General features: G+C 46.5%; 114 protein-coding genes and 1 other annotated feature (2 of these 115 running past the window's edge). Of the genes, 86 read left to right on the forward strand and 28 right to left on the reverse strand.

The annotated features are described in order from the left end of the window. From ACFVQB_RS20915 to ACFVQB_RS20925, 3 genes are all read left to right on the forward strand, one after another. On the forward strand, positions 1–508 hold the 3' portion of the coding sequence (locus ACFVQB_RS20915) for a hypothetical protein (protein ID WP_379443391.1). Its footprint begins 332 nt before the window's first position; 508 of the gene's 840 nt are visible here — the last part of the coding sequence; its start codon lies off the left edge, out of view; it ends in the stop codon at positions 506–508. 247 nt (positions 509–755) lie between these two features. Then, positions 756–950, forward strand: a complete 195-nt coding sequence (locus ACFVQB_RS20920) for a hypothetical protein (RefSeq protein ID WP_379443393.1) — start codon at positions 756–758, stop codon at positions 948–950. A 74-nt stretch (positions 951–1,024) separates the two neighbouring features. Further along, entirely contained in the window at positions 1,025–1,324 is a 300-nt protein-coding gene (locus tag ACFVQB_RS20925; protein WP_379443396.1) for a hypothetical protein, read from the forward strand. Between the two features lie 122 nt (positions 1,325–1,446). Here ACFVQB_RS20925 and ACFVQB_RS20930 read toward each other — a convergent pair whose 3' ends face one another. After that, entirely contained in the window at positions 1,447–2,283 is an 837-nt protein-coding gene (locus ACFVQB_RS20930) for a sulfurtransferase (protein ID WP_379443399.1), read from the reverse strand. A 98-nt stretch (positions 2,284–2,381) separates the two neighbouring features. Beyond that, entirely contained in the window at positions 2,382–3,326 is a 945-nt protein-coding gene (locus tag ACFVQB_RS20935; protein ID WP_379443401.1) for a DMT family transporter, read from the reverse strand. A gap of 229 nt (positions 3,327–3,555) precedes the next feature. Here ACFVQB_RS20935 and ACFVQB_RS20940 point away from each other — a divergent pair, with 229 nt between their 5' ends. The 3 genes from ACFVQB_RS20940 (at position 3,556) to ACFVQB_RS20950 (ending at position 6,183) form a co-directional block, all read left to right on the forward strand. Beyond that, positions 3,556–4,458, forward strand: a complete 903-nt coding sequence (locus tag ACFVQB_RS20940; protein ID WP_379443404.1) for a polysaccharide deacetylase family protein — start codon at positions 3,556–3,558, stop codon at positions 4,456–4,458. Positions 4,459–4,500: 42 nt separating this feature from the next. Further along, the gene (locus tag ACFVQB_RS20945; protein WP_379443406.1) at positions 4,501–5,154 is read left to right on the forward strand and encodes a YkyA family protein; all 654 of its coding nucleotides are present in this window, start codon (positions 4,501–4,503) and stop codon (positions 5,152–5,154) included. Positions 5,155–5,295: 141 nt separating this feature from the next. Next, entirely contained in the window at positions 5,296–6,183 is an 888-nt protein-coding gene (locus ACFVQB_RS20950) for a hypothetical protein (protein ID WP_379443408.1), read from the forward strand. 136 nt (positions 6,184–6,319) lie between these two features. Here ACFVQB_RS20950 and ACFVQB_RS20955 read toward each other — a convergent pair whose 3' ends face one another. Together ACFVQB_RS20955 and ACFVQB_RS20960 are read right to left on the reverse strand one after the other, a co-directional pair. Then, the gene (locus ACFVQB_RS20955; RefSeq protein ID WP_379443410.1) at positions 6,320–6,814 is read right to left on the reverse strand and encodes a mannitol dehydrogenase family protein; all 495 of its coding nucleotides are present in this window, start codon (positions 6,812–6,814) and stop codon (positions 6,320–6,322) included. Further along, entirely contained in the window at positions 6,792–7,049 is a 258-nt protein-coding gene (locus ACFVQB_RS20960; RefSeq protein ID WP_379444440.1) for a mannitol dehydrogenase family protein, read from the reverse strand. The genes ACFVQB_RS20955 and ACFVQB_RS20960 overlap by 23 nt, the downstream gene beginning before the upstream one ends. Positions 7,050–7,180: 131 nt before the next feature. Between ACFVQB_RS20960 and ACFVQB_RS20965 the strand changes: the two genes are divergently transcribed. The 4 genes from ACFVQB_RS20965 (at position 7,181) to ACFVQB_RS20980 (ending at position 11,177) form a co-directional block, all read left to right on the forward strand. Further along, the gene (locus ACFVQB_RS20965) at positions 7,181–8,104 is read left to right on the forward strand and encodes an ADP-ribosylglycohydrolase family protein (RefSeq protein ID WP_379443412.1); all 924 of its coding nucleotides are present in this window, start codon (positions 7,181–7,183) and stop codon (positions 8,102–8,104) included. 25 nt (positions 8,105–8,129) lie between these two features. Next, entirely contained in the window at positions 8,130–9,380 is a 1,251-nt protein-coding gene (locus ACFVQB_RS20970; RefSeq protein WP_379443414.1) for an MFS transporter, read from the forward strand. 290 nt (positions 9,381–9,670) lie between these two features. Next, complete coding sequence (locus ACFVQB_RS20975; RefSeq protein WP_483874956.1) at positions 9,671–10,603, forward strand: DUF3298 and DUF4163 domain-containing protein; 933 nt, start codon at positions 9,671–9,673, stop codon at positions 10,601–10,603. Between the two features lie 394 nt (positions 10,604–10,997). Next, entirely contained in the window at positions 10,998–11,177 is a 180-nt protein-coding gene (locus tag ACFVQB_RS20980) for a hypothetical protein (protein ID WP_379443417.1), read from the forward strand. Between the two features lie 132 nt (positions 11,178–11,309). On the opposite strand, the gene ACFVQB_RS20985 is transcribed toward ACFVQB_RS20980, so the two are convergent. The 5 genes from ACFVQB_RS20985 to ACFVQB_RS21005 all read right to left on the reverse strand — a co-directional run bounded on the left by ACFVQB_RS20985 (position 11,310) and on the right by ACFVQB_RS21005 (position 17,743). Then, positions 11,310–14,039 carry a discoidin domain-containing protein gene (locus ACFVQB_RS20985; protein WP_379443420.1) on the reverse strand — a complete coding sequence of 910 codons (2,730 nt, stop codon included), beginning with the start codon at positions 14,037–14,039 and terminating at the stop codon, positions 11,310–11,312. 347 nt (positions 14,040–14,386) lie between these two features. Beyond that, positions 14,387–15,088 (reverse strand): RNA polymerase sporulation sigma factor SigK, encoded by a 702-nt coding sequence (gene sigK / locus ACFVQB_RS20990; protein WP_379443423.1) that lies wholly within the window; start codon positions 15,086–15,088, stop codon positions 14,387–14,389. Between the two features lie 145 nt (positions 15,089–15,233). Continuing rightward, positions 15,234–16,061, reverse strand: coding sequence for an alpha/beta hydrolase (locus ACFVQB_RS20995; protein WP_379443426.1), 828 nt, complete (start codon positions 16,059–16,061; stop codon positions 15,234–15,236). Positions 16,062–16,112: 51 nt separating this feature from the next. Next, complete coding sequence (locus ACFVQB_RS21000; RefSeq protein ID WP_379443429.1) at positions 16,113–16,583, reverse strand: MarR family winged helix-turn-helix transcriptional regulator; 471 nt, start codon at positions 16,581–16,583, stop codon at positions 16,113–16,115. 95 nt (positions 16,584–16,678) lie between these two features. Then, positions 16,679–17,743, reverse strand: coding sequence for an ABC transporter substrate-binding protein (locus ACFVQB_RS21005; protein ID WP_379443431.1), 1,065 nt, complete (start codon positions 17,741–17,743; stop codon positions 16,679–16,681). Positions 17,744–17,877: 134 nt separating this feature from the next. On the opposite strand from ACFVQB_RS21005, the gene ACFVQB_RS21010 reads away from it, so the two are divergent. Further along, complete coding sequence (locus tag ACFVQB_RS21010) at positions 17,878–18,987, forward strand: FecCD family ABC transporter permease (RefSeq protein WP_379443435.1); 1,110 nt, start codon at positions 17,878–17,880, stop codon at positions 18,985–18,987. A 3-nt stretch (positions 18,988–18,990) separates the two neighbouring features. Further along, positions 18,991–19,758 carry an ABC transporter ATP-binding protein gene (locus ACFVQB_RS21015; RefSeq protein ID WP_379443439.1) on the forward strand — a complete coding sequence of 256 codons (768 nt, stop codon included), beginning with the start codon at positions 18,991–18,993 and terminating at the stop codon, positions 19,756–19,758. 216 nt (positions 19,759–19,974) lie between these two features. Here ACFVQB_RS21015 and ACFVQB_RS21020 read toward each other — a convergent pair whose 3' ends face one another. Continuing rightward, on the reverse strand, positions 19,975–20,580 hold the full coding sequence (locus ACFVQB_RS21020) for a TetR/AcrR family transcriptional regulator (RefSeq protein WP_379443443.1): 606 nt from the start codon (positions 20,578–20,580) through the stop codon (positions 19,975–19,977). A gap of 239 nt (positions 20,581–20,819) precedes the next feature. Between ACFVQB_RS21020 and ssuD the strand changes: the two genes are divergently transcribed. Then, on the forward strand, positions 20,820–21,980 hold the full coding sequence (gene ssuD / locus ACFVQB_RS21025) for an FMNH2-dependent alkanesulfonate monooxygenase (protein WP_379443446.1): 1,161 nt from the start codon (positions 20,820–20,822) through the stop codon (positions 21,978–21,980). 71 nt (positions 21,981–22,051) lie between these two features. Here ssuD and ACFVQB_RS21030 read toward each other — a convergent pair whose 3' ends face one another. After that, complete coding sequence (locus tag ACFVQB_RS21030; RefSeq protein ID WP_379443450.1) at positions 22,052–22,618, reverse strand: DUF421 domain-containing protein; 567 nt, start codon at positions 22,616–22,618, stop codon at positions 22,052–22,054. A 223-nt stretch (positions 22,619–22,841) separates the two neighbouring features. Between ACFVQB_RS21030 and ACFVQB_RS21035 the strand changes: the two genes are divergently transcribed. The 12 genes from ACFVQB_RS21035 (at position 22,842) to ACFVQB_RS21090 (ending at position 35,347) form a co-directional block, all read left to right on the forward strand. After that, a complete protein-coding gene (locus ACFVQB_RS21035) occupies positions 22,842–23,339 on the forward strand; it encodes a HEAT repeat domain-containing protein (RefSeq protein WP_379443454.1) in 498 nt (165 codons plus the stop codon). An 87-nt stretch (positions 23,340–23,426) separates the two neighbouring features. Then, the gene (gene rnhA, locus ACFVQB_RS21040) at positions 23,427–24,089 is read left to right on the forward strand and encodes a ribonuclease H (RefSeq protein WP_379443459.1); all 663 of its coding nucleotides are present in this window, start codon (positions 23,427–23,429) and stop codon (positions 24,087–24,089) included. Positions 24,090–24,284: 195 nt separating this feature from the next. Continuing rightward, positions 24,285–25,154: an alpha/beta fold hydrolase gene (locus ACFVQB_RS21045; protein WP_379443463.1), complete on the forward strand. Its 870-nt coding sequence runs from the start codon at positions 24,285–24,287 to the stop codon at positions 25,152–25,154. Positions 25,155–25,309: 155 nt separating this feature from the next. Continuing rightward, the gene (locus ACFVQB_RS21050) at positions 25,310–26,299 is read left to right on the forward strand and encodes a serine/threonine protein kinase (RefSeq protein WP_379443465.1); all 990 of its coding nucleotides are present in this window, start codon (positions 25,310–25,312) and stop codon (positions 26,297–26,299) included. Positions 26,300–26,555: 256 nt separating this feature from the next. Next, positions 26,556–27,869: an ABC transporter substrate-binding protein gene (locus tag ACFVQB_RS21055; protein ID WP_379443468.1), complete on the forward strand. Its 1,314-nt coding sequence runs from the start codon at positions 26,556–26,558 to the stop codon at positions 27,867–27,869. 68 nt (positions 27,870–27,937) lie between these two features. Continuing rightward, complete coding sequence (locus tag ACFVQB_RS21060) at positions 27,938–28,819, forward strand: carbohydrate ABC transporter permease (protein ID WP_379443470.1); 882 nt, start codon at positions 27,938–27,940, stop codon at positions 28,817–28,819. 26 nt (positions 28,820–28,845) lie between these two features. Beyond that, complete coding sequence (locus ACFVQB_RS21065) at positions 28,846–29,664, forward strand: carbohydrate ABC transporter permease (protein WP_379444447.1); 819 nt, start codon at positions 28,846–28,848, stop codon at positions 29,662–29,664. A gap of 26 nt (positions 29,665–29,690) precedes the next feature. After that, a complete protein-coding gene (locus ACFVQB_RS21070; RefSeq protein ID WP_379443473.1) occupies positions 29,691–31,244 on the forward strand; it encodes a DUF4127 family protein in 1,554 nt (517 codons plus the stop codon). A gap of 17 nt (positions 31,245–31,261) precedes the next feature. Beyond that, on the forward strand, positions 31,262–31,969 hold the full coding sequence (locus tag ACFVQB_RS21075) for an N-acetylmannosamine-6-phosphate 2-epimerase (RefSeq protein ID WP_379444450.1): 708 nt from the start codon (positions 31,262–31,264) through the stop codon (positions 31,967–31,969). Beyond that, positions 31,956–32,783: a MurR/RpiR family transcriptional regulator gene (locus ACFVQB_RS21080; RefSeq protein WP_379443477.1), complete on the forward strand. Its 828-nt coding sequence runs from the start codon at positions 31,956–31,958 to the stop codon at positions 32,781–32,783. Before ACFVQB_RS21075 ends, ACFVQB_RS21080 begins: the two co-directional genes overlap by 14 nt. A gap of 28 nt (positions 32,784–32,811) precedes the next feature. Beyond that, positions 32,812–33,765, forward strand: a complete 954-nt coding sequence (locus ACFVQB_RS21085) for an ROK family protein (protein ID WP_379443481.1) — start codon at positions 32,812–32,814, stop codon at positions 33,763–33,765. After that, on the forward strand, positions 33,755–35,347 hold the full coding sequence (locus ACFVQB_RS21090) for an FAD-dependent oxidoreductase (protein WP_379443484.1): 1,593 nt from the start codon (positions 33,755–33,757) through the stop codon (positions 35,345–35,347). Before ACFVQB_RS21085 ends, ACFVQB_RS21090 begins: the two co-directional genes overlap by 11 nt. Before the next feature lie 145 nt (positions 35,348–35,492). Here the strand turns inward: ACFVQB_RS21090 and ACFVQB_RS21095 are convergent, their stop codons facing one another. Beyond that, positions 35,493–37,556, reverse strand: a complete 2,064-nt coding sequence (locus ACFVQB_RS21095; protein WP_379443488.1) for a vWA domain-containing protein — start codon at positions 37,554–37,556, stop codon at positions 35,493–35,495. A 579-nt stretch (positions 37,557–38,135) separates the two neighbouring features. Here ACFVQB_RS21095 and ACFVQB_RS21100 point away from each other — a divergent pair. From ACFVQB_RS21100 to ACFVQB_RS21250, 31 genes are all read left to right on the forward strand, one after another. Beyond that, complete coding sequence (locus ACFVQB_RS21100) at positions 38,136–40,304, forward strand: hypothetical protein (protein WP_062329792.1); 2,169 nt, start codon at positions 38,136–38,138, stop codon at positions 40,302–40,304. A 182-nt stretch (positions 40,305–40,486) separates the two neighbouring features. After that, positions 40,487–40,912: a hypothetical protein gene (locus ACFVQB_RS21105; RefSeq protein ID WP_053781361.1), complete on the forward strand. Its 426-nt coding sequence runs from the start codon at positions 40,487–40,489 to the stop codon at positions 40,910–40,912. Positions 40,913–41,038: 126 nt separating this feature from the next. Then, positions 41,039–41,500 carry a J domain-containing protein gene (locus ACFVQB_RS21110; RefSeq protein ID WP_379443494.1) on the forward strand — a complete coding sequence of 154 codons (462 nt, stop codon included), beginning with the start codon at positions 41,039–41,041 and terminating at the stop codon, positions 41,498–41,500. A 21-nt stretch (positions 41,501–41,521) separates the two neighbouring features. Beyond that, positions 41,522–42,094 carry an FHA domain-containing protein gene (locus tag ACFVQB_RS21115; protein WP_379443497.1) on the forward strand — a complete coding sequence of 191 codons (573 nt, stop codon included), beginning with the start codon at positions 41,522–41,524 and terminating at the stop codon, positions 42,092–42,094. Positions 42,095–42,136: 42 nt separating this feature from the next. Then, positions 42,137–42,670, forward strand: a complete 534-nt coding sequence (locus ACFVQB_RS21120; RefSeq protein WP_053781358.1) for an FHA domain-containing protein — start codon at positions 42,137–42,139, stop codon at positions 42,668–42,670. Next, positions 42,655–43,536 carry a PP2C family protein-serine/threonine phosphatase gene (locus ACFVQB_RS21125; protein WP_379443502.1) on the forward strand — a complete coding sequence of 294 codons (882 nt, stop codon included), beginning with the start codon at positions 42,655–42,657 and terminating at the stop codon, positions 43,534–43,536. Before ACFVQB_RS21120 ends, ACFVQB_RS21125 begins: the two co-directional genes overlap by 16 nt. Positions 43,537–43,576: 40 nt before the next feature. Continuing rightward, a complete protein-coding gene (locus tag ACFVQB_RS21130) occupies positions 43,577–45,421 on the forward strand; it encodes a serine/threonine protein phosphatase (RefSeq protein WP_379443506.1) in 1,845 nt (614 codons plus the stop codon). Continuing rightward, a complete protein-coding gene (locus ACFVQB_RS21135; RefSeq protein WP_379443525.1) occupies positions 45,421–46,713 on the forward strand; it encodes a normocyte-binding protein in 1,293 nt (430 codons plus the stop codon). The genes ACFVQB_RS21130 and ACFVQB_RS21135 overlap by 1 nt, the downstream gene beginning before the upstream one ends. Positions 46,714–46,720: 7 nt before the next feature. Then, positions 46,721–47,410, forward strand: coding sequence for an iron-dependent peroxidase (locus ACFVQB_RS21140; RefSeq protein ID WP_379443529.1), 690 nt, complete (start codon positions 46,721–46,723; stop codon positions 47,408–47,410). Between the two features lie 32 nt (positions 47,411–47,442). Further along, positions 47,443–50,094: a molecular chaperone gene (locus ACFVQB_RS21145; protein ID WP_379443532.1), complete on the forward strand. Its 2,652-nt coding sequence runs from the start codon at positions 47,443–47,445 to the stop codon at positions 50,092–50,094. A gap of 31 nt (positions 50,095–50,125) precedes the next feature. Next, positions 50,126–50,899, forward strand: a complete 774-nt coding sequence (locus tag ACFVQB_RS21150) for a DNA and RNA helicase (protein ID WP_379443536.1) — start codon at positions 50,126–50,128, stop codon at positions 50,897–50,899. 30 nt (positions 50,900–50,929) lie between these two features. Continuing rightward, entirely contained in the window at positions 50,930–51,562 is a 633-nt protein-coding gene (locus tag ACFVQB_RS21155) for a hypothetical protein (RefSeq protein ID WP_379443540.1), read from the forward strand. Continuing rightward, entirely contained in the window at positions 51,559–52,983 is a 1,425-nt protein-coding gene (locus tag ACFVQB_RS21160; RefSeq protein ID WP_379443543.1) for a contractile injection system protein, VgrG/Pvc8 family, read from the forward strand. The genes ACFVQB_RS21155 and ACFVQB_RS21160 overlap by 4 nt, the downstream gene beginning before the upstream one ends. A 91-nt stretch (positions 52,984–53,074) precedes the next feature. Then, the gene (locus ACFVQB_RS21165; RefSeq protein ID WP_379443546.1) at positions 53,075–54,346 is read left to right on the forward strand and encodes a pentapeptide repeat-containing protein; all 1,272 of its coding nucleotides are present in this window, start codon (positions 53,075–53,077) and stop codon (positions 54,344–54,346) included. Then, positions 54,343–54,900 carry a hypothetical protein gene (locus ACFVQB_RS21170; protein ID WP_379443550.1) on the forward strand — a complete coding sequence of 186 codons (558 nt, stop codon included), beginning with the start codon at positions 54,343–54,345 and terminating at the stop codon, positions 54,898–54,900. The genes ACFVQB_RS21165 and ACFVQB_RS21170 overlap by 4 nt, the downstream gene beginning before the upstream one ends. Positions 54,901–54,950: 50 nt before the next feature. Next, complete coding sequence (locus ACFVQB_RS21175; protein ID WP_064636287.1) at positions 54,951–55,427, forward strand: DUF4280 domain-containing protein; 477 nt, start codon at positions 54,951–54,953, stop codon at positions 55,425–55,427. A gap of 70 nt (positions 55,428–55,497) precedes the next feature. Then, complete coding sequence (locus ACFVQB_RS21180) at positions 55,498–58,044, forward strand: contractile injection system protein, VgrG/Pvc8 family (RefSeq protein WP_379443555.1); 2,547 nt, start codon at positions 55,498–55,500, stop codon at positions 58,042–58,044. A gap of 51 nt (positions 58,045–58,095) precedes the next feature. Further along, positions 58,096–58,485: a tetratricopeptide repeat protein gene (locus tag ACFVQB_RS21185; RefSeq protein WP_379444452.1), complete on the forward strand. Its 390-nt coding sequence runs from the start codon at positions 58,096–58,098 to the stop codon at positions 58,483–58,485. Between the two features lies 1 nt (position 58,486). Further along, positions 58,487–58,903: a hypothetical protein gene (locus ACFVQB_RS21190; protein WP_379443559.1), complete on the forward strand. Its 417-nt coding sequence runs from the start codon at positions 58,487–58,489 to the stop codon at positions 58,901–58,903. A 111-nt stretch (positions 58,904–59,014) separates the two neighbouring features. Then, on the forward strand, positions 59,015–59,227 hold the full coding sequence (locus tag ACFVQB_RS21195; RefSeq protein WP_379443562.1) for a hypothetical protein: 213 nt from the start codon (positions 59,015–59,017) through the stop codon (positions 59,225–59,227). Next, positions 59,196–59,519, forward strand: coding sequence for a pentapeptide repeat-containing protein (locus ACFVQB_RS21200; RefSeq protein ID WP_379443566.1), 324 nt, complete (start codon positions 59,196–59,198; stop codon positions 59,517–59,519). The genes ACFVQB_RS21195 and ACFVQB_RS21200 overlap by 32 nt, the downstream gene beginning before the upstream one ends. Before the next feature lie 361 nt (positions 59,520–59,880). Continuing rightward, positions 59,881–60,135 carry an immunity protein YezG family protein gene (locus ACFVQB_RS21205; protein ID WP_379443570.1) on the forward strand — a complete coding sequence of 85 codons (255 nt, stop codon included), beginning with the start codon at positions 59,881–59,883 and terminating at the stop codon, positions 60,133–60,135. Positions 60,136–60,522: 387 nt separating this feature from the next. Beyond that, positions 60,523–61,419: a deaminase domain-containing protein gene (locus tag ACFVQB_RS21210; RefSeq protein WP_379443573.1), complete on the forward strand. Its 897-nt coding sequence runs from the start codon at positions 60,523–60,525 to the stop codon at positions 61,417–61,419. Next, positions 61,412–61,909: an SMI1/KNR4 family protein gene (locus tag ACFVQB_RS21215; protein WP_379443577.1), complete on the forward strand. Its 498-nt coding sequence runs from the start codon at positions 61,412–61,414 to the stop codon at positions 61,907–61,909. Before ACFVQB_RS21210 ends, ACFVQB_RS21215 begins: the two co-directional genes overlap by 8 nt. Before the next feature lie 369 nt (positions 61,910–62,278). Continuing rightward, positions 62,279–62,578 (forward strand): hypothetical protein, encoded by a 300-nt coding sequence (locus ACFVQB_RS21220; protein WP_379443581.1) that lies wholly within the window; start codon positions 62,279–62,281, stop codon positions 62,576–62,578. Positions 62,579–62,789: 211 nt separating this feature from the next. Continuing rightward, a complete protein-coding gene (locus tag ACFVQB_RS21225; protein WP_379443585.1) occupies positions 62,790–63,266 on the forward strand; it encodes a hypothetical protein in 477 nt (158 codons plus the stop codon). Positions 63,267–63,314: 48 nt separating this feature from the next. Further along, entirely contained in the window at positions 63,315–63,815 is a 501-nt protein-coding gene (locus ACFVQB_RS21230; RefSeq protein WP_379443587.1) for a SecY-interacting protein Syd, read from the forward strand. A gap of 466 nt (positions 63,816–64,281) precedes the next feature. Further along, complete coding sequence (locus ACFVQB_RS21235) at positions 64,282–64,863, forward strand: hypothetical protein (RefSeq protein ID WP_379443589.1); 582 nt, start codon at positions 64,282–64,284, stop codon at positions 64,861–64,863. Between the two features lie 42 nt (positions 64,864–64,905). Next, the gene (locus tag ACFVQB_RS21240; protein WP_379443591.1) at positions 64,906–65,802 is read left to right on the forward strand and encodes a nucleotidyl transferase AbiEii/AbiGii toxin family protein; all 897 of its coding nucleotides are present in this window, start codon (positions 64,906–64,908) and stop codon (positions 65,800–65,802) included. A 179-nt stretch (positions 65,803–65,981) separates the two neighbouring features. Beyond that, complete coding sequence (gene imm48 / locus ACFVQB_RS21245) at positions 65,982–66,425, forward strand: Imm48 family immunity protein (RefSeq protein WP_379443594.1); 444 nt, start codon at positions 65,982–65,984, stop codon at positions 66,423–66,425. Between the two features lie 85 nt (positions 66,426–66,510). After that, positions 66,511–67,047, forward strand: a complete 537-nt coding sequence (locus ACFVQB_RS21250; RefSeq protein WP_379443596.1) for an RNA 2'-phosphotransferase — start codon at positions 66,511–66,513, stop codon at positions 67,045–67,047. Between the two features lie 190 nt (positions 67,048–67,237). Here the strand turns inward: ACFVQB_RS21250 and ACFVQB_RS21255 are convergent, their stop codons facing one another. From ACFVQB_RS21255 to ACFVQB_RS21275, 5 genes are all read right to left on the reverse strand, one after another. After that, on the reverse strand, positions 67,238–68,095 hold the full coding sequence (locus ACFVQB_RS21255; RefSeq protein ID WP_379443599.1) for an SDR family oxidoreductase: 858 nt from the start codon (positions 68,093–68,095) through the stop codon (positions 67,238–67,240). Between the two features lie 137 nt (positions 68,096–68,232). Beyond that, complete coding sequence (locus ACFVQB_RS21260; RefSeq protein ID WP_379443601.1) at positions 68,233–68,658, reverse strand: Rrf2 family transcriptional regulator; 426 nt, start codon at positions 68,656–68,658, stop codon at positions 68,233–68,235. 102 nt (positions 68,659–68,760) lie between these two features. Next, on the reverse strand, positions 68,761–69,585 hold the full coding sequence (locus ACFVQB_RS21265) for a carbohydrate ABC transporter permease (protein ID WP_379443603.1): 825 nt from the start codon (positions 69,583–69,585) through the stop codon (positions 68,761–68,763). A gap of 1 nt (position 69,586) precedes the next feature. Next, positions 69,587–70,459 (reverse strand): carbohydrate ABC transporter permease, encoded by an 873-nt coding sequence (locus ACFVQB_RS21270; protein ID WP_379443606.1) that lies wholly within the window; start codon positions 70,457–70,459, stop codon positions 69,587–69,589. Between the two features lie 99 nt (positions 70,460–70,558). Next, positions 70,559–71,860, reverse strand: a complete 1,302-nt coding sequence (locus ACFVQB_RS21275; RefSeq protein WP_379443609.1) for an ABC transporter substrate-binding protein — start codon at positions 71,858–71,860, stop codon at positions 70,559–70,561. 176 nt (positions 71,861–72,036) lie between these two features. On the opposite strand from ACFVQB_RS21275, the gene ACFVQB_RS21280 reads away from it, so the two are divergent. Beyond that, entirely contained in the window at positions 72,037–73,917 is a 1,881-nt protein-coding gene (locus tag ACFVQB_RS21280; protein ID WP_379443612.1) for a cache domain-containing sensor histidine kinase, read from the forward strand. Positions 73,918–73,921: 4 nt separating this feature from the next. Beyond that, the gene (locus ACFVQB_RS21285) at positions 73,922–74,680 is read left to right on the forward strand and encodes a response regulator transcription factor (RefSeq protein ID WP_379443614.1); all 759 of its coding nucleotides are present in this window, start codon (positions 73,922–73,924) and stop codon (positions 74,678–74,680) included. Between the two features lie 52 nt (positions 74,681–74,732). Here ACFVQB_RS21285 and ACFVQB_RS21290 read toward each other — a convergent pair whose 3' ends face one another. The 4 genes from ACFVQB_RS21290 to nirB all read right to left on the reverse strand — a co-directional run bounded on the left by ACFVQB_RS21290 (position 74,733) and on the right by nirB (position 79,208). Beyond that, positions 74,733–75,362: a YfbR-like 5'-deoxynucleotidase gene (locus ACFVQB_RS21290; RefSeq protein WP_113053733.1), complete on the reverse strand. Its 630-nt coding sequence runs from the start codon at positions 75,360–75,362 to the stop codon at positions 74,733–74,735. A gap of 182 nt (positions 75,363–75,544) precedes the next feature. After that, positions 75,545–76,327 carry a formate/nitrite transporter family protein gene (locus tag ACFVQB_RS21295; RefSeq protein ID WP_379443618.1) on the reverse strand — a complete coding sequence of 261 codons (783 nt, stop codon included), beginning with the start codon at positions 76,325–76,327 and terminating at the stop codon, positions 75,545–75,547. Positions 76,328–76,381: 54 nt separating this feature from the next. After that, the gene (gene nirD / locus ACFVQB_RS21300) at positions 76,382–76,708 is read right to left on the reverse strand and encodes a nitrite reductase small subunit NirD (RefSeq protein ID WP_379443620.1); all 327 of its coding nucleotides are present in this window, start codon (positions 76,706–76,708) and stop codon (positions 76,382–76,384) included. Between the two features lie 70 nt (positions 76,709–76,778). Next, positions 76,779–79,208, reverse strand: a complete 2,430-nt coding sequence (nirB, locus tag ACFVQB_RS21305) for a nitrite reductase large subunit NirB (protein WP_379443623.1) — start codon at positions 79,206–79,208, stop codon at positions 76,779–76,781. A gap of 318 nt (positions 79,209–79,526) precedes the next feature. Between nirB and ACFVQB_RS21310 the strand changes: the two genes are divergently transcribed. After that, positions 79,527–80,234, forward strand: coding sequence for a metal-dependent hydrolase (locus ACFVQB_RS21310; protein ID WP_376036158.1), 708 nt, complete (start codon positions 79,527–79,529; stop codon positions 80,232–80,234). A gap of 242 nt (positions 80,235–80,476) precedes the next feature. On the opposite strand, the gene ACFVQB_RS21315 is transcribed toward ACFVQB_RS21310, so the two are convergent. Together ACFVQB_RS21315 and ACFVQB_RS21320 are read right to left on the reverse strand one after the other, a co-directional pair. After that, positions 80,477–80,794: a hypothetical protein gene (locus ACFVQB_RS21315; RefSeq protein WP_379443626.1), complete on the reverse strand. Its 318-nt coding sequence runs from the start codon at positions 80,792–80,794 to the stop codon at positions 80,477–80,479. Between the two features lie 153 nt (positions 80,795–80,947). After that, positions 80,948–82,021, reverse strand: coding sequence for a M42 family metallopeptidase (locus ACFVQB_RS21320; RefSeq protein ID WP_379443628.1), 1,074 nt, complete (start codon positions 82,019–82,021; stop codon positions 80,948–80,950). A gap of 606 nt (positions 82,022–82,627) precedes the next feature. On the opposite strand from ACFVQB_RS21320, the gene spoVAC reads away from it, so the two are divergent. The 17 genes from spoVAC to leuS all read left to right on the forward strand — a co-directional run bounded on the left by spoVAC (position 82,628) and on the right by leuS (position 99,714). After that, the gene (gene spoVAC, locus ACFVQB_RS21325; RefSeq protein ID WP_379443630.1) at positions 82,628–83,131 is read left to right on the forward strand and encodes a stage V sporulation protein AC; all 504 of its coding nucleotides are present in this window, start codon (positions 82,628–82,630) and stop codon (positions 83,129–83,131) included. Further along, complete coding sequence (spoVAD, locus tag ACFVQB_RS21330; protein WP_053781315.1) at positions 83,128–84,144, forward strand: stage V sporulation protein AD; 1,017 nt, start codon at positions 83,128–83,130, stop codon at positions 84,142–84,144. Before spoVAC ends, spoVAD begins: the two co-directional genes overlap by 4 nt. Before the next feature lie 3 nt (positions 84,145–84,147). Then, complete coding sequence (spoVAE, locus tag ACFVQB_RS21335) at positions 84,148–84,498, forward strand: stage V sporulation protein AE (RefSeq protein ID WP_053781314.1); 351 nt, start codon at positions 84,148–84,150, stop codon at positions 84,496–84,498. 207 nt (positions 84,499–84,705) lie between these two features. Beyond that, a complete protein-coding gene (locus ACFVQB_RS21340) occupies positions 84,706–85,662 on the forward strand; it encodes an AAA family ATPase (RefSeq protein ID WP_053781313.1) in 957 nt (318 codons plus the stop codon). Between the two features lie 3 nt (positions 85,663–85,665). Beyond that, entirely contained in the window at positions 85,666–86,913 is a 1,248-nt protein-coding gene (locus tag ACFVQB_RS21345) for a DUF58 domain-containing protein (RefSeq protein WP_379443633.1), read from the forward strand. Beyond that, the gene (locus ACFVQB_RS21350; protein WP_379443635.1) at positions 86,910–89,123 is read left to right on the forward strand and encodes a DUF4129 domain-containing transglutaminase family protein; all 2,214 of its coding nucleotides are present in this window, start codon (positions 86,910–86,912) and stop codon (positions 89,121–89,123) included. Before ACFVQB_RS21345 ends, ACFVQB_RS21350 begins: the two co-directional genes overlap by 4 nt. A gap of 106 nt (positions 89,124–89,229) precedes the next feature. Next, positions 89,230–89,757 carry a YqeG family HAD IIIA-type phosphatase gene (locus ACFVQB_RS21355; protein WP_379443638.1) on the forward strand — a complete coding sequence of 176 codons (528 nt, stop codon included), beginning with the start codon at positions 89,230–89,232 and terminating at the stop codon, positions 89,755–89,757. After that, positions 89,754–90,881: a ribosome biogenesis GTPase YqeH gene (gene yqeH / locus ACFVQB_RS21360; RefSeq protein ID WP_379443640.1), complete on the forward strand. Its 1,128-nt coding sequence runs from the start codon at positions 89,754–89,756 to the stop codon at positions 90,879–90,881. The genes ACFVQB_RS21355 and yqeH overlap by 4 nt, the downstream gene beginning before the upstream one ends. A gap of 41 nt (positions 90,882–90,922) precedes the next feature. Further along, on the forward strand, positions 90,923–91,786 hold the full coding sequence (aroE, locus tag ACFVQB_RS21365; protein ID WP_379443643.1) for a shikimate dehydrogenase: 864 nt from the start codon (positions 90,923–90,925) through the stop codon (positions 91,784–91,786). 279 nt (positions 91,787–92,065) lie between these two features. Continuing rightward, the gene (yhbY, locus tag ACFVQB_RS21370; RefSeq protein WP_247898601.1) at positions 92,066–92,359 is read left to right on the forward strand and encodes a ribosome assembly RNA-binding protein YhbY; all 294 of its coding nucleotides are present in this window, start codon (positions 92,066–92,068) and stop codon (positions 92,357–92,359) included. 15 nt (positions 92,360–92,374) lie between these two features. Beyond that, positions 92,375–92,965: a nicotinate-nucleotide adenylyltransferase gene (locus ACFVQB_RS21375; RefSeq protein ID WP_379443647.1), complete on the forward strand. Its 591-nt coding sequence runs from the start codon at positions 92,375–92,377 to the stop codon at positions 92,963–92,965. Then, positions 92,949–93,515 (forward strand): bis(5'-nucleosyl)-tetraphosphatase (symmetrical) YqeK, encoded by a 567-nt coding sequence (gene yqeK, locus ACFVQB_RS21380; protein WP_379443649.1) that lies wholly within the window; start codon positions 92,949–92,951, stop codon positions 93,513–93,515. Before ACFVQB_RS21375 ends, yqeK begins: the two co-directional genes overlap by 17 nt. Before the next feature lie 22 nt (positions 93,516–93,537). Then, positions 93,538–93,885: a ribosome silencing factor gene (gene rsfS / locus ACFVQB_RS21385; protein WP_072734522.1), complete on the forward strand. Its 348-nt coding sequence runs from the start codon at positions 93,538–93,540 to the stop codon at positions 93,883–93,885. Then, on the forward strand, positions 93,882–94,787 hold the full coding sequence (locus ACFVQB_RS21390) for a CvfB family protein (protein ID WP_379443652.1): 906 nt from the start codon (positions 93,882–93,884) through the stop codon (positions 94,785–94,787). Before rsfS ends, ACFVQB_RS21390 begins: the two co-directional genes overlap by 4 nt. 139 nt (positions 94,788–94,926) lie before the next feature. After that, positions 94,927–95,697, forward strand: coding sequence for a class I SAM-dependent DNA methyltransferase (locus ACFVQB_RS21395; protein ID WP_379443654.1), 771 nt, complete (start codon positions 94,927–94,929; stop codon positions 95,695–95,697). Positions 95,698–95,874: 177 nt separating this feature from the next. Next, entirely contained in the window at positions 95,875–96,831 is a 957-nt protein-coding gene (locus ACFVQB_RS21400; protein ID WP_379443656.1) for a phosphotransferase family protein, read from the forward strand. Positions 96,832–96,929: 98 nt separating this feature from the next. Further along, positions 96,930–97,197: a binding site (T-box leader), on the forward strand. A 72-nt stretch (positions 97,198–97,269) separates the two neighbouring features. Continuing rightward, positions 97,270–99,714, forward strand: a complete 2,445-nt coding sequence (gene leuS, locus ACFVQB_RS21405; protein WP_379443658.1) for a leucine--tRNA ligase — start codon at positions 97,270–97,272, stop codon at positions 99,712–99,714. On the opposite strand, the gene comER is transcribed toward leuS, so the two are convergent. Then, the gene (gene comER / locus ACFVQB_RS21410) at positions 99,695–100,540 is read right to left on the reverse strand and encodes a late competence protein ComER (RefSeq protein ID WP_113053792.1); all 846 of its coding nucleotides are present in this window, start codon (positions 100,538–100,540) and stop codon (positions 99,695–99,697) included. The genes leuS and comER overlap by 20 nt on opposite strands. 185 nt (positions 100,541–100,725) lie before the next feature. Here comER and ACFVQB_RS21415 point away from each other — a divergent pair, with 185 nt between their 5' ends. The 3 genes from ACFVQB_RS21415 to ACFVQB_RS21425 all read left to right on the forward strand — a co-directional run bounded on the left by ACFVQB_RS21415 (position 100,726) and on the right by ACFVQB_RS21425 (position 104,895). Further along, positions 100,726–101,313: a ComEA family DNA-binding protein gene (locus ACFVQB_RS21415; RefSeq protein ID WP_379443661.1), complete on the forward strand. Its 588-nt coding sequence runs from the start codon at positions 100,726–100,728 to the stop codon at positions 101,311–101,313. A gap of 95 nt (positions 101,314–101,408) precedes the next feature. Beyond that, positions 101,409–101,930, forward strand: coding sequence for a deoxycytidylate deaminase (locus ACFVQB_RS21420; RefSeq protein ID WP_379443663.1), 522 nt, complete (start codon positions 101,409–101,411; stop codon positions 101,928–101,930). Positions 101,931–102,033: 103 nt separating this feature from the next. Then, the gene (locus ACFVQB_RS21425) at positions 102,034–104,895 is read left to right on the forward strand and encodes a ComEC/Rec2 family competence protein (RefSeq protein WP_379443665.1); all 2,862 of its coding nucleotides are present in this window, start codon (positions 102,034–102,036) and stop codon (positions 104,893–104,895) included. Between the two features lie 343 nt (positions 104,896–105,238). On the opposite strand, the gene ACFVQB_RS21430 is transcribed toward ACFVQB_RS21425, so the two are convergent. Both ACFVQB_RS21430 and ACFVQB_RS21435 read right to left on the reverse strand, forming a co-directional pair. Further along, entirely contained in the window at positions 105,239–106,111 is an 873-nt protein-coding gene (locus tag ACFVQB_RS21430; protein WP_379443667.1) for an NmrA family NAD(P)-binding protein, read from the reverse strand. Positions 106,112–106,180: 69 nt separating this feature from the next. Next, a complete protein-coding gene (locus ACFVQB_RS21435) occupies positions 106,181–107,053 on the reverse strand; it encodes an NmrA family NAD(P)-binding protein (RefSeq protein ID WP_379443670.1) in 873 nt (290 codons plus the stop codon). A 228-nt stretch (positions 107,054–107,281) separates the two neighbouring features. Here ACFVQB_RS21435 and ACFVQB_RS21440 point away from each other — a divergent pair, with 228 nt between their 5' ends. Beyond that, positions 107,282–107,845, forward strand: coding sequence for a TetR/AcrR family transcriptional regulator (locus ACFVQB_RS21440; protein WP_379443672.1), 564 nt, complete (start codon positions 107,282–107,284; stop codon positions 107,843–107,845). Positions 107,846–108,360: 515 nt separating this feature from the next. Beyond that, a complete protein-coding gene (locus ACFVQB_RS21445; protein ID WP_379443674.1) occupies positions 108,361–108,546 on the forward strand; it encodes a hypothetical protein in 186 nt (61 codons plus the stop codon). Between the two features lie 397 nt (positions 108,547–108,943). Here the strand turns inward: ACFVQB_RS21445 and ACFVQB_RS21450 are convergent, their stop codons facing one another. Beyond that, on the reverse strand, positions 108,944–109,246 hold the full coding sequence (locus ACFVQB_RS21450; protein WP_053781298.1) for a hypothetical protein: 303 nt from the start codon (positions 109,244–109,246) through the stop codon (positions 108,944–108,946). 349 nt (positions 109,247–109,595) lie between these two features. Here ACFVQB_RS21450 and ACFVQB_RS21455 point away from each other — a divergent pair, with 349 nt between their 5' ends. From ACFVQB_RS21455 to holA, 3 genes are all read left to right on the forward strand, one after another. Next, a complete protein-coding gene (locus tag ACFVQB_RS21455) occupies positions 109,596–110,144 on the forward strand; it encodes an RNA polymerase sigma factor (protein WP_024628507.1) in 549 nt (182 codons plus the stop codon). Beyond that, positions 110,141–111,397, forward strand: a complete 1,257-nt coding sequence (locus tag ACFVQB_RS21460; RefSeq protein ID WP_379443677.1) for an anti-sigma factor family protein — start codon at positions 110,141–110,143, stop codon at positions 111,395–111,397. Before ACFVQB_RS21455 ends, ACFVQB_RS21460 begins: the two co-directional genes overlap by 4 nt. Before the next feature lie 257 nt (positions 111,398–111,654). Further along, the gene (gene holA / locus ACFVQB_RS21465) at positions 111,655–112,671 is read left to right on the forward strand and encodes a DNA polymerase III subunit delta (protein ID WP_379443679.1); all 1,017 of its coding nucleotides are present in this window, start codon (positions 111,655–111,657) and stop codon (positions 112,669–112,671) included. A 165-nt stretch (positions 112,672–112,836) separates the two neighbouring features. Here the strand turns inward: holA and rpsT are convergent, their stop codons facing one another. Next, positions 112,837–113,109 carry a 30S ribosomal protein S20 gene (gene rpsT, locus ACFVQB_RS21470; RefSeq protein ID WP_024628504.1) on the reverse strand — a complete coding sequence of 91 codons (273 nt, stop codon included), beginning with the start codon at positions 113,107–113,109 and terminating at the stop codon, positions 112,837–112,839. 175 nt (positions 113,110–113,284) lie between these two features. On the opposite strand from rpsT, the gene gpr reads away from it, so the two are divergent. After that, positions 113,285–114,286: a GPR endopeptidase gene (gene gpr / locus ACFVQB_RS21475; protein ID WP_376036213.1), complete on the forward strand. Its 1,002-nt coding sequence runs from the start codon at positions 113,285–113,287 to the stop codon at positions 114,284–114,286. A 161-nt stretch (positions 114,287–114,447) separates the two neighbouring features. Next, positions 114,448–115,343 carry the 5' portion of a stage II sporulation protein P gene (locus ACFVQB_RS21480; RefSeq protein WP_379443682.1) on the forward strand. 400 nt of this gene lie beyond the right edge of the window, so only the first 896 of its 1,296 coding nucleotides appear in the window; the start codon lies at positions 114,448–114,450; the stop codon falls past the right edge of the window.

Here is a 115,343-nt window from a genome sequence, read left to right on the forward strand (position 1 = left end):
CGATAGCGAAGGTGGCCAAGAAGAAAAGGATAGGCAATTTGTAATGGAGTTTGAAGCGGAAAATTTCGACTTGTACGAGGCTGAAAAGAATCAAATTATATTGACTGCGAATCAAGATTGGCAGACTTTCTATGAAGAATGTTTCTTTTTAATTGATAATAAGAAGTACCAAGCGGTTGTTCCTTCACTGATGTCTGCTGTTGAACATGAGTTATCCTTTGAGGGAACTAATGATATTGGAAAGTCGTTGATAAACAGTGTGAAGTCTTCATTGGAAAGAGAAGAAGATCCAAATTCTTTTCTGTACGCAATCAGTACCTCTGTAATATCTCTATTGAATAACAGAATCTTTAAGTCCCGAGACTTCCACAGACAAAGACTTCCGATTATAAACAGAAATTGGGTCTTACATGGACGCGATAAACCTTTACTTTGGAGAAAAGAAGATGCCTATAAATTAATCGCATTAATTTCAGCTCTGCGGATGCTAAATAGGCGGTTTGAATGATTGGTATCTTAAAAGGACGAGCCGTGTGGACTTGTCCTTGTTTAACCCCATATGTCCGTCACAATATTGACAACATTTAAAATTGCAACTGGATGCCTTAATAAACCGATGATTACAGGGCAAGAATGAGGAACTCAAGGCGAAGGGAATGGATGTCGTCATTCCACTAATGCGTTAAAACAGGTGACCTCGTTCTTATAATGAACTTGCCTGAATCTTACATAGATCAGGACTAGGAGGAAAACAAATGGTAAACAACAATCAAAAAAGTCAACAGGCAATCGAGAGCTTCTTGGAGGATTGTCCACCTCAGACCCTTACCGAAAGAGTAAAGGAACTTAGTGCACAGAATCCGAGTGGGTTTTACCAAATTAAGGAGAAAGCGAGGGAGAAAAATAACGTACGTTGGACAGCAAACGGGTTAGAAAGCAAATGGCAGTAAACTGAGGATAGGTTAAGCAGAGGTGGTAGGTCAATTGTGACTTGTCGCCTCTTTATTTTTGAGGAGGGAATCACATGTCTTTAAAAAGATATCAAAAGATCACCGAGTTAGAGGTAATCCAGTTCGAGGGGAACATCTTTGAGCATACGGATGATATATTTGAATTTGTTGGTGTTCCGATATCGTTTAACATCCTTAGGGGCAATGTGGTAGAGCTTCTAGTGAAAATCGATCCGTTGAATCCTTTAGCTGTCCTAGTGGGACATTATATTGTAAAGACCGAACAGGGTTTGAAGCACATTTTAAGTCATATAAAAGAGGTATCATACATGAACAAATATACAAACAGAAATTCTGTTTGTAATCCATTTTAAGTCCTCATAAAGAGAGTATATTGATTCCCTGTTGACTTCTGCTAAAGATAAAGACCGTTACTGAGATAAAGCCTCAGTAACGGTCTTTTCATATAGTTGATCCTGTATTGTATTTCTTCGTCTTATTCCTCTCCCGTAGCAACCGCATTCCCCTCATAACTGATCCAGTCGCTCCAGCTTCCGGAATACAACTTCACATTCGAGAATCCCGCTTCTTCCAGCGCAATCACATTCGGGCAAGCAGAGACACCGGAACCGCAATACACGATAATCGCACCGTCCTTGTCCAACTTGCTGAACCGTTTCTCCGCATCCTGTTTGCTTGTCCAGCGTCCTTCCGAATCCAACACATCTTTCCAAAAATAGTTTACCGCACCTGGAATATGTCCAGCCTTGGCGTCGATGGGTTCCTCTAATCCAGCATAGCGGCGGGCATCGCGAGAGTCGATCAGTACAGCTGAGCCGTCAGCAGATGCTTGTTGTACATCCTCAACACTCGCCAACAGCCCTGGCTGCACATTCACTTCAAACGAAGCCGGAATCTGAACCGGCACATCCGTGGTCACCGGGAACTTGGCATTCTGCCAGGCAGAGAAGCCTTCATTCATGACATACACCTGTTCATGTCCCAGATAACGAAGTAACCACCACAGCCGCGATGCGTTCATGCCGCCTTGGTCATCGTAGGCAATAATGCGTGCATTCGAGCCGATGCCAGCTGTGGAGAGGCGACTTGCTAGTGCAGCCGGATCTGGAAGCGGATGACGCCCTCCGTGAGTAGATACAGGAGCGGAAAGATCCTTTTCCAGATCGAGATAAACGGCACCTGGAATATGTCCAGCCTCGTAAGCTTGTCTTCCGGCATCTGGTTGACCGAGCAGGAATCGGCAATCGGCAATGACGACATCCGGTTCATACATTCTGGCGAGCAGCCAGCGCATGGATACAATATTTTTCATGAAAACACACCGCCTTATATGTAGTGGGATGGATTCAACCGGAATCTGCGTGATGCAGGTCCCAGTTGATTTTTTACAAATATTCGAATACAAACTATTTACACCGCTGTAGGTTCGACTGGTCCTTTTCCAGCTACAGGAGCATCTGAGGGAATGGGCTGTGGTTTGGTTTTGCCATACCGAATGAAGATCCATACCCCGAAAATAATGACAACCCCGGCAGACATCTGAAGTCCATTGAGGGATTCACCGAGGAGCATCCAGGCCAGCAGAGAGGAAAATACAGGTTCCCCCAGAACCCCCATCGATACCGTCGTAGCATTCATATATTGAAGCAGCCAGTTGAAGAGATAATGCCCAAAGATCGTTGGCACGATGGCGAGCAACAGGAAAATTCCCCACTCGGAAGCCGCATAACCGCCAAACGGGTGACCATTAACCAAATTATATACCGCAAGCGTACAGGCAGCTACGAAAAATACCCAGAAGTTATAGGAGAACGCACTCAGTCCGGCACGCAAAAACTGTCCAAGCAGCATGTGTACCGCCACAGCGATCGTTCCGAGCAAAGAAAGAATATCCCCTCGCAGCGCTGTGCCTGCCAACTGGAAATCTCCAGCTCCAATAGCGATCGATCCGAGCAGGGCAACGCCCATACCGATGATCATCATGCGGTTGATTTTGGCTTTGAACAGCCAGACGGAACCGGCGAGAATCAATATAGGCTCCAAAGCGAGAATGACCGTTGAACTGGCTACACTCGTAAGCCGAAGCGATCCCATCCAGAGCAGGAAGTGCAGTGCCAGCATCACGCCGGATGCGAGCAGTAAAGCCCACTGTTTGAAGTTTAAACGCATCATCTCGTGCCGGTATTTCCACACAAAAGGCAGCATTAGCAGATTGGTGAGGAACAGTCGGTACATCGCAATGACGGCGACGTCGGCTGTGGACCAGCGTACAAAGATGGAAGAAAACGAAATGGCAATAATGCCGACAAAGAATAGCAGATAGATCGATCTGCCGGCACGGTTCAAGCTAGTCATGGATGTAGCTCCTTCTTGAAGTCAAATGGCGTAAATCAATTTATTATACAGGAGAATGCATCCGCAGGAAAAGTATAAGAGAAGAAATAGATAAGTAGATTGTAACCGGCCTTGTAACTATTCTGTCATTCTCACGGACTATTTTTCTATTAATCTTCTATATAGAGACATGAAACGATATAATGTACCAATAATCGGGAAAAAATGAAAGTAAGGAAGTGGCCTGGAAGTGAGAGTTCAACAACAGAGAGCGGGAGAGAGTGGCGGCATTCCGCATAGAACAAGCCGAACCAAGACGCATGGAAGAAGAAAAATCCGGTATGGGAGACTGAGTGCTGCGCTGGCGCTTCTGGCACTGCTCATTATCGGTTTAACATATGCATTCATTGGCATGACGCACTGGATCAAGGATTATGTAGCACCTCCGCCAGTAGCTGCGATTGAACAGCCAACGAAGCTTGGCATGATTGAAATGACACCGGAGTCCAAAGAGGAGCCTGCGCGGTTCCAGGGTCAGGTGCGCAAGCTGGCATACATAACGTTTGATGATGGACCAAGTGTATATACCGATCAACTGTTGGATATTTTGAAACAGCATGAGGCAAAGGCAACCTTTTTCATGATTGGACGTCAGTTGAATCAACACAAGGAAGCAGTGGAGCGGCTTGTCAAAGAGGGCAGTTATCCGGGGCTTCACAGCATGACACATAACTATAACAAATTGTATAAGAGCGGAAACTCCACTAATTTTGTGAAGGAGTTCAAAAAGGAGCAGAAGCTGGTCCAGGATCTGATCGGTTTTACGCCGCATCTGATTCGTGCTCCGTACGGCAGCAGTCCCCAGATCGGAGAATCCTTCAGGGGTGATATTGCTGCGGCCGGATTCAAAATGTGGGATTGGACCACCGACTCCCTCGACTGGAATCTTCCAGGTCAGCCAGACAAAATCGTTGAACGGGTCAGCAGCAGTGTACATCGGGATAAGGAAGTGATTCTGATGCATGAGCGCGAGCAAACGGTACAGGCCCTGCCACGCATTTTGAAGCTGCTTGAAGATCGGGGTTATGAGTTTGAGGTCTACGATCCGAATGCACATTGGGTAGCCAATTTTAGCGCAGACACCCGCTTGTAAATAACAACAACATAGAAGTTGCAAGAGAGGAGGCACCCCGAGGTGCTTATAAGAAAAAAGATAGCTCTGGCCGGGGTCAGCATATTGCTGGCTCTGCTTGTCAGTGCTTGCGGTCAGCCGCAGGTACCTGCGGCAAATCAAGTCAATCAACTGATTCTTACCGATCAGGAGATGAACCAGAGCCTGAAGGAGCTTGTTCATCATGAACGGGAAGACATGGAGTTATATTCATCAATTTTGAATAAAGGAAAGAACAAAAACAGTAATCTGGAAGCTTTGCTCGATCAGGCAGACGGACATATTGCCGAGCGAAGAACACTGCTGGAACAAGCTGAAGCGGTGATGAGCAGGACAAAAGAACAGATGGAAGAGCTGCGAACTTCGCTGGATCAGTTATCCTTTGAAAAGGAAGAGAATCTGGCTCAGGCCCACACGGTATTGGATCAATATGAGCAAAGAGCTGCGTCATTTGAAGCGTTTGTTGCCTCCTACAGGCAGAGCCTTGATGCGGACGAGCAGTTATATTCATTGATGAGAGGCAGTGTGGAGCCCAATCTGGTCAAGATCAAACGTGCGATTCGGGAACGAAACAGCAAATATGCCAAAGTTGCCGAGTTAAGACAGCAGTTCAACAAGCAGACGAAAGCTTTTAACGGAGCTAACGCGAAGCTTGTGCAAATGGAGCAAGCCGGCTGATTATTCATGGTGTAAAAGGGTGTTGAACATTTCGCATGATTGAGCGACGGGTCAGCCGTGTAAGTAATACTAAGCTGTCAAGTTAACAAGTCAGGCAACATGGACAAGCATCATTGCGTATAAGCTAACGGAGGTGTTCATATGCGAAATACTATGAATATTAGTGCATCATTACTTGTTTTGGTTATGGGATTCTCGCTTGTGGCCTGCGGCAACAGTAGCCCTACTGTTCAGCCACCCGCGAATAATACAGAAGAACAGACCCCGGCACCAGGGAAGCAGCCTGAGGAAAGTACTGTGATTGAAGGCGAAGGCATTTTGACCGGATGGGCAGATCCGCATACGGTTGAAATTCGTGTGAAAGAGGAACCGATGTCTTTTCAGGTGGGTGAAGATCTGCAGAAGTCTTTGGATGACATTGACGATGAAGATTCCGTTCAATTCAAATATGTAGAGAAAGCCATTGAAGGCGATACAACGACCAAACAGCTGGTGCTTACGGAAATTGCCAAGGTCGAGTCCGATGATGGTAACGGTACAAATGCAGGCGGTAATATTACATCTGATCGTTCCAAAACATCCGAGCTGGAAGTGACCGTGGAAGGCATGACCGAAAAGCGCCCGGTTACACTGGCTCAAGGCAAAGGATACTCATTATATGTGTTTGAACCGATGGTTTACGATACAGATGATCAAGAATTGACCATGAAGATTGATCCGGATTACGAGGTAGAGATTGAAAAGCTGCCTTCGGATTATAACCTGAATGAATTGAAGGCGGATGCGAAGAAAGAGCTGTCAGAAACAGGAACGGTCAAACAATTAAGTGAGGAAAAGCTTAGCAATGGCCCAATGAAAGAGGCAAAATTGTTCATGATGTCTCAAAACAATAAGAAAACAGAGTATTTCATCGTAAAGGAACTGGATGGCACTGACTTCGCTTTCCATATCCATGCACCGGTTGGCGAACCTTCAGAGGGCTTCCTGCCGATGGTTTATGCCTCCATTAATTCCATCATGAACGAGTAATCGTGCTTCGATAACAATATGTATGCCGTGAGTTTGAAAAGAGCCGGAAGGAACGATGCGATAAGCATAGGTTCCTCCCGGCTTTTTTGGCCGGATGTCTATTCAGTTTGCTTTGAACGGGATGTTCGTCGGGAATTCACATGTGCTCACGAATGAAGGCAGAGACGCCATCTTCGCGAATCAGGTGTTGGAGCTTCATGGCTTCCTCGTTATGTTCATGATTGAACAGCATCGCGGCCGCCATAGCGGAAGTTAAATGAGGAATTTCAATTCTGAATTCGCTGGCCTGCATCGCTGGGCGAACAAGTCGGTCGTAAGGCGATAGTTTGCGAAGGGGTGAGCGTCCGACCCGGGTTACCTGATCCGTCAGGTTCGGGTTGGCAAAACGTTCGAGAATGGTATCGATATATTTGCGGTGTTTCTGAGGATGGAAGCCGTGTTTGGCAATGAGCACGGCTCCGGTTTCTTCCATGACTTTGCGTACTTTGGCACGAAGGGGGGCATGACTCATCACTTGTCGGATTGTTTTGAATCCTTCGAGATAACCGAAGTATGCGGCAACGCAGTGACCGGTATTTACCGTAAACATTTTGCGTTCAATATAAGGTTCAAGAGAGCCCACGTAGTGCACAAATTTCTTTAAATCCTTTTAGCAGTGCAGGGCGATGAATCACCCATTCATAAAAAGGTTCAACGGTAACTTGCAGCGGGTCTTTATGATCCTGAACGGGAACAATTCGATCTACCGCTGTATTGGGAAATGAGATATAGCGTTCCGCTTTTTCCCGGGTCGCTTCATCCAGAAAAGGATATACTCTTTTTTTCAGCCGCGTGCTGCCTCCGCTGGCATTTTCGCAAGCGATAATGGGAAGTGGTGCGTGTGGTTCAAGTTAATTTGGAATCGAACTTACGTATTAAACTTCTTTACGCCATATCAAGCCATGTGGGAGAATGGAAGAAGTTATTTGAGAGTTAAATCGCGGAGGAGGGATCGACGATGCTGCTAAAGGATCGTTTCCAAGGTTGTTTGATCGGGCTTGCCGCGGGAGATGCACTGGGAACCACAGTGGAATTCAGCAGTCCCGGCACATTCGAGCCTGTTACCGATATTGTGGGCGGAGGTGTATTTGATCTGGCTCCGGGACAATGGACGGATGATACGTCGATGTCACTATGTCTGGCTGAAAGCCTGGTGAGAAAAGAGAGCTTCGATCCCGGGGACCAGATGCGTAGATATACGAATTGGTTTCAGGTCGGTTATATGAGCAGTACGGGAACTTGCTTTGATATTGGCGGGGCTACTCGGAGTGCCCTTGAGCGGTTTGCAGCAACCGGTGAAGCGTATAGTGGTTCAACCAACCCGATGACCGCTGGCAATGGTTCAATCATGCGGCTCGCACCTATTGCCATGGCATATGCCAATCAGCCGTATGAAGCTGTGATATATGCTGGGTTGAGTTCCAGAACAACACATGCCGCTGTTGAAAGTGTGGAAGCATGCGAAGTGCTGGCGGCGATATTGGTTGCAGGACTGCACGGAGCGGACAAGGACGTCATGTTACGACCTGATACCTGTTATAAGTGGAGGGAAGAGAAGTCTTTTTCACCTGCGATTGAAGAAGTTGTCCAAGGATCATACCGCGATAAAGTACCGCCTGAAATTCAGGGGAGCGGCTATGTCGTTCGTTCACTAGAAGCGGCGTTATGGGCATTCCATCATTCTTCTAGCTTTGAAGACGGTGCGCTGCTGGCAGTGAATCTGGGTGATGATGCGGACACCACAGGAGCGGTATATGGGCAAATCGCCGGAGCCTATTATGGTTTGAGTGGTATTCCGGCACACTGGCGAGAGAAGCTGGCCATGCAGGATACGCTGGGTGAATTGACAGAGGCATTGTGGTTAAAGGCGGAAGCTAGATAGAAGAGACAGGAGAAGAGAACATCATATGCGTAAGACAGAATCAACTACAACGGAATCGGAAGTTACGAGATCCGCTAAACGAGGGGCGTTTCCCTTATCCCTGTTATGCCTGACGGTAGGGGCTTTTGCTATTGGCATGACGGAATTTATTATTATGGGGCTTCTGCCCAATGTAGCAACGGATTTGAATGTCAGCATTCCGCAGGCTGGACAACTGATAACGGGCTATGCGCTTGGCGTGGCGGTTGGTGCGCCTATACTGACTGTGTTCACCCATAAGATTCCGCAGAAAAAACTGCTGGTGCTGCTGATGTGTATTTTTATCATCGGTAATGCGTTGTCTGTTATTGCTCCCACTTATGGGCTGCTCATCTCGGCGCGTATTCTGACGGCATTTGCTCACGGTACCTTTCTGGGTGTAGGATCGCTGATGGCAACACGGCTGGTTGCACCGGAGAGAAGGGCAGGGGCGGTATCCGTCGTACTTGCTGGACTTACGATTGCCAATATTATTGGTGTGCCTTTTGGTACATTCATCGGGCAACAGCTTGGGTGGCGGTCGTCGTTCGGGGCTATTACGATCCTGGGCATCATTTCATTAATTGGTATCATTCGTTTCATTCCGGTAATCCAGCAGGGACCACCAGCAAATCTGGGTCAGCAATTTCGGAATCTGGTTCGCCCCCAGGTGTTATTGATATTACTCATTGGTGCGCTGGGCTGTGGAAGTCTGTTTGCTGTGTTCACTTATATTACGCCGATGCTTGTTGATATTAGTGGTTTTGCGGAGCAGAGCGTGACCTGGATTCTCGTGTTGTTTGGTGTCGGGGTTACATTAGGCAATATGCTTGGTGGCCGTCTGGCGGACTGGAAGTTGATGCCTTCCCTAATGGTTAACTTCGGTGTACTGGCTGTTCTGTTGGCAGCATTAACGCTGACACTGGACAATCCGTATCTGGCGGTAATGACTATATTCTGCTGGGGTGTTGCGGCTTTTGGTATTATGCCAGGGCTGCAAATTCGAATCATGAATATGACACGCGAAGCGCCGCTGCTGGCGACAACGTCGAGTCATTCGGCCTTCAATCTGGGGAATGCAGGTGGTGCCTATCTGGGCGGATTTGCAATTACGCATACGGGGCTCATTTCGGTACCGTTGTATGCAGCAGTCATTGCCGCATGTGGATTGCTGGGACTACTTATTAGCATGACGATGGAACGTAAAAGGAGGCTGCCAGAAGTCGCAGACGCTGTGGAGACAGCACCGGTAAATTAAATATAGCTATAGATGCAGCCTTCACTCCGCATAATGTGGGATGAGGGCTGTGCCTATCGATGGATTACAATTTCAACTAGAAAAAGACAAACCAGTCAAGTTACAGTATTATTGGTATATCATAATAATTAGAAAGGATGGAATTCAATTTGAATAAAACAATTGCTATATTAATAAGCTTCTTATTGGTGTTTCTTTTTATAATCCCAACAAGTGATGCAAGTGCAGCCGGAGCAAGTACAGTAAAGACCAAGATTTAGTCATATAAGGGGCAAAAGTATGTTCAAATTATGGGCGGCGAACAAAAGGTCAAGGATAAAATAAATAAAACACTCAAAATTCATGCCGTAAATGCCGCTAAAGAGAATACATATCTACAAAAACAGCAAGATTCATTTTACTGGAATACCACTGCACAAACTAAATACAATCAAGACAATTTACTTTCTATCGTATATACAGATTATTATTTCAGAGGCGGCGCGCACGGGTATGAACAAGTAACGACTTATAATTATGACTTAACAACAGGAACACGACTCTACTTGAATCAAGTTGTTCAAACCAATAAACAAGCTGTTAATCTGGCTGAAGGTATTGAAATAGCCCTAAAGAGTAATGAGAATGTTTTCCCGGAGAGTTTTTATAACTTTCCCTTGAGTAACATATCCAGCTTTTACTACCAAAACACAGGAATTGTTATGGTATTTAATCCATACGAAGTTGGGCCTTATGCCTCAGGATTTATTGAAGTGAAGGTTCCTTTTTCCAAAATCCAATCTGAAGTGAGCAGACCTTTTTTTGATTTAAACAAAGACACCATTCAAGAGTTGAAAAGTGGGAGAATACCGGGTTTTGAAAATATAAGTTTCGGACAAACGAAAGCAGAAGTATCGATAGCGCTAAAAAGTTCAGAAAGTGAACCCTATTATGAACCGGAAATGGGAGGCCTTTTCTGGATATTTGAAGGTGTCGAGTACGCTTCCTTTAATTTTGGGGAGGAGGATTCAGATCGCCTTAACCATGTGTATTTGAGTTGGAAAACCCTCCCTATGAAAACCTTCAGTGACATTGAGAAGATATTAGGAAAAGGTAAAAAGAGTGAGAACGCTATTATTCAAGGAGAATATTTACTCTCTTATCGTTTTGGGGACACCCGTGTCCATTTTGCCTCCGATTCAACGGAGGGACTCATTCACGGTATTACCATCTCACAGTACTAGGCAAAGATGCTGAGTATGCAAACGCAAACGCCACGTGTCGGGGTGGAAACATTGTACCATAGAAGGTCGCTAATCTAGCGGCTTTTTTAATCCGTTGTAGCCAAGGCTATTATCATTTTCTGTTTCCACTTGGACTTGAAAGGATCGTTATTGTGAGCAAAATAATTAATTATATTCTGGTCTTGCTGATCGTTTGGGTAGCGCTACTGTATCCTATTCGTTCTGCGTGGTTTGAAGGTGTAAATCAGATTCCTGAAGATCTCCATGGTGTTTATTTACTTTTCTTGTTCTTTGGATATCTGATCTGTTCATCTGGTATGGGGCTAATGCTTTACAAGATGTGGTTTAAACGAAAAGAATAGTAATCCATTTTTCCCAAGGAGAAGGTGACAACTTGTATTACTATAAAGGTGCGTTCAGAGAAACGGACAATTTTATCTATTTCAAGAGCGATGTTCGATTAGTCGAGAATGATGTCGTTATATTTGGTGAGAAAAAATATTTTATCGAAAGCGTCGAGAAAGAATTCCTCATCCTTCAAAAGGTGGGCTCCATCGTTTCAGTGAGTATATGAAATCATTGCGAGCATAAGGCAGATGCTGCCTTTTTGGAGAAGTTTGCAATTATTCATAAGGGGCTTATGAATAGCCTCCGCTATCCACACAACGTGTGGCACGGAGGCTTTAATCATTACTTTATCCTGAAATTAATAAATTTCGAGCTCGTTAATCCGTACATACCCTGCCTGATGCGACGGGCCTTTCCGGCACACGACCCGAATTTTGGAAGTGTTCACGGGACTAAAGCTGTGTGTTCGATACGTATCTTTATTATCGGCAACCTTGGCTAGGGAAACCCAACTTGAGCCGTTCCAGTATTCGAGATCGTAGTCAGCCAGTACGTAGCCTTGTGTCGTGTACAAATCAATTTTACTCACTTGTTTGCTTTGACCAAGGTCGAGTGTCACGGTCTGAGGTAACGGCGTATTCGCGCCATTGGCCCAACTGGATGCACCTCCAAGTGCTGTACTTCGGTCACCGTCATTTATTTTGGATACGGAATATCCACTAAAAGTGGAGTCTGCTGTGATAGATGCGGTGCGGGCCAAATTCGGATTGCCATAGATTTCGAGTTCGTTAATTCTTACATATCCTGGCTGATGGCTTGGTCCTTTACGTGCGACGACACGAACTTTGGTTGTATTTACCGCGGTAAACGTATGAGACCTCATCAGTTCTTGGTTGCCTGTTACCTGAACCAGATTCACCCAGGATACGCCGTTCCAGTATTGTAAATCATAATCGGCAATCGGATAGCCTTGGGAGGTATATAAATCAATCCGGTTAATGGAATTGGCTGTACGCATATCCACTACAACATATTGGGGCAATGGGGAATTGCGATCGTTCGCCCAGCTATAATTTTCACCGAGTGTCGTGTTCCTGTCACCGTCGTTGATCTTTGCTGCTGAGTACCCCGAGAAGGTTGAATCAACGGTTATGGCCGCATTTCGCGCCAGGTTTGTTCCTGTGCCGGGGTTGGTCGTTGGATTTTTCTCCAGCTTTACCAGATTCCAACGCAGTTCAAAGAGCTTGAACGATTTATTGAATACAGCACCCTCTCCTTTGACAAGAGCATCAATGGTGAGAGACATGGCGCTTGGCACATCCGTACTGCTTGTCCATTTTCCCGTCCCCTCAATGCCAGCGAAGACACTCACCTCCAGAATTTTTTTGCCAACAATGGTCAACCCAACCTCAGCTTTGGCACCTGCCCAGGCTGTGATCTGTCCTTCGATTTTATGTGTAACGGTCAGATATTTGTCCACACTGCTGTAAGGTTGAATTTTGACAGGGATGAAGACACGGGTTTTTCCCTTGACTCCGGCAGTTACGGTGTACCCCTGATCTACCTGGAATTCAAACGTGACGCTGCCGTCAACGCCGATAACGAGGAATACACCAACGGATACAGCGCCCAGACTCCCTGCATTAATGTTGAATCCGAGAATCGGAACTTTGACTTCCTTTTTAAATTTTGCATCGCCCTTGATGTAGATGTTGGCTTTTTCGCCAGCTGTAAATTTCAGATCATAATTGCCCCAGAATCCATATTTCCCGGTTACCTTTGGTGTAATCAGCGTTAGCTTGCCGCCTGCTTCTACATAGACTTTGTTACCATTCGAATTTTGCTGATTCACAAGGACTTTCTTAAAATCACAGACGAATTCATTACCGGATTTACGGCAATTGGCAAAATCATCTGTTCCGGCTGTACGAATAATGTCGTCCAACTGCATGGCAACATCATCATTTGACAGGGTTTCCTGTCTCAGTTCAGTTTGGCTGCTCTGATCCAGCGTCTCAAGAGACTCTTCGGTTGGGCTTAGAGTATCGTCCACATGATATTGCCGAATGATCGAAGAATCACTGTAGTCAGCTTGTGACGAAAAAGCATCGGATTGCAGAAGATATTGAGCATCTAGCACCATGTCAGGGTTAGGCATAACGATATTGCGCTCTTCCAGAGATACTTCCTGCTCGGGGATATCGTAATAGTCAAATACCTCCTCTACACCAGGTGTAGTGTATTCAACGATCGTTCCGCCCGAATTGTTGGTCACATTAGTTACTTTGATGGCACGAGCAGAGGATTGATCCAGAAAAATCTGCCCCGACACCAGACTGTTACCCAACTGGGAGGCCTCTTGTGAGGTCAGAACAAAACTGCCCTGTTCTTCGGCGGTTTCAAATACCGCGTTCACAACGGGAAGCTTTTGCGAGATGGAAGAGGGCATGGGGAGTGTGGGTTTTAACTGATAATCAACTTGCTCGAATTGACCGGAGGATTGTACCGGATTGCTGACAGCCAGTCCATCTTCATTCACATTAAAGGTAATCCGGAAATACCCCTCGGTAACCAGCGTGTTATAGTTGCTGCTGCCTGCCCAGATCCAGCGAGCACTGGTATCTTCCGGCATACCCGTAATCTGGTTCCATGGCGATGCCCCAAACCGTCCAAAGTCGGTAGCACGAGACCAGGAAGAGTCATCAAAATTCGATTGCTCCCAGCCTCCAACATAACGCTCGGATACTTTCCAGTTGAAATCCGTTACGATATTTTCATCCATATAGCTGAGGTCAGCGAGCAGTCCCGCATAACTACCCAGATCCTTGGCTTGTACTGCAATGACGTTTTTGCCTGTTTGAATCTGAAGGGGGAAAGTATAGGCTCTACTCCAATCGTTACCGGTACCAACCGTTTTGCCGTTAAAATACAACGTGAATTCATTATCCGCTGTTAAAGTGATTGAACCTTCATTGTTAGATGCACCAAAAGCTTGCGCAGGCCATAGGCCTGCCAGCAACGGTAGTAGAAGAGATAGTACGAGAAATGAAGCCCATGCCTTTTTAATCGAAGAGCGCACCTTGTGCATAATCATTTTCCTCCCAGAAAATAAATTAATTGCAGAACAAATCGACTGAATGGGTATAAGCGTGTTTCTTTAGATTATGTAAACAAGCATCTAGTCCTCCTTTCGAAATCTATAATAAGGTAAAATATTCAATTAAACAATAAAAATTTACAGTTCGAACAAGCGGAATTGGTGGAGTTTTTAATAGTAAATAATATAGTTGTGATAAGGATGGAAGAGGAAAAGGTTCTCAAAAGAAACAAAAGAAACAAAAGAAACCTGCTCAGAAACCGTTGTGGTTTCATAGCAAGTTTCCTTTAAATAAAAAAGTGTGTAAATCCAAATATAGAATTTCGGAGTAGCTGCAACTAGCTCTTTTGCTTATAAAACTCATGATACAGCTTCATTAACGCCCTTTTTTCAATTCTTGATACATAAGAGCGTGAGATGCCGAGTTCCTTAGCAATTTCGCGCTGCGTACGTTCCTCCCCACCAGCTTCAAGTCCAAATCGGCCAATCACAACTTCCTTCTCCCGATCGTCAAGAATATCCAAATTACGGTAAATTTTGCTTTTCTCAATTTTGAGTTGTACCTTGTCTATGACGTCGTCCGCTTCCGTTCCAAGGATATCGATTAATGTAATTTCGTTTCCCTCTTTGTCGGTTCCTATAGGATCGTGAAGGGATACGTCTTTACGTGTTTTCTTCAGGGAGCGAAGATGCATAAGTATTTCGTTTTCAATACAACGGGCTGCAAACGTAGCCAGTTTGGTCCCTTTGCCTTGTTGAAAACTTTCAATGGCTTTAATTAATCCGATGGTTCCGATTGAAATCAGGTCTTCTTGATCTTCGCCAGTATTGTCGAATTTCTTGACGATATGCGCGACGAGGCGCAGATTGTGTTCAATAAGCAAATTACGGGAATGAGCATTTCCTTCGGCCATCAGGCGTAAATGTTTGGCTTCATCATCCTCAGCGAGGGGCTGAGGGAAGGCGTTGTTTTTGACATACGAGACAAGTAACGTTAACTCTTTAATGAACAGGGCAATTGCGGTAAACAATCCGGGCACAGATGACACCTCCTGCAGTTTTACAACGATCTGGCCTGAGCACATGTGGGAACAGGGTCGATTTATTGTATGTAGGCGTGTGCCCAGAAGTGCACGTACACTTGAAAAAGGTGTAGCCACTGTGGAGACTATCGATTGATTTTGTCTACTTGTATAACCATTTCAGGATGATCTCTACAACTTCCATATACCGTTGGCCGACGAGCAATCCGGTATGAGTCGTATTCCACAGCCCTGCATATTCAGCGCCTAACTGTTGTGCAGTCAATTGGCCTCTCTGCTCTTCATCATTAGAGTCTACAGCCTTGATGACCAAACTTGGGCATGTAATTAATTCCCCATCTATGGAAACACCACCGCTTGATCCAAATGCCGCCGAGAACGTGAGAAATGCTTTCATTGACTCCATCTGCAGATATTTACGCTGAAATGCAATGTCCTCCGCAGTTTCATCAATACTGCTATGCTCTTCACGGGCCGGGGGAGGAATGATGATATCAGGTGTGATTCGATCACTCTCGGGATAGGGCATCAATTCAAGAACCTCCCGGCTTAGACTGGAATCAATCACGATCAATCCAGCTAAAGCAATTGCCTCTGCAATCTTCTGACTGAGTATTCCGCCCATGCTGAAGCCGATGAGAACAGGGGGTTCGTCGCACTCCGCCAGAACTTCCCGGATATCTTCTAAATAATCGTCAAACGTAATTTTCGTCATGTCCATTACCCGGCTTTTGTAATGACTTCTCAGGTTCATGACGTAGCAGGTCCAGCCTTGCTCAACGAAGTGGGGGATATACTTGCTCCACATCCAGCTGCCTGTATATGCGCCATGAACAAATAAGAGGGGCGGCCTTTTTACTGAATTTACCGAGAGGGGAGCCGTTTCACCATCAAATATTTCAAGGTACAAATCATGTTTTCCTATCGTTTTGACTTCATGTTCAGGCAGCAATTGAGTAAAATCGATCATTAGGACATACCTCCGAAATTAGTTTTATATCAAACTATTAATCTAAAAAAATTAGAAGTTGCCGTGAATTTTCATCAAAATTCGAAGCAGTTCCTTTTTCTCCGCTTCAGTAACATCCGCATAAAACGCATCCAGCATGCGCTGCGAAATATCTTCAAATACCGGTTTAAGTTGTTCTCCTTTTGCAGTCAATGTCACGTGGACAATCCGTGAATCGGTTGCATCACGCTCTTTGGTGACATAATCATTTCGGACCAATTTGTCGACAAGCGCTGTTACCGTGGATTTATCCTTGCCAATTTTTTTGGCGATTTCGGCCATGGTCATTCGGGAATTGTTGTACAGGGCATAGATAATATCCCCATGGGACGTGGCCAGATCTTGAATTCCCTGCTCAGCCATTTCGAATAGAATGAAGCGATTGACCTTCTCTTTAATTTTGGATATGAGTGATATAGCGTCTGTCGTTTTCATACGAGTAATATAGTTTGTTATCAAACTAATGTCAAGCCATGAATCCATATTGGTAGTTAAACGCCGATCAAAAAGAGCAGCGAGAAATCTTTTCTCCTGCTCTTTCGATTTTTTTATTTAATTTGGAAGCAGATGCTCTGCAATTACTTGATCGGATTTGCTTTCATTTCCTGTTCCATCTTCTCAATGCCGTCCAAAATTTGATATCCATAACCCCAGAACTGACTGAAATCCGTTACGTAAATTTGTTTATTTTTGATGGCATTCATACTTTGCAATGCAGGATTGGCATACAGATTCTGAATCAGCTTGTCGATATCCGGGGAACCGGCATAGGCGGATAAGAGCAGGTAGTCGGGGTTCGTGGTGATTAGCTGTTCCACACTGACTTCACCTTGCACGCCATCAAACGTATTTTTCAGTTTCAACAGGCTCAGTGCATCCAACTGATACGTATCATTCTGCATACTGCTCACAGTAATCGTGTCTTCCGTAGCAGGGACGATATAGGCAAAACGATGCTCAGATTGATCCGCCACACTTGACTTGATGGCTTCAACCCGAGCTTTCAGGCTTTCTGTGAATTTTGCGGCGTTGTCCTGTACATCGAAGATTTGACCCAACTGTGCAATATCATTATAGAGGCTGTTCATTGTCCCTTGATGATTCGTCGTTTGCAGGAAGGTGCGGATGTTCATGTCATTCAAGCCATCCACGGTACCTACACCCCAGTCTGCGTCTGCGAAGAGGTCACCACGTCCCAGCACCAGATCAGGACTTGCGCCTACAACGAGTTCTTTGCCCACATAATCTTTGGACAAGACAGGAATTTTTGCAAAATCATCAGCGAGATCAGGAGTAACCGCACCATACAATGCTGCGACTCCAACTATTTTATCGGTCAGGCCAAGCTTGATCAGCATCTCTGCAGCAGATTGGGTATTCGCCACGACACGCTCGGGAGCTTTCTCGAATGTTTGTGATTTCGGTTTCCACTCGCCACCTTCACCTGAGATGGCAAAATTCTCAATCGTGAGTGGATAGGATGTTTTGCTTGTATTGTCTACTTGTGTTGCGATTTCGGATGAATTGCTTCCCTCCGCAACGGGGGTGGTAGTGGTGGAAGAGGATGCATTGGAACATGCTGCAAGCAAGAGCAACAGGAGACTTAAAGAAGCGAACCAAATGGGTCTGAATTTGAATTTCATCTAGCGACGAGCCCCTTTTCTTTATGCTTTTTAAATTGACAAAGATAATCATTCTCAATTATAATCCGAGAAAATGCTTTGTAAATAGCTAAATTTTTATTATTCAAATTCAAGTGGAATTGATGGGGGAAGAGATGGCACAGACGGCTCAGATTCAGAAGCAGCGTATAGGAAAAAGGGAGTCCCTGATTCACAGCAAATCCGGTTTTGCAGTATTGATTGCCGCTTTAATCATCGTCATGGTTATTTCAGTTGGGATTGCTGTATCCATTGGACAGGTGAGCATTCCTCTCGCCGAGTCTTATCGTATTCTGTTGTACAAATTAACCGGATTTCAATTCGGCTCTACGCCGATTGAGGCGGGGTCCTTTACGGATATCATCTGGCAGATCCGCTTTCCTCGTGTACTGATGGCCATGTTTATCGGTGCCGGGTTAGCTTTGTGTGGTGCAGTAATGCAGGCTGCCGTGCAGAATCCGCTCGCAGACCCGTATATACTGGGGATCTCCTCAGGAGCTTCGCTCGGGGCTACTTTTGCCATTCTGATCGGATTCGGTGCGATTGGCTGGCTGGGTCAGACCGGAGTCGCTTTCTGGGCTTTTGCCGGTGCGATGGGAGCGTCTTTGTTGGTGCTTGCTCTGGCAGGTATCCGGGGGAAAATGACGTCAGTCAAGCTGGTGCTTGCCGGGATGGTCATTAATGCACTGTGCAGCGCCTTTTCGAACTTTATCATTTATTTTGCCAACAATTCCGAAGGCATCAAGACGATAACATTCTGGACCATGGGCAGTCTTGCCTCATCAGGATGGAACAAACTTCCGCTGATTAGCATCGTTGTGCTCGTAGCTATTTTGTTCTTCCTGTTGCAGTCCCGGGTTCTTAATACGATGTTACTGGGTGACGAAGCCGCGGTTACACTTGGGATTAATCTCAGTGTATATCGCAGATTGTATATGCTGTTAACGGCTCTCGTGACCGGCGTAATGGTAGCAAGCTGCGGCATGATCGGTTTTGTCGGGTTAATTATTCCGCATATCGTGAGAGGGCTGGTTGGATCGGACCATCGTAAAGTCATGCCTGTATCCGTTCTGTTCGGTGCCATCTTCCTGATCTGGACGGATGTTATTGCAAGATCACTGATTTCCAGCGTTGAATTGCCGATCGGGATCATTACAGCGATGATTGGTGCGCCGATGTTTATGTATATGTTAGTCAAAAAAGGCTACGGTTTTGGAGGAAAATAAAACATGAAACTGAATGTAGAAAATGTATCCATATCGGTGCTGAACACGGATATTATCCGTGACATATCATTGCAGGTAAATGGCAAGCAATTCGTCGGCCTGATTGGCCCGAACGGTTGTGGCAAATCAACGCTGCTCAAGAGTATCTATAAAGTGATCAAACCGCAGCAAGGCAAAGTATTTCTCGATGATACGGACATTCTGAAATCCAGTCCCAAGGTCGTGTCCCGGCATATGGGCGTTGTGGGTCAGTTTAACGAATTGAGCTTTGATTTTACTGTACGTGAAATGGTTATGATGGGTCGCACCCCGCACAAGAAGCTGCTGGAAACGGATAATGAACGGGATCATGAAATCGTGGATCAGGCGTTGGAAAAGGTACATCTGACCGGACATGCGGATCGCAATTACGTGTCCCTGTCCGGTGGGGAGAAGCAACGTGTGGTTCTTGCCCGAGTGCTGGCGCAGCAGCCCGAATTTCTGATATTGGACGAGCCTACCAATCACCTGGATATTAAATATCAGCTCCAGATCCTCAACATTGTGCGGAGTTTGGACATCGGCATATTGGCTGCGCTCCATGATCTCGAACTCGCCGCAGAGTATTGCGATTACCTCTATGTCGTGAAGCAGGGACAGATTGTGGTTCATGGCAAACCTGCCGATATCTTGACCCGTGAAATGATTGGAGAAGTATTCGACGTGGAATGTGAAATCTACGAGAATCCGGTTACCGGCGGCTTGGGCATTGCCTACTTGAGTACACGGTGAGACAAGGAACTGTCTGAGTTGAAACTCACACATGTTCTCTCTCTATCTCTTCCACTATAACTCCGGTTGCACAGTCAATTACGGAGTAAGTAGCAAAAGGACTGTATTTAAGCGGGATATTTGCTTAAATACAGTTCTTTTTGTTCTAGCGTCAAGTATCATAGGTCACGTGTATCCATGCATGCATTACCTTTTTTGGGGGATGGGCCACTCACTCTATACCGATGCTCCCATCGCCTTATATGTTCCTAACAGGGCAATTCGGGTTAGTTGAAGAGCCATATGATGAGGTGAGCATACCTTAGTGTCAGCAAGCCATTTGTGAATAATTCCAGTTGTGGAGAAGCTGATGTGGTCCAGTAAAATATCCAGAGGCACTTGTACTTTTTGCTCCATGCCTAATTGGGAAATCCGATGAAAAAACGCGTCTTTAATCACTTCATTCAACCGGATGTTGAAACTTCCGGCGGGATTGATCAGTACCATCACCCGATAGAATTCATCATGCTCCAATATATGCTCAAACATTACTGCAAAAATGGGATCTGGCTCGTTAAATGAAGGTAGGCTCCCAAGATGGGCATTACGTTCCGCCAGTAACTGTTCAAGCAGTTGAAACTTCTCATTCACCATGCTGTTCAATAAATCATCCTTGTCCAGAAAGTGGGCGTAAAAGGTAGAGCGATTGATATTCGCTTGTTCGGCGATGTCCACGACACTAATTTCGGTGAAGGATTTCTGTGGGAGAATTTTCAGGAAAGCTTCGGAAATCATTACACGGGTCCGTAAAATTCTTCGATCCACTCCACGGGGGTCATTCACTTCTCATCACCTCGATAACAACGGATTGATCAACTTTGTCTTGGAGTAAGCAACCTCAGATGGTTAAGAAATGTAAGTTATGCAGGCATTGCACAACATAACGATTGATTGTGTTGCTTAATCGTCAAATTCTATCCAATTGATCGTTGATATCCAACAGATAATAGCTATCATAATAAATAAAACACACCAAATCAATCGGAAAAATAAAATATAGAATAAGGAATGAGGTCATACTTATGGAACTGTTTTGGTTTATTCCCACGCACGGGGATGGCAGATATCTTGGAACAAAAGAAGGGGCCCGGGCGGTCAGTTATCATTACTGCAAGCAGGTTGCACAAGCCGCGGATGAACTCGGATATGCCGGTGTTTTGTTACCTACGGGAAAGTCGTGTGAAGATGCTTGGATTGTTGCTTCATCGCTGATTTCTTCCACGAACAGGCTGAAGTTTCTTGTTGCTGCGCGTCCAGGTCTGATGATGCCGACCACAGCTGCACGCATGGCCGCAACCCTGGATCGTTTCTCCAATGGAAGACTGCTGATCAATGTGGTGGCTGGTGGAGATCCCATTGAGCTTGAAGGAGAAGGGCTGTTCCTGGATCACGATGAACGCTATGCGTTAGCCGATGAATTTCTGACCATTTGGCGCAAGGAATTGCAGGGAGAGGCGGTTGACTATGAAGGCAGATATCTGAAGGTTAAGGGTGGCTCCGTCCTGTATCCGACCATCCAAAAGCCACATCCCCCACTCTATTTTGGAGGTTCCTCGGAAGCCGCAATGGAAGTGGCAGCGGACCATGTCGATGTATATTTAACGTGGGGTGAGCCTCCGGGTCAGGTGGAAGCCAAGATTCATCAAATGCGGGAGCTGGCTGCGAAAAAAGGAAGAAGCATTCGTTTTGGCATACGTATGCATGTTATTGTGCGTACGACAGCAGATGAAGCATGGAAGGCCGCAAATGAGCTGATCTCCCACCTGGATGAGGAGACGATAGCCGCTGCCCAGAAGATCTATGCCCGCATGGATTCCGTGGGACAGCAGAGAATGGCCAGGCTGCATAATGGTGATCGTTCCAACCTAGAGATTAGCCCCAATCTGTGGGCGGGCATCGGCTTGGTCAGAGGTGGTGCCGGAACCGCACTTGTCGGTGATCCCGATCAGGTCGCAGCCAGAATCAGAGAATATGAAGAACTGGGGATTGAGACCTTCATTTTATCCGGTTATCCGCATCTGGAAGAAGCTTATCGTACGGCGGAGCTGCTGTTTCCAAAGCTTAAGTACTCGCAACATGGAGAAAGCGGAGATCATTCCTTTGTCGGTCCATATGGTGAAATCATTGCCAATAACAACATTCCGGGCCACATGGTCAAAACGGAAGTTACCGCCAAGTCCTAATATCATAACGGATTGCCAATGAAGACCTAATAGACACCTGAAGGCATTCGGCAATCGGGTGTCTATTTCATTTACTGTATCTTGGAGTCAATCGGACGCGAGTGTCCATCCTGGATGACCTCCTGGAACAAATCCTTGGATTCCGTAGGCCATGTACCTTGCTTCAGGAGTGCTTCCAAATCGCCTATGGTTACTGGGCGTGCGTGCCGTTTGAGAACGTAACCGAGCTGTCCGTTGGGCTCCACCGTGGCCGTTTCCAGATCGGCAATACTTGTAATCCCTTTTTCCCGCAGTTGCATCTCCAACTGGTCCACCGAAAAGCGCATGCGTTTCAAATTAGGCAGATTCAACTTCCCATCTTCCACGACAACCTTCGATTTTCCGCTCATCAGTTTTTCAAACCAATTAAACTTCAATTGTAATTGTTCAACAATCAGGAGTGTGAGGATAAATACCGCCGCTGACCCGATCGCTTTACCTAACTCATGGTTCGCAATTGGCTGCACGATCGTTGTTCCAATCGAGATAATAATGACCGTCGTGGCTACACTCATTTGCGAGATTGATTTACGCCCAGCAATCCGTAGCAGAATCATGCCAATGAGTACAAGCAAGATGGATTTCCATATCCAGTCCATTGGTTGTATTCCTTTCTGTACCAAATCATGTCTCGTATTTCTTAGCCTGTTCTTGAACTGGTTGAAATATACAATGGTTTAGGACAAGGGATGCGGATAAGGAAAATAGCGAAAATAGTCCCGACATTATAAGGACCATTATACTACATCCTAAAATAAGGAAATGACCGATATTATTATGGAGAGCTTTCTTCTAACAAAATGAGGAGTGATACAACGTACAATGTATACAAACATGATACAAAAGCATCTTTCCCAAGGAGATATGGAAGGCGTTATTAAACAAATAGCATATATTGGTGAAAAAAAGGATACAACTCAATTCGCTTTCTTGATTGAACTCCTAAAATCTACTGACAACACAATACTACGCAACAAAATTGCCATCGCTTTATCTGACATTGGAGATGATCGAGCAGTCGAACCGTTAATTGAAGTCATCACAGACCCCAAGACATCAGGAAGCAGAGGCACATTGCTATATGCTCTTGAAAACCTGAATTACATAGTACATATAGAGAACATTATTCCATTTATCGGTGATTCCAGCCTGGAAGTGAGCGCGCAGTCATTTATGTTGCTGGAGCAAATGATGGATAGGTTATCGGATTTACAAAACCTTAGGTGTCAACAAATTATTGAAATGCAAATCTCACATAACCAAAGCAAGCTTCTGGAAGTGGCATTAGACATGTTGAAAAAATGGAGGTATCAACTGTAGGAATTAGATGAACACGCTTCTTTCAATCTCACCTCCCTATCGTTTACAATAAGGAATTGAATGCAGCAAACGAAGGAGCGGGTCATATTGACAAAGCAGAAATACTATGTCGTCTGGGCAGGAAAGCAGCCTGGCGTATACAGCACATGGGCGGAATGCAAAGCACAGACAGATCATTTTACCGGAGCAAAATATAAATCGTATGAATCGAAAGCTGCTGCCGAAGAGGCCTATCGTGCGGGATGGAAAGGAAACTGGGGTACTGGCGCCAGTGGTTCAGGCGCTTCTTCGAAGTCGAAGTCTGGCAGTAACGGAAGAAGCGCGGGCATGGAGACCTCTGCAGAAATTGACTATGACAGTATCTCGGTTGATGTTGGTACGCGTGGGAATCCAGGGCCGGTGGAATATAAAGGCGTGGATACCCGCACGGGTGAGATTATTTTCTCCGTTGGGCCAATCTCCAAAGGTACAAACAACCTCGGGGAATTTCTGGCAATCGTACATGCCTTGGCGTATCTCAAAAAAGAGGGCAGTAGCAAGACGGTTTATACGGACTCCGTCAATGCGATGAAATGGTTGAAGCAAAAAGCGGTGTCCACCACACTCGCAAGGGATGCTTCCACCGAAGAGATCTGGCTGATGATTGACCGTGCAGAGCAGTGGCTCCGGACGAATACGTACAGCAATAAAGTGCTAAAATGGCAGACCAAGCAGTGGGGCGAAATCAAGGCCGACTACGGCCGAAAATAGCCCTATTTCTCTACAAATTCTGTATTATTAATTTTCTATGAGAAACGATGTTTACAATTTCCAGTTTCCATTCTATAATCAGTTCATTATGATAAGTTACACATATGAAGGAGCCTGTCATCAGCGGGCTCTTTTATATTTATGGACCTCAAAATCCATAAAATGTTGAAAGAGTATACTTTGCAGGAGGCAGACATGAGTTCCATTTATAGAAGTGAAGAAGGCAAGAGCAGCATACTTGAGGAATACGAAGCGTATGTTGAGCAATTGGGCGAAGGTTTTACACGAGAGTACGTCGAGACACGTTTTGGACAAACGCATGTTTTATTAACAGGTCCAGAAGACGGTAAGCCGCTATTTATTCTCCAGGGCGGAAATTGTGTGAATCCGATGACGTTGTCATGGTTCTCTTCCCTATTCAAAGAATACCGGATTATCGCGCCGGATACGATCGGTCATCCAGGCTACAGTGAAGAAACACGAATTTCGGCAAGGTTTGATAGTTTGGCTTTGTGGATTTCTGATTTGCTGGACCACTACAAGATCGAAAAAAGTGCGTTTATCGGTCCTTCCTTTGGAGGCGGAATTATCCTAAGACTGGCAACCTACATTCCAAACCGAATTGCATGTTCTGTTCTGGTAGCACCCGCTGGACTGGCCGTGGGATCCAAAATTAAAATGGCTCAGGATATCGTGTTGCCACTCGTAACGTACAAAATGACTTCTTCTCCAACTTCTTTGCAAAAGATCGCGGATATCATGTCATGCAGTTGTATGAAAGAAATAGATAAAAATATAATCGGGAAAATCTTCAAATACGTCAGTCTGGAGCAAGATATGCCCAAGCTTACGGAGCAGGAGGAATTGGTGAATTATACATCGCCAACACTGCTGCTGGTGGGAGAGAAAGATGTCTTTTTCCCGGCAGATAAGGTCATTGAAAGAGCTCAGAAGATTATTCCGAATGTCAAAGCAATCAAATACGACACAGGTCATTTTCCGTCTCAAGACGTGTTGATGCAGATGAACCGAGAAATTCAGCAATTCTTACAGAAGAATTATTAAATTTAGAAATTATTCAATATTTCCGCATGATTGTGATTCAAATTGCATCATTTGGTTTATATACATGGTTGGCGATGAAACGCCTGTCTGGTTGGACTGAATGATGCAACATGCGGCAAGTCTTCCGATCGACAAGGTTGAAAAGAGGGTCTGTTATGAAAAAGGACAATTGCAAAATGGCATTGCAACGCAATGTAATTTTAAATGATACATACCAGGTAAGACATCTCATGGCTAGCAGCGAGCTGGCTATTGTATATGCAGGAAGAGATCGGAATACAGGTGCGAAGGTAGCGATCAAGGAGTTTTTCCCGCAGAGGCTGGCGGCACGTCAGACCGACAAACGGGGAGTGTTCTGTTCTTCACGAGGGTTCAGTGGTCAGTATCAGGAGCTTCTTGCTGCATTTTTGGTAGAAGGAGAGCTGTTATCCACGTTAAATCACCCTCATATTGTTTCGTATGTGGATCATTTCGAAGAAAATGACACAGGGTATCTTGTTATGGAATACTGCACAGGGGTAACCTTAACCGAATATCTGATTGAGCGTAATCATGCGCTGGATGCGGCATTTATTACGGAGACGTTGCTTCCGTTGGTAGATACATTGGACCATATTCATAAGCAAGGAATTCTTCATCGCGATGTGAAGCCATCCAATATTATGGTGATGGAAGATGGTACACCCAAACTACTGGACTTCGGTTCGGCAGCTCGCTGGCCCGTACAGTCCGGGGAAAAACAGGCGATCTTTACATCGGCAGGGTACTCACCGCTGGAGTTCTACTCCGAGAAATCCACTCAGGGACCGATGTCAGACATATATAGCCTGGCAGCGTTGCTTCATTATTGGACATGCGGGCAGCCCCCTATGGACGTTAAGCAACGATTGTTCCGCGATGAATTACCGTCTGTGCGTTCTCATAATGAGTATGTGAACCGATGGCTCGCACGCGTTATTCACTGGGGATTGTCTGTTCGTTCCGAGCAACGCTGTGCGTCCCTCGCTTGGGTTAAGAGATCACTTCAAGTACAGGCATGGATGTGGAAAATACGCAAGCCTGGCACGGTAGAATGGGCTTTGGCTGAAAATGAACATACCCAAGTCTACGAAGCAGAGCCGAAGAAACAGCATGAGACGGCTTGATTGCAGCCTTCTCTTATACATATAGTCAAGTGTAACAAACAAGCCAGTTTGGTCCTTTCACGGATCGAACTGGCTTGTTTTTTTTGTTTTTAAGCCTAAAAGAAAAATTATTTCTTTTTTTAATTTATTTATGGAAGAATACTTCATTCTAACTCCAGGGTCTGCATATACTCCATTGGAAAGATGGAGTGATTAGCCAGAAAATCTGACGTAAGCGCCGGCTCCCGTCTTACACCAAACTGAGGGGGAATGTTGTGTGACCACCAACAGAAAGGGCTTCACAGTATCTTTGCTGCTAGTCGTTATGATGTCTATGCTGCTTGCCGCCTGCGGAGGAAATGACAATACGGCTGGTACACCGAGTCCGGGAAGCACTGGGGAGACGGGTACGGAAGCTGGAAAGCCGGTGACACTGGAGTTCTGGACGATTGCTCTGCAACCCACCTTCAACGATTATTTTAATGATTTAATTGCCAAGTATGAGAGCAGTCATCCTGGCGTGAAGGTCGAGTGGAAGGACTACCCTTATGATGCGATTTCACAGCGTTTATTGACCAGCACGGCCAGTGGCAAAAGCCCTGATGTTGTGAATCTCAATACCGAATTCGCCAGTCAATTGGGAAGTAAGGGAGCGCTGCTGAATCTGAATGAATACCTGACAGATGAGGAAGCAAAGAGTTACTTTGAAGGCATTTATAATTCTACTGTTTTGGATGGCAAAGCTTACGCGCTTCCTTGGTACACAGGTACCGAAGTGCTGTTCATGAATACCAAGCTGGTGAAGGAGGCAGGCCTTGATCCGGCAAATCCGCCGCAGACGCGAGAGGAGCTGGTGGAGTGGGCCCGTCAGGTCCATGAAAAGACTGGGGTGGCCGGTTATGCGCAGCAGCTAGTTTCCAAGCTGTTTCCAATCGACGGCATCCCGATTCTAAATGAGGACAAAACGGCCGCGGCTTTCAATACGCCGGAAGCAGAGGCAATGATCGCTCAAATGCGTGATCTGATGGCCGAAGGTGTGGTGCTGAAGGAGGATGCGGAATTCAGCAAGCAGATCCAGTATTTTTCCGGAGAGCAGGTCGCTTTCCAATTGTCGGGTCCAACCTTTATCAACTTCATCAAGAAGTCTGCACCGGATGTTTACAAGAATACAACTGCGGTAACGCTCCCAACGGGCAAAGCGAACCTGCGGCTCTCCAATTCCATGGATCTCGTTGTGCCACAGAAATCCAAAAACCCTGAGCAAGCGGTGGAATTTGCCGCCTTTATTACCAATGCAGAGAATCAGACTGCCTTCTCCAAGGTAGCCAACACACTTCCGTCAAGCAAAGCCTCCATTGAAGATCCATTTTTTACACAATCCGACGGATCGCTAGAAGCCGAAGCCAAGGTAGCTTCCTCCCAAAGTCTTGATAAAGCTACTGATTATATGGTCGGCGTACCGAATGCAGGAGATATCAACTCCGCATTGGCACGGGGCTTGCAGGAAATTTTGATGAACGGAGCAGATATTAAAGAAACATTGAACGCAGTAGAGAAGGAAGTCAACCAGATTCTTAACCAGGATTCCTGAACTTGTGCGATACAGTCTGATGAGGGGGAGTACTCCCCCTCGATCCTAGAAGAGAGGGAGGCGTAGCCGTGTACAAGGCGATTCGATCCGAATCTTTTGCTGCATGGGCGTTTATGGCACCGGGATTGTTGTTTCTGGCGGTTTTTACCTTTTGGCCGATTATTTACGGGATACCCCTCTCATTAACGGATTATTCTGTCATTACAGAGACACATTTCGTTGGTCTGGATAACTTCACCCGGGCCTTTCAAGATCACAATTTCCTGATTTCGCTGTGGAATTCGCTGGTGTATGTGCTGGTTGTGCCGGTGATTCAAATCATCTCGATCCTCATGGCCATTCTGGTCAACAGCCGGATTCCGGGTGTCAAAATGTTCAGGGCTGCCTACTACATACCGGTTGTAACTTCCATGGTCGCGGTGGCGCTGATCTGGAGCTGGCTGTTGGGCAATAACGGCGTGGTCAATTACCTGCTGCTGAAGGTTGGCATTCTCAGTGAGCAGGTCTCCTGGCTTTCCACGAGCAGTACGGCGCTGTATGTGCTGATGTTCATCACCATGTGGAAGGGTCTCGGCTATTACATGATGCTCTATCTGGCTGGACTTCAGGGGATTCCGGCAGATCTGTACGAAGCCGCCAGAGTGGATGGAGCAGGACCACTGAGACTGATTGTTCATGTGACGCTTCCGCTGCTGCGGCCGCATATTCTCTTTTGCACCGTAATTTCGGTGATGGGTGCCGTTCGTGTATTCGATGAGGTCTATATTCTGACCAAGGGCGGGCCGGGAACGTCCACGCTGACCTCAAGTGTATATATTTTTCAAAAAGGGCTGGAGCAATTCAATTTTGGTTATGCCTCAGCGCTTGGGCTGATCGTCAGTGTGATGGTAGCAGCTCTCAGTGTGTTGGTGTTCCGGCTGAACCGGAGAGGCGGGGTGAATACCTATTGATTCGGCGTACGCTTTCGTCTAAAAAAATGAAAAAAGGCCTTCGCCATTTGATCATTTATGTACTGTTGATTTTGCTCGCCCTGTTTATGATGGGTCCTTTTCTGTGGCTGCTCAGCGTATCGCTGATGCCTGGACGTAATGTGTTCGCGAATCCGCCAGCCATTCTCCCAACCTTCATCGCTTTCGATAACTACGTGCAGGTGTGGGAGTTCATGGATTTTCCACGCTACATCATAAATACGGTGGCGATTACGCTGCTGGGGGTGGTGTTTAACATTTTCTTGTCCTGCCTCACGGCGTATCCACTCGCAACCTTTCGGTTCAGGGGACGTAATCTGGTGTTCACTCTGTTGATCTCGACCATGATTATACCGTCGGCAACGGCGATGATTGTGCATTATTTAACCATTCAGGCATTTCATTTGGGCAATACGTTTCTTGGTGTTGTGCTTCCGGCCGCGGTGTCGGTATTTAACATCTTTCTGATGCGGCAAACGTTTCTGGGCATACCGACGGATATTCGGGATTCTGGCAAAATGGATGGAGCCTCCGAGTTCCGTGTCTTCGTGCAGCTTGTCATGCCATTGGTGAAACCAGGTGTTGCTGTTATTGGCTTGCTTGAGGTCATGGCATTCTGGAACAATTTCCTGTGGCCGATTGTGGTGCTGGATGATCCGCAGAAATATCCACTGGCCGCGGCCCTGACGTATCTGAACGGTCAGTTCTCGTATAACTTCGGCTGGATTGCCGCTGGAACAATGATCTCGGTGCTGCCGATTATCATCGTGTTTCTTTTCACCCAAAAATACTATATGGAAGGCATCGCCGGAGCGATTAAAGGATAAAAAACACAGAAAGGGTGATGGCATTCATGCCCAAGCAGTATAAGCTAACATTTGTCCCGCTAGATGAACGGCCTTGCAATTATGAATTCCCTTATTTGTTGGCACAGGGAACGGAATTCACAGTGGAGCGTCCCCCACTTGAAATCATGGGCCTGAAAAAACGTCCGGGCGATGTGGAACAGTTATGGACCTGGTTTGAGGAGAGCTGTACAGGGGCAGATGGAGCAGTCGTTGCCTTGGATACGTTGCTCTACGGCGGGATTATTCCTTCCCGGCTACATCACTTGAAGCCGGATGAATTGATGGTCCGTCTGGAGCGGCTTCGGGGGATCAAGCAGCGGTACCCGCAGCTAACCCTGTATGCGTTTCAACTGATTATGCGCTGCCCGCAATATTCCCTGTCAGACGAGGAGCCGGATTATTACGCCGACTGGGGAAGAGAAATTTTTCGCAAAGGTTTCATCAGCCATCGGCTGGAGTTGGGGATTGCTACTGATGAGGAGATCCGCGAGCTGGCCGATATCGATAACCGTCTACCAACTGAAGTGCTGGAAGATTACCTTGGACGCAGGGCGATAAATATTGAAGCGAACAAGCAAGTGCTGGCCCTGGTGAAAGAAGGGATTATTGAGTTCATGATTGTGCCGCAGGATGATTCGGCGCCTTATGGACATACCGCCAAGGATCAGGAGAAAGTGCGAGCCCGTATTACCGCCCTTGATCTGGAACTTAAAGTCTACATGTATCCTGGTGCAGACGAAGTTGGTTGCGTACTGCTCACCAAAATGATGAACAAGGCTCACGGCCGGATGCCGCTGGTGTACCCGCGATTATCATCTGTTCAGGGGGCGTTTGTTACCCCGCTATTCGAGGATCGATTTTTCTATGAGACGCTGAAATATCAGATTTTGGCTGCCGGTGGGTTGATTGCATCCAGTGAGACTGAAGCAGATCTGGTGCTGTTGGTTAGCACACCTGGAGAGACGATGGCGGAAGCGGTGTCGCAGCAGCATTCTTTTTACAGCTATGATGTATACCGAAATCTGATGGAACTGGTGGAATATGGGTACTTCCTGCTCAGGAGCAAGAAGAAGCCGGTGGCTGTAGCGGATGTGGGATATGCCAATGGTGGGGATCAGAAGCTGGTCAAGATGCTGCGGCAAAAAGACATGTTATTTGATCTGGCTGGATACGCGGCCTGGAATACCAGCTCCAACTCGCTGGGAACCGTCATTTCGCAGGCCATGATCTATCTGCTCTATGGTCGCACACCGTCGCATCTTGATTTCCTGGCCCTTCGGTATGCTGAGGATGTCTGCTATTGTTCAGTCGTTCGGGGAGAACTTAGCAATGGCCCGGTGCAGGAGATGGGCTATGGCAAATACTTGCTGGATGGGTCTCGCGGCCTTGTTGCCGCCCGAGTAGAGGAAAGGTTGCGTCAAGAGCTTGCTGTGCGGATCGATAATGCAGCGGGCAGTATCCAAATTACTGACTGTTACATGCCATGGAACCGAATGTTTGAAGTGGGCTTGTCTGTACGATTTGTACCCTCCAACCCTGGTAAGGAAAGCAGAATATAAGAGAGAGGGTGAGAACCCTGACAAAGGTAGTGCTGGAGAAACTGCATTTGGGGCTGATTGTTTCTTGCCAGGCGCTGGCTGACGAGCCGCTGCATGGTGCGGCGATGATGGCCCGCATGGCGGCGGCTGCGGAGGAAGGAGGGGCCGCTGGTATCCGGGCGAATGGGGCGGCAGATGTGCGTGCGATCAAGCAGACAGTCTCATTGCCTGTTATAGGCATCGTGAAGCGCAATTACCCGGATTCTGCTGTATATATTACCCCAACCCTCAGAGAAATTGACGAACTGCTGGTGGCCGGAGCGGATATCATTGCATTTGATGCGACCCGCCAGAGCAGGCCGGAAAATCATACATTGGAGCAAATCACCGCCTATCTGAACGCAAATGGGGTGGTTTCCATGGCAGACATCTCCATTCTGGAGGAAGCTTTATATGCTGAGTCACTTGGAGTCAGCTGTGTTTCGACTACCCTATCGGGTTATACACCGTATTCCCGACAGCAGGAAGGGCCGAATTTGGAGCTGCTGGAAATGTCCGCAAAGCGGTTGAAGATTCCGGTTATTTCCGAAGGGAGGATTAGTAAACCTTCTCAGGTGGAAGAGGCGATTGATCTGGGGGCATACGCTGTTGTGGTGGGCTCCGCAATAACTCGGCCACAGCTAATTACCCGACAGTTCGCAGCAGTGACCAGAAAAGCGAGGATGAAGAGTAATGGAGATGAATGACCGAATTAATACGTATTATCCTTCCATGACCAAGTCGGAGCAGAAGGTGGCCAGGTGCGTACGGGACAATCCGGATAATATCATCTATTTTTCTGTGACTGAGCTGGCTGATTTTGCTGGTACCGGAGAGACTACGGTGATGAGATTCTGCCGTAAAATCGGGTTTAAAGGCTATCAGGATTTCAAGTTGATGCTGGCCCAAGGGCTGCCGAAACGGCAGAACCAGCCAGACGGCGAGCAGGGAGAGGACGATTACGCCGACCATTTATATGCCTCGATGGTGGGGGTACTGCAATCCAGCTTGGGTATGCTGGATCGCAGCCAGTTGGAGCAGGCGGTGAAGTGTCTTGACAGCGCACGACATGTGCAATTCTTCGGCGTGGGCTCATCAGGCATTACCGCTATGGATGCCAAGAACCGATTTTTGCGTATCGGGCGGCGTGCGGAAGCGAATTCCGACAGCCATATCCAGTCCATGATGGCGGTAACGATGGGAGAAGGTGATGTGGCTTTTGGCATCAGCGTGTCCGGCAGTACGCTGGATACCAACGATATGCTGATGAAAGCCAAACAAAACGGGGCTAAGGTGATTGCCATGACGAACTATGCCAAATCCCCCATTGCTTCTATCGCAGATATCTTGCTCTTGACCGCGGGGAAGGAGTCTCCCCTTGAAGGCGGTTCTGTAGGAGCTAAAATCTCTCAGCTGTTTTTTATCGACTTGCTCTGTCAGGGACTGGAGCGCGAGCATGGCGAAGAGACTAAGAAGATGAAGGAATTAACGGCCAGGGCGGTTATCGACCGTATTTATTGAAGGGTTTGTGTGAATAGGGGGAAAGCGAATGCCGCAGGTCATTGGTGTGGATGTAGGAGGCACAGGCATTAAAGGGCTTGTGGTCAATGAAGCAGGAGTCGTTCTGGTGGAGGCTACATGTACAACCGAGGCACGGTTGGGCCGGAAGGCTATACTTGGCCAGCTGCGCGGGTTAGTAAGTGAACTGTTGTCTAGATGTGTAGACGTTAAGGCACTGGGCATTGCCTCGGCAGGAAGGGTGAATGTGGGAACGGGTGAAGTGATCCACGCAACGAACAATTTACCTGGCTGGCAGGGAATGCCACTGACACAGTGGGCAACTGCGGAATTTGGCCTGCCTTCAACTGCCGATAACGACGCCAATGCTGCACTGCTCGGCGAGGCGTGGCTTGGTATCGGCCGCGGTAAGCAGAACCTGGTTATGCTGACACTCGGAACTGGGGTTGGTGGGGCCAATATGGCATTTGGCAGGATGTTACGGGGAGTAGACTGGCGCGGTGGGGACTGGGGGCATAGTGTGATGGTGCCTGACGGTCTACCTTGCAATTGTGGCAAACGCGGCTGCGTGGAGCAATACATTTCCGGTAGTGCACTGATGCGGCTGGCGCGGGAACAGAAGGGCAACACGTATACTCACGGCCGAGAGATTATGGCCGCTGCAAGCCAGGGAGAAGCAATAGCGTTGTACATTCTAGAGCGTTACATAACTGATTTGGCCTTGGTTATTGCGAATATATCTGCCTCGATAGATCCGGAATTGATTATTCTTGGTGGCGGTGTGACCCAAGACCAGGCTATGTGGTGGCCGATGCTTACCGCTAGGTTATCCAGTGTCGGGTTGGCAGACCGGGTTTCAGTGGCTGAACTCGGTAACTGGGCAGGCTGTTTCGGGGCGGCGCAGCTGGCCTTGGAACGCCTGCGTGAGGACGGCATTGGCTGGTCTGAAGGCAGTGACAGGGAGGAGACAAAGCATGGGAATTGAACAGGAGAAACACAGTGATATCGTCATTATTGGCGGTGGTCTTGGCGGGACTACGGCTGCGCTGGCTGCAGCCAAGGCAGGGCTACGGGTACTTTTGACGGAAGAGACGGACTGGCTTGGCGGTCAATTGACCTCACAGGCAGTACCGCCGGATGAGCACCGCTGGATTGAACAATCTGGCAGTACAGCATTGTACCGTGAGTTCCGCAGCAGGGTCAGAGATTACTACAGACGGAATTACCCGCTTACGGATGTCGCCAAGAGCGACCCTTTTCTCAACCCCGGTAATGGCTGGGTGAGCCGTTTGGCGCATGAGCCAAAGGTAGCGCTTGCCGTTTTGCATGAAATGATGGCCCCTTACGTGAATACCGGTCGGATCGAGGTGCTTTATCATACCGTGCCAGTACAGGTAGATACAGAAGGTGACCGGGTGACTGGCGTGACTGTGCGTGAAGAGCGAAATGGGGGATTAATTAAGCTCCAGGGTGCCTATTATCTGGATGCTACAGAATGCGGTGATCTGCTTCCCCTCGCGGGAGTAGAGTATGTAAGTGGTGCGGAATCTCGGCGGGATACGGGTGAGCCACATGCCCTGGATGAAGCGGACCCGCTAGACATGCAGTCGATTACCCATGTGGCGGCAGTGGATTATGTGCCGGGTGGAGATTTCACGATCCCCCGTCCGAGGGATTATGATTACTGGCGTCAGTATGTTCCCTCGTTCTCGCTGTATCCGATCCTGAGCTGGTACGCTTCGGATGCCAATGATACCTCCAAGCTGAAAGAGTTCACGATGTTCCCTAATGATCAAGGCATAACCTCCCTGTGGGATTATCGGCGGATCGTTGACCCAGCTATATGGACAGAGCCACTGAATGATGGTGAAGTCACGCTGCTCAACTGGGCACTGAACGATTATTACGCTGGGCCGATCATTGGCGTATCGCCGGAGGAACGCGAGCGGCATCTGGAAGCGGCGAGGCAACTAACTCTTTCCTTGGTATACTGGCTTCAGACGGCAGCTCCCCGCCTGGATGGCGGAAAGGGTTATCCGGGCGTAAGGCTGCGTGGAGATGTGCTCGGTACGGAAGACGGTCTCGCGAAAGCACCGTATATTCGGGAATCACGGCGAATCCGAGGCGTATATACCATTACCGAGCAGGATGTGAGCAAGGAATTGCGCGGAGCAGAGGGAGCCAAACGTTACGAGGATAGTGTGGGTGTCGGCAGTTATCATCTGGATCTCCATCCGACAACCGTGAGCCAGCGGACCTTTTATATTCCGAACCATCCCTATGAGATTCCACTGGGTGCACTCATCCCGGTGCGGGTTAAGAACTTGCTCCCGGCTTGCAAGAATATCTCCATGACCCAGATCGCGAACGGTTGTTACCGCCTGCATCCCACCGAATGGAATATTGGCGAGGCTGCCGGTACCCTTGCAGCTTATGCCATTGCACAGCAAGTTGAACCCTCAGAGGTGAGGGCTTCGGCGGAGCATCTTCACGCCTATCAGGCACAGCTGATTCGGCAGGGTGTTCAGCTTCATTGGACAGATGCGGAGCTGGCAGGGGAGTGTTAGACAGACTTAGGGATAAAAAAAGATGATTCCTGTTCTGAGTTCTGAACAGGAATCATCTTCTGTAAGTCGATTAAGTCTTTTTGTTCAACTGTTTATATAATAGTGCCATTGCGGATGATAATTCTCATCAATACTGGGATATTTATCACATGGCCTGCTGTGGATCTTTCTTTTGTCCTACATAGATATTGGTACTTGGTTTGATGGCTTTGTATCGAATTTCAATCTCCGTGACACCATCTTCAAACGTAATATACAACTTTTCATTATACTCCAGAGCTTCTGTATGTCTGGGTTTCACTGGTGTTCGTCCCCGAACGACTGTGCAGTTCGTGTCATGCCGTATCAATAACGTTTCCTTTTTACCAGCCTCCAGCCAGATTCGTCCTGACTCCGGTACCTTAACCCCAATGTCCATACGATCAAATAGTTCACTGAGACTTACTTTTCGTCGCTCCAATGAAGTCAGTGGCCAATTCGTCACGGGAATATCTTCTCCGTTTGCAGTGGCCAAGAAGTATCCTTCCAGTCTTCCACGGAATACAGGTTTTGGTTTCAGTACAAACCAATAAAGGGCGGAGATTCCCCCGACTGCGAGGAGACCGAGTCCCGTATATAGAAGTATCTTTTCACGTAAAGAATGAATTTGCAACTGAATGTCTGCGGTTACACTCGCGCCTTCAGAATCCGTGGCGGTCACCGTAATGGATGAACTACCGGTGTGGAGCGAAGACCAACGCAGGATATTACCTTCAATGACAGCATCTCCGAGTTTGCGCTCACTCCCACCTTCGGCGAGGGCATACGTTAATGGATCATTATTGGTATCCTTAAAATATTTGCTTAGGTCAACCTCTGTATTGCTATCGTCTTTGGATAACACCATGGACTCCCCTGTTGCTACGGGGGCCTGATTCGTAATATCTACTTCAACGGGAGTGATCTCCCGATAAAAGTCAGGACCATCAATCCGAAGTCCCCATGTGTATAGATCCGATTTTGGAAAAGTGTATTTTCCCGTAAATCCGCTGCCTGTATTGGTCAAAGGGATACGCTCTGTTTTTCCATCAGACGGGGTCACAATGAGTTCTGCTTCAAGCCCCTTGTATACATTCAAATCCTGAATGGGTTTAGGGTCCACGGCCTGATCGTAGAGAGAGGCTTCAAATGTGATGCTTTTCCCCTTTACGGGTTGTTCCGTTGCCATATGTGCAACCGCAGACACGTTATAGTTTCCAAGTAGGTTGATCTTCACTAAATCTCCGCTGCGCCCCTTGAATTTCAGCTTGAACTGTCCTTTGACCGGACGAATGATCTTCATTAGAGCATATTTATCAGATCGGATGAAGCTGACATTGCTGGACTGATAATACAGCTGCGCTTCAGAGACAGCATGATCAGAGAGCATGATAATGTTGGCATCCGCCATGCTTGAATTGGGAATGTCCACAGTTACCTCCTGCATTGCCCCTGTTGCTGTTACTGCCGCCACAGATACAAGAACAGATTGAATCTGATCTGCAAAAATCCGGTTGAAAATTTCAGGCAAGTCGTCTGCACTTCCCGTGATAAAGGAAGATCCACCCGTTTCCTGAGCTATCCGCTCCAATTCAGCGGGGTTAACCGTACCATCGCGGTTTAGTCCGACGGTATAGATTGGATAATCAGCTTTTTGAGCCATCTCAATAACCTTGTCCACATCTTTGGAAGAATCAGCTGGTGTTCTGCTCGACGAACCACGCAAATCTGTTTCCCCGTCAGAGAGCAAAATCATAAATGGCTTTCGTTTGTCCGTCTGGGACTGTTCAAGCAAGCTCGCACCTCGGCGCAAGCCAAGTCCAAGATCTGTATAACCTGAGCGTTTTAAGCCATCAACACGACTACGAAGGTTATTTCGTGCCCCAGAGGATGATATATCCATTAGAGGTACGGATGAAGTGATTTGATCATTATAAGCTACGAATCCCAATCGGGTCTTAGGTCCACTACTCATATCCATAAACATATGTATAACTTCTTCGGCTATGCGATCTTTGTCGGTCTCATTCATGGAGTAGCTAACATCCAGGACAAACATGGCATCAAGCCCTTCATACGCGTGGGTCTTGACAGACGATTCAGCGTACGCGCTCCCAATGTCCCATGCTGGAATTAAAACGCTAATCACTAATAGGGAGAACAGTATCTTTTTGCATTTAATTAATATCATGTGAGGCTTCGAATCTCCTTTCTGGTTTGAAAACTTCGGTTCATTTTTTGGGGAATATTAAAATTTTTTTGAAAAACTTTTGCTTATTCACGATATAACGCCGTTATGCGTAGTTTTCATTATTTGAGAATAATGCAACACCGCATACTTTAAGTCTTTTTACTCTTGATTAGGAGGGAAACCCCACTAGTCTTAAATCATTGAACAGCATCCAAATTATAGGATATTCTATATCATCGGCATGATTCGTAAGGAAGTGAAGCGAATTCCAAAAATTAGTTCCATAGGTATATCGAAGGTTGTAAAATGATCTTTTAGACCTATAGTGGGTAATATTGACAAAACATATCGCTGATGATTAAGATGAATTCCATAAATCTCCAAAGCAAACGGCATAATCTGGTACATAAGTTCCAGTCGTATGTTGACAGCTCGTTCTATTGGTCTTGTGTTTGCTGGGAGCATTGATTCTCCTGGATCATGACTGAAGGCTGATAGAGACGTGCGGAGTGTCAAAAATTGATGGAGGGGGGGAAGCATTCGCCCGAATGAATCATCATCTTGGCGGATGTTGCCTGAATGGACATTATTAATCAAACGAACCGAACGATGCTTTTTGAAGAAATTAATCCCGAGAAGTTGGACTTGATCACCATTGTCGGTGATGTTAAGGGCATCGACAGTCTGAGTGACGATAAGATCAAGGAGATTAACGAACACTTGCTTGTTCGTAGCTTCGATGAGTTCCTGGACAAGTTCTCACCTAGCGTGTACTCCTTTTTCAATGCGGTAAACCAGAAAGTTATGTATACGCTTAAAAAGCCGGAAGGTATTCCGGAAGAAGCGATCTCGGAGATCAAGATTGACCATAGCAACGACTTTCTGAGAATGCTGTTCACCCTGATCGATACCAAGCGTAGTCAAGGTATTACGAACGTTGATTTCAAGTTTGAAAATCTGCTCGATATGATCTCACCGAAGAAAGTCATGGATGACATTCGTCAGGTACGGAAGGAGATTCATTACATGTATGGCCAGCATGAGAAGCTGGATGACGGCGATCCGAAGAAGCTGGATATCGGGGATAAGCTGAATGTCATGTTTGAAGATGCAAGCCGGAACTATAACAATGTTATGGCCATGCTTCCACTCGCCATTGAAGATATCAAGACGCGTTTGTTGTTGGGCCGGGCTCAGGAAGAAACATCCTCTGAAGCGATCCAGGTGGGACAACTTACGATCGGTGAGAGCGGAGAATTGAAAATTATCGAAGCTCCGAAGAGTGATAACAACGAGTTGATGCTTCTCGATGAAGCGACAAGCACCGATTTGACGCAAGTATTTGCCGAAGATTATGACTCACTCTCCGAGACACCTTCGCCGTATGTACAGGATCTGGTGGTTCGCACATTCTGCCCGCTTCCTGCGGTTCAATCTGAAGTGGATACAGCTGTAGAAGTGCAGAACTACAATACATACCTGGAGTTTTACAAAAATGCCAAGGATGATTTTGTGAAAACCGTAAAACCGCTGGTCGAGAAAATTTTGGGTGTCAAAATGTTCTTTGACCAATATGCGATTAAGAATAAAGGCATGCTTCCTTCCATGCTGATCTCAAATGCCAAGCTGGATATGCTCGTCAAGAGCAGTAATATTCCCCGGCTTGAAACATATCTCAACACTGTCAACGCGAAGAATGATTTTACCGACACGATCTGGTTCGGTATCGTTCCATCCGTAGAGCTGGAAAATACAGGCCAAGTTAAAGTCAGCCGTGCCCGTTTCCGTGGTAACGAGAAAGTGGTTAAACAAGACGGAAACAGCATGGAATCTCTGGCAATGCTCTTGCAAGTCGTTAAGGATTATAAGGTGCAGGTGTTCTTCAGCTTTGAATCCGGGGAAGAAACCACCTTCAGCAGTATGGCTACCGCAGGTATTGATAAGTATATCGATAAATGTTCAGTGTTGACCCGCAAGGAATACAGCGAGTTTGCCATTCCAAGTGCTCCAAACTTCACGATTATTCCCAAGGAGAAATCGGGTGTCGTTATCGACAGTCGCATGCTTCAGACAGAGAATGGTGTGGAACTCTCGAAGGAGAAGGAAGACATTCTGAAACTGTGGATTGAAGGCGTGTATGTTGGGGCGTCCTATGTATCTGCAGGGATTGTTGCTGCATATCAGTGTCCGGAATACCTGAAAGGGGCTTTCAAGAACGTCAACCGTGATTATCCGGGTGTACGTTTTGACATTGAGGCAGGGGACAACAGCTTGCGTGTTGTAACAACGATGACCAAAGAAATTTCCGGATTTACAAATACCATCAAGGATTTGATTAACCGAAAAAACTTTGGATTTATTTTCTCATCGGAAAATGCCCAAATCCAGGATAGCGACATCAAGCGGATCACAGTCTATAAAGCGAGAAGCATGGCGATGTCCGAAGATGGTTTCGATTCCTTGTACAAAACACTTGTAAGTACTTACATTGAGCGCTTGCTCCGTTTCCAAACCGGTGATTTCAAGCATGAAAATATCGTCAAATTCTTCAGCAACAATCCGAGCAGTCAGAAGAGCCGGTGGCTGGGAACTCGAGGGTCGATCAATTCGATCATTCAGGAAGGCGACGACATGAGCTTTATCATCGATGAAAAGAGCAACATGTGCCACATTGACCTGGTATTTAACGGCAACGTGAAGAACCTGGAGGTCATGATTACTAAAGGCACCAGTGCGATGAAAGTGTAAGAATACCATTGGAACAAGTCTGACTATTAAATATGATTCATCAAACAACGTATTATAGACATTAATTTTGGTGTTAGAGGCAGACTTCATCGTTTTGCCTTTATACATATATTCCGGTGCCTCTCCCGAGATGGGGAGCATACCGGGCACATTTTTTCCTAATCTTAAGGAGGTTTTTATTAATGGGTTTTGTATTGAAAGTAGAAGGCGCAGAAACAATCGAATTGGGAATGGATAATATCCGTACAGTTGTGTATGACACGGATACACCAGATGATTCCAACGCTAGATCCACAGATGTAGGCGCAACACTTCGCATCAGCGGCAAAATTATCACTGCAACCGACGGTGACAATGCAGATGACACGATGAAACTTGCTTTGTGGTCCCTCGTGCCTGCTGAAAAAGCGGATTGCTACCGCAAAGTAACCCTGGAAGTGGTTGCAGCGGATCAAGTGGTACGCAAAATTTACTTGCCAAACGCATTTGTTGTGGATTACACAGAGCGTTTCGGTGATACCGAAGGCGTAGGTGAATTCAGCCTGTTCATCAAACAGAAAAAAGACAAAACTGAATTCACTAAAATTGAAGGCGGCTTCCCTGTATAAAAGGGAACAACTGTTGTCTCGAGCCAGTTAGTTTTGGTCCGGAACAACGCTGTCATGTTAAGGGGCCCTGGTGCCCCTTAATCTTTATTTACGCCCGAATACGGCAGGGAGGCAGGAAAGAATTCCATGAAAGATTATTATGCCGTGCTTGGTGTAGAACGTGAAGCTTCTCCGGAGCAGATCAAGAAGGCTTATCGTCAATTGGCGAAGAAATTTCACCCGGATGTCAATGGGGGAGATGTACAGGCAGAAGCGCGTTTCAAGCAAGTACATGAGGCATACAGTACACTCGGAAATTCCGAGCTTAGAGCAGCTTATGATCAGCAGCTTCGCACTGGACGTAATACAGGTCAAGCGAAGGGATCAGCATCCGATACAGCCAGATCCAGTAAAGGCAACGCGAAGTCTGGGAGTGCAAATGCCGAGAAGGTATGGTCGGATCCATCGCGGATGCAGGAACAGTTCGAACAATTTTTTGGATATCACCCCAAAGGCAAGGAAAGTCCAAACGGTGGCAAAGCCGGTCCCAATAAAGGAATGGATATGTCCGCCATGTTTGACCGATATTTCGGAGTTCGAAAAAAGTAGACCGGGAGCTCGTTATGGATCATGCCGGTTCAGGCGGAGGTTATGGAAGTGAAACGAGGAAGGTCGGTATTGACGATGGGGCTTGACGCATGCGTCGCCATGATTTCGTTAGCCGTGCTGTATTACATATTTATCATCAACCGGGATATGAGTGCCCAGTGGATAACTGGAATTATCGTGGTCCTCTCTGGAGGAGCATACCTGTATTTTAAATACATGCCAGCCACCAAGGCGGAAAAGAAGAAATTGTCTTCGCGTGTCGTGAAGCTTGTCCTCCTGGACGACGACGGTACAAGTGTGAAGGAATGGTATATTCAGGGCGAAACGAGTGTTTTGATCGGGAAAAGTTCGAAGAACAGCGAGGCTGACATCGATCTCTCCGACACACCATATGCGTCTCTCATTAGCTCGCAACATGCGGTGTTGAACAAAGCCTCGGGTCAATGGTTTATCGAGGATATCGACTCGGCCAGTGGGGTAGGTGTACGTAAAGGAAATCAAAGCAGAGCATCCAAATTGGAAATCGAAGAACCCAGCCTGATTGAGGCAGGGGACTTAATTTATATTGCCAATACCCGCATTTTGGTGAAATAACGTTGGCGTACATCATACAAGCTTACGGGGGAATGAAACGAAATGAGTCTGACTAGATGTGGAAACGGACATATGTTCAGCACGAGACGGCACGGCAATACGTGTCCATATTGCAATCTGGCCGTTGAATCGCCAGCTACCAGTAATGGTGAGGCAGCGGGAGCGATCCCACGCGCACCTCGTACAGCAGAGGATGACAGAACGATGCCATACCTGGGCGAAACAACAGGAATTGAACCGGTAACGGGTTGGATGGTGTGCATCGAGGGTCCGCAGATGGGCCAGGATTATCGAATAATGGCTGAAAAGAACTTTATTGGACGTTCGGAAGAGATGCATGTTCGCATTCTTGGGGATAACACCATTTCTCGGCGTAATCACGCGGTGATTGTGTACGATCCCAAAAAGCGGAATTTCTACTTACTGCCCGGCGATGCTTCTGGCCTCGCATATCACAACAATGAAGCAGTCTATTCTCCGGTGGAACTGGCTGCCTACGATGTTATTCAATTGGGACGCAGCAAATTCATTTTCATTCCATTGTGCGGTGTGCACTTTGAATGGGAGCAACAGTGAACACCTTCATGATTTTGTGGAACGACAAGGAGCTAACGCCCTACTGGGTACTTGCGGGTGGCTGTTTGTTGATTTGGTTGCTGTTATTCGCACGAAGCCGGATTCCGGTAAGGCAACGTGACGATAGGCCGGTTGGCGTTCAGATCGGGAATGGACAGACCATTGGTGCTCGCAGTGAGCAGGATGATTATTTTGCCTGTGCCGTGGAGCCTTATGGTGTACTCGCGGTACTTGCCGATGGAATTAGTGGGTTATCTGGTGGGAAAGTAGCCAGTACGACTGCTGTAGAAACATTTATCCGTGAGTTTGAAGAGTTGGAGCGGTTTCCTGATCCGGAAGAGTTCTGGGATGCTTCTTCCCATGCGGCAAATCAGGCGATTCTTCGCAATTTGCTTGGCGTTCCCGGAGGGACAACATTGGTGTCTGCCATGATCAAGGGCAGGGATTTGTATTGGGGTGCGGTAGGAGACAGCATATTGGCCGTGTTTCGCAAAGGAGAGCTGCTTGCCATCAATCACAAGCATACACTGGAAAGCCAACTTGAAGAACAGTATATGTCTGGAGAGATCTCGGAGCAGGAGGCACTTGACAATCCGCAGCGCAAAAGGCTGGTCAACTATTTGGGGTACGACCATTTTAAACAAATGGAAATCGCGGACGAGCCGTTTGCACTGCAGCCGGCGGACAAGATTGTGTTATGCAGTGACGGGGTATACAACTCCCTCACGGAGATGGAACTGGAGACCATTCTGGCGCAAGATATTTCGCCATTTGATGCAGCCCAGGCCATCATTGATTTAATTGAAGAAAAACAGCTCGTGCATCAGGATAACGCCACGATTATCATTTTGGAGCAAGGATGGTAACGGATCGGGCAACGCACAGGGACGGGAAATGGGGAGACGGATGAGGAAGGAGAACAGTGAATTCAAGACGGCTTTTGTCTCAGAGGCGGGGTCTTTCCTGAAAAATCGGGATTTCTACGGCTGCGTTGAACTGGAAGACTGGGCTTGTTATGTCATTGCAGATGGTCTGGACACCGATACGGAAGTGAATAGTGGACAGATCACAGTACAGACCATTCTGGAATCCTTTTTGGAAAAGCCAACCATGTCCAAACGCAGACTGACAGAATATATCAAGATTGCACATGAATGGTTGCAGTATGAAAGCCGCCGGGTCAGGCTCAAAGCGGGATTCGTTATTGTTGTAACGGATTATACACGCATGGTGTGGGCATCGGCCGGACATAGCCGCTTGTATCATTTTCGGGGAAATAGACTTGCATTAAAAAGCAAAGATCACAGCGTAGCTGCCCAATTGGCAGCGGAAGGCCAGATTGCAGAGGATCGTGTGGATCAGCATGATGAACGCGGCAATCTGAATGAATACGCGGGCAAACCTGGCATGATCAAACCGTATGTATCCGATAAGATCAAGCTTGCCGATGGTGATGTGCTTGTTCTATGCACCCCTGGATTATGGGAAGGTGTGCAGGATGCCGAGATGATTGATGCGGTGGAAGGTGCCAATGACCCGCAGGCGCTGGCCGATACGTTGGAAGAAGTGATGCTCAGCAAGCAACGTTCACGAATCGAGAATTATAGTGCGGCAGCCATTTATGTGAACAAGATTTTTCATGAAGAACCAAAGAACCGTAAGAAGTGGATTAAACGGATTGCCATCATGTTGATTATGCTCCTGATTTTTGGCGGAGCCGGCATATTCTACGCGGTGAAAAGCGCAGCCAAAAAAGCCGAGCTGGTCGTAGATATGCTGCAATACGAACAGAACGCTGACCAGTACGTGAAGGAACAGGAGTACGCTAAGGCCGTCTCAGATTACAGTCTTGCTCGCAACAATTCGATCAAAGTAAAGGACCCTGTGCACAAAAAGTTGCTGACTTCGAAGATGGCTGCTGCTCAGACATTGGTTGACGGCGAGACTCATCTGAAAGAAGGGGATATTCCCAAGGCAACCGCCAGTTACACCAAAGCACTGGAATTATCTGAGTCCTACAATATGTTCAACCGTGAAGTCATTCAGGAACGTTTGGAACAGATGACCACCTTTCAGCAAGTACAAGACTGGATCACCGAGGGCGATTTGAAACTCCAGAACGGAGACTACAGTGGAGCGATCATCTTGTATAAAAGGGCCAGAACGGCCGCTACGGAAACAGCATACAAGGAGGCACTGAAGGAAGTTGCCACCAAACTGGAGACTGCTGAAACCAAACGGGCGGATATCAAGCGCCAATCTAGACAACTTCAGGCCGATACGCTGGAACAGAAGGGTGACCGCTTCAATGAAGCCGGAGATTATAGCGGTGCCATGGATGCCTATGCTTCGGCACAGGAAATTTATCAGGAGATCGATATGTTGGAACGGGTTCTGGCTATGGAGCGGAAAATAAATAAGCTGGATGAGAAATTGAACCCACCTGTACCGGCGGCTGATCTTATGCAGGATGCGGCAGGGTTAGGGACAACAGATTCGTCTGGTTTGAACTCGGATTGGACCGGGAATGCGGGAGGAATGAGCGCAGGCAATTCAGCGGGAAGCACTTCTTCCGTGGGTAATGCCTCTTCGGCCGGAAGTGGGACTGCGGATGCTTCTGGCTCCGAGTCTTCTTCAGGGAAAACGACAAGCAATGCTAGCATTAATTCCGCTTCAAAGGCTAAAGGAAGCACCGACACCACCGAGGCAGAAGCGAATGAACAGGAAGCAACGGAAGGAGGAGATTCGTGATGAAAGATATTATTCGTGACCGTCTAAACAAGATGGAGGATCTGGAACAACGTCGCATGCTCAAAGATCTCATGACAGGCGTTTTTCTTAATCTGGTCGAGTATCAGGAGACGCTAAACAAACAGATCGAGCAACGGGTGTTTGACGAGGTGGTACCGCTGGAGGAACGCCACGATGTATATGTCACATTATGTCCGCGGGAAGATTTGGACCCCATTCATGAATTTCTGTATCCGATTCTTCCGGAGGATGCTGCACCGCAGACCGTTTATTTGAGCGAGGCTTCAGAAGCGCTGGCACGTAAGGAAGAGATGAAATTGTTCACGTTCTACATGGAATGTGGGCAACAGGAACTCCAATCCCTGCTGAAAAGTAATCGGACATTTCGCGGGGAGATTGTAACGAGTGAAGGCAGACATGTCATAACGGTTCGATTGAAATCAAGTACAGCGTATATCTCCAAAGTTGAAGAACTGTACCGGGTATTTCGTAAGAACAGTCTGCCATGGAAATCGGTTAATGCACCTTATGTATTCAAATTCGTTGATTGTATTCTGGTCAGCTCAGACGATGGAGATGCATGGGACAAACAGCATGTGGTCAAGGAACTTTCAATCCATCTGGAGGAATTTGAGTCTTATAAAAGAACGAACATGATCCCACTTTGGAATATTCAGAAGCTTGATATGAAAACAGGTGGATTCCCTGTCCCGGCTTCGGACCGCATCAATTATGAACATGTGTTACCGCTCCGCAAAACAGGGACTGAACACGGATATCTGGTGGATGGAGACGAATCGCATATTCGGTATATCAAAAGATCGGAAGAAGATATCACCATCGTATCTCCGCTGGAAAAATCCGATTCATGGACTGTGCTGAAAATAGCCGGTCCCGTTGCAACCCGAATCGGCAGAATGGACTTTCCGCTGTTTTCCAACAACAAACGGGAAGGGTTTGCCGGTAAATATGCGCGTCAGGAAGGACGCTCTGTTCGATCCAAAGGGGAGATTGCCCGCATGGTTCATGCTTTCCAGGCAGCAGAGGGATTGGAACTGGAAGATGTGAAAGTGGTGGCACCAGGGCCCGCCTGGGGCATCACGTACCCGCTTAATGGATTTGTTAGCGATCATGTCCGTGTTGAGGCAGATAAACATCGAATGATTTTAAGGTTCAGCAAACACGGAATTCAGCCAGAACAGGCTATTTTTCTGGATGATTTGCTGAGCTTTCTGGTATCCGAAATCCAGTTGGCTTTCCCTGAATATCGCTGCGAAGGGGAATGGATGTGAGCTCAACATGAATTATATATGGGATTTGATTATTCGCGCCAAGCGTAATGGAACTGATCTGAGAGACGTAACTTTTGTTCCTGCACGTGTATATTCGCCATACATGGAATTAAGTCATACGAACCTGAATGCTTCAGACGTGGAACGTACGATTGAAGTCAATCCGTATTATCGTTTTTTTGATATTTTCAGGGATTTGTTCGATATCAATAACGAAAAGCAGGTGGAATTGCGGGAGACGCTCTTTGATTTGGTCATTCATTTTCTGGCGGATATGGATTTGATGCAGGGGATGAATAAAAGGGAGTATTACATTCGCTTCATTTTGAATGATATGCATTCGGGTGTATACGGGGAACGGATACGGCGGCGACTGGAGTTGTTCGGACGAGAGGAACAGGAAGTGATCGCCTGCAATATGCTTCGTCTGTACGATACGGGAGAGGCCGTTCATCTGCTGAGGGATACTCTTGTCCGGATGTTTCCGCGTTCAACCCTTTATGCCAATTGTGAGGAGAAGGATGAATTGCTCTTATATATTGGTCAGGCAGAACGGACGGAAGCGAAGGAAAAGCTGGAATTGATTCTTGAACTCTTTCTGCCGGTTCGTTTTGACACGGAAATATACTGGGGTCATCATTTTGGTATTCTGGATGTGGACTATACGATGATACAGGACGGTATTGCCCTATATTAAGCAGCATCAGCAGTTGTAAGGAGGAAGTATAGATGAACGGCTATTCATACCGATTGTATCCCGATGCCACGGGCAGGGAACGGGCCAGAGGAACCATGCGTTATACGCGCGAAGAGTTGATGGACATGACCACATTTCAATTACGGAATATTTGTTACAAGGAGCGACTGGTTGAGGGATTGGGGCCCCGCACGGAGCGTGAAGAACTGATTCGGATTATTCTGAAATTTTTGGGAGCGGACGATGTATTGTGGATCGATCAGTCTTTGGAAGACGGATTCGAGCGAATACAAAAGGCCATTTCTCGTCATATGACGGCTCCTATGAGCAGTGATGGAGGTATTAGTGTGCCCGCGCGGCTGATTCTGTACGAAGGATTGAAAGTGGACAAGCTGGATCAGTACGTAGTCACGGCACCGGGGGGGTTAACCGAATCTAATGTACTTTTGGTCAATGAGAGTATGGAGCTGTGTGGCATCTTTAATTTGGTTAAGGACGACTCCGTATCCGGAACCTTTTATTTGACGGCAGGAAGTGGATCCACCTGGAAACGATCGGGAAACAGACAGTACAGCCTTCTCTTTTTCCGTAAACGCGATTCGGAATATCTATATCAGACCTATTACTCTAGCAGGCCTCTTCCTCCGGTTCATATTCAATATACTCAAATTCCACTGGCCGATCTGGACATCCGGGAACTCGAACCGACAGACGCTGTACTTGCAATTGACTTTGGCACCTCCAACACGACGGCAGGCGCCTATTTGCATAATGGTTATATTCAGGCACCAAGCAGCCAGGATTTGCTGAATGGGCGGGTTCGTATGGATGCCATTAACTATGTGGCTTTTCCCGATCCTACATACAAAGACACAGACTGGATCGAGGTCCTGCCTACGGCCATCGGTGTGGCAGAGTGCTCGGATTCAGCGAACATTCGTTACGAATTCGGCTATGAAGCGCTGCGAAGCATGCGTCGTGGAGGGTATAGCAGTCGGGCGAGTGTGTTCCGTAGCATGAAGCGCTGGGTCAACAATTACAACAAAATGGAAGAGATCGTCGATGTTCATGGGAATGCGGCCATGGTTTCCCGTATGGATCTGCTGCGCGCATATATGAACTATATTATCCGAACAGCAGAGCATCAGTTCAAGTGTAAGTTTCGCCATGTGCATTTTACCAGTCCCGTGAAGATGAAAACACAGTTTTTGCAGATGTTCGGAGAGATGCTTCCGGATTATCGGATTGAGCAGACGTATGCGCTGGATGAGGGAATGGCTGTGCTCTATAACACCCTTGCTGACGGGATGGAACGCGGTGCTTTCATGGAAGGGCAGACGTATCATGCGCTCGTGATTGATTGTGGCGGTGGAACAACTGACTTGTCATCTTGTGCATTTACGATCGAGGACGGACATATGGCGTACAAGCTCGATATTCATACCACTTACGAAAATGGGGATACCAACTTCGGAGGTCACAACATTACCTATCGTATTATGCAGTTCATGAAGATCGTATTCGCAGATTACTACAGCGGACGCCGTCAGGTGACGGATATCGATAGCCTGATCGAGGCACCCGGTGCGGACGTGTTCCGCCAGGTGGACGAAGAAGGTGTGAAATCCGTCTATCAGAAGCTGGAGCAGCGATATGAGGAGGCAGAACATATCATCCCGACCGCGTTTGCTCGTCGAGAGAATCGTTCACGGGATGAGTATCTGCGGGTGAGAGGCAACTTCTACTTTCTGTGGGAAATCGCAGAAGAGATGAAGCAGCAATTTTTCCGCAAAACCGGCATCTTGCGTAACCGATTCCACTCGGAGATGGAGGACGATGGGGATAGTGACCTGCAGATCACGACCATGGAACGTTGGTTTCTGTCCGTGGAACGTAGTGGTGAACTGAAGGATGAATATGAGTTCCCCGATGTGGTGTTTAATATCAAGGAAATTACCCAGCTGATTAAGGCTGATATCTATGAGGTGGTCCGCAAGTTTTTGGATGATTTCTATCGGCAAGGGCGGATGAGCCAATATTCGATTATCAAGTTGACAGGTCAGTCCTGCCGCATTGATGTATTTAGGGAAGCACTGAAAGAGTTCGTTCCAGGCAGAAGCATTGAGTTTCGGCAAAAACCTGCGGAAGGGCGTGTGCCTGATCTTAAACTTGCCTGCCTTCGAGGGGCGATTCGTTATCTGAGTGCCCGCAAAACAGGAAGCGTTCAAGCCGACATCACGCATGATGCCGCTGTAATTCCTTATACCGTAAGTGCCTACACGCATAATGGACGTGAAAAAATGCTGATCAGCAGTCTGGATCGGAGTGACGGCATTCCGGGCAGCATTTCCCGTCCATTCGAGACGGCAGAAGTGGAGTTGTACCTTAGCGGAAGTGATGGTCAACTGAGACAGAAATTCGTCTATGCCAACCGTCCGGATGCCTATAAAGAGGTGCTCTACGAAGATATCCGGGATCAGTACGGAGATAAAATCCCGCAGGATGATACGGATTCTATTGTGAATGGAGAGACGAAGTTTTTTGTTTTTCCGGATGACCGTCATTGGGGTTTTCATGTATTGCCGGTTGCCCGCAGGAATGAACGATTGTACCTGGGGCCGCAGAAGCTGCTTCCGTTTGAAACAGACTTGTCGGAACTGGACTTCTTTGACGGAATGAAGTGAGGACCAAGAGCAGAAAGGAGGGACACCGCTCATGTTCACATATTCGTATCCGCATTTTAACAAGGGAAGAATTCTGAAAACATCCATGTTGGAGGGACTACGCGATTTCCCCAGAGACTACATCGAACTGTACTATCGCGGTTATGCAGATGGCATTCTTGCAGGTGCAGAGGTGGAAGTGTTTCCGGACAAGCTGATTGTTGCTCCTGGGATGGTGCTGCATAAAGGAAGGCTTTACATGCTGACAGAGCCTATGGAACTGGCATACCAAGCTACGGGCCGGGTCAATGTGCTGAAGCTTCGGTTTACTGCGGAGGAGACCGTGAGTGACATGACGATAAGCCATTCGGAACTGCTCTTGGATGAAGAGACAACATGCACATCTGGAGAGTTGGAGCTGGCTCGATTCAAGCTGAAAGAAGGGGCCCGGCTGCGGCGAGACTATCAGACCTTTGCCGACTTGGCAACGGAGTTCAACACACTGCATGTCATTCATGTCCCTTATGCAGCCGAGGGGGCAAGCACCTTATCACCAGTTGTCATGAAGGATTATGCCGAGAGATTGCTTCGAACGGGGACCTCTGATCCCCAGGATCTGGTCTTCGTCATGATGTGTCTCAATGAAGGAACGGTTGCACGCAGCGTCATTTTGCATCACATTGCCAGTCGATTGGGGCTGGAGTACAGAGAATACGATAATGCGCAGATTCATCGATATCTGGATCGTATACTGGCTAATGCAGGTCGGGGAACGGGACGTTCGGGTATGCCGGTGGGCGGACCGCATCGTATGATTGTGGATTGAAATTTTCAAGAGAATGGGAGGATGGAAACGATGAAGCATTGGGATGAAAAAATTGTTGCAATGATGAACGGCATGACAACGGATGCCCCTGATGATGGATATGGACATATTCCGGAAGAACCAGACCTGGACTTAACGGCTGCTTTTTTACAAATTGGTGGTGAGCCCTATTCATTTCAAGAAACGGAGCTGCTTGAAGGAAAGGCCCGGATGATGCTGCCACGGACCTTCAAGCCTATGTCTGAGCACATGATGAATCTAAAGTATCCTTCACAGCACAGACCCGGTACGATCTACACGAATGCAGAAGGCACGATTAATATTGCCGTGAATCACACGGTTAATCCACTGCCAGCGGAGGATCTGCCCTTGTTTAAACAGAGCATGATTCAGATTTTGCGGCGAACACAGAAGCTTACCAAATGGTATGGGGACAGTGATCGCACCGTGGGAGAACGTGCTGCGGCAACTTGCGAATTTTTGACTCCTGTCGTGAATGCGAATCTGTATCATCTCATGCTGTTCACTTCGTTGGATGAACGGGCACTGATCTTTACGTTCAACTGCACAGATCTGGAACTGGACGATTGGAAACGTGTGGCTTCCGCCATGTTGAACTCCATCCGTTTTGAGATCGATGAGGAAAGGGGCGATGTAATGTGAGTATTGAAGCCTTGTCTTACAAAAATGTGAGAGTAAGCCCATTCGAACTGGTCAGTCTCCATGAACTGGTTATTACCAAACAAATGAATGATCACGCATGTGTGAAGTTCACGGGAATTGTGGATGAAGAAAAAAAGGATACATACGTGCGTTTAAGCGGTTCGGATACGCTCGTCGAGATCAGTCAGATCGATGAGGAAGGCAGTACATCTGTACTGTTCAGCGGTTTGATTCTAAATGTTGGGGTAATGGTGACCAGTGGCGTCTATATGCTCGAAGTGGAGGGCATCTCTCATACCCATGAACTGGATATCCGTAAGAAAAGCCGTTCGTTCCAAAATCATGGCATGACGTATCCACAGTTGTTAGATCAAGTTGCGGCTGACTATCCCAACATCGATATCATGGATGCTGCAACAGATGGGGCAGCCATTGGAAAGTTCACCCTTCAATATGAGGAAACGGACTGGCAGTTTCTGAAGCGTATTGCATCCCGTCTTCGAACGGGTTTGATGCCTGCATCCGTATTTGATACTCCCAAATTCTATTTCGGTGTGTTTGATACGTCATCCAAGGGGAAGCTGGAGGATTTCAATTACAGAGTCCGCAAACGGATGGATAAGTTCCGTTACACCTCGCAGAACACCAAGGTTGAGGTTGGCGAAGAGGATTACGTGTATTACGAAGTGGAGACAAATCGCGTACTGGATCTGGGAAATGCCATCGAATTCAAGGGCAAGCTCCTGTATGTATATGAGGCATTTACCGAAATGAAAAATGGTCTGCTCAAGCATCGTTATACACTAAGTACACATCGGGGACTCCGGCAAAATACATTCCATAACGATAAAATTATCGGAGTTTCGCTGCAAGGTGTCGTCATTGGCATCGACAAGGATCGATTGAAAGTGCATCTGCACATTGATCCAGCGCAAAACGAGGGTGAGGCGCATGCTTTTCCCTATCAGTCCGTATATACGGCGGAAGGAAACAGTGGTTGGTACGTAATGCCCGAAAAAGGGGATCATGTGCGGGTTTATTTTCCCGGTAACAAGGAAGAAGAAGGGGTAGCTACGAGCTCGGTACGCCAAAACTCGGACGAAGGAGAGAGCAATAAGCTGAGCAACCCGGATCATAAATACTTTCGTACCGCCGCTGGTAAGGAATTGAAGATGACGCCCGAAGAGGTGATTGTTACGGGCAAAGACGGGGAGATTTTTATTCGGCTGAGTGAAGGCGGAGGTATCGAAATTATTAGCAGTCAGCAGATCACGATTTCCGCCAAGGAAGATATCATGATGAATGCTGAGAAAAGTATTGTTTTTTCTGCAAAAGAAGAAATCAGCCTGACCTGTAAAGAGAGCAACATTAAAATGGACGGAACAACCTCATTGGTGGGCACAGAACTGAAAACTAATTAAAAGTGACTAAAGTTCTATTACAAATTAACTTCTAATTTGTTCTTATAACAATGTATTGGTGATCTTTAAAGAGGAGAAAGGAGGAATGCTCGTGACTACTGCGCTTGTGCAATTCAAGCAAGAGATCGTAATTCCACTACGCAACCAAGTGATGCTCCGCTTCGAGCAGATGTATCAGCAGAATCGCGAACGTTTGAAAGAAGAGTTTCTCCGTCATTTTTCCAAGAAATGTCAAATCGTTCTAAATGCGCAGAAGATCGGTGAACATGGAGCGGTGGGACATGTTACATATTCAATGCTTCGAACACGACTAATGGACGGCCAGGCCCTGTATTTGACCGAAATGGCTGACGAAACGTGGTTATTTGATCCCTCTCCCATTGAAGGAGAATATGATGCTTCCTGGGCATTTGGTTATCTGAATGTGATGCTGGCTTGTTGGGAAGAAGAATTGCAACGGCCGGGTTCGCTCTATGCAGGCTCCATTTCACGACCAGATCTGGAACATTTACTCCTGAAGGAAGCTGAACACGGACACGCCTATGTGACGAATCTGATTCATCTGGCAATGCCGGAGGCTGTGCAATGTGAGTCGTTTATTCACCTGGAGAAGTGCCCGTCCTTTGAAGTTCGGGTAGGTGAATATCTGGATGTGAGTGAATCCGTGTACAAAACGAATGGTGATCCAATGGATGAATCAGAGATACGAAAATGGCTTGCTGAAAGAATCGAGGGAGCCTACGGATATGCGGCTTTGGAACATCTGGATCTGGCTGGAGGAGATTATAGAGGGATGGATTTCCGTTACTCAGCTTTTCGCAATGTGGCGTTTGGAGGGGGTCAATTCGAAGCCAACAATCTGTTGAATACCGTCTGGGAGCAATGTGACTTGACGGATACCCGATGGAATAACAGCCAGATGTATGGTGCTCGTTTCCGAAAATGCAGGATGGTAGGTGCCATATTTCATGGCATAGAGGCGAGGCAGGGGTTGGCTGATCCTGAGATCTGGGAAATCCCGGGATTTCATCGGGTATCCTTTGCAGGGACGGATCTGAGAGAGGCAGATTTTGTACTGGCGGATCTTCAAGGAGCAGATTTTACGGGAGCGTTGTTGGAAGGCACTGTGTTTGGCGTATGCAACTTGGCTGATGCGGATTTTCGTGGAACGGATGTTTCCAGCGTCGATTTTACAGGTTCGCGTTTGGAGGGGGCGCAGATGGATACCGGAGCTTCCTGTCCCATCCAGGGTCGTCCCGCAGCCCGGAAACGAGAGGGCCTGGAGCATATCGATGGGATGATCGAGGACCAGTTAGCCTACTTTATGGAGCGGAACTTACAGCAGAAGGGGCGGATGGCATGAGAAACGATTGGTTCCGGATCATGCAGGATATGCGTGTAACAGGGGCTCTTGAACCGATTGGTGTCAAAGGAATTATTCAGCCCGAGTGGATGAGAGGCAATCACTTGAATGAACTGGAACAAGCGAATTTGCAGTTTACGATTCGCCCTAATCGAAATCCTGTTCCCATAGATCTGATCGAGCGGCCGTATCCGTTATGGTCTGATGAGCTTAAACGTTTGCTGAGTACATTCGCTCCACGCCTGATGTTCAGGCTGGCTGGGCTGATGGATATGGAGAGACAGCAGTTACACCCTTACTGGTTCATGGTGCCGCCACAGCTGGCAGCACTATCCATGAACAGTACATTTGACAGCAGTGGCAAGTTGAACGTACTTCAGGTCGATGGCGAACGATTGAACAGCACAAACTGGCCAATTATTCAGTTGACGGACGAACGATTGAAGGAAACCGTGATCTTGGTGAATTTGGCATTGGCTGAAGCGATTTTACGCCGGGACTATACCGGTTTGCGTTTGCAACGCGTGGATCGGGTCGAGAGGCCGAACTATTAACGAATCTTTAAAAATGATCTGGGAGAAGGCCCAAAGAAGGAGGAAAAACAATGGCTGAAGCAATTGGCGCGACACGACCCGATGTTGTGGATGAAGGTGCCGGGGGCCCAACGTATGTTGTGGCAGGAGCGATATTAAGCTGTTCTTGCGGTACACAGCTCAACCGTCTAAAAATCCCATATAGCCATGGCGTGCATTTGAAGGAAAAAGCACAATTGAACGTGGCTGATGCAACACCCATGATACACATCATGCCTTTTGGAAATTGCACAAGCCAGTTGAATCCTGTCGTGCAGACCGGCGAATTCGACATTGAGGGCGTTCAGAAAGCACCCTGTATTCCGTCCGTGTCTACACCGTGGATGGATGGCAAAACGGATGTGCTCATCGAAAATGAACCTGCCTTATTAAGCACCTGCATGAATATGTGCCTCTATGGAGGCTACATCCAGATTGAAGATGATGGTCAAGAGCTTGGCGGATCTTCCATAGGCGGCACAACCGGGTTCGGCGGTAACATCAGGTAACGTACATCTTAGAATATAGCTGAGTCCTTTCTTCCGTGTGCTGACATTGCTAGAGGAAAGAAGTGAGACAATGAGTGTAGTGGAAGCGGCTGTGGGTATGGGGAATATCCGATGTATATCTCCATACACGCTGCAGCATATACAAGATTTGCGTATCGAGCGCAAAGCAGGGAATCATGCCCGCCTGTATCTACAAGGCATCATCCCGGAAGAACATCAAGATGGGGATCTGAACATACTGGCTCAGGATGAGACAGTGTCCCTGGTGGAGATTGGGGATCAGGGGCAGGAAGTACGCAAACTGTTCCAGGGACTCGTGCAGGATGTCAGTATCCGCCGAGTTCAGGGGATATACATATTGGAACTGGAGGCCGTGTCCTATTCCTATTTGCTGGACATTGAACCTCGTATCCGTTCATTCCAGAACAAGGATCAGGACTGCGAAGACGTCATTCGCCAGGTATTGAAAGCTTACCCGAAATCGGATGTCATTGATTATGTGAGTGGAAGTTCGAAGCTTGGGGCCTTGACCCTCCAATATCGGGAAACAGATTGGCAATTTCTACGCCGATTAGCATCCCGGTTCGGTGCAGCGATCATTCCCGAAATATCGGCTGATTCTCCTAAATTATATATTGGGGTGCCAGATGGTCGCTATACGGAACTGCCTGATCAGGCATATACGCTAAGACGGGATATGAGAGCTTTAAAAGAAGCCTGGTCTGTGGGAGCCTCTGATGTGTCGGAGAAAGACTTTACGAGTTATGTGCTGGATACCCATCGCTGGTTGGCGCTCGGAGATACCGTTCTCTTCCACGAAGAAGAACTGAAGGTCGCCGCTTGTACCAGTCGAACGGTAAGGGGCATGCTTCGGCATACCGTCACACTTAGTCCGGAAAGTGGCATTCGGCAAAATGAAATTCGGAACGATGACATTGCAGGGGCCGCGCTGGAAGGGAAGATTATCGGGGTTACCAAAGATACGGTGAAAGTGCATCTGGATGTGGATGCTGACCAATCCGAATCGGAAGCAAGCTGGATGCCGTATTCTGCGGTATATGCCGGAGATGGAGGCGGGTTTTACAGTATGCCGGAAGCGGGCTCCGCTGTTCAGGTGTATTTCTCCAGTGGGCAAGAGAGTGATGCATTTGCGATGGGCTCTGTCCGCCGCGGCAGTCAGCCTTCCCCAAAGACCGCTGATCCAGCCACCAAGAGCTGGGGAACTAACTATGGCAAAGAAATGAAAATGACCGACTCGGAAATGTCCCTGATCGCGACAGAAGGAAGTCTGTTCATCACGCTGGACGGCGGCGGGGTCATGATTCAGAGCAATAGCGGAATTGTAGCATCCGGCGGGCAGGAGATTACGCTAGAGAGCGAGAAAAAGATAGGGATCGAGGCTCAGGAGACGATCTTCCTTCAGTGCGGAGACAGCAGTATGATTCTGGACGGGATGACTGATCTGAAGGGCAGCGAAGTGCTACTGGACGGATTAATCAAAATGCCCGTAACCGTAGAGGATCTGGAGCCGGTACCAGAAGCACCGTTTGTGTCCGAGGTGCAGGTGGAAGAGGAACCGGAAGAGGAGAAAAAAGGCTTCTGGGATAAAGTGCTGGATGTGACTCAGACCGTGCTGGACGTCGCCGGTATGATTCCGGTTATTGGGGAAGTCGCCGATTTGGCGAACGCGGGCATCTATGCCGCTCGGGGAGATTATACGAACGCGGCATTATCCGCCGCAGCTGCAATTCCGTTCGTTGGTTGGGCGGCAGGAGGAGCTAAGCTCGCGATGAAAGGCGCCAAGTTGATCAAGAAAGCCGGCAAAGTGATCGACAGTGTCGCGGGTATAGCAACAAAGATTGCGGATAAAGCGGGTCAGGTAGCGAAGGCGATCGGCGATCTGGCGAACAAAGCCGGAGACGCTATCTCTGGTGCGCTGGGCAAGGTCATGACCAAGGCGAAGGGACTCGCGAGCAATTTCAGTCCGGCGGATCTAGCGAACAAGCTAAAAGGTAAGCTGAACGATCTGCTAATGAAGTCGCCGAAGCTGTCAAATGCTCTTAACAAAGCAACTGATTTCACACATGGCCTGATGGCGGATGTGATGTCCGATGCGATGTTCTCTGCCGCAATGGATATGCTCGGTAATTATGCGGATTCGAATATTTTAATGTCGACGATGATGATTATGGGTAGCTCTGGTGGCGGGAAGAAGAAGGACTCTACGAACTCACAAAAGAAAAAGAAAAAGAAATTAAGAGAGCAATACTTAGGTAGAACACCGGGGAAAAAATCTAAAACTGGACGTGAAGTAATAGAAAGAATGAGAAATGAGGAGCCACCTAGGATTAGAAAGACTCGTGATGGTGAAACCGAGTTTATGGCAAGTGATGGAGAGTGGTATGATCTTAGTACAGCAGATATGGCACATCGTAATGATCCCCCTCATACTGACGCGGTTACATGGTGGAATAATGTGGGCAGGAATTATGGGGCAAAATCTAAAGAAGTAAGGGATTGGATGTTAAGTTCGGATAACTATGTACTAGATCATTACAGTCTTAACCGATCGGATGGGGCAAAGTTGGGCCAAAAATATCTGCCACCAAAAAAATAATTGGAGGTGAATCGTTTGGAACTTGATGAAAACTTATATGATCAAATTGTAATGATTTGCGATGAAGGAGATGCTCTCTCAGAAGACGGAGAAGTAGAACAGGCTATTAAGAAATATTTAACTGCGCTAAAATTGGTACCTTTGCCTAAGAACGAGTGGGAAGCAAGCACCTGGATATATGCAGCATTAGGGGATGCTTATTTTACGAATGAAGAATATGTACAAGCAAAAGATAGTTTTTTTAATGCTTTAAACTGTCCAGAGGGAATTTCAAATCCATTGATTTTATTAAGACTCGGAGAGAGTTTGGTAGAATGCGGAGAACTCGATAAGGCTAAGGAATACCTTCTGAGGGCATATATGTTAGAAGGATATGAAATCTTCTCTGAAGAAGATCAAAAATACTATGAACTGATTAAGGATATCATTGGAGGATACTAAAATGGCCAAATTACAAGTAAATATTCAAGTCAAAATTGATGCAATTGTCAATGAGAGTAACGAGTTATTTCAAAATGGCAAACATAAAGAATCTATTATATTGCTGGAAGAAGCCTGGAGTTTAATACCAGAGCCGAAAGGTATCTATAGCGAAAGTTACCATATAGTAAAAGATATTGTTGACACATGTATTCTTTTAAAGGACTTCAATAAAGCCTACGAATGGTCTAAAAATATTTTTGTCACAGGATTTATGCGTTTTGATACAGGAGATAAAGAATTTATTTCGGCAAAAGCAGCCTATGCATTAGGGGAGTTTGACCTTGCCAAAGAATTTTTTAGTTTTGCATTTAAAAAGTCTGAAGGTAGATGTTTTGAAGGTAAAGATCCTAAATATCTTGAATTCTTTAAAAATTAAAATATTTCTTGGTTTTGATTTGGAATTAAGTGTAACGTGGAAAGGATAATTGGTAGTAGACATCAAACATTCTCTGGTTATTTGTGATAAATCGGAGAGTGTTTTTTTTGTTTGACTATGGTTACCCAGATGAGCCTTGTGTCCGAGGTGCAGGTGGAAGAGGAACCGGAACCAGAAGAGGAGAAAAAAGGCTTCTGGGGTAAAGTGCTGGATGTGACTCAGACCGTGCTCGATGTAGCGGGTATGATCCCGGTCATTGGTGAAGTCGCCGATTTGGCGAACGCGGGCATCTATGCCGCTCGGGGAGAATGCAGATCTTACTAGCGTTCAAGCAGATGAAGCTGTTTTTGATGAGACTGATTTAACAGAAGCGATATTAATTGAAGGTGATTTTTCGAATTCGGATTTTATTCAAGCCAACCTATCTAAAGTTGTTGCTATTAATGGGAATTTTAGTGGTGCAAATCTTAGTGAAGCAAACTTATCTTCTGGTAATTTCACAGATGCGAACTTTGAAGGTGCAAATTTAAAAAATGTACATTGGAAAGGTGCAGTTATTGAAAATGCAACGTTTGATGCAGGGGTAAAAAAAGATGTAGAGAAATTGTTACTTTAGTTTATCGTAACAGGCCTGTTTTTCATAGAAAATAGTTTTCTATTTTCAGTGTCCACTACCGTTTAAATAATCCTAGCGGTGGTGGACACTTTTTTGTATGTGACGGAATGTATATTATGAATTGCGACACAACTTTCAAGGCTGAACGACTAGGAATGTGTTTTTGTAAGTATACAATGATTAATGAGCAGAGGATGCATCTCTGGTGCAGCAGTAGGCAAGGAGATGACCAAGACTAAGAGACTTGCGAGCAACTTCAGTCAAATAGATATGGTTTACAAGCTGAAAATAAGCTGAACGATTGCTTAACCTCGTCCTATAAAATAGCAATATCAATCGAAGTTGCGGAGTATGGTATGACATGGAAACTGATTGGGCCAATGCTTTTAAAGAAGATCCACCTATAAAAGTTACAGTGCAAATTAAACCACTCTATTCGGGCAATTCAATGAGACCAGATGCTTTTACTCTAAGTTTAGATAGCACAGGTAAATTCAATATAAACTTTGATTATACGAATTGGTATAAGACTGATTACGGTTTTAGTGATCAACTAAAGATCTGGAAGTACAAATATTTGAATATAAGCCAAATGATGAGCGAAGTCAATTTTTAATAAATCGATATTTAGAGGATTATCCTAATAATCCGATTTGAATAAATCACTTCAAATAAGGAATATCTACATTTCTTTTATTAATTGTTCAATAAATGAGTTGATTGAAGTGGAAAATGGAATGTATGGAAGAAATGTCCTTAAGTCTATTATAAAGACGGCATTGGAAACAAAGATTATAAAACGGTATGGGAAAACATCCTTCCTATGCCGTTTTTTTGTACAAGCAAGGAAAAAAGGTAAAGAGTTTTTTTAAAAGTCCCAGAGTAGCAGAAACTGTATTTGGGATGGTTCCAGTCGTCCGTTAGATCGCGGATTTAGCGAATAGAACCGGAGATGCTATTCTCTGGTGCACTGGGCAAGGTGATGACCAAGGCGAAGGGGCTTATGAGCAATTTCAGTCCGGCGTATTTGGCGAATAAACTGAAGAGCAAGCTGAACGATATGCTGATGAAGTCACCGAAACTGGCGAACGGACTCAAGACGGCGGGCGGCATGGAGACCGGATTCATGCAGAACTTGCTGATCAGTGAGGCAATGAATTATGGCTTAGAACAACTAAGTCAATATGTGGATTCAGGAAGTTCCAAACCTTCAGGGGATAAGGACAAGAGCAAGAAAGACAAGGATACGGCCAAGCATAAGGATGTACCTAAGGATAAGACGAAAGAAAAAGACAAAACGAAGGCTGATCCAAACAAACCTGAACGGAAAGAAAAGGAAACGGATAAATCTAAAGGGAAGACTGGTGATGATTCAAAAGATTCGTCAACATCAGATTCCAAGAAGGATAAGGACGGTACTGAGGGGACGGGTAATGGTGTAAACTCGACCAATCGAATACTTAGGGAAGCAACTGAAGAAGATAAAAACTTAATTGATGATGTCTACAAAAAATTTCAAGCAAGTCCAAAGAAGAAAAATGCAGCAGCTACTAAAGGCAAGATAGGTAACGATATAATTGATTTACAATCAATTAGTGGTCGAATAGATCCCAAAATCCCATTCCATAAAGGTAACTTCAATAAGCCAGATGAGAATGCTTATGTTTCAAGAGATCCAGTTGAACAAAGAGTAAACGACTCTGAGCAAAAGATGATCGAATATCTTCGAGAGAAATATAAAGATACGCCTGATATTTCTGGCGAGATTGAAATTATTTCGGATAGAGAAATTTGTAATAGTTGTAATGATATTATTGATCAATTTCAAGAAGAGTTCAAAAATATTATAATTACTAGAGTACAAATAAAAAATAGGGATGGAGTTTTAATTTATGAATAATGGAAACAAATATTTAGGGGGAAATAACATAGATTCATTTTTAATGTTTTTAAAGGAAAACTACAGTAGCAATCTTAAGGCTTGTGATGCAAATGATATGATGCAAATAAAACAAATCGCAGAGGGTAGAAAACTACCTGAAGCGTATTTGAAATTTATGGAGTGTGCTGGTAGGGGCTATATTATGTTCAAAGGGTCAGACTATACTATAAAAGACATAGAAATATATATAGAATTAAAGGAGGGAGCAGTAGAAGTATTAGAGGAATGTAACTTTAAAAATAGAATAGGTGACGACCAATTTGTTTTTATGGGACATCAAGGATACATGTACTGGTTTTTTGATCTAAACGATGGTAGTAACCCTCCAGTCTATTTTTTTGAAGAAAGCTATGATGAGTCAGTTACTCAAGGTGAGTTTATAAAATTGAGTGATAGTTTTTCAGAGTTTTTGATAAAAAAATATAATGGTGAACTTCAACGTTATTAAAGGTAGTCAAACAAGAACTATCTGAGAATGAAAACATATTTCGAATCTGTTATTAACTTTGTGTAAATAGACCCCAACAAACATAATGGTGGGGGATACCTAGTGCCGAATTAACTCATCATTCAACTAATAACATATATAAGCCATGTAATACCCGTATGAAGATTTCACCAATTTATTTGTACGCACATCAAATGCTTGAAAAGTATAACCTAAATAAAGCTCTTGCATTGCAATGAACAGGTCGATTATGGTCAGATGCTATCATGATTGACCTGTTTTTTTGAATTAAATCTTCCCTAGAGAGCGAGAAAAAGATGGGGATCGAGGCCCAGGAGACGATCTTCCTTCAGTTGCGGAGACAGCAGTATGATTCTTCTGGACGGCATGACTGATCTGAAGGGCAGCGAAGTGCTACTGGATGGATTAATCAAAATGCCCGTAACCGTGGAGGATCTGGAGCCGGTACCAGAAGCACCGTTTGTGTCCGAGGTGCAGGTGGAAGAGGAACCGGAAGAGGAGAAAAAAGGTTTCTGGGATAAAGTGCTGGATGTGACTCAGACCGTACTCGATGTAGCCGGTATGAACCCGGTCATTCGTGAAGTCCGGATTTGGCGAACGCGGGCATCTATGCCGCCCGAGGGGATTATACGAACGAGGCATTATTAGATCTCGTAGATAGAGAGGACGAGGGGTTTAGTCCTTCTTATAAAAATGTAAGTCTAATCTCTAAAAGTTTCACGGATTTTATTCATGTATTGTTTAGTCCTTGAGATTTATCCATATTAGATAATTACAACGCTTTCAATTGTGATGGATTTTTTGAATATAAGAGGGCTTAGTGTTATTGGAAATAAACCTAGATTAGGGAGATTGGGTTATGAATTCGCAACTTAAGAATGTTATAGAACAAGTTAATGAAGCGTTAGTGCAGGATGATGACAGTATTATTTATGGTGAAATAAATTCAGGTATTGAAGTCATAAATGCAGATACCCCACACATGAGACAGTACTATGATTTTTTTGGAATAAGTAATAGTGCGCGTTGTGGTGGGATTGATTTTTGGTCATATGAAGAACTGAACAAGAACCAATATCGTCTAACAAGCTGGATGGATGATGTGGGTGACTGGCTTGAAGTTGGACAAGTATTGTATGAGCCGTTAGTGATTAACAGAAACTCCGGTTTGCTATACGTTCTGAAAGAAGAAGAGGGAATACAAGTAGAAGAAAACATGGGGGAGTGGGATGATTTCTTATTCAACTATGTATTTGGAAACGGGTACAGAAGTATCTTACCGGGAGTTGACGTGGACGAGTGGTATCTACTCCTGAAGAGACTCGGATTCGTATAATCTAGATATAGTTCACATTGATGAATAAAATCAAATAGGAGATTCGATATGGTTAAAGAATCGATCAAAAAATATTTTGAACCGTATTTAATCACTTGGGAACAATTTAACGGAACGTTGCCGCTCACTGCCTCGACTGATAAGGAGGGAGGACTTTTGTATATTGGGGAAAGAAATAAGGAAGGTTACGTATCTTGGAAGCCTATACTCAAGAAAGCATTAACAGCATTTGATAGCATTGAAGAAAAGTTTAATCTCATTCTAAACGAGTCGATAAAACAATATTTCAACTCATATTATTTCTTCCAACTGGCAGGTTGGATCGAGCAATACAATATCAATTTAGATGCAGCAATTCCGTCGAGTGAACTAACAAACCTGTTGGATAAAATATCGGATTATCAACATAATGGTGAAATCGAATATATTCCAATCGGTTTGGAAGCCAATGGTCTGACTGTAGTTGTCCATAATATCACGGGAAAAGTATTTCTTGAAGAGTACGAAAGAAGGGTTTTGCCACAGGATCGCCAGGAACGTAAGATTTGAAATTTCAAGTGGCTACCCTGAAGAACATGTATTAGACTTGACAGTCTTTGTACGAGGTTATGGATCGAAGTTAGAGATAATCGCATTTGCATTCGGGACCTATACGATATAATAGAATGGGTTTAGGATGCCCAGAACATCAATATTACTTTAGATAATGGCTATTATCGTATAACCGTGTACAGTAGCTTACCTGAATCTAAGATTAGGGGGGATGATCAAAAGATATATTTATATTTTAACAAGTTAGTTTCGCCTCCAAAAATTCTATACTACGGAGTGCCAACATTTGAATAAAGAATACACGAAGTTCTATGTTGTGATGACTTAATATAATTAAGATTTTGAAAATAGCTGAACAATATAAAACAGGAAACCGATGAATAACTTAGAAGGTTATTCAGAGACTTCGATGACAAATAACGATTACATATAGCAACATAGAGAAACGACAGGGAGTGAGTAAATGGAATTTGAGTTTCATATCACAGTGAATGATTTAACGTTTGAAGAGAAGGAAAGCTTTATTGAACTGTGTCAGGTGGAGCAAGTTAAACCGGTTATGATCGTGCTGGATCAGGGTGAATACATCCATCAGCCGATGATTACAGGCTTAATACATAGTACTGATTTTGATGAAGTGGACAGCATCATTAAACAGTTGGTCACAAGGTTCCAAGGTAACGACTTTACAGTTGTACGAACAAAGGTAGAGGTTCCAGCGAAGGAAGAGAAGTATTTTCATCAGCGAATGGTTGCGCATTCCACCCCGTATTTTGAATGGCATGGTAAAGTGTATGTTGATGATGTAGTCAGGTTGAAGCAGTTGTGCGCCGACTCAGGCGGACATATCTCTAGGAACTCGCTGAATGCGAATGGGGAAATTAGATTTGTTACGGTCAGAGAATATAATAGTTCTGAAAAATTCTATAGCAGAGTAGAGAAGATACATAATATCTTACAGCAGAATAAGATCGAACTGTTAAAACAGCAATATGAACTGTGCATCTATGACAGTCGGGAAGAACTGGATCGTGGATGGATCTAACCGAATGTTGAGTACGATGAGAAGAATAGAGGAGGAGAACAGGTGTCTGGAAAAAATATACAATTACATAGCTTGAATGAGGATGAGAGATTCATTGTTGTGTTAGAAGCTCTATTGAAGCGCGCTTCTCTGGTGAATAGTCCATTTATATTAAAAGGAAGCTTATTGACAAGACAGTATTTGGAGAATCCCAATGTTCGTTATGTTGATGACATCGACTTTTTGTATGTAGGTCGAATTGAGACTGAGGACCAAGCCAATGAAATATTTACAGACTGGATGGTTCGGGTGACAGAGATGGATCTGAATGACGGTATTGTATTCCGAAGCTTTCGCGAGAATACTTTCTGGCGGAGAATAGACTACGCGATGGCGGATGATTTTCCGACGGTGAACACGGAGCTTGCCTTTTATATTGATAGTGAACCAAGGAACGAAAATGCATATGAGGATGAGCTGCATCTTGATATATCCTTTAACCTGGACTTGAATGAGAAGTCTGTTGCTCTTTCGTACCAACCCATGGTTGGAGAAGCTTTTGTCGTTCCTCACACCGTACCACTCTCGATTCAGATTGCATGGAAGCTACATCAAACAATCGTAAGGCCCCGGTTCAAAGACTTGTATGATTTGCAGCATCTGTTGTCTAACCCGTCATACGATCAACAGGCTCTGCAGGAGACACTACAGACCCTGGTCAACGAGTGCAATGTAGACCCAGCAATTACAAGAGAGGATATGAAAAAGGTACTGGTTGACGATCTGAATGATGTATATTCGAGGTTAAACTACGATTATGACCTGCAGTATTATGCTGGAAGTCGCAGCCCTGAAGTATATTTTATCGAGTTTGTCACAGAGCTGCGCAGAACCATGAATCATGCCGGGATTAACAATGACGCATATGAACATTTACCAATCTGCACCACGCTTAAATAGAGATTTTCATGTACTGAAGAAGCGGAGCTAAAAGCTTTCTGCAAGAAAGCTACTTTGGAGGCTTACACTTCGCCTTTATCCCCAGATGAATTTGAAAGGAACACCCTATCTCCGATACAATGTTCTCATAGAGTCTGAGAGAATGGATCCAATACGGCTCAGAAATGGAGAATTACAATATGACTGATTTTATCAACGCTGATGATATTAACGACTTAATTTTGGCTGCGGCTGCCTCAGAGCTGGAGCAGATGGTGGGCAAAATTTGTGAACTGATCGGTACGCCTTTGGAACAGACAACGGAACTGGAGCGTCAGGTGATTGCTGCTTTTGGATTTGGCGCTGTATATGGCATAACCCATCGGGATCAACTCGCGGAGCCGCAGGCTCATGCACTGAGCATCCGGATGCTCATTAAGCCGTTTAACTATAGTGAGCAGCAGGCGGTGGATTTTGCCGATGATCTGATCCGGGTGGCTTCAGACCGTGAGGTGCATCCCGTGATGAACACGATTATTCATCGTGGGATTGATGGACACCGTCAATTTAACCAGGAAGACGATGAAGGGTTGGGCCGCAACATTCAGGAGATTTTAGCCGCGGTACAACCGGAAAGAAACTGAAGAAGTAGCGTTCACCCTTTCATGTAATGGTACAGACAGGATATGTGTTTAATGAAATGTTTAACTTGTTTGGGAGATGAGCGCAATGGATCTGATGAAATTAAGTAAAGAGCTCTCATACGCCTTGCGTCACGCCCCTTGGGAGTATGAGCTGGAGCTGGACGAAGAGGGCTGGGTGGAGATTCCGCAATTGCTGGTGGCTTTACATGAGAGTCCACAGTGGAAAGACGTCACGGAAGCCGATCTGGAGCAGATGATTCAAGCTTCTGAGAAAAAGAGACATGAAATCCGTTCTGGCCGCATTCGGGCATTATATGGTCATTCGACTCCGCAAAAGATATCCAAAATACCTGCCGATCCACCGGAGATACTCTATCATGGCACGCCACTGCGGTCGGTTGCTTCCATTATGGAGCAAGGTTTGCAGCCTCGGCAGAGGCAGTATGTTCATCTGTCCGCAGATATGGATACCGCCAATCAGGTGGGAAGAAGACGTGATGACGAGCCGGTAATATTGAAAATTAATGCCGCTCAAGCGGCCAAGGACGGACTTCTCTTCTATCATGGTAACGAAAATATTTGGCTGGCCGATCACATTCCGGCACGGTATATCGAGCAATGATCGATGTAACGGTGATGGAGACTACCGATATCTACATCGAATTTAATTCGCAATCGGACCGGTTCAATGAACAGTTATCCGATCAACTGCTATATCGTTTTAAAGATTGTTTTATAACACCAAAAGGGACACATCCAACATTCGCTGGTGTGTCCCTTATTATTTCCATTTTATTATCTTCTATTTAAAATTACTTGCCCAAAATGGCTTTAACACCCTCGCTCAGGGGTTGAGCCGGACGGCCGAGCAATTTTTCCAATGTATCACTTTCTACAGCCAGTGCGCCTTCACGGATGGCACTCTGCATATCAACCAGCATGGATACGACAAAGTCTGGCAGACCTGCACCTTTCATGATGTCAGCGTATGCGGCATCGTCCACGTTTTGCACGTTGATGTCCTGTCCAAGCACTTCACCAACAATAGCCGCGAGTTCAGCTTGAGTACGCAGTTTACCAGACAACTCATATACTGAATTCTCATGTCCCTCACCTGTAAGTACTGCAGCCGCAGCATGGGCATAATCATTGCGAGTAGCCCAGCCCACTTGGCTCGTGTTAGTTGCATGCACCCAAGGAGCACCCTGGGTAGCTGCTTGAACGCTGCCTGCTTCATTTTCCAGGTACCAGTTATTACGCAGGAAAGAATAAGGAATGTCGGATTCGCGGATAGCCTGTTCCGTAGCGCGGTGTACTTCAGCTAAGGAGAGAGTGTTTTTCTCCGCATTCACAACGCTGGTGTAAGCAATGAAGCCAACGCCTGCTTTCTTGGCAGCGTCCACAGCAGCTTGATGTTGGCGAATACGCGTTTCATTGTCACCATCGGTGGAGACCAGCAGCAGCCGTTCTACCCCTGCAAATGCTTTTTCCAGCGTTTCAGGCTGATCGAAATCACCTTGACGAACGTCAACACCTTGAGCACGCAACGCTTCCGCTTTCTCAGGGTTGCGTACACTTACAGCCAGATCCTCAGCAGACACCGTTTTTAACAAAGCCTCTACGACCAGTGAACCCAAATGACCTGTTGCGCCAGTAACTAAAATTTTCATTGTGTTTTCCTCCTATAAGGTAGTTGTGTGTCGACACTAATGTGAAATGTCAATCTACATGAATGGATGTAATCGTATGTGTTATAACAGGTGTGATTACAACGAAAGGTTTAAAAAAAGCTCGTAATGAGCTTTTTTTATTCAGAGACGTGAACCTGATCCATCATCTGTTGTATCGTTACACGTTTCAAACGCTGCTCCATGGCTATCTGAGCCTCAATAAGTTCGGCGCGCAAGGTTTGTTCGATCATGCTGCCAACCGGACAATTTGGGTTCGGGTGTTTGTGAAAGTTAAACAACTCGCCATCCTCCACAACCTCAAGTGCACGATATATATCCAAAAGGGTAATGTCCGCGGGGTCCTTTAACAAAGAAGCACCGCCGACACCAGGTCTGACCTCAATCAGGCCGGCCTGTTTCAGCTTGGACATAATGCGCCGAATAATGACGGGATTTGTATTCACGCTTTTGGCGATAAAATCTCCTGTGCACTCATTAGGCACAACAGCGATCAAGGACAGCGTATGAACCGCGATGGAAAAGCGACTGCTGATTTGTTTCATGGATGATCACCACCGTTGTAACTATAATAGTTACAAATAACCTCAATGTCAATTATAAATTTCAAAGTACCAGATGTATTGAATTCTCACTTCTGATACAGTTCAACCTTTAACCGCCCCGGACGTCAGACCGCCGACTATATATTTTTGCCCAATCAGGAACACAATCAACACAGGCAGGGACGTAAGCACGATATCCGCACTCACCAGATTCCACTGAGCACTGAATTGTCCGAAGAAGTTATAGACAGCGAGTGTCATTGGCCACATCTCGACGGTATTAAGCATGTAGAGTGGGGCGGTAAACTCATTCCAGACACTCAGGAAATTAAGAACAAATACCGTAACCAGTACAGAGGTTAACAAAGGCACAATAATTCTGAGAAACAGCTTGATTCCGTTGCATCCGTCCATGATCGCTGCTTCATCCAGTTCTTTCGGAATATTGGATACAAACGCATATGTGATGAATAGCGAGATCGGAATCCCCATGGCCGTATAGAGCAGAATCATGCCGAGATGTGAATTGATCATACCCAGCGACTTCATGACCTCCATCAGCGGAATGTAGTTGAGCGGCAGTGTAATGCCCAGGATGAGAAAGAAGTACAGGAACTTGCTGAGCTTCGAATGATTACGCGATAACGTAAATGCCGAGAAGGCCACTACAAACACCAGCAATAGGGAAGAGGCGGCAGAGTGCAGCAGACTGTTGAAAAAGGAACCTCCCAAGTGTCCCTGTTCATAGACGATTTTGTAATTTTCAAAGATAAACTTCTCAGGCAGCGTCAGTTTCAGTACTTTGGCTTCGGCGTCGGACTTGAATGAATTCAGGACAATGACGACAAAAGGAATCAGGACGACCAGGCTAAGCAGCCAGGCAAGCACATTTAAACCGATGGAAGCCAGTCTTTTTTTCAGTCTCATGTCAGTATTCCACCTTTCGGTTCATCAAGCGGATGATAAAGAAGGAGATAATCGCCATGATGACAAACAGAATGGTGGATAACGCACTTCCGAGTCCCCAGTACCCTTTGGCAAAGGAGGAATATACCGCTGTGTTAATGACATCCGTGGCGTTGCCGGGTCCACCGTTCGTCAGCACGTATACAGCATCGAATACTCTCAGCCCGTATGTAATATTCAGCACCGTGGCGATGGTGATCGTAGGCATCAGCATCGGAATCGTGATACGAAACAGCTTCTGCCCGAAGCCAGCGCCGTCTATGGATGCGGCCTCGTAATAATCGCGGGGGATGGCGAGCAATCCGGCGATGAACAGCACCATGATGTAGCCCATGCCTTTCCACGTATCCACGGCCATAATGGACGGCATGGCCCAGGTCAGGGAGCCCAGCCAGTTCTGGGCGAGAACGCCCAGTCCCAATGAACGCAGGGTCACGTTAACGAACCCGTTATTCGGATCGAGCAGACTTTTGAACACGAGACCCACAATCAGGAATGAGAGCACTTGTGGGGAGAAGATGATCATCCGATGCAGATTGGCGGCCTTCACACCGCTGACCAGCAGCAGGGCCAGAAACAGGCCCAGAACGGTTTTGGCAATGGATGTAACCAGCGTGAACAGGACTGTATTTTTGATAAAAAGTAGATATGTCGGATCACCCGCCAGAATGGTGCGGAAATGCTCCAGTCCAATAAAGTTCTTCTCCGAACTATAACTGTTCCAGTCGGTGAAGGAATAATAGATGCCCAGCAGGGCGGGAGCGACGATGAATAGCAGATACAGTACAATCGCTCCGGATGAGAAATACCAGGGATAGATTTTGTTTGCGTTCATAACTCGTAACACCTGTCCTTCCTGCGAAAATACATGAGCGGGCAAGTGCCCGCTGCATGTAAAGCTGTTTAGCGTTTATGTTTACCTTGAGATATGCGGTTATTGCCACGCCTCATCCTTCAGCACCTTCGCTTGTTCAGCCCGGCGTTTATCAATATTTTGCAGAATCTGATCCGGTGTCATCGCCCCGGCGAACATGCCAGACAAGTCTTTGCCAATATCCATCCATTGCGGATCAATATATTTGACGGCAGCCTGCATGACCGTACCTTTTTCATGATTTTTCTCATAATCGATATAATCCTGCGTCAGCTTTGGTTCGATTTCCGGCCAGCAGATCGTCAGATTGCCTTCCCCTTCATCGAACACCCGTTGCAGATGATCATGCTCAGTAATCCAGCGGAAGAATTTCAGTACCTCTTCGGGATGTTTACTGTTTTTGTTGCCGAACATCGCAGCTGAACCGCCCGGATTTACACCAATCGTCTGATTGTCTCCCCACGGCATGACGAAGAATCCCATGTTGTCCGCCATCGCTGGATAAGCCTCGGACACTTCCTTTTCCGTACCTGGAACCCGCAGCAGCATGGCTGCTTTCTCCTGACCAAAGGCTTCGATTCCTGCTTCGACCGTATTGGATAAAAAGTCTTTGCCGAAATAACCAAGATCCGCAAATTCCTTCAACTGTTCAATGACCGATTTAAGCTGCGTCATATCCGCGACCTTCATCTCATTGTTGTTCAGCTTCTCGTACGTTCCCGGCGTAGCTTGCTCATAGTTCGGACCGGTTTCGAACAAAGGCAGCACCTGGTACCATCCGCTGGCAGGCGCCTGATAGAACGGAATGATGTCCTTGTCCTTGATTTTTTGGCTGATCGCCTTGAACTCGGCGTAGGACGTTGGCGGCTGGATGCCGAGCTCTTCAAAGATACGTTTGTTATAGTACACATACCATATTTTCGATGGTGCAAAAGAAACCCCGTACACCTTATCTTTATAGCTGACCGTTGGTAAAATCTCTTTGGACATGCGTCCTGTAAATTCCTCATTGGTCAAATCAATTGCATTTTCCTCAGGTCTTACGTTGGCAGGCATGCTCAGCGGGTCCACATCGACATTGAAAATATCAGGAGCCTCACCGGAGGCGAGCTTCACCTTAATCAGGTCACGCCACTGGGCGTCAGGGACCACCTGAAAGTCAATTTTCACACCCGTTTCCTGCTCATATTCCTTAGCCATCGTTTGCATGATACCCGTACGTGGAATGCCGCTCTGGCTTGTTCCAAAGGTTAGCGTTACTTTGCCTGAACTTTCGGAAGAGTCACCGGAATTGCATCCGGCAAGAAGCAGGCTGGAGAGCAACAGCACACCTACAAGGGATACTAGAAATCGTTTTCTCATTAATGAACCTCCCATGGAATAAAGAATATTGTCTCTTGCAGAAACGCTTCATGTAAGCGTATTCTTATGTGGATAACTTTACGCGGAACAAAGAATGCGCTCAATAGACAAAAGCGTCCTGTTGGGTGGACATTTTCGAGTAAGTTGCAAGACATCATCAGATAACGAGGTGTGAGATGGTTAAGTACCGATTCAGGACGCTTCAGCAAAGTCTGTTTGCCTACTACTCTGCGGTATTTATTGTATTTTCATTGATTGTGGCCAGTCTCTTGTATGTTTTTCTTGCCAATGACATTCGTAGTCGAAGTGCCGAACAGCAGAAACAGCTGGGGAACTCGATGGTGGGCAATCTGGATCAGGAAATCGTCAAAATGAACAATTTCTCCATGAACATCGTATATTCCAATCTGGTCAAGGAGCACTTCAGTCACTATTTATCTCCAGCGGAGGACAATGAACAGACGTTGGCGAGTGACCCGGCTTTTTACAAGGATACAACAACGCTGATTGATGTCATTCTGGCGATCATTAGCAGCTCCAACACAGCCAAACAAGCGAATATCTATGATGTGAACGGTAAAATGCTGGGAGCGGGCGCGTTTAATGGACAGCTGTCCGTAGATCTGACCGAAAGACCGTGGTACAAGGAAACGTGGACGCGCAATGGCTGGCGTGTCATAAGCTTACTCGATGGTGGGGCTTTACCGATGCCAACAGGGCAGGGGGAGTCAGGCAAACAATATCTCTCCCTTACCCGGGTGTATAAGGATGGAAATTATGTCTCGCAAGGAGTAGTCGAAATCTTGCAGGATGCCGGAACCCTGTTCCAGCATTTAAACGATATGCAAGCCGGGAACGAAGATCTGAGCGTCTATGTATTGAGTGAACGAAATGAGCTTTTATATCCTTTTTTGTCCAATGAACATCCGTTAACAACAATCCATTCCGACGTTGTTAACTTGATTCGTAACGATCACAATCCGTCGGGAACGATGCAAGAAGTGGAAGATCCCAATGGAAATTCGAAGCAAATGATGACCTACACGACCTCGCAGGAGACCGGATGGACGGTTATCGTGATGCAGTCCAAACAATCCCTTTTTGCGAATCTGAATCGCATGGCTCTTCTGTTCATGGGTGCTACTTTAGCTACCTTGATTCTTATTCTGCTCCTGTCATACCTGATCTCCAAACGTGTTACTTTACCGCTCCATCGTTTGCAGCGCATTATTCAAAAAACTGGCGTCCACGATCTGACCACGGGTCAGGACTCTGGTCAGTTGTTCAAGTTGGAATATCCGGGGTCCATCCGTGAGATGGATGAGCTGAATGATACGTTTATTCAATTGAATCAACAGCTTGTGCAATCCTTCCAGGACATGCTGGCGATCAAATCTCAGGAAACGGATGCCAGATTGCTGGCGTTGCAGTCCCAGATGAACCCACACTTTCTGTATAACAACATTACGAACATCAGCATTATGGCGGAGGAAGGCATGAATGAACAGATCGTTGCGTTCTGTGGTCATATCGCATCCATGCTGCGTTACATCTCGGCTCCGAACAAAAGCGGTGTTCCATTGGAAAAAGAAATCGACTACTGTGAGCGATATTTGGAGTGTATGAAAATTCGGTTCGAAGATGATTTGCTTTATGAATTCCATGTTCCGGACTCGATGAAAAATCTTCAGGTACCCATGCTGCTGATTCAGCCTTTGCTGGAAAATGTCATGAAATATGGACTGCGTGATACACCACCCTGGAAGCTGCATATCATTGGAGAACTGGACACCGTGCAGGAGACATGGCAAATGACAGTCGAAGATAACGGACCTGGCATGGAACCCGAGGCGCTCACGCTCATCCAGCAGTACATACAACAATCACAGGAATGGGAGCGCATGCCAGAACTTGAGATCAACGGTATGGGATTGAAAAACATCTGGATCAGACTCAAATTATGGTATGGTTCCGCGGCACATATGCATATTTCGAATCATCTTTCTGGCGGCGTCAGCATTACGATTGGCGGTTCCATTCGAAAGGAGCACAGTTAAACTCATGTCGATGACATATAGAACCATTATTGTGGAGGATGAGGCGTTAATTCGCCGCAACGTATCCCGGAAATTCAGCGAGCTGGGCACCCGGTTTGAGGTTATAGGTGAAGCTAGGAATGGACAGGAAGCATTGGAACTGATTGAGCAAATGGTGCCTGATCTGGTCGTTACCGATATTCAGATGCCAGTAATGAATGGGCTGGAACTGGCGAAACATCTGTATTTTGCCTATCCGCATGTCAAGATCGTGATCCTGAGCGGCCACCATGAGTTTGAGTATGCACGTCAGGCGATCAGTTACAAGGTAGAGGATTATCTGCTTAAACCCCTTACGGAAGAACAGCTTCGGTCGCTGCTGGATGCAATGGAATTAAAACTTGGCAAGGCAGGGGATTCGCTGGCACATGTCAGTGCAATGCTGGATGAACAGGTGAAGCCGGAGGACATTGCAGAGGCAGTCAAGTTGTATGTGAAACAGAACTATATGCATGAAATTACGTTGCAGGATATGGCAGGACAAATGCATTTTAGTGTGGATTACCTGGGGAAGTGTTTCAAAAAGGTGACGGGTGAAACCCCGCTCAAATACATGACAGGGCTTCGAATCAACGAAGCAAAGCGCATGCTCGCGGCCTTTGAAGATATGGATATTAAGACAGTAGGTAGGGCGGTGGGATATAGTGATTCCCATTATTTTAGCCGTATTTTCAAAAACAAGACAGGACTGTATCCCAGCGAGTATCGCCAAAGGTTACAATAACGAAAAAAAGCCCTGTCCATGGTTCTTGAAGAACCACAATGACTGGAGCTGATTATTGTGACAAAGCATCTTCCGTGATTTGGCGGATATCAAATGGGGAACGGTTGCCTTCCTCAATGATGTCAGGGAGAATCTGCTCAAGGAAATAGTGTACACAGTGGAGGTCAATATTTTTGATTTTGATCAGGGCATATCGGTACATCACGATAAATTCCTTTTCAGTATTGCCACGTTGCAGTTCAGCAAACGCCTCGTACACCTGATCCATTTTGTCGGCCACTTCCAGAATGAGTCCCTCGACAGAGTTGTCTTTGCCTTCACGCAGTTGTCTGCGGAAAATGGGCTGGAATTCTTCAGGAATGTTTTCGTTAATAAAATGCTCAACCATGCCTTCTTCCACCTGCTGCAGCATCGAACGAAGCTCTAGTGAATAATGTTTAACTGGTGTTTTGATATCACCGATGAAGATTTCGCCATAATCATGACTGCTGGTGATCTCGTACAGCTTCTTCCAATCGATGGCGACCCCATGCTGTTCTTCAATATCGGCAAGTGTTTTGGCATACTGTACAACTTTCCAGGAGTGGGCGGATACGCTGTGCTCCTCGAACTTGAATTTTCCCGGGGTACGAATAATGCGTTCGAGATCGTTGAGTGATCTAAAGTACGTATGAATTCCCATGTGTGCAATCATCCTTTTTTAGTTAAGTATGCACTAATTATAACTTGGTTATGTCAACTCCGGATTAACCCTGATGCAGTCGAAGGTAAAGTAGAAGTCGAATCGCTAAACAGCAAAAAACCATCTTGTCCTCCTGAATGTAGAATCAGAGAGCAATGATGGTTTTTGCGTTGGGAATTAGGCTATCCTTTCTTCCTCACGGGCGAAACAAACCAATACGCCATGCCGACAAACAGCGCACCACCGATAATATTACCGAGCGTGACCGGAATCATATTATGCATCCAGCCTGCCAGAGTAATCGTATCCGGGTGGTTTGGCAACAGCCAGGACAAGGAGAGCAAGGTCATGTTGGCGACGCTGTGCTCATATCCACTCGCGATAAAGGCGTACAGACACCACCAGATGAGGACGAGTTTGGCAATATCTTCTTTTGAACGGGCCGCCATCCAGATCGCCAGACAGACCAGCCAGTTACAGAGAATGCCACGGAAGAAAAGTTCGCTAACGGGAGCGGCCATCTTTTTGGCAGAAACGACAAACAGCAGATGTTCCGGTGTCGCCGTCTTGAAGAGACCGCTGCCCACAATGAGCAGACTGAGCAGAACGGCACCGATCAGGTTGCCAAGGAAGACAAGTCCCCAGTTTTTGAGTGTATCCCGAACAGTAGTCCGGCCAGCTAGTGTGCTCATTGTAAAGAACATATTGTTACCTGTAAATAGCTCCGATCCGGCAAAGATGACGAGTGTGAGGGCGAGTCCAAAAGACATGCCCATCAGCATCATTTGCAGTGGGGACTGAGCAGCAAGTAGTGGGGCACCGATACTGAATATCAGAATGATGCCAAGGCCTACATATGCGCCAGCCATTAAAGCCGCAACCATGTAACGTGGCAGGCTTGCGTTCATTTGATCTCGTTTTTTAACCGCTGCTTCAATAATTCCTTCAACATTTGATGTATACATGACGATTTCCCCCATTATGGTGCATCTGTCGTTGACAGTGAACATTTTACATAGCTATAAAGCGATCCAGACCTGCCCGTTCTCGATCTTCACGGGATACACTTGCACTTGTCCCTGATCGGGGGCCTGAACAAGACCTGTGTTCAGGTCAATTTTCCAATCATACAGTGGATCGTACAGATAATACCCGGAGACAATCCCTTCCGCCAGCGGTCCACCCTTGGGATGAGGATTTCTATTTTCTGCGGCGAAGATGGTGCCATCCGAGGTACGAAATACAGCCAGTTCGTGGTCTTTAATCTCAACCACCCTGCCAATCTGCGGCAGGAATTCTTCGATCTCTCCCGCAGGATAGTAGATGGCAGATTGCTGTGTTGTCATATAAACCTCTCCTTCATTTTCAGATTACGTTACAGAATCAAAGATATATCATAATGGCCGAGACAGGGGACTATGGCCGAGCAGAAACTTCTATGCCATGGAAAAGTTTGTTCTGGCCTTCCTCGTTACGCAGTGCTTTTTTCCAAGGATCCTCTACTTGCTCAAGAGCGAATTCGATTCGTTTCATAAGCGACTTACGCTCTTTCACGTCATCGACAACAACGGCTCGAATCTGTTCCAGACCCACACGTTCCACCCATTCGGAAGTCCGCTCCAGGTAGTTGGCTGTCTCCCGATAATGCTGCATGATCGCTCCACAAAGCTCAACTAATTCTTCATCGGTCTTCACCTTGCACAGGGAGTCAGCCAGTCTGGCCTTGATGCCACCGTTGCCTCCAATAAATATTTCCCAGCCGCCGTCATTGCCGACGATACCGATATCTTTCGTACAAGACTCCGCACAGTTACGAGGACAACCGTTCACGGCATATTTGAACTTGGCAGGCAGATCCAGACGTTCGAACTTGCGCTCCAGTAGAGCGCCCATCGCCATGGAATCCTGCGTGCCAAAGCGGCAAAATTGTGAGCCGACACATGTTTTGACTGTACGCAGCGATTTGGCGTATGCATAGCCTGAAGGCATATCCAATTCAGCCCAGACTTTGGGCAGATCTTCTTTTTTGACTCCAATCAGGTCCAGCCGCTGACCTCCAGTCACTTTGACGGCTTTTACATCGTATTTGACCGAAATGTCGGCTATTCGTTTCAGGTCTTCCGGAGTGGTGACTCCGCCATACATGCGCGGTACAACTGTATAAGTACCGTCTTTTTGAATATTGGCGTTCATGCGTTCATTGACAAAACGGGATTCCTTTTCATCCACATGGGTATCTGGTGCAATCATGCCAAGGTAATAGTTAATTGCCGGGCGACATTTGGAACACCCTTCGGGTTGGCTCCAACCCAGGACATGCATGACCTCTTTGGTCGTTTGCAATCCTTTTTGTCTAATCTCGGCTACGATCTCATCCCGGCTGAGGGAGGTGCAACCGCAGATTCCCTGTTTGGCACCCGCTGTAAAGTTGTCTCCAAGCACATATTGCAAAATCTGTTCAACAACCGGTTTGCAGCCGCCGCAGGAGCGGGTTGCACCCGTACAGGCTTTGATTTCGTCTACGCTGGTCAATCCCTCATTCGTGATGGCATCGACAATGGTTCCTTTGGTTACCCCGTTACATCCACAGACAATTTCGTCTTCTGCCATGGTTTCCACGGATGCGGCTTTTTTATGCCCACCACAGCCTGTACCCATCAGTGAAGCATACAGTTCATCTGTCATTTCAGCCTGTTGTTTGATCAATTTCTGTAATTCGGCAGAATCCGTAATATCACCAAAGAGTACAGCGCCAACCATAATATTATCCCGAAGCAGAATTTTTTTGTATGTGCGTTTCCAGTCGTCCTTATGTGCAATGACCGTATGTTCAGGACTGTCGATAAATTCACCGGTCGAAAAGACGTCTACGCCCGAAATTTTCAATTTCGTGGATACCACTGAACCTTCATAAGGAGCTGTCTCAACACCGCATATATGTTTGGCCAGAATCATGCCCTGTTCAAATAGTGGGGCAACGAGGCCGTAGCATACACCGCGATGTTCGGTACATTCTCCGACGGAATATACATTATCCAGTGAAGTTTGCATATAGTCATCTACCACAATGCCTCGGTTAACTTCTATGCCACTTTCACGAGCTACACCCGTATTGGGTTTGATGCCTACCGCCATGACAACAAAATCGGTGTTCAACACAGAATCGTCCGCAAAACGAATACCTTCTACCCGTTCGCCACCGAGAAGCTCTGCGGTTTGTGCGCCCATCTTGAACCGGATGCCCTGTCGCTCAAGTTCGGCTTTTAACATCGCGGACGCCTGCGGGTCGAGCTGGCGTTCCATCAGATCCTCCATCAGATGCACGACTGTGACTTCCATGCCGAGCTGTACCAAGCCTTTGGCAGCTTCGAGGCCGAGAAGACCTCCTCCAATGACAGCGGCTTTTTTATATTGTTTCGCGGCTTCCAGCATGACGTTACAATCTGCTATATCCCTGAATCCAACGACCCCTAGTTTGTCATGACCCGGTACGGGAAGAATGAAGGAACGGGAGCCCGTAGCGATGATGAGTTTGTCATAAGGGAAACGTGCGCCCTCCGCAGTTACGACTTCATGGGTCTCGGAATCAATTCTGGATACGGTTGTCTCCGTATGAAGAGTGATACCATAATCTTCATACCAGTGCAGATCATTGAGCACAATATCATCAATTGTTTTGCTGCCTTCTAATACATAGGACAGCATAATCCGGTTGTAATTGGGATAGGGCTCTGTGCCAAAGACAGTAATGTCAAACCGCGAGCTCAATTTTAAGATTTGTTCAACAGTACTGATGCCTGCCATACCGTTACCGACGATAACCAGTTTTTCCTTATTTCCGTTCATTTGTGTATGCCTCCTTAAATGGACACTTTACATTACCATCATTTTTAGTGGTTTATATTTGAATCATACCGTTCAACGCTGACATTTAATGTGATTAATTTCACTAATAGCGATAGAGGCATCACAAATTTAAAGTGTGATCCCTGTCAGGGAATCTATTTTTTATCTCTTCATAAATATAAATGTAAATAAGGATGGAAACAGGTATAAATATAAATGAAATAAGGAATGCGAACTATTGTTCTTATATTGTTTTCGTTGTAATATCTGGAGTGGACGTTTATGTTCCCTATTTCTTCGAAAGGAAGTTTTTGCACCATGATGGGAAGATCCCACCTGATTATCGGGACCACTGTATCCCTCTCTGTTTTGCAATTGGCCGGCATGCCCGTTACTGCCCCTGCGGTTACCGTGGCCCTGATCGGCTCGCTGCTGCCGGACATTGATGAGCCTAATTCGCTACTGGTATCCAAGGCATTGCCGAACAGCCTCATTCGGCTCTTACAGACAATCCTGCTGCCTGTCGCCGTATTTGTGTACTTCTATGTTCAGGCGAAACCATGGAATCTGCTGCTTGCTATTCTGATTGCTATGGTATCTTTCCTGCCGTCCCGTTCCCTGCGCAAAGTGTTGATGTTTGCGATCGGATTGGGACTTGTATTCTATGGCCATGCATTCGCACCATGGAATCTAATTGCGGGCAGTCTGTTAATGCTGTGTACCACGTTAACCCACAGAGGGTTAACCCACACATTATATGGGACCGCGGTATGGGCTGGATTGCTCTACAGTACAACTCATCTGCAGGGGCCAGAGATCTGGGTAGCGGGAGGTACAGCCTATGTCATGCATCTATTGGCTGATTCGTTAACGAATCGCGGCATTCGTCCATTGCCACCACTCAAGTGGCGTATAAGGATCAATCTCATGAGTACAGGCACCAAACATGGGGCCGTTGTGGAAAATGTTTGCATTGTGCTGGCTCTTATTCTAGCCTGGATTGCGTTCTCCCCCTTATTTTTGTAACACCAAACGGCCAGTCCTGGATTTAAGGACTGGCGTTTCCGGTTATGCCATTCTTGTTCATGTAATGCCTCTGCAATGTAAAGCGGGTTTGGCCTGTTTCAGGTTTGTGTCGGCGTACTCGACAGCCCTTCAATATCCGTAGAGCCAAACACAAACAAAACGACAAGGATCACAACAATCAACAGCTCGGCGAAGCCAGTTCCGTCAAAGTCAGACATTATCCCTACCTCATTTCATGATATCTAGGAATTCATTTTTTGCTGAAATGCTTTCATAACATCATCCAACGTCATATCCCCATTCTGGTTCAGAAATTCCACAAGTTTATCTGTATTGGTTGGTGTGAGATTTTGCAGGGTTTTATATTTTCCGGTTAAAGCGACAACCAATGTTGCTTCTCGAAATAACGTAACATTATCTACTCTTAATTTTCCGCTTACTAGTAATGCTGCAACGATAAATTCCAGTTTTTTTCCGTTTAGGTTTCCGTTGAGCAGGGCGTTTGCAGCATTTGTTTTGTTGGATGATTTATTTGATTTTCTGTTTTTTCCTACTGCCATCACAGATCCCCCGCTGTTCAGAATTGTTCCTTTATCGTATATTATGTTGTTTTTCTATAAATGTTCTGACTATTAATCTAGTTTATAAAATAAAAAGAGATCCCCTGAACCAAAAGGTTAGGGGGATCTCGGTAACCTGCGTAAGATTAATGCCTAAGCATTTTCAATAATGGTATTCATGGTTGTGTGGTCCAGACCCTTCACCAGTTTTACGAGCAACTCTTTTGCAGCATCATAGTCATCCGTATGAATAATGGAAGAAGAGGTATGAATGTAACGGGCGCAGATGCCAATTACCGTGGAAGGTACACCGATGCCGCTCAAATGAACCGCTCCGGCATCCGTACCACCAGGAGAGATGAAATATTGCATTTTGATTTGATTGGATGATGCTGTGTCCTGAACATATTCAACAATACCGCGATGGGTGAACATGCCCGGGTCGAAGATACGCAGTAAAGCGCCTTGTCCAATATGTCCGAATGATTGTTTGTCTCCTGTCATATCATTCGCGGCACTGCAGTCCAGTGCAAAGAAAATATCCGGTTCAATCAGATTGGCAGCCGTGCGTGCACCACGGAGTCCCAATTCTTCTTGGACTGTTGCACCGCAATAGAGGGTGTTTGGCAATTTATCCTTATGCAATGCTTCAACCAGCTCAAGTGCAAGTCCTACCCCGTAACGGTTATCCCAGGCTTTTGCCATAATTTTCTTCGGATTGGCCATCGGTGTGAATTCACAGATCGGTACGATCTGCATGCCTGGGTGAATGCCCCAAGATTCTGCTTCTGCACGGTTGTCCGCACCAATATCCAAGTACATATGGTTAAGATCAACCGGTTTATTGCGCTGGGATTCATCCAGTAAATGCGTAGGTGTTGAACCGACAACCCCTGTAATCCGGCGTTCCGGAGTGATGAGTTCCAGACGTTGAGACAGCACAGCCTGACTCCACCATCCACCGAGCGGACGGAACTTGATCATGCCTGTTTCCGTAATGCCTGTGGTCATGAAGCCAACTTCGTCGAAGTGACCTGCAACCATGACTTTGGGTCCGGACGCCTCTCCTCGCAATACACCAAAAAGACTGCCCAGGCGATCCTGGACAAATTCATCCGTATAAGGAGACATTTGTTCTTTCATCCATCCGCGAAGCTCGCGTTCAAACCCGGAAACGGAAGGGAATTCCGTTAACGTACGAAACATTTCCAACGTTTTTTGATTCATGTGTCGACAACTCCTCTGCTTGTATGTAGATATGGTCTCAGCAGAACGGCTGCCGGACTGTTGTTCTTCGGAAGGGAAGAACGTTTTATTTAACCACTGGTCACACTACAGTATGAACCTTGCGCAAGTAATTGTCCATGGTTATGTCACGTATCTCAGGCATAATTGCTTGCTCGTTTGATGATTCATCGGGTCATTCAATCCGCACCAAACACAGTCGCCAAGCAGCTTCATTGAATATGCATAGAGTGAGGAACCGTTTGGCTTAACCTGTATTCCATGAGCCCCTCATTTCACTTGCCTGACAACAGGAAGGAGCTGGGACAATAGATGAGGCCACCCGATGAAGGCAATGAAACCATGCTATGTATCGTCCTTTTTATTTTGCTCGTGATCATTCTGCTTTATTTATAAATTTTCACCAGACCTCTGATCCGGCGCTGAGCGACTCATCTGATTCAGCTGCTTCAACGTGCTGGAAACAAATGCTGTCTTTCGCCGGATACATAACTTTCCCAACCTTAACAAACAATGAATACAGGATTACACACAGTACATGCAGTCACATCTGTTGGCTCATTTTCATTACAAGGGAGGTTCTGTATCTTGCCAGCTCAAACTAAGGGTAGCGGAAAAAAATCATCATCATCCCTGTCCATCAGTGAACAGGAATATAAAAAAGTCGCCAAAAAACATGAGCCTGCCCGTCCAATCTGGGCGAACTGTATTAAGGCATTCCTCGTCGGCGGATTGATTTGCGTCATTGGACAGGCTATTCAGGAAGCGTTTATGGCCGGGTTTGACATGACATCAAAGGAAGCTGCCAGTCCAACCGTTGCGGTCATGATCCTCATTTCAGTCATCCTGACTTGTCTCGGTGTCTACGATAAAATGGCGCAATGGGCTGGTGCAGGGACGGCTGTACCTGTCACCGGATTTGCGAACTCGATGTGCTCGGCAGCACTGGAGCATCGTGCCGAGGGACTGGTGCTTGGAGTTGGTGCCAACATGTTCAAATTGGCAGGCTCAGTCATCGTGTTTGGTGTCGTTGCTGCCTTTATCGTGGGGATCGTATACGCCATTCTCGGCTTCGGAGGTGGACATCTATGAAACGCTTGGGCCAACAAACCTGGCAATTTGAGAACCGTCCACGCATTATCGGCAGGTCGGCAGTCGTAGGGCCGGATGAAGGCCAAGGGCCTCTGGCATCTGATTTCGATTATGTATATGACAATTTGGAGATTGGGGAGAAGACTTGGGAAAAGGCAGAGCGCAAGCTTCTCGAACAGGCCTCCCAGATGGCGTTGATCAATGCCAATATTACGAAGGAAGAGCTTCAGTTCTTTGTTGGCGGGGATCTGATGAACCAGATTATCAGTAGTTCCTTTTCGGCCCGTAAGCTGGGTGTACCTTATCTGGGGGTATTTGGTGCTTGTTCAACTTCTATGGAAACGTTGGCTTTAGCCTCACTCATTGTGGATTCGGGTGCAGGGGATTATGTACTGGCAGGTACGGTGAGTCACAACTGTACGGTGGAAAAGCAATTTCGTTATCCAACAGAGTATGGTTCCCAGAAGCCGCCATATGCCCAGTATACCGTTACGGGTTCGGGGTGTAGTGTGATATCCCGTACGGGTCAGGGCCCGGTAGTCACCAAAGCGACAATTGGCCGAATTATGGATATGGGCATTAAAGATCCGTTTAACATGGGGGCTGCGATGGCTCCTGCGGCAGCGGATACCATTGTTTCGCATTTCCGGGATACAGGCTTGGAACCCGGTTATTATGATCTCATTGTGACTGGGGATCTGGCTTCGGTGGGATTGCCCATCGTTAAGGAGCTTTTGCATAAAGAGGGTGTTCCAATGGAACAAACTGTCTTCAATGATTGTGGCCTGATGATATATAACCTGGAAAAGCAGCCTCAGGTTGTGGCTGGAGGAAGTGGCTGCGGATGTTCAGCGACCGTGACCTACGGTCACATTTTGAACCGGATGCAAAAGGGTGAACTCAATAAGGTATTGGTGGTCGCTACCGGTGCATTGTTGTCTCCACTTTCGTACCAGCAAGGCGAGAGCATTCCTTGTATTGCGCATGCCGTAGCCATAGAAAAGGAGGGATAAAGGATGCAGTTTTTATGGGCATTTATTGTTGGCGGTTTGATATGTGTTGTGGGACAGCTTCTGATGGATGGTGTCAAACTGACTCCTGCACATACGATGAGTACACTTGTTGTGGCTGGTGCGGTTGCGGATGCGTTCGGGCTGTATGATCCACTCGTCAAATTTGCAGGAGCAGGAGCTTCCATTCCGATTACCAGTTTTGGTAACTCCCTCGTGCACGGGGCATTGACGGAACTGGAAAAAGAGGGATGGATCGGTGTCATTACGGGGATATTCGATTTGACCGCGGCGGGTATTTCCTCAGCGATTATCTTTTCTTTTCTCGCGGCATTGGTGGTTCGGCCCAAAGGGTAACAGATCATGGCAGAGCCAGCCATTATATATGGAATCAGCAGAGGCTTCGGATAACTTCTATCCGGGCCTCTTTTTGTCGTAATCATGCGATAACTGCGGTGAATCTGACGGCTGGAAACAAATTATGAGTTCCTTCGAGTGTACTCGCGCTCTTGGATCATGTACAATAAAAGGAAATCTGTATGCTTTTTTAGGAGGTTAGACCACATGCCTGTGCGCAAAGAGTCGATCCAAATCATATCAGCAGTTCGTTCTAATCTGGAATCATGCATAATGGGGAAATCCTTTGAAATTCAACTTTTGCTCACAGCTTTGCTTGCAGGCGGACACGTTCTGATTGAAGACGTACCTGGAACAGGCAAGACGCAGTTGGTTAAAGCGTTATCGAAATCCATGCGCGGAGAGTACCGCCGCATTCAATGTAATCCTGATATTTTGCCAAGTGACATCACAGGGGTATCCGTTTTCCATCCGCGTGATGAGCGTTTTTACTTCCGTCCCGGTCCGGTGATGACCAACATTTTGCTGGCAGACGAGATTAACCGGGCAACAACGAAAACGCAGTCCGCTTTGCTGGAAGTCATGGAAGAGCGCAGTGTAACGGTAGATGGAGATACGTATGATCTGCCTCATCCATTTATGCTCTGTGCAACCCAGAATCCAATTGATTTTGAAGGAACGTACACATTGCCGGAAGCGCAGCTGGACCGGTTTATGTTGAAAATAAGTCTGGGTTATCCGGACAAGGATATCGAGAAAACGTTGCTGAAGCAGCACCAGTCGGGTCAGCCTGTTGATCGGCTTGAATCCGTAACCCATATGGATCAGATATCAGCCATTCAGCAGGAAATCAAGGAAGTATTCATCGGTGATCCGGTCATGGATTATCTGCTTGATGTGGTTCGCAAAACTCGCTCCCACCCATCCGTATTGCTGGGCGCCAGCCCGCGGGCAGCCATTTCATTTATGATGGCCGTGAAGGCTTTTGCCTTTTTGCAGGAACGTGACTACGTGCTTCCGGATGACGTGAAAACGATGGCACCTTATGTCATCTCCCATCGGATTGTGCTGCGTCCCGAATCGAGACTGGACAGCATGAGCTCCGAGGCTGTATTAAATTCCGTACTTCAGCAGGTTCGTGTGCCCGTCTCCATGGGGCAATAATTGATGAAGCCGCTTTTGAGTACAGTCAGAAGGGGAATACGCCACCCCCGCGTATGGAGCATCGCGGCGGTGTGGTTGTGCTGTTTGGCTTATGTTTTGTTCCAGGGCGGGAAGACCTCCCTGATGTTGCTGTCGATGGTGACTCTGCTTTGTATTTACCTTGCGATTGCTGGTTTTAGCGGTGTACGGCGTACTCATGGCGTGCGCAAGCTCTCTTCCGGCCAGGATCATGAAGAGCTGCTGCATTCGGGTGATCAGGTACAGGTGAAGTTAAGTCTGAACATCCCGGGATTTTTGCCACTTCCTTATGTAGTTGTGCGCGAGATGCTGCATCGGCACAACGGCGAATCCTGGTCTTTCAAAGAAAGCCTCATTCCGAGCATGCGAGGGTATGGTGAATTGTCATTTCAGACCCCACCGCTGGAGCGGGGAAAGTATGTCTTTTCAGAAACGGAATGTGCCAGCGAGGACATCTTTGGTCTGATCGAGCATCGGGGAACGTTCAAAGCCAAAGGGGAATTCCGGGTGTTGCCGCGGACGGTATTTATTCCGTATTGGCAGCTGTATGATCGCAAATCACGGTTATCCGGTCCACAGACGGCTTTGACTCGCTCGCGCAGGGAAACGACCCAGATTAACGGCGTGCGTGACTATGTTTACGGGGATCGCCTTTCACGTATTCACTGGAATGCAACCGCAAAAACGGGAACGTGGAAATCCAAGGAATTTGAACATGAGTCGGTTCCGAAAACGATTCTGGTGCTGGATGCGCTGTCAGGCAGCTATGAACATGGTGAGGCCTTTGAACTGGCTGTGTCTACGGCTGCCTCCCTGCTGGAGTATGGCACAAGAGAACGAATGGGTATGGGACTGCTGACACTGTCGGAGAAAACATCATTTTTTGCTCCCAGCGAAAGTCCGCTTGAACGGCAGAAAATGATTCATCATTTGGTGGATATCCAATATAACGGCCAGGAAAATCGGCTGCTGCCCGGTGTTGAGAAGATGTCGCGTCAGTTTCCTCAAGGTGCTTATTTTGTAGTGATTTCTCCCCAGAAAGATGAAAAAGTTCTCGAACTGCTCCGATGGGTTGACACAAGGGGGATGACTCCTTGTCATATTCTGATTGAACCCAGTGATACCCGCCGGAGTTCCGAGTGGAATGCGATGCTGCGCGGAAGAGGCACGAGATCCTTCACCGTTGCCCATTTGCAGGAGCTTCCAACGGTTATGGGGGGAGGTAGTGTATGAGTACTAAAGGCAAAGAGCTGACAGCGGGGAGAAGATCCTGGTATCATGCAGCTTCGTTGCTCTGGATTTTCCTGATTGGGATGCAGTGGATATCATTTACACAGGAATCCTGGTATACCGAGACAACCTCATTGGTGTTGTGGACGCTCGCAGCGGTCAGTATTCTGGAAGTTATTCTGCCTTTCAAAATAATGGTTCGAACCATAATCAAGGCGGTTGTCCTTGTATATATTTTGCATAAGACATTAATTGATTACACGGTTTATATTCCTTACGGCACGTTAACGGAGCGCACAGAGCAGTTCATAATGCACCTGACACCTTACATCTGGTTTACCCTGTGCGCGTGGGTAATGCTTGAAGCTGCCCTTCGCCTGGTGACCACAACGCGCCGAATTCTCGTTTTTCTGGGTATCAACATTATCTCCATGGGAATTCTTGACTCCTTCACCCAGATTCCACTCTGGATTGAAATTGCCTGGGTCATGTTTGCGGGAATGGGATGGCTGGTATGCCAGCACTTCCGTAATTTTCAACTGCAATATCCACAAGGCTGGAAGAGAATCATCCGGTATCCTTATAAAATTTTGGCCAACATTGCAATTATATTCTCTTTAATTATTGTAGCCAGTGTGAACATGCCGGAAGTTCCTCCTACCTTAACGGACCCGTATACCGCGTGGCGTAACTACACCGGAAGTTCGGCGAGTCAGACCGGCAACGGAACACTGGACATTCCGGCAGCAACCGAGTCGGGATACAGCAGGGAAGACAACCAACTTGGCGGAGGATTTAACTTCGACTATACACCTGTCATGTCCGTCACCACCAATGAGCGCAGTTACTGGCGTGGTGAGACACGGGCAGAGTATACGGGAACAGGTTGGGATGACCGCGGACGAGGTGCGACAGAGGATGTTGAGGCGGGGCAGGCTCTGGAGAATGACGAACCCGGAAATGTGAACACCAAGCAAGTCACTCAAAAAGTGACGATGTTGAATGACAACGTGTATCCGATCCTCTTTGGAGCCTATTCCATTTCGGAAGTAACATCTGTCAATGGTGAGGCGAATTCGGACCGAATGTTATGGAATCCGGAGCAGGCCGAACTGCATGTCGTAACAGATCGTCAGCAACCGCAATATCCGAAGACGTATACGATTGTATCCGAAGCGCCAGTTATTGTGGAAGATGAGCTTCGTACCAAATCTTTTGATGATCTGTATGCGAGCAATCCGGCAGATGATATGTACCTGCAGCTGCCATCCAGATTCCCTGATCGGGTGACGGACCTGGCCGCTGAAATTACAGCATCGGCAAATACGCCGTATGAAAAAGTGGCATTACTGCAAAACTATTTACAACAAAACTTTGATTACACAAACAATCCGGATTTATCCCGAAAAGTAAGCAGTGACTTTGTTGAAGGATTTTTATTTGACATTCGTGAAGGGTATTGTGATTACTTCTCGACTGCGCTCGTTATGATGGCGCGCTCCGAAGGTATTCCCGCTCGTTGGGTGAAAGGGTACGCGCCTGGACAGCTATCGCTGAATTCAGACATGCAGGCCCCGCGCCAACCTGGGGCTGAGATCGAGACGACATACACTGTAACGAATGCAGATGCGCATTCTTGGGCTGAAGTTTATTTTGGCGAGTATGGATGGATTCCGGTTGAAGCGACGCCAGGCTTTGACATGCCGTTGCTCACGGAACAACCAGATGTACAGCCGGTAGATGAGCCTGAAGAACAACCTGAGGAGGAACCGGTAAAAGAGGAAGAGCAGACTCCTGCGCCTGAGCAGGCTTCATCCAGCATCCCGGCTTTTGTAATCTGGGCTGCGGGAGCCATCATCGTATTGTGGGTGGCTTATATGTTCTGGCGAAATCGCCTCTCGCTTCGATTCTTCGTGCTTCGTCTGCGGACAGGTGGACCGCTAACGCCTGAACACAAGGTAGTGGCAGAGACCGAACGCTGGATTCGTTATGCGAGACGTAAAGGATTGACCCGGAGCGGGGATGAGACACTTCGTGAATCGGTAACCCGCTGGAGCCAGGTGAAACCAGCTGCAGCAGCGACATTGCATGAACTTCTAGCGAAGTTTGAACAGACTCGCTATAGTCCAGCGTCAGTAACTGCAGACGACTGGAAGGCCGTCTATCAGACCGCCTCGAAGCTGCGTAAGGAACTTAAAGCGGAACGGGCGTAATGTCGCCCGTCCCGTTTTTCCTTTCCTATGCCATCAGGCGCTGTATGCATTTTCAGGAAAGACGGATTTGTGATATAGTGTGTCGTATGAAACTGAGGTGACTTCTTTGTTTGAAATGTTAATGCCCAAGCTGCGTGTAGACACGGTTTTTGACATTAATCTGGAAGAGCTATACGCTCAAGGCTACCGTGGAATTATAACTGATCTGGACAATACACTTGTTGGGGCCAAAGCTCCTGACGCCACGCCCGAACTGATCGAGTGGTTCGCACGTGTCAAAGAGGCTGGTTTCCAGCTCATGATTGTGTCCAATAACAATTTGAATCGTGTATCCCTGTTTGCGACGCCACTGGATATCCAGTTTGTGCATAGTGCACGCAAACCATCGAATGTTCCGTTTCGTAGAGCAATGAAGATGATGGAGTTAACTCCTGAAAAAACGGTTGTGGTAGGCGATCAGATGCTTACAGATGTCTTTGGAGGTAATCGGCTGGGACTCTATACGGTTCTGGTGTTGCCGATCTCCATTGGAGATGAAGGCTTCATGACCCGCTTCAATCGGCGCGTGGAACGGATTGCTCTAACGAGTTTGCGCAAGAAAGGCTTATGGCTTGAGGAGGAAAAGAAGAAATGACAGAACCGCATAACGGCAATATTGCCGTAAGGTGCAGCGGATGCGGAGTGCATCTGCAAACGGAAAACCCGGAATTACCAGGATTCATCCCCGAAAAAGCATTGGATCGTGAACCCGTCATTTGCCAGCGTTGTTTCCGTATCAAAAATTACAATGAGTCATCATCCGTTACAGTGGATCAGGACGAGTTCCTGGCCTTGCTGAGCAAAATCGGGGATAAGGATGCACTTGTCATCCATATCGTTGATCTGTTTGACTTTGATGGCAGTATTATCTCTGGTTTGCAGCGATTTGTAGGCAACAATCCGGTATTGCTTGCTGTGAACAAAACGGACTTGCTTCCAAAAGTAACCAACTGGAACAAGGTTCGCAACTGGGTGCAGAAACAGGCCAAAGAACAAGGTTTGCGTACAGTAGATGTCGTTCTGTGCAGTGCGAAGCAAAATCAGGGCTTCGACCGACTGCTCGAGCTTGTCGGAACGTATCGCGGGGATCGTGACGTATACGTGGTTGGTGGTACCAATGTGGGCAAATCCACATTGATTAACCGTCTCATTCGTGACTACAGCGATCTCGAGCAGGAACTCACGACATCCCGTTATCCGGGAACGACGTTGGATATGGTTAATATTCCACTGGACGATGGAAAAGCTATTATTGATACGCCGGGAATTGTATACCCTTGGCGTTTCAGTGAGATTGTATCCCGTAAGGATCTGGCTGCCATTATGCCAGAAAAACCGCTTAAACCGGCTGTTTATCAATTGAATTCTGGTCAGACGCTGTTCTTTGGCGGCATGGCTCGTTTTGACTTTGTGGAGGGTGATCGTCAGTCCTTTACTTGTTTTATCAGCACTGCGCTTGATATTCATCGGACGAAGCTGGAACGTGCAGACGACTTGTATCGTGACCACCTGGGTGAATTGCTGTCTCCACCAACGCGTGAAGACGCAGCGGACATGCCTGAATGGACCAGACATGAATTCCGAATCAAACGCGGCAGCCAGTCGGATGTATTCATTTCCGGACTGGGCTGGATTAAGATTAACGGTGAGAATGGGGCCCTTGTAGCTGTTCATGCTCCAAAAGGTATTCGTGTACTGATCCGCCCATCCTTGATCTAATGTAATCACAGCAGCATTTTCATCAGATCGGAGGCGGAAGTATGTCGGAACAGAAAAAAAACAATCCTTCACTCCCTGTACTGCTTGGCGTTATGGGTGACCCCATTGCACATTCCAAATCGCCTGCTATGCATAATGCGGCTCTGCAGGCTGCAGGAGTGAATGGAATGTATATGCCACTGCATGTTCGTCCCGAGCAGCTGGAATCAGCCATTCGAGGCATTGTGGCGCTGGGGTATCGCGGTGTAAATGTAACCATCCCGCACAAAGAACATGTCATGCAGTATCTTGATGTCATTGATGAAAGTGCACGCCTGATTGGCGCGGTGAATACCATTGTCAATGAAGAAGGCAAGCTGACAGGGTATAACACGGATGGTATCGGTTATGTGCGTTCCCTGAAGGAAGAAGCTGTTCCAGAACTCGCAGGTAAACGGATTGCTGTTCTGGGCGCTGGAGGAGCAGCTAGAGGTGTGATATACGCCCTTGCTCTGGAGAAACCTGAACGGATTAGTATTCTTAACCGTACAGCAGACAGAGCCGTTGCCCTTGCTTCCGAGCTGCGAGCTCATGGACTGGGTGACATCACAGGTAGTGGAATGGAAGAAGCTGCTGTGGTACTGGCTTCGGCCGATATCGTGATTAACACCACAGCCGCAGGTATGCATCCGCATGTAGATGACGTGCCTGTTGATCCTGCGCTCATTCGAGCAGGCGCAGCAGTGAGCGACCTTATCTACAATCCGCTGGAAACACGCTTGCTTCGCGAGTCGAGGCAGCGTGGATGTACTGTGCATGGTGGTCTTGGTATGTTTATATACCAGGGCGCGGTAGCATTCGAGCACTGGCTCGGCATCCCGGCTCCCGTGGAGACGATGCGGCGAGCTGTGTTAGACAGTTTTTGATATTGTAAAATGAAATCAAGATTACACGATGACGAAGAGTGCAGAACCAATCTGAAGAAACGAAGTGCTCGCCTTTATCACCGGATTTCCCCTTTATAAAAATGAAATGAAGAAATCTGGGGATAACAGCGATCGTAAGATGGTACTGCAATCGTAGTCACACTGTGTAAACTTTGTTAGTTCGTTTTATGAATGTGAAAATATAATTGAACGGTCAAGCCCAGGGCAGACATTGTGCTGTTGCTGAGGCTTGCTCACCATAAGGAGTATGGAGTATTCATGTTAAACGGTAAACAAAAGCGCTTTTTGCGTTCACAAGCACATCATCTGACCCCTGTATTTCAAATCGGCAAAGGGGGAACGAATGAGCATCTGTTCCGTCATATCGAAGATGCAATCGAGAAGCGCGAATTGATGAAAGTGCAAGTGCTGAACAACAATCTGGATGACAAAAATGAGATTGCCGAAGAGATTGCCCGTGAAACAGGCAGCGAACTGGTGCAAATCATCGGAAGCACCATCATTTTGTACAAAGAATCACGTGACAACAAACAAATCGAACTACCTAGGTAAGGGAGAGTGACGCGGGTGAAGATCGGCATCATGGGTGGTACGTTTGATCCGATCCACATGGGGCACCTGCTGGCAGCCGAAGCGGCCAGGGATTCGCATGCACTGGATGAGATCTGGTTCATGCCTTCTCATGTTCCTCCTCACAAACGTGGAGCCGGAGCATCGGGACAGCAACGTCTCGAAATGACGGAAGCGGCTGTGAAAGAAGTACAGCATTATGAGGTGCTGGGCATCGAGATGGAGCTTGGTGGCGTGTCCTATACCATTGATACGATGAAGGAGCTTTGGCGCCGCTACCCGCAGCATGAATTTTACTTCATTGTTGGGGCGGATATGGTGAACTATCTTCCCAAATGGGAACAGATCGAAGAACTCGCTGAACGCTTAACCTTTATCGGTGTGGGACGGCCGGGATTCCAGTTACATCTGGATGATCTGCCAGACGCGCTGCAGGATCGGGTACTGTTGGCTGAGATGCCTTTGGTGGACATATCATCCACAGCAGTACGCAGACGCTTCGCCAAAGGGCATTCCGTGCGCTTTATGATTCCTGATGCGGTCCATCAATACATTGTAAGGAGCGGTTTATATGGAACTAAGCCGTGACGAACTGATCCGCGCCGTTTCCGGTCAAATGCCGGAGAAGCGCTGGAGGCACACGCTGGGTGTCATGGAGTCGGCAGTGTTGTTGGCTGAAAAATATGGCGCTGATCCTGTAAAAGCGGATTTGGCAGCCATATTGCATGATGTGGCCAAGTATTGGCCCGTATCCGAGATGGAAGCGGTCATTCGAGACAATGGATTGAACGAAGAACTTTTGCAGCATGACAAGCAGCTCTGGCATTCCGAAGTGGGTGCTTTTGTTGCTGAGCGTGACTATGGCATTGATGATGCCGAAATTATCAATGCCATTCGCTGGCATACCTCGGGTCGAGTTGGCATGAGCCTGCTGGATAAAGTGGTATGTCTTGCGGATTATATTGAACCGGGAAGAGACTTCCCGGGAGTAAATCATATTCGCGAACAGGCTGAACACAGTCTGGAAGAAGGTTTAATTGCCGGTTTCGATTCCACGATCAGCTTGTTGATCTCGCAGCGCCGTGTCATTTATCCTTTGACCATGTTGTCGCGGAATGACTTGATTGCACATTTGTAGATTAGATAATGGAGGTTGGTTCATGACAGTATCATCGAAAGAACTTATGAATATGGCGGTTGCTGCCGCTGACGATAAAAAGGCATCCAACATTGTAGCACTGGATCTGATCGGTATCTCGCTGGTAGCAGACTATTTTGTTATCTGTCACGGGAATTCTGATACTCAGGTACAGGCGATTGCAACAGAGATTCGCAAACAGGCGCATGCTGCCGGCGTGAACATCAAAGGCATCGAAGGTATGGATTCGGCACGTTGGGTATTGATGGATATGGGTGATGTGGTTGTTCATATCTTCCACCGCGACGAGCGTGAGTATTACAACATTGAGCGCCTGTGGTCTGATGCCAAAGTGGTGGAAACGGTATGAGTTTGATCGCAGGAACAGTCGTCAACTTGCCGGTTTCACGTGAAGTGTCTCCGTTTGGTTACTTTTTGACGACAGGATCGGAAGATGTACTGCTTCACTATACGGAGCTCACACGGGACGTTAAAATTGGAGAAACGCTGGAGGTCTTTCTGTTCTTTGATACGGAAGATCGTCTAGCGGCAACCATGAAAAAACCATATCTCACACTCGGTGAAATGGGACGACTTGTTGTGGCCGATATTCATCCACGCCTCGGCTGTTTTCTCGAGATGGGGCTTGGGCGGCAATTGCTGCTCCCGATTCGTGAATTGCCTGAGTTGGAAGAACTACGGCCTCATGTAGGGGATGAAGTTTTCGTCCTTATGGAGCATGACAAGCAAGGGCGCTTGCGGGCGAAACTGGCTGGGGAACGTGAGCTTGCGCCATTGTCCTTCCATGCACCAACCTCTTGGGTCAACGAATGGGTTGAAGCAACGGTGTACAAACCACTTCAGATGGGTACGTTTGTACTTGTTGAGGGTGGAGTGCTGGGCTTTGGCGCTATTGGCATGATTCATTCCTCGGAACGAAACCGGATGCTGCGTCTGGGTGAAAAGGTAAAATGCCGGGTAACCATGGTACGTGAAGATGGACGTGTCAATCTGGCGATGTCTCCTCTCAAAGAGGTTGGTCGCAATGAAGATGCGGATAAACTGCTTGCTTTCATGAAAGAGCGGCCTACGGGCGGCATGCCGTATTCGGATGCTACCCCGCCAGACATCATCAAGCAGCGCTTTGGAATCAGCAAATCTGCTTTCAAGCGGGCCTTGGGCAAACTGATGAAGGACGGTCTGGTAACTCAAAAGGAAAACTGGACCTATCTGACAGAGTCTGTACCACAGGATCAGAACGAGGATAAGTAAACCAACGGGTATCATGGATCAAGCATGAGCTTGAATCCATAAGTCAAGGCAGGGCAAGGCTGGGTGAACTCCGGATGCCCCTGCTTTTTCTTTTGTTCAAAATCGATTTGAAAATGAAACTGAAAGTGCGGTGCCTGACATGTCTTACCGGAAATTTGCCTATGTGTACGATGAATTAATGGAGGATATGCCTTATCCGGACTGGATAAGGTTTGCGAGAACGGCTTGGGAACGACATGGCATGCCAAAAAGTGTGGCTGAACTGGGCTGTGGAACCGGCTCAATTACGATCCCACTGGTGAACTCCGGTTTCGAAGTTACTGGCATTGACCTGTCAGCGGATATGTTGTCTGTTGCGCGCAGTAAAATGGAGGCCACGCCTCAAGGCCACCGCTTATATCGGGAAGGCAGTGTCCGTTGGGTGCAGCAGGATATGCGGGACTGGAGAGTACCGGAGCCTGTGGACTCGGTGATATCGTTCTGTGATTGCGTGAATTATCTGCTTGAAAAAGAGGATGTCGTCCGTACATTTCAGCGAACTTATGAGATGCTGAAGCCGGAGGGCACGTTCCTGTTCGATGTACATCATCCGAATACCCTTATTCGATACGAGGAGGAGCAACCATTTGTGTTGGACGAACGCTCCGTATCGTATATTTGGACCTGTGATATGGATCATGATCGGTGTGAGATTGAGCATCATCTAAGTATCTTTTCGCGTGTGGCTGAGAGCGGCAAGGATATGTACCAACGGTTTGAAGAGGTTCATGTTCAGCGCGCGTATGATCCGGACTGGATGATGTTGGAACTGACGAAGGCTGGCTTCAGAGATGTCCGTGTATATGCTGATTTTGAGTGGAAAGAGGCGGGAGAAGGCGCACAGCGTCTGTTCTATGTAGCCGTGAAATAGGATTACAATGTTGAACTGTCCTTATGATGCATAAGGGCAGTTTTTATGTATAAGAATGTTTTTTAGATATAATAAAAGCTATTGCCAGCGGGGTTAAAGGAAGCCATAATAGTTGAATGGAAAGCGTTTTCTATTTAGTAGAATCCTGAAAATTCAAAATTCCGGGTGGGGTGAAAAATGGAAAGTACATATAAAACAAGGCTGACTTCCGAACAGCTAGATGGAATTGTGCAGCAGCATTTTAACACAGGTATCCAAGAATACAAAGAGATGATTGACGGCTGGGCAAACCACGCTTACTTTATCACCAAGGACGACGGACAGAAGGTTGTACTCAAAATAGCTCCTTCTAATGGAATTAAGCTGATGCGCTGTGAACAACATGTCATGGTCGCTGAGGTTGAGGCACTGCGACTCGCAGCAGAACTTCAGGATGTACCTGTTCCCCGGGTATTGGCCTACGATCCATCGCTCACCCGAGTTCCGGCAGAATATTTTATTATGGAGTACATGACAGGAACGCCGTATAACAAAGTCAAAGACCAATACAGTGCAGAAGAGCAGGAATCCATAGAGCAGCAGCTGGGTGCATACAATCGTCGGATCAATGAAATTAAAGGAGAGAAGTTTGGTTACTTTTCCTCAAAAAAATCGCAATATGCGACGTGGAAAGAAGCTTTCCTGAGCCTGATGGATGATATGCTTGCAGATAGCAAAGCAGCGGGTGTGGAATTTTCAATTCGTTATGAGGAACTGGAGCGTTTGATTCAAGAGAAATCGGATGTGCTGGATGATGTCAAAGAGCCTGTGCTTGTGCATTGGGATTTGTGGGATGGGAATGTATTTGTGGAGGCGGGGCAAATCACGGCCATTATCGATTTTGAACGTTCCCTCTGGGCAGATCCTCTGATGGAGCATTACTTCAGTCATTTTAATAATACACCGGGATTCCTCAAAGGATATGGAAGAGCAGTTACAACAGACAGTGAACGAAAAAGAAGAAGTTTATATGATCTGTACTTTGATCTGGCGCTGAGAATCGAGTGTCCGTATCGTCAATACGATAACAAGGAACACATTCAGTGGACGATTGATAACCTAGAAGAAGGAATCAAGCGATTCCAGTCGTCTTAATGTGCATACTGATGTATAGCATTGTTTATAGTCAACAGACAGTGTAATATTGACTTTACTGCTGCTTTTTTATATAATGGTCCCGATCATATCGTATACATATTTCGATGATAAGGATCAGTAGTGAGTCCTGTACATGACAGAGAGCCGGCGGTTGGTGCAAGTCGGTTGACAGTATTTCACGAACTCGCCTTGGAGAAATGCGGTGATTACACCATCTTGCAACCGACTGAAGTAACACTCGGGTTCAGGAATGGAAATCCGCATCGGTTAACCGCCGTTACAGGTCCAAAGGGAGTGGATGACGAAGCACGATCGTCCGCTAACTAGGGTGGTACCACGGGAATTCAACCTCTCGTCCCTAGCGCTGCAAACGCTACGGGATGCTGAGGTTTTTTTGTTGCAATAAAAGCGAATAACCAAGAGGAGGAACAATAGATGAGTGAGAATCAACAGCCGAAACACGGCTACAAGCCACAGGTCATGGAGAAAAGTTGGCAGCAGTACTGGGATGACAATAAAACGTTTAAAACGGGTGAGGACCCGGCTAAACCGAAGTTTTATGCACTGGATATGTTTCCGTATCCATCTGGCTCAGGCCTGCACGTAGGTCACCCGGAAGGATACACGGCAACGGATATCGTATCCCGTTTCAAACGTATGCGCGGCTTCAATGTACTGCATCCAATGGGGTGGGACGCTTTCGGCCTGCCTGCTGAGCAGCATGCATTGGATACTGGTGAGCATCCACGGCATATTACATTCCGCAATATTGACAATTTCCGTCGCCAGATCAAGTCACTCGGTTTCTCATATGACTGGGATCGGGAGATCAGCACAACTGACCCTGACTACTACAAATGGACACAATGGATCTTCATCCAGTTGTACAACAAAGGCCTGGCTTATGTAGATGAAGTCCCTGTTAACTGGTGCGAAGCTCTGGGTACGGTACTGGCGAACGAAGAAGTTATCGACGGTAAGAGTGAGCGTGGCGGACATCCGGTCGTTCGTAAACCGATGCGCCAATGGGTACTGAGAATTACGGAATATGCAGAGCGTTTGCTGGAAGACCTGGAAGAGCTGGACTGGTCGGAAAGCATCAAGGATATGCAGCGCAACTGGATCGGCAAATCGACCGGGGCGGAAGTTACTTTTGCCATTGAGGGTCATGAAGAAGTTATCAAAGTGTTTACGACACGTGCAGATACGTTGTTTGGCGCAAGTTATGCTGTATTGGCACCTGAGCATGAGCTGGTGGAAGTCATTACAACGGCAGAACAGCGTGAAGCAATCAAGGCATATCAGGAACAGGCTGCTCGCAAGAGTGATCTGGAACGCACCGATTTGGCTAAAGACAAAACGGGTGTGTTCACAGGAACTTATGCAATCAATCCGGTAAACGGAGCGAAGGTGCCAATCTGGATTGCCGATTATGTTCTGGCTGGATATGGCACAGGGGCGATCATGGCCGTTCCGGGACATGACGCTCGTGACTGGGAGTTTGCCAAACAGTTTGGTCTGGACATCATCGAGGTTGTACAGGGTGGCGACGTGACACAAGAAGCGTATTCCGGTGACGGACCGCATGTGAACTCCGATTTCCTGAACGGATTGAACAACGAAGAAGCGATTGCGAAGATGATTGCCTGGTTGGAAGAGAACGGTAAGGGACAAGGCAAAACGACCTACCGTCTGCGTGACTGGTTGTTCAGCCGTCAGCGTTATTGGGGTGAGCCAATCCCGATTCTGCATCTGGAAGACGGAACGATGAAGACGGTGCCGGAAGATCAACTGCCTTTGCTGCTGCCGGATATCGACCAGATCAAACCTTCGGGTACTGGCGAGTCACCGCTGGCGAATGTTACGGAATGGGTTAACACCGTAGATCCGGAAACGGGAATGAAAGCACGTCGCGAGACGAACACGATGCCACAATGGGCCGGTAGCTGCTGGTATTACCTGCGCTTTATCGATCCGCACAATGACAAGGAACTGATCTCTCAAGAGAAACAGCAGCAGTGGCTACCGGTTGATCTGTATATCGGGGGAGCAGAGCACGCGGTGCTTCACTTGCTGTACGCTCGTTTCTGGCATAAAGTGCTGTATGATCTGGGTGTGGTGCATACCAAAGAGCCGTTCCACAAACTGGTCAACCAAGGTATGATCCTGGGAACCAACAATGAGAAGATGAGTAAATCCCGTGGTAATGTTATCAACCCGGATGAGATCGTCAATGAGTTCGGTGCAGATACATTGCGTCTGTATGAAATGTTCATGGGGCCTCTGGAGGCGACAAAACCGTGGAATGCTAACGGGGTTGAGGGCATGCACCGCTTCCTGTCACGTATATGGCGTCTGTTCATCAATGAAGATACAGGTGCAATTAATGACAAAATCACAGCAGATGGTGGAACCGATGAGTTCAAGCGCACTGCACACAAGACGATCAAAAAGGTTACTGAGGATCTGGAACACCTGCGTTTCAACACAGCGATCAGCCAGTTGATGATCTTCATCAACGATGCGTACAAAGCAGATACGCTGCCTCGTGAAGCCATGGAGAACTTTGTACAGCTGTTGTCACCGCTGGCACCGCATATGGCGGAGGAGCTGTGGAGCCGTCTCGGTCATGAAGGTGGAATCTCTTACGTAGCTTGGCCTGAGTATGATGAGTCCATGACGGTGGATGCCGAAGTGGAGATTGTTGTTCAAGTGAATGGCAAAATTGTGACCCGTGCTACAATCGCGAAGGATCTGGACGCACAGGGCATGCAGGACTTTACGATGGAACTGGCACCTGTGAAACAGGCACTGGAAGGCAAGACCATTCGCAAGGTCATTGCCGTTCCAGGCAAACTCGTTAATATTGTTGCCGGTTAATCTCACCGGCTTTGAATAGTTCATCCAGCTTCAACAAATCTTCATCATATTTGTCATGAGTCGTCTGGATCAGGCTGTCAAAAACACCATTCAGATTCACTTTCAGCAGGGCAAGTGCCTGTGCGGTGATGCCGCCAGGTACAGCCACGCGAGCCTGAAGTTCTTGCGGGGTGTATCCTCCTTCGGTAAGCAGCTTGCCTGTTCCCAGGAGCATCTCGCCGGCAAGAGCGCAGGCGTCGGCTCGTTTGATGTCTGTAAGCTTGACTGCACTCTCAATCCATTGCTCCAGAAAGAACGATATGAATGCAGGTCCGCAGCTGGAGAAGTCGGATGTGATCCGGGTACAGGCTTCATCCACTTGATAGGGTCTGCCAATATGACTGAGCAGCCCTTCCAGCACAGCGCGGTCTTCGGTAGTCATTCGCTCACCATGTATACACAGGGACGCTCCGCTGCCGACCTGGTGCGTAACGCTGGGGATAACTTTGGAGACTTTGCAAGGAAGTGAAGATTCCAGATGGCGCAGCTGCACGGGACTGGTGATCGAGACGATTATATGATTGGGATTCACGACAGGCAGGATGTCGTCAATGACATGTTTGAATTCAAGCGGCTTCACGCACAAAAAGATGATATTGCTGCGGATGACGGTTTCCCGGTTGCTCTGTGATTCATGCAGACCGGGGTAACGGAGGGATAGCTGCCGTACTTTGGAAGGGGTTCTATTGCTGGCGGCAATCTGCCGTGGTTCAAGTGCACCGGATTGAATCAAGGCATAGATCAGCAGGCTGCCCATGCTGCCGGTTCCGATAAATCCAACCTTCATTGTTCAGGCCTCCTTTCATGCTTTACGGTAATGGCGCAGTTCTTTCCCTCTAGTGTATGCGTCAGGACCTGCTTCACATGACATGAAAATAGTACAGCTTGGTTTACCAGGCAAGTCCAACGGTTCGGAAGCACCGCCCGTGTTCAGAGTAGATTTATTTTGAATCCAGGGAGAGGTGTGGAAGAATGAGATGGAACAAGGGGATGACCATTGCTGCTGCGGTGGTCGGATGCATACTGATATTATGGTCGGGCAAAAGTGAACAGCCGCCTTCTGGCTGGGAACCTATGCAGCTCGCCACCGAGAAGCCGACGATAGAGCAGGAAACCGCTGCTGTACAGTCGGCTACTTTGGTTCAGGAACAAACGAAGGCTTCCGATGCAGATCAAAGACCGTCAACAACAGAGGCATCCGTAGAGCCTAATCAGGTTGATGGCACAGCAGGGAAAGTGGCTGATTCGACAGTTGCTGGAAACCAAACGGATGCTTCTACAGGTGGGGCAGAAACGACATCCGAGGCAACGGTAGTTTCACCAGACAATAACCAAGCAGTGATGAGCAATGAGTCTGTCGACAATGGCAAAATTGATGTCAATACAGCTCCGGCTGCGAAGCTAATGGACCTTCCAGGAATTGGGGAGAAAAAGGCGCAAGCCATTATTGATTATCGCAATTCGCATGGACCTTTTACCAAAGTCAGCGATCTGACCAAAGTGAAAGGAATCGGAATGAAGATGCTGGAGAAAATGGCTCCTTATGTGCAGATCAGGTAATCACGCAACTATTAAATATTAGGATATAAGTTGAATTGGAAATGACATAAGACGAAGGATAGGTTCAAATTTTATCAGATGGGAGGGAAACGGTTATGAGCGCAGCAGACGTACGCAAAGACTGGGATACGTATTTCATGGACATCGCATATATGGTCTCTACCCGTTCCCGCTGTTCACGCCGTCATGTTGGCGCCGTACTTGTGCAGGGAAAGAAACTGCTTGGAACAGCCTATAACGGTGCACCCATGGGGGTCCCGGACTGCTCTGAAGCAGGGTGCATGATCTCGGAAGAATACGAGCTGGTGGTAACCGACGGTCAGGAAGAAATGGTTAAAAAACAACGCTGTATTCGTACCATTCATGCGGAGCAGAATTTGCTTTTGTTCACTGATCGAATTGACCGCGAAGGCTCTTCTGTGTATGTCACGGATGAACCTTGCTGGACTTGTTCCAATATGCTTGCGAATAGCGGCATTACAGAAATCGTATTTCATCGCCCATATCCCAAGGATACAGGCAAGGTTACCAACATGATGAAGCAAAAAGGCATTACGTTTCGTCGGCTGGAAAATTACCAGCCTCCACGGGAGACGATGATGACGGTAAGTGATTAGAACCAATATAGTATCAAATTTGCGGGGAAGAACCTCCGGTTGCTGTATCAGCTGCCGGGGGTTCTTCTGCGTTCATACGGGTGACACAAAGGAGGGGGAGAAAATGAAAGGCAGACCTTTACTGGTATTTACTGTCTGCTGGTTATGCGGTAGTGGGATGGCATGTGCATTATCGGGTTGGTCCTTGATCGTGGGAATGATCGGGATATTCGTTTGTCTGCCACTTTTACTACGATGGATTGATATACGCGGTTGGTCCATCTTGTTACTGATCGGAGCACTCGTTGGCGGTGCTGTGCACTGGGAATGGAATGATGCTCGGAATCGGAGCAGTCTGCCCGAAATCACACATATGGCTTCAGAGGATTTGGACGGTTATGCAGCTACATTCGAAGGAACCCTTATGTCGGATGTACGCATAGATGGGGATCGGGCCGATTTTGAAATGCAGATCACGTCGATGCTTCCACTATCCGGTTCATCATCAGCACCAGCGTTGGAAGCGGGAACTATATCTAACGTGAGAGAACGTCTAATGGTCCAAGTTCGCCTGGCTGAGGAAGAAGAACAGCAAGTAGCAGCAGGGTGGAAGCGAGGAGATTCGATAACGTTGACGGGTGCGCTTGCGCTTCCCAGCGAAGCCAAAAATTTTGGTGGGTTTGACTATCGAAATTACTTAAGGACTCTTCATATACATTGGTTGTTTAAAGTGAAGGGGGCCAGTTCAGTAACCACCGTTCCGCCTGAAGGGCTGGGGAAACTCAATATCCTTCGGTGGAATGACATAGTCAGGCATAAGCTTGGAGCAGCGGTAGAACAGATATTTCCCGAACCTCATGCGGGCTATATGAAAGGCCTGATTATCGGGATGGCTAATGATATCGATCCGGATACATATGGACAATTTTCACAGCTTGGTTTAACTCATATATTGGCGATCTCCGGAACACATGTCGCGGTGTATGTGGCATCGCTGCTGCTCCTTTTATCCTGGCTTAGGTTAACCCGAGAAACCTCACTCACCATTGTGTTGCTGTTAATACCTGCATATGTACTGTTGTCTGGCGGTTCGCCATCGGTCATTCGTGCGGGTATCATGTCCATGATTGGTTTGTATATGGCGCGGCGTGGGCTTGCCAGGGATGGATTGCAAATGATTAGTGCAGCAGCGTTGTTGATGATGTGGTGGAACCCGTATTTTTTACTAAGCGTGAGCTTTCAGCTATCTTTTCTGGTAACAGCTGGACTGATGATTTATATGCCACTGATTAATCGGATATTTAGCAGTTGGCCCAAGGGACTTGCAGCAACAGCTTCTGTAACGGTAACAGCACAGCTTATTTCTTTTCCGGTAACAATTCTGTATTTCAACCAGTTTTCACTGCTTTCATTTGTCGCAAACTTCCTGCTTGTATCCTTGATCAGTGCCATTGTACTTCCTCTTGGAACGGTCGCCCTGATTCTATCGTTTCTTTGGATGCCTCTGGCTAAACCTTTGGCGTGGATTGCTATTCTGCTGAACAAATTGACCTTTGTAAGTGTGGAGTGGATGAACAGCTTGCCTGGTTTTGTGCTGATTTGGGCTACCCCAACGCTACTGTGGATTGCAGCATATTATGCCGTTCTCTATGCGCTTTTGCGCATCCTTCATCGCGGCCGAGGCGAGCAGCCTATTATCCAGGGCACAGAAATGGATACGGCTCCGCTGGATCGCCGATATGTTGGGGGGACGCCTAAAGCAGCTCTGGGGCTGTCTGGGTTGTCTAATGTATCATCACAAGGATTAAACAAAGGTGAACGTGAAGCTAGTTCTGGTTCGATGACGACATTAAGTGCAAGCATTGCCTGGCCGGAATATACAAGTGCATTTGCTGCGCGAGGGGCGGGTTTTTACTCTGGTGAACGGATGAATATCTTCCACAAATGGATGTGTGCGCTACTGGCTCTCAGCTTTGTGGTGGGATTATGGTGGGCATACCAAACACCGCAGCCTGCGGGGACAGGAGTGGTGCAATTTTTGGATATCGGACAAGGAGACAGTACACTAATTACAACACCTGAGGGTAAACATATTTTGGTCGATGGTGGAGGTACAGTCCAGTTCGGGAAGTCTGAACAATCCTGGAAGACACGGCGCGATCCATACGAAGTAGGGGCCAAGGTAGTAGTTCCCTTATTGAAAAAGCGGGGCATTCATCGGCTGGATGCCGTAATCGTAACCCATGCCGATCAGGATCATGCTGGGGGATTACAGGCCGTGCTTGAACAGATTCCGGTGAAACGATTCATGTTCAATGGGACAACCAGCGGTACAGCCAATTTTGAGAAATTGCTGGATACCGTTATAGACAAGCAGATTCCGTTATATGCAATTCGCCAAGGGATGTCCTACGCGCCGGATGGAGAAACCACACTACATTTTATATATCCAGATTTGGAGAAAGCGATGGACACAGGAGAAAGATTACCCGTCTCGGAACATCAGAATCATGATTCGGTTGTCTTTATGCTGGAAATGGCCGGCGCCTCATTATTGTTCACGGGAGACATGGATGCTGCAGCCGAGCAGGATCTGCTCTATATGATTCAGGATGGTTCGCTCGCAGCCTCGTTTGGACAGTACAATGCAGATGCTGCTTTATCAGATGTTTCCGTTCAGGAGATGTTTACACGTCACACGGGGGAGAATCATGAGGTTCCTGTCACCATTGATGTATTAAAGGTCGCACATCATGGGAGTAAAACATCTTCTACCGAAGCTTGGTTACAATACTGGAATGCATCAGCATCCGTGATATCTGCAGGGGCTAACAATACATATGGACATCCCAATCCTGGGGTGCTTGAACGTCTTGAAGATTCGGGTACAGACATCTATCGAACAGATCAAATGGGGGAGATTCAGATGAAGATCAAAGATGGGAAGATTGATGTGCGCTACAAGTTGGTTAGGGATGATTCATGATTTATCGTACCATGCAGTTGGTCGCCACCACTTCTCTAACTTCTATTGGTTTTTGTGACTTAATCCATAAGAGGAAATTAGTTACCCATAATTGTGCCGGGAATTGCTTAATTTTCGTTGTTTTTTTGCTTTTAGGAGCACAATTTAGAAGCATAAAGTTGCCGTGAGTCCCCATTAGAACGCTTATGATAATTCAATTATACAGCCAGCTAATCAGTGGGCTTTCTTTTCTGAAATGTTTGAGGTTGCATTTCGTGGACTTCAAGTTAGAGGGTCAGTTTCAAAATGAATGTAGTTAGCAACTGGGTTAAAGACCCCAGTTGCTTATTTAATTAATTGTGGATTATTTCAACAATGACTCGATTGATTGATCCAGAGAAGTCAATTGATCACCTAGGAGACGCTCTAAATCATTGGATGTAGTTAGGAAATTTTCATCTGCAATAGCTTTGTGGAAAGTACTAACAAGAAAATAAGCAACTGTATCATCTACACCAGAATCTTTTAAGTTTTTAATGGTTAAGTCACTTGGAGATTCTTTATAGGATATTTCTGTTCCTAAAATACGAGAGAGAACAGAAGCAATCTCGGGAAAAGTAATACTTTTAGAACGTATTAACTCGTAAGTTTTATTTTTATGATTTTCTTCTGTAAGAACCGTTGCATTAGCTAAAGCCAGATCTTTTCGCAATACAAAGTTAAACCTTTTTCCGTTTGTTGAAGAAACTAAAGTACCATTTTTAGCTGCCGACTTTAAATCAGATGCTATTTCATCTAAGTAGGTACTATTTCTCATGAATGTAAAAGGTATATTTACAGCACGTATTGCATGCTCTGTAGCCAGGTCTACATCTTCCAGCCCATAAATTCTTAGATCTGGGTCGGCTACTCCGACAAATGCAATATACTCAACTTGAGCAGATTTAGCAGCCATTACAACATTATGATTCTGTTCAAGACGTTTAGCATTGTCTAGTTCAGCAGATGAAATGAACAGAAGCTTGCTGATACCTTGAAACGCTGATTGTAAAGAATTCAGATCGTCATAGGTACCAGTCCGAAGTTCAATCCCTTTTTCAGCTAAATGCTCTGCCTTCTTCTTATCCCTAACTAAAGTGATAATTTGATTAGCTGGAATTCCTTTATTATTCAGAAGATGATTAATCGTCCAACCTCCTAAATTCCCTGTTGCACCTGTAATCATGATTTTATCCATTTGAATGCACCTCATAAATTTAATTTATTGATAAAATTAGTACTTGTTTACTTAGTTATTCTTCGTGGGTCACTTCAATAATGACTCGATTGATTGATCCAATGGCGTCAATTGATCACCCAAAAGACGTTCTAAATCTTTAGATGTAGATAGGAATTTTTGATCTGCAATAGCTTTATGGAAAGTATTAACGAGCGACTCTGCAGAACCTCTCTTCACCCCTGATTCTATTAACTTTTCAATAGTTAGATTACTCGGTGTTTCTTTGTAAGATATTTCCTCTCCAACTATACGTGAAAGAACAGAAGCCATCTCTGAAAAAGTTATAAGTTTTGACCTTACTAACTCATAAGTTTTGTTTTTGTGGCCCTCTTCAGTCAGAACCATTGCATTCACCAAAGCTAGATCTCTACGGAGTACATAGTTAAATGCTTTTCCGCTAGTTGAAGAAAGTAATTCGCCATGCTTAACAGCCGCATTTAAATCACGAGCTACTTCATCCAAATACGTACTATTCCGTAAAAAGGTGAAGGGCAAGTTCACAGCGCGTATCGCATGTTCAATAGCCAATTCAACATCTTCTAATCCGTAAGCTCTTATCTCCGGATTTGCCAGTCCAACATAAAATATGTGACCAACTTTGGCTGATTTAGCAGCCATGACAACATTATAATTTTGTTTAAGACGTGTAGTATTATCTAATTCAGCGGACGAAATGAACAGAAGCTTGCTGACACCTTGAAACGCTGATTGTAAAGAATTCAGATCGTCATAGGTACCAATTCGAAGTTCAATCCCTTTTTCAGCCAGATGTTCTGCTTTTTGCTTATCTCTAACTAGGGCAATAATCTGATTTGCAGAAATCCCCCTTTTATCGAGAAGATGATTAATTGACAAACCTCCTAATTTCCCTGTTGCACCTGTAATCATGATTTTCTCCAATAGTATGCCTCCTCATAAATTTTATTTAATCGATGTTAATTAGCGACATTTCCTCTCATCATTGCTGAGAAAACAAACTGCCCATCTACTTACTTAACGGTAAGTAAGTTTATTGTAATCACTTTTATTACACTTGTAAAGGCTAACAGTTTAACCTAATCAACATTGCATATTTGCTAAACGAACGGTAAGATAACATTAACTAGATAAAAGATGGGGGATTGTTTCTTGAAAACAAGAGATAAAATTTTGAAAGAGAGCATTAAGCTCTTTGCTGAACAGGGCTTTGAAGGAACATCAATGACCATGATTTCGAGTTTGCTTGGATTCACCAAACCAGCTATCTATGCTCATTTTGCGAATAAAGCAGCTTTGTTTGAAGCATGCCTTGACACCATTTCACAGGAACAAATTACTTATATAAAAAGCACATTAGAAAATCCTAGCCTCAAAACGATTGAAACTAAGTTACATTCCATCATTAACGATTGCATTTTAATTCAAGATAACCATGCATTTTTATTTTATAATCGTTTTTATCTTCTTCCTCCCGTAGAATTAAAGGAACAAATAAAATATAAACTGGATCAGTCAACCGAGAAATGGAGTTCTATGTTGATGGATGCTATACACAACGCTATCGTTTCCGGCGAGATTGACAAATCTCTCACCAAAACAGAGGTTCTAAGTAGTTATATGTGTATATTGAACGGGGTTGGTTATGAAATTGGGTCGAAACATAATCTAGACCATATTTGGAAGATTTTTTGGAGAGGGATTAAAGCAAACTAGATATAAAAATTTCTAAATGGTAAACAAAAAAAGCAGTGAGGTTATCCCCCTGCTCTTTTATGTTAATGTATGTCGATGGTTTTATTACTTACAAACTTTTCAGTTCATTGAGATCGGCACCTAGACGGATACCCAATTTACGAGACATTCCTTGTGCAGAAGACATGCTTACATAGAACAATCCAGTTGTCCAAGCCTTGTCAATGAAAAATGTATGCTCTTTTCCGTCTGCTGGGACAGTAACGGACATTTTCCCTGTACCAGTTGTAGATCCAATAGTAAACGTGAACGATTTTGAACCAGTGTTTTTTATAACGCAGTCAAAACAGCAATACCAAATTTTCTGGTGGTTTTCATGATGTTGTTCTCCAATACCTCTAATGTCAAACAATTTCATCATTTTATTCTTAGTTAAACTAACGGGAAACTATAGTTCAGGAAAATTCAGGATAAGTTTTTCAATATGGTTAATGTAATTGGGATTCATCTCGGTGATTTTCGAGGAGGGGAGCAATATGAAACGTGTTATTATTACCCTGTTTGGGATTCTTGTGATCAGCTTTGTTTTATTATTGGGGGTTCGGTTCATAGGCTTCCCTGTACCCATAGTTATTGAGCACTCAAAGATTCCCGCAGAGAATGAATTAAAGTATCATGAGGGAGGTAACTCGAAGGCACAAATAATCTGGTGGGGAGAATAGCCGATATATTCAGAGGACAAGCGGCAGCTAACATTATGGTTGCTGTTTTCAACTGGTGTCGTTGGTTTTTTTTAGCAATTATGCAGAATTCCATTATCATTACCTTGGAATGATAATGGTCTCAAAATAGGCTCGTTTAGCCTGGGGAGATCCAACAAGTATAACCCATGAGATGAGTTCAAAGGGTAAGATTGAAGTGTGGGTATATAGTAGCTCGGCAGATATACGTGCCTTAGGTTTTGTCGGTGGAAAACTGATTGTCATTTATTAATTTTATTTATGAAGTGTATGAAGTACATCTTGCTCGTAGAATGAAACCAAAAACCCGCTTTCCGGTATACTCCTTGGGGAGAAATCCGGAAAGCAGGCTAATTTTGGAATGACTTATAATAACGAATTATTCAACGCCATCTTTGAAGTGTTTACTCCAATGTTTGTCGCCTTTGTGCAACAGATCTTCTACGGTTTTCTCAAGCGTAAGCAAGAGCTGTGCTCGTACATCAAGCACGGTTTCTCTGTACAAGCGTTCTTCCGATCCGACGATTTTATCGCCGTATAATGCCTGTGCAGCGGTGTATTTCCGATGTTCCTCAACCAGGGTATCGATAGACTGCAACGCATGTTCCACAAAATGGGATATGCTTTGATATTCTTTGGGCATTTGTTCTTTTAACGCTTGAATTTTCGCAAGAGCTGGCATGCTCATCACCTCGTGTTATGAATGTAAATTTACAATACACTGTTTTCATGAAAATTACATTAAAATGAGCTTAAATTTGTACAAAATTTGAACTTTTTTATTTTCGATGCTATAAGTGTTGTTAGCTATAATGTATGCCATTGTAATTAAATTGAGTCGTGTAAGTACTGGAATGACTTTTGAGCTGGCTTGATGACTCGTTATGCAATTTCTGTTATTCTAAGAGAAGATTTCAGCGGCCCCAATACATAAGCCGTTATTTTGTTATGGCAATAAAAAAAATACTTAACTTTGCAACAATTTTATTGATGGTCACGTCTGTAAGGTTGCAGGGAGAGGGGGATCCTTTGTGGTAGAGCCGGAACTCATCAGAGCCGCTCAATCGGGCGATCGCGACGCTCTAATTACCCTATTGCGGGACATTGAACAGCATGTTTACCGGACCGCATATTACATTCTAAATAATGAACAGGACGCTTTGGATGCTGCTCAGGAAGCGTTGATCCGAATTTACACCAAGATTAATTCATATGAGGAAAAGGCCCAGTTTAAGACATGGGTTCAACGCATCGTCACGAATATCTGTATTGATAAATTCAGAAGAACCAAGCCCTCCGTTTCCATTGACGAGCATGATATGGTTTTTCAGGACAATCAGGATGTGGAATTCGAAGTGATGTCCACATATGTGGCAAAGGATATTCAGGATGCCATTAACAAGCTGCCTGAGCATCATCGTACCGTTATTGTTCTAAGATATTTGCAGGACTTATCCTATAACGAAATTGCGGATTGCCTCGATCTTCCGTTGAATACGGTTAAATCTTATTTATTTAGAGCCAGACAGCAATTACAGAATCTACTACAGGAGTATCAGAAAGGTGGTGTGACAGGATGAAATGCGAAGAGGTGGTGGAATGGATGCACCGGTATCTGGATCATGATCTGGGCGAGGCGGAAACTGCGCAGATGCTACAGCATGTGGCCCAATGCGCGGAGTGCGCCGAAAATTTTAGTTTGCTCAGAGCTCTCTCCAGAGAACTGGAAGATTTGCCGCAGGTAACCCCAAGATTCAGTCTGGTTGATGCCATTATGCCGCAGCTGGATGCAATCGACGAAGCGAAAAGAGAACAAAGCAGTACAATACAGGAAATGAGTCCTGTCCCTGCTGCATTTGAGAATTTACAGCGTTCAAGTGAGCGGAAACCGAAGCAAAAATGGTTGAATTCCATGGCAGGCCGGATGTCCATGGGCGCAGCAGCAGCAGCTGTTGTACTGGGCGTTGCCATTTTCGGATATCAGCCAGAGAAGATTGAAAATGCAGAAATGATAATGAGCACGGGTAGTACTCAAGAAGGCGGGAATGAGGATCAAAATCCACTGAGAAGAGAGATCAACAATGAAGATTCTTCCTCCTCTCTACAGAGCGATAACAGTGTGTGGGTTGATAGTTCGGAAAGTCAGCCATCCGCTGAAGATAAACTAGCTCAAGAGGTTGGTCCTGAAGAAGACGGTTCAGAGAAGGTGCAGGAACCTGAATTGAAGGAAGGCCAAACTCCTAAACAGCCGGATACTGGGTCAGAATTGAACAAGAGTGATACAACGAAAAACGCTCCTTCCAGTTCCAATCCTGCTGATAGTACGAAGAGTGCGGATCAGCAAAAAAGCCAGGATTCAGGATCTGCTACCGGACCTTCGGCAGGCTCTACTGAGAGTGGAGCAACAGAGCCTGAAAATGGGGACGCGCAATCATTCACTTCTCAGGATATGCCTGATGTTAAGGTAGAAGAGCCGACAGAGGGCGTAACGAGTCCTGATTCCGAGACAGGTATGGATGCAGCGGGAGGAAATAAGGGATTGGCTGCCACGGATTCAGGAGCCCTTGCCACCACGACTCCAAAAGAATGGAAATCACCGGATGGCTCTTATCTGGTCATGCTGCTAGGCGATCAGATCAGCATCTACTCTAAGCCTGCCGCTGACCCGGATGTGCTTAATCTGGTGGAGCAACGTAATGTGGAGGGTACACTAAAATCTGCGAGCTGGTCCCAGGATAGCACTGTATTTAATTACGAGACAGATCAAGATGGGACAACAGTGAAGAAATCGTTTAATGTGTCCACTGCCTCAAGCGGAACCTCTGCCAAATAGGCTGTAAATTATACGTTTGGCCTCAAGGCTTGCCGAACATTTCTGTTGTATCAAGAATATATTGAAAGTAACAACAACGTCCTATCTCAGTTGGCATAACTGACGTCGTATGACCGCGCACCAGCCTTTTCTAGAATTGTTGGTGTCAGCGTTTATATAGATGTAGGACAGGGGCCTTCATCCGTTAACCGGATGTAAGGCCCCTTTGTTGTCTGTCACGTTTTCTGGTAGGATAAGAGGGATAAGGGGGCACCGTGATGGATGTAAAGAGTGCGACAAAGGCAATACGTAATGGAGAAACGGCTCCGGTATATGTGCTGTACGGAACGGAGAAGTACCAGATACAGCAATTTACGGATATGTTAAAACAACAGGTTATTGAAGAAGAGCACCGAGAATTTGCAATCATTCCATATGATCTCTCTGAGACACCTGTGGAAGTGGTCATTGAAGAAGCGGAGACGGTTCCTTTTCTTGTTCCACGTAAACTTATTATCGTTCGTGATGCTAATTTGTTTACAGCAGGTAAGGATTCCAAAATTGATCACCAGATTGATCGACTGCTTACATATATGGACAATCCGGCAGATTACAGTACGATTGTGTTCCTGGCTCAAGGGGATAAACTAGACGAGCGTAAAAAACTAGTGAAGGCAGCCAAGAAACAAGCCATTGTCCTTGCGTTCGCTCCGCTAAGTGGTGAGGAGTTGCTGGGATGGATCGTAAAGCTGGCGAAGCAGCGGGATGTATCTTTTGAGGCTGGAGCGGCTGACACGCTTGTGAGTTATGCAGGAACAGGCTTGCAGACGTTATCTGCAGAAGTAGACAAGTTGTGTTTGTTCGCTGGTAACGGAGGCACCATCAAACGCGCGGATATCGAATCACTGGTGGCGCGAAGCACGGAGCAGAATGTGTTCGCATTGGTGGAGGAGCTTGCTAACTTGAGGCTGGAGAAGGCTTTGGGTCTTTTTTATGAGTTGCTGAAGCAGCGTGAAGAACCGATCAAAATTGCAGCGTTGATCGCCCGTCAATTCCGAATTATGATTCAGGTAAAAGAGTTAGGGCAGCAGAGTTACTCCCAACAGCAAATTGCCAGCCAGCTTGGTCTGCATCCGTATGCTGTCAAAATTGCTGGTGAACAGGCTCGCAAGTTTCAGGCAGAACGTTTGAGGCTGATTCTGAGCCACCTCAGCGAACTGGATTATCAGATGAAGACGGGGGCAGTGGATAAAGTTCTTGGACTGGAGCTTTTCTTGTTAAGGCTCGGTGCATAACTTAGATATAACTGTAAAACAAAGCGGCCTCTATTCCGTTGATGGTGAGATCATCGGAATAGAGACCACTTTGTTTAAATGAGTGCTTATAGAATCAGATACTAAAAAATCCTGAAAGCTCGTGCTGTTCAGGATTTTTCCATTAGATCGTATAAGTAACGCTTCTTACGCTTGTGCGGAAAGAGCGTTCAGTTTTTTCGCCAAGCGAGACTTTTTGCGGGCTGCAGCATTTTTATGAACCAGACCTTTAGTTACAGCCTTGTCCAGCTTTTTGGAAGCAGCTTGAATCGCAGCTTTTGCAGTATCAACTTCGTTACTTACCAGAGCAGCATCAGCAGCTTTAACAGCTGTACGGAGTGCGGATTTCTGGGAAGCGTTGAGTGCGCGGCGCTTGTCGCTCGTTTTTACGCGTTTAACAGCGGATTTGATGTTTGGCATTACATTCACCTCCTGTAAGGCATTTGCATGAATACAAACGTTTCACAACTTAAAATATTCTAGCACGCTGGCATGCAAATTGCAACAGATTTTCCTATGATGTTCGATAGTGCTGCATAAAGCACACCATTTTCCCACACAATATGCTCAAATGCGGTAAGGGAGGCAGGGACAGATGACACTGGATTTGCAAAATTATGCAGTTCGTACCGACTTGGCAATTGACTCCAAGGAGATGGCTCAGGGCGGACAGAAACAGACGATTCCCGGGCTGCGGGAAGATGTGGATGAGAAAGACGGTATCACCATCACACGTATTGATGTGCTTGATGATGCAGCCGCTACAGCGATTGGGCGTGTGAAAGGGCACTATGTCACTTTGGAGGTTCCATCGCTTCGTAACGGGGATACCGATCTTCAGGAGCGGGTGGCGGCAGAATTCACGCGGGAGATGGAAGATTTTTTGGCCAAGGCGGGAATTAACAAGACATCCAAGGTGCTGATCGTGGGTTTGGGCAACCTGAACGTCACGCCTGATTCACTTGGTCCACTGGTAGTGGAGAATCTGATGGTTACCCGTCAGTATTTTGAGCTGGTACCGGATCAGGTTGCACCCGGTTATCGGGAAGTCAGTGCTATTGCGCCAGGTGTGCTGGGTACAACGGGTATAGAATCCAGTGACATCGTACAAGCGATCGTGGATCGAACGAAGCCGGATGCGATTATTGCGATTGATGCACTGGCTTCACGCTCCCTCGAACGTGTTAATACAACGATTCAGGTGGCAGACATCGGCATTCATCCTGGCTCAGGCATTGGCAACAAGCGACGTGGACTGACACGTGAAATTTTGGGTGTTCCCTGCATTGCCATCGGTGTGCCTACTGTATGTTATGCGTCGACCATCGTGAATAACGTCATCGAAATGATGCGTACTCATTTTCGGCAAGAGACCGATCAAACAAAACAGATTATGGGCATGCTGGACGATATCGGCGAAAATGACCGCCTCAGTTTGGTAAAAGAGGTACTGGAGCCACTAGGTCATGATCTGATCGTTACCCCCAAGGAAATTGATGAATTTGTCGAAGATATTGCCAATATTATTGCAACAGGCCTTAATGCAGCGCTCCATGATGCGGTAAATGCTGAGAATGTAGCTGCTTACACCCATTGATTAGTATTTGAAAACGAAATGCTTGAGATTCCTAAGAAGAAGGTCCGAATCTATCGGACTTTCTTTTTTTTGTGCAATCTTCTTTTTCCTGTTCTATCAAATCTGGCAGGCTCATAGAGTTGAAGTATAAGCGTTGTCCAGCAGGGAAGGAGACAGAAGCAATGAACAAAATATTGGCCTGGAATATTGGTAAATGGAAAAAGAGATGTTTGCACGTGCTGGCCATGGGCCGTACGTTGTTGTTGCTTATGATCATATCTGCCTTGTTTTTTGTTGTACTCGGTCTGGGGGGCATGGCAGAGAAGCGTTTGAATAACTCACCAGTTTCTTCTATGAAAGGATTTGCGGGAGCCGTATCAAGCAGCTTTTTTGTGGACATGCTCGGCATGGAAATGCCGCATCTAACTCAGAAGGAACAGGCTTCTGCATTTTCTGGTGAAAATCTGACTTCGTTTGTATTCCAACTACTGACGAATGTTAATCCGCAAGACCCCAAAAGCCTGATCGCTAGAGAAATGCCTGGCATGGGTTCCAACCAACCTGTATTGCTGCGACCGGGGTCGGGAAATGAAAAAGCTGAAGCACCAGAAGATTATCAGCCGGGTCCTGGACTCATTGATACGGCCTCGGCAGGCGGAGGGAAATCAGGTGGCGATCAGCATATCCCACCAGGTCAGGATAATACCGATTCATCCGATCCGCAGGATTCGGGTGATGGCGAAGTAAAGGGTGATCCCCCACCGAAGGGTAGTGGTAAAGATGAACCGAGCAAACCAACGACAGGGAAAAAAGCGATTCTTGTCTACCATTCCCATCCACGTGAAGGATACAATCCACTCTTGGGCACGAAGAGTGACAATCCATCCTCTGGCAAATCGACTGGCAATGTTTTTCAAGTGGGAACCTACTTGTCCGACAGTTTGGAGAAACTGGGAATTGGGGTGGAACATGCGCAGGAAGATTACCCGACCAAGGTCAAGGATTATAACTGGAATTATTCCTATAAATACTCCCGTCAGACGGTGAAAGCTGCACTCGCTCAAAATGACGATCTTAC

Origin of the sequence: Paenibacillus sp. NPDC057886 (assembly GCF_042796655.1) — a bacterium.
In the GTDB taxonomy this organism is placed as follows: Bacteria; Bacillota; Bacilli; order Paenibacillales; family Paenibacillaceae; genus Paenibacillus.

Excerpts from the sequence above, each read along its gene's own strand:
- ACFVQB_RS20920 (WP_379443393.1), top strand. The coding sequence starts at position 756 with ATGGTAAACAACAATCAAAAAAGTCAACAGGCAATCGAGAGCTTCTTG.
- ACFVQB_RS20925 (WP_379443396.1), top strand. The coding sequence starts at position 1,025 with ATGTCTTTAAAAAGATATCAAAAGATCACCGAGTTAGAGGTAATCCAG.
- ACFVQB_RS20930 (WP_379443399.1), bottom strand. The coding sequence starts at position 2,283 with ATGAAAAATATTGTATCCATGCGCTGGCTGCTCGCCAGAATGTATGAA.
- ACFVQB_RS20935 (WP_379443401.1), bottom strand. The coding sequence starts at position 3,326 with ATGACTAGCTTGAACCGTGCCGGCAGATCGATCTATCTGCTATTCTTT.
- ACFVQB_RS20950 (WP_379443408.1), top strand. The coding sequence starts at position 5,296 with ATGCGAAATACTATGAATATTAGTGCATCATTACTTGTTTTGGTTATG.
- ACFVQB_RS20965 (WP_379443412.1), top strand. The coding sequence starts at position 7,181 with ATGCTGCTAAAGGATCGTTTCCAAGGTTGTTTGATCGGGCTTGCCGCG.
- ACFVQB_RS20970 (WP_379443414.1), top strand. The coding sequence starts at position 8,130 with ATGCGTAAGACAGAATCAACTACAACGGAATCGGAAGTTACGAGATCC.
- ACFVQB_RS20975 (WP_483874956.1), top strand. The coding sequence starts at position 9,671 with ATGGGCGGCGAACAAAAGGTCAAGGATAAAATAAATAAAACACTCAAA.
- ACFVQB_RS20985 (WP_379443420.1), bottom strand. The coding sequence starts at position 14,039 with ATGCACAAGGTGCGCTCTTCGATTAAAAAGGCATGGGCTTCATTTCTC.
- ACFVQB_RS20995 (WP_379443426.1), bottom strand. The coding sequence starts at position 16,061 with ATGATCGATTTTACTCAATTGCTGCCTGAACATGAAGTCAAAACGATA.
- ACFVQB_RS21000 (WP_379443429.1), bottom strand. The coding sequence starts at position 16,583 with ATGGATTCATGGCTTGACATTAGTTTGATAACAAACTATATTACTCGT.
- ACFVQB_RS21005 (WP_379443431.1), bottom strand. The coding sequence starts at position 17,743 with ATGAAATTCAAATTCAGACCCATTTGGTTCGCTTCTTTAAGTCTCCTG.
- ACFVQB_RS21010 (WP_379443435.1), top strand. The coding sequence starts at position 17,878 with ATGGCACAGACGGCTCAGATTCAGAAGCAGCGTATAGGAAAAAGGGAG.
- ACFVQB_RS21015 (WP_379443439.1), top strand. The coding sequence starts at position 18,991 with ATGAAACTGAATGTAGAAAATGTATCCATATCGGTGCTGAACACGGAT.
- ssuD (WP_379443446.1), top strand. The coding sequence starts at position 20,820 with ATGGAACTGTTTTGGTTTATTCCCACGCACGGGGATGGCAGATATCTT.
- ACFVQB_RS21030 (WP_379443450.1), bottom strand. The coding sequence starts at position 22,618 with ATGGACTGGATATGGAAATCCATCTTGCTTGTACTCATTGGCATGATT.
- ACFVQB_RS21035 (WP_379443454.1), top strand. The coding sequence starts at position 22,842 with ATGTATACAAACATGATACAAAAGCATCTTTCCCAAGGAGATATGGAA.
- ACFVQB_RS21045 (WP_379443463.1), top strand. The coding sequence starts at position 24,285 with ATGAGTTCCATTTATAGAAGTGAAGAAGGCAAGAGCAGCATACTTGAG.
- ACFVQB_RS21050 (WP_379443465.1), top strand. The coding sequence starts at position 25,310 with ATGAAAAAGGACAATTGCAAAATGGCATTGCAACGCAATGTAATTTTA.
- ACFVQB_RS21065 (WP_379444447.1), top strand. The coding sequence starts at position 28,846 with ATGAAAAAAGGCCTTCGCCATTTGATCATTTATGTACTGTTGATTTTG.
- ACFVQB_RS21070 (WP_379443473.1), top strand. The coding sequence starts at position 29,691 with ATGCCCAAGCAGTATAAGCTAACATTTGTCCCGCTAGATGAACGGCCT.
- ACFVQB_RS21080 (WP_379443477.1), top strand. The coding sequence starts at position 31,956 with ATGGAGATGAATGACCGAATTAATACGTATTATCCTTCCATGACCAAG.
- ACFVQB_RS21085 (WP_379443481.1), top strand. The coding sequence starts at position 32,812 with ATGCCGCAGGTCATTGGTGTGGATGTAGGAGGCACAGGCATTAAAGGG.
- ACFVQB_RS21090 (WP_379443484.1), top strand. The coding sequence starts at position 33,755 with ATGGGAATTGAACAGGAGAAACACAGTGATATCGTCATTATTGGCGGT.
- ACFVQB_RS21095 (WP_379443488.1), bottom strand. The coding sequence starts at position 37,556 with ATGATATTAATTAAATGCAAAAAGATACTGTTCTCCCTATTAGTGATT.
- ACFVQB_RS21100 (WP_062329792.1), top strand. The coding sequence starts at position 38,136 with ATGGACATTATTAATCAAACGAACCGAACGATGCTTTTTGAAGAAATT.
- ACFVQB_RS21105 (WP_053781361.1), top strand. The coding sequence starts at position 40,487 with ATGGGTTTTGTATTGAAAGTAGAAGGCGCAGAAACAATCGAATTGGGA.
- ACFVQB_RS21110 (WP_379443494.1), top strand. The coding sequence starts at position 41,039 with ATGAAAGATTATTATGCCGTGCTTGGTGTAGAACGTGAAGCTTCTCCG.
- ACFVQB_RS21115 (WP_379443497.1), top strand. The coding sequence starts at position 41,522 with ATGCCGGTTCAGGCGGAGGTTATGGAAGTGAAACGAGGAAGGTCGGTA.
- ACFVQB_RS21120 (WP_053781358.1), top strand. The coding sequence starts at position 42,137 with ATGAGTCTGACTAGATGTGGAAACGGACATATGTTCAGCACGAGACGG.
- ACFVQB_RS21125 (WP_379443502.1), top strand. The coding sequence starts at position 42,655 with ATGGGAGCAACAGTGAACACCTTCATGATTTTGTGGAACGACAAGGAG.
- ACFVQB_RS21130 (WP_379443506.1), top strand. The coding sequence starts at position 43,577 with ATGAGGAAGGAGAACAGTGAATTCAAGACGGCTTTTGTCTCAGAGGCG.
- ACFVQB_RS21135 (WP_379443525.1), top strand. The coding sequence starts at position 45,421 with ATGAAAGATATTATTCGTGACCGTCTAAACAAGATGGAGGATCTGGAA.
- ACFVQB_RS21140 (WP_379443529.1), top strand. The coding sequence starts at position 46,721 with ATGAATTATATATGGGATTTGATTATTCGCGCCAAGCGTAATGGAACT.
- ACFVQB_RS21145 (WP_379443532.1), top strand. The coding sequence starts at position 47,443 with ATGAACGGCTATTCATACCGATTGTATCCCGATGCCACGGGCAGGGAA.
- ACFVQB_RS21150 (WP_379443536.1), top strand. The coding sequence starts at position 50,126 with ATGTTCACATATTCGTATCCGCATTTTAACAAGGGAAGAATTCTGAAA.
- ACFVQB_RS21155 (WP_379443540.1), top strand. The coding sequence starts at position 50,930 with ATGAAGCATTGGGATGAAAAAATTGTTGCAATGATGAACGGCATGACA.
- ACFVQB_RS21170 (WP_379443550.1), top strand. The coding sequence starts at position 54,343 with ATGAGAAACGATTGGTTCCGGATCATGCAGGATATGCGTGTAACAGGG.
- ACFVQB_RS21175 (WP_064636287.1), top strand. The coding sequence starts at position 54,951 with ATGGCTGAAGCAATTGGCGCGACACGACCCGATGTTGTGGATGAAGGT.
- ACFVQB_RS21180 (WP_379443555.1), top strand. The coding sequence starts at position 55,498 with ATGAGTGTAGTGGAAGCGGCTGTGGGTATGGGGAATATCCGATGTATA.
- ACFVQB_RS21185 (WP_379444452.1), top strand. The coding sequence starts at position 58,096 with ATGATTTGCGATGAAGGAGATGCTCTCTCAGAAGACGGAGAAGTAGAA.
- ACFVQB_RS21190 (WP_379443559.1), top strand. The coding sequence starts at position 58,487 with ATGGCCAAATTACAAGTAAATATTCAAGTCAAAATTGATGCAATTGTC.
- ACFVQB_RS21200 (WP_379443566.1), top strand. The coding sequence starts at position 59,196 with ATGCCGCTCGGGGAGAATGCAGATCTTACTAGCGTTCAAGCAGATGAA.
- ACFVQB_RS21205 (WP_379443570.1), top strand. The coding sequence starts at position 59,881 with ATGGAAACTGATTGGGCCAATGCTTTTAAAGAAGATCCACCTATAAAA.
- ACFVQB_RS21210 (WP_379443573.1), top strand. The coding sequence starts at position 60,523 with ATGAGCAATTTCAGTCCGGCGTATTTGGCGAATAAACTGAAGAGCAAG.
- ACFVQB_RS21215 (WP_379443577.1), top strand. The coding sequence starts at position 61,412 with ATGAATAATGGAAACAAATATTTAGGGGGAAATAACATAGATTCATTT.
- ACFVQB_RS21220 (WP_379443581.1), top strand. The coding sequence starts at position 62,279 with ATGATTCTTCTGGACGGCATGACTGATCTGAAGGGCAGCGAAGTGCTA.
- ACFVQB_RS21225 (WP_379443585.1), top strand. The coding sequence starts at position 62,790 with ATGAATTCGCAACTTAAGAATGTTATAGAACAAGTTAATGAAGCGTTA.
- ACFVQB_RS21230 (WP_379443587.1), top strand. The coding sequence starts at position 63,315 with ATGGTTAAAGAATCGATCAAAAAATATTTTGAACCGTATTTAATCACT.
- ACFVQB_RS21235 (WP_379443589.1), top strand. The coding sequence starts at position 64,282 with ATGGAATTTGAGTTTCATATCACAGTGAATGATTTAACGTTTGAAGAG.
- imm48 (WP_379443594.1), top strand. The coding sequence starts at position 65,982 with ATGACTGATTTTATCAACGCTGATGATATTAACGACTTAATTTTGGCT.
- ACFVQB_RS21250 (WP_379443596.1), top strand. The coding sequence starts at position 66,511 with ATGGATCTGATGAAATTAAGTAAAGAGCTCTCATACGCCTTGCGTCAC.
- ACFVQB_RS21255 (WP_379443599.1), bottom strand. The coding sequence starts at position 68,095 with ATGAAAATTTTAGTTACTGGCGCAACAGGTCATTTGGGTTCACTGGTC.
- ACFVQB_RS21260 (WP_379443601.1), bottom strand. The coding sequence starts at position 68,658 with ATGAAACAAATCAGCAGTCGCTTTTCCATCGCGGTTCATACGCTGTCC.
- ACFVQB_RS21265 (WP_379443603.1), bottom strand. The coding sequence starts at position 69,585 with ATGAGACTGAAAAAAAGACTGGCTTCCATCGGTTTAAATGTGCTTGCC.
- ACFVQB_RS21270 (WP_379443606.1), bottom strand. The coding sequence starts at position 70,459 with ATGAACGCAAACAAAATCTATCCCTGGTATTTCTCATCCGGAGCGATT.
- ACFVQB_RS21275 (WP_379443609.1), bottom strand. The coding sequence starts at position 71,860 with ATGAGAAAACGATTTCTAGTATCCCTTGTAGGTGTGCTGTTGCTCTCC.
- ACFVQB_RS21280 (WP_379443612.1), top strand. The coding sequence starts at position 72,037 with ATGGTTAAGTACCGATTCAGGACGCTTCAGCAAAGTCTGTTTGCCTAC.
- ACFVQB_RS21285 (WP_379443614.1), top strand. The coding sequence starts at position 73,922 with ATGTCGATGACATATAGAACCATTATTGTGGAGGATGAGGCGTTAATT.
- ACFVQB_RS21290 (WP_113053733.1), bottom strand. The coding sequence starts at position 75,362 with ATGGGAATTCATACGTACTTTAGATCACTCAACGATCTCGAACGCATT.
- ACFVQB_RS21295 (WP_379443618.1), bottom strand. The coding sequence starts at position 76,327 with ATGTATACATCAAATGTTGAAGGAATTATTGAAGCAGCGGTTAAAAAA.
- nirD (WP_379443620.1), bottom strand. The coding sequence starts at position 76,708 with ATGACAACACAGCAATCTGCCATCTACTATCCTGCGGGAGAGATCGAA.
- nirB (WP_379443623.1), bottom strand. The coding sequence starts at position 79,208 with ATGAACGGAAATAAGGAAAAACTGGTTATCGTCGGTAACGGTATGGCA.
- ACFVQB_RS21310 (WP_376036158.1), top strand. The coding sequence starts at position 79,527 with ATGATGGGAAGATCCCACCTGATTATCGGGACCACTGTATCCCTCTCT.
- ACFVQB_RS21315 (WP_379443626.1), bottom strand. The coding sequence starts at position 80,794 with ATGGCAGTAGGAAAAAACAGAAAATCAAATAAATCATCCAACAAAACA.
- ACFVQB_RS21320 (WP_379443628.1), bottom strand. The coding sequence starts at position 82,021 with ATGAATCAAAAAACGTTGGAAATGTTTCGTACGTTAACGGAATTCCCT.
- spoVAD (WP_053781315.1), top strand. The coding sequence starts at position 83,128 with ATGAAACGCTTGGGCCAACAAACCTGGCAATTTGAGAACCGTCCACGC.
- spoVAE (WP_053781314.1), top strand. The coding sequence starts at position 84,148 with ATGCAGTTTTTATGGGCATTTATTGTTGGCGGTTTGATATGTGTTGTG.
- ACFVQB_RS21340 (WP_053781313.1), top strand. The coding sequence starts at position 84,706 with ATGCCTGTGCGCAAAGAGTCGATCCAAATCATATCAGCAGTTCGTTCT.
- ACFVQB_RS21345 (WP_379443633.1), top strand. The coding sequence starts at position 85,666 with ATGAAGCCGCTTTTGAGTACAGTCAGAAGGGGAATACGCCACCCCCGC.
- ACFVQB_RS21350 (WP_379443635.1), top strand. The coding sequence starts at position 86,910 with ATGAGTACTAAAGGCAAAGAGCTGACAGCGGGGAGAAGATCCTGGTAT.
- yqeH (WP_379443640.1), top strand. The coding sequence starts at position 89,754 with ATGACAGAACCGCATAACGGCAATATTGCCGTAAGGTGCAGCGGATGC.
- aroE (WP_379443643.1), top strand. The coding sequence starts at position 90,923 with ATGTCGGAACAGAAAAAAAACAATCCTTCACTCCCTGTACTGCTTGGC.
- yhbY (WP_247898601.1), top strand. The coding sequence starts at position 92,066 with ATGTTAAACGGTAAACAAAAGCGCTTTTTGCGTTCACAAGCACATCAT.
- yqeK (WP_379443649.1), top strand. The coding sequence starts at position 92,949 with ATGGAACTAAGCCGTGACGAACTGATCCGCGCCGTTTCCGGTCAAATG.
- rsfS (WP_072734522.1), top strand. The coding sequence starts at position 93,538 with ATGACAGTATCATCGAAAGAACTTATGAATATGGCGGTTGCTGCCGCT.
- ACFVQB_RS21390 (WP_379443652.1), top strand. The coding sequence starts at position 93,882 with ATGAGTTTGATCGCAGGAACAGTCGTCAACTTGCCGGTTTCACGTGAA.
- ACFVQB_RS21395 (WP_379443654.1), top strand. The coding sequence starts at position 94,927 with ATGTCTTACCGGAAATTTGCCTATGTGTACGATGAATTAATGGAGGAT.
- ACFVQB_RS21400 (WP_379443656.1), top strand. The coding sequence starts at position 95,875 with ATGGAAAGTACATATAAAACAAGGCTGACTTCCGAACAGCTAGATGGA.
- leuS (WP_379443658.1), top strand. The coding sequence starts at position 97,270 with ATGAGTGAGAATCAACAGCCGAAACACGGCTACAAGCCACAGGTCATG.
- comER (WP_113053792.1), bottom strand. The coding sequence starts at position 100,540 with ATGAAGGTTGGATTTATCGGAACCGGCAGCATGGGCAGCCTGCTGATC.
- ACFVQB_RS21415 (WP_379443661.1), top strand. The coding sequence starts at position 100,726 with ATGAGATGGAACAAGGGGATGACCATTGCTGCTGCGGTGGTCGGATGC.
- ACFVQB_RS21420 (WP_379443663.1), top strand. The coding sequence starts at position 101,409 with ATGAGCGCAGCAGACGTACGCAAAGACTGGGATACGTATTTCATGGAC.
- ACFVQB_RS21425 (WP_379443665.1), top strand. The coding sequence starts at position 102,034 with ATGAAAGGCAGACCTTTACTGGTATTTACTGTCTGCTGGTTATGCGGT.
- ACFVQB_RS21430 (WP_379443667.1), bottom strand. The coding sequence starts at position 106,111 with ATGGATAAAATCATGATTACAGGTGCAACAGGGAATTTAGGAGGTTGG.
- ACFVQB_RS21445 (WP_379443674.1), top strand. The coding sequence starts at position 108,361 with ATGAAACGTGTTATTATTACCCTGTTTGGGATTCTTGTGATCAGCTTT.
- ACFVQB_RS21450 (WP_053781298.1), bottom strand. The coding sequence starts at position 109,246 with ATGCCAGCTCTTGCGAAAATTCAAGCGTTAAAAGAACAAATGCCCAAA.
- ACFVQB_RS21460 (WP_379443677.1), top strand. The coding sequence starts at position 110,141 with ATGAAATGCGAAGAGGTGGTGGAATGGATGCACCGGTATCTGGATCAT.
- holA (WP_379443679.1), top strand. The coding sequence starts at position 111,655 with ATGGATGTAAAGAGTGCGACAAAGGCAATACGTAATGGAGAAACGGCT.
- rpsT (WP_024628504.1), bottom strand. The coding sequence starts at position 113,109 with ATGCCAAACATCAAATCCGCTGTTAAACGCGTAAAAACGAGCGACAAG.
- gpr (WP_376036213.1), top strand. The coding sequence starts at position 113,285 with ATGACACTGGATTTGCAAAATTATGCAGTTCGTACCGACTTGGCAATT.